Below are 111,734 nucleotides of genomic sequence, written 5' to 3'. Positions count from 1 at the left end.
TGTACAAGATCCTGATCGAGAAGGACAGCGGCAGAATTCTAGGAGCTCACCTCTTGGGCCCGGAGGCTGACGAATTCGCGAACGTCTTCGCTCTTGCCATCCGAGCGGACGTCCGCGCTGACGCGCTGAAGCATGCGCTGTTCGTCTACCCCACCCAGGCATCCAACATGGCATGGATGCTGTAGTGCCCGATCCTCAGAGCGGCTGGTACTACCCGCGATCACCGGCGCGTCGGCACTGGACGTGCGTACGAACTTGGCCGGATCGTGGTCATTCCATCGGCGCAGTTCGGTCGAGGGCGTCACATCCCTGCTCCCGGTGGGGAGCATCATCGCTGGGCCTCGCGACCCCGCCGCCACAGGCTGTCCACGGCGAGGGCCCCTCCCCCGCTATAGGCGATGGCGACGGTGGCAGCCGCGAGTGCCAAAACGAACTCGTAACCGCCTTGGGATACCCAGAAGCCTTTGCTTGCGTGAACAAAGAAGATCGCCAACAGCATGTCGAGCACAAGTAGCGTGCCGAACACCGGCAACAGCAACCCGAGCACAAGAGCCACGCCTCCGACCAGTTCGAGAGCCGCGGCTGCCAGGGTCGACACCCCGGGCAGGGGCACCTGGGCCGACTTGAAGAACGCGGTCGTAGCGTCAATACTCGTGAATTTCTCCCACCCGTGCACGATGAAGATGATGCCCACGATGACCCGAGTGATCAGCAGCGCGACCGGCTGAACCTTCTCCATAACAAACGTATCCCTCTCGTTGAACGCTCGTAGCGGTCCAGTGGCAAGGGCCCACATGACTACTTCGCACGCGGAGGGCCATCAACGACAACACAACTTCACGTTATGCCCGGCTCCAACAGCCGCACAACCCAGCCCGGTTTATGATCCATCCAAGATCACAAGCCTGCCTGCGCATGCCGTCGAGCAACCAAGTGGCAATTTTTTGAGTTCGCAAGGAAAGGTTTGGCTCGGTGCAGTTTCATGGGGGCAACTCGGTACGATTTTATGGGTGGCAGTAGCAAGCGGCACTGTACGATGCCGTCGCGAGATGGGTGTGATGGTGCGTTGCTCCGGTGCCTGATCAGATGAGTGGCGGTGCCCCTGCAGGCGGGGCGCCCGGCGAGCATGGGCAAGATCCTCGGAGCCCCGCCGATGGAAAGCCCTGGCCATCTGCCTGATCGCCGGTTTCATCACATGGTTGGACATCAGCATCGTTAACGTGGCCCTACCCTCTATCCGCATCGCGTTACACGCCTCGCCGAGTGACCTCCAGTGGGTCGTTTCTGGATACGCGTTCGCCTTCGGGCTGCTGCTGATACCCGCCGGGCGGTTCGGCGACGCACATGGCCGGCACAACGTATTTGTCTTCGGCATGGTCCTTTTCGCATTGGCCAGCGCCGCGGCGGGAGCAGCCTCCGGACCGGCTTGGCTGATCGTTGCACGGGTCGCACAGGGGGCTGCTGCAGGTGTGACTGCTCCGCAGATCACCGGGCTGATCGGGCAGCTTTTCTGGGGCGCGGAACGAGGGCGGTCAGTTACCGCAGGTCAGGCTTCGCCGGCGGTCAGGCCGACGGGGCAGCTCACGCCGGTACCGCCGATGCCGCAGTAGCCGTTTGGCGCCTAAAAAGGTATTGCTGATGGTAGCACTTCACTTGACGCAATAGGTCTCGGCTAAAGCGGGTTGGACCGAAAGTTAGCCCAAAGGTCGACCGCCTGCCGCAAGTCGAGAGCGGCGACATCCTCGCGCGACATACCGACTGTGTAGAACTGGCCAGCGCCTGCAGGAACTTCGAGCATCGGAATGTGAAGGCCCCTCCGGGCGTCGCTGGATCGCCACCACATTGCGCCGCCGGTGATGATCACCTTGACGAAACCGCTGATCTGCTCGGCGGGGATCCACTGCCGCGAGCCGATCAGCGCAGCTTGTAACCGGGCCCGACCCTGACGAAGTCCGACGCCAGTGCGCTCATCAGTTCCTCGAGGTCCCGCTGCACCCACGCCGCCTCGACGATGAGGGCAGTAGCCGCTCCCAATCTTGTAATCTTCACACACATGATCATGAGTGGCTACTCTCGTTGTACCGCATTCCTGTCACAAGATCGATCAAAGTGGGGCACATTGTCCCAGCTCACCCTGCAAATGGCGGCTGCCGTATTAGCCGTGCACTCCCCCACGAGGACAACGGTCGCCAGATCTTTGTGACCAACTGGCAATACCGCGCTGTATCGATCCGGGCTAAATCAATATTTATCGATCACCTGCCCGTCCCACATGAGGAGAAGCATGCAAAAAGTCACTTGGCCCCGCCGGCTCGGCCTCGTCTCAGCGGTGGTGGCGGTCGGCCTGACCACCGCGCTCGTGGCCGCGCACGCCGACGGCTATGACACTCCCCGCAGCGCCACCGCCGACGGAGCAGGCAACACCCAAGCAGCCGGGATCGCATCCGCCGAACAGCGGGCCCGGCAGGCCGTCCTCGCGGTCGGCCACGACTGCGACGCTGGGAGGTATCACACGTATTCGATTTATATCTCCCCGGGTGGCGGCACGTGGGCCTACCGGTCCACCCATGAGGCGATGTGCGTCGACTGATCAAGGTTCAGCAGATCGGCCCCCGCCGGGGTTGCCCACCATCGGGGAGCCCACGGCCAGCAGGCCCAAAACGTTAAATCCACCCAGATTGAGCCCCAGGCTCAGCGCCATATTCATTTGCACCCTGCGAGTCATCCCGCCCATGTCACCTCCTCTCGCTGAGGGCTGGCGTACAAGACCCGACGTTCCCCATCAGGGCGGAAGGGCCCGGAACCGATCACGATGCCGGGCCCTTCTGTTACGGTTCTGTTCCGGTTGACGTTGCTCAGCAACTACAAACAACGACAAACAACATTCCCATGGGAATATCGGCCCGCCCACCGAGGGCTGGGAGGCCGAACGCGTCGAATGGGCGCCGCTGAGGGGCATCCCCCGACTGGTCGGCAAGGGTGAACTCGTGAGCGGCACCAGCATGGCCGCGCTGCTCTACGCCCTCACCGAGATATAGAGGCCGGCCGAAGTCCGAACAGAGCCGACACGACAGGCGACCAACGGATCAGGGCCAGGCAGCAGGACGGCGCACGCCCAGGAGTCGAGCGCAGCTGATCGCCCAGCAGGTCGAGAAGGTGACGATCGAATCGACCTCCGACTACTGGCGCATCTGGTTCTACCTGATGGAGGGGCATTGCCTGGACGTGCAGCTGGTCAACGCGCGGGAGGCCAAGCACACGCCCGGCCGCCCGAAGGCCGACAAGCTGGACAGCGTCTGGCTGGCCAAGCTGACGGAGAAGGGGCTGTTGCGGCCCTCGTTCGTGCCGCCGCATGAGATCCGGGTCCTGCGGGACTACACCCGCATGCGCACGGACCTGACCCGGGAGCGGACCCGATACCGGGTCACGGCTGGAGAAACTACCGGAGGACTCGCTGATCAAAGTGTCGGCGGTGGCCAGCTCCCTGGACACGGCCTCGGCCCAGGACATGGTCGAGGCGTTGATCGCCGGGCAGCGCGATCCCGCGCTCTGGCCGAACTGGCACGCGGCCGGATGAAACACAAGCACAGCGCTGGTGGAGACGCTGACGGGACGGTTCGAAGAGCACCACGCCGAACTGGCCCGCTTACTGCAGATCGACCGGCTCACCATGCGGGTGGAACAACTCCCCACGCAGATCACCTCCACCCCCACCGGCAGGTCGCCCCGATCGTGCGCCCCATTGCAGAACGCCTCGATGAGATCCCCGGCATCGGTGCTCTGGCCGCCCAGGTCATAATCGCGGAGGTGGGGCTGGATATGACCCGGTTCCCCACCGCCGATCACCTGGTGTCGTGGGCCAAGCTGTCCCCGCGGACCATCCAGTCCGGAGACAAGAACACCTCCGGCAAGATCGGCAAGGGCAACCCCCACCTGAAAGGCGTCCTGGGCCAAGCCGCCGCGGTGGCCGCCCGCACCGACACCTTCCTCGGGGAGCGCTTCCGCCGGATCGTCAAGCGACGGGGCAAGCTACGCGCTCTGGTCGCCGTGGCCCGCTCCCTTCTGGTCGTCATCTGGCACCTGCTCGCCGACCCCACCGCGACTTCCACGACCTGGGACCGGACTACTACCTCAGCCGACTGGACACCGGCAGAAAGGTACGCACCCACATCCGGCAATTGGAAGCCCTCGGGTTCAACGTCACCTTGAGCCAGGCCGCCTGACCCATACCGCTCGCCGCCACCCCAACACCATGCCGCGTGCCGGGGTCCGCTGCCGCGCTCTGGTACAGGCGCTTATTTCCGGTCAGGGATAGAACCTGGCAATGCCTGCTCCTGCCCTCGGCGCCGGGACTGGCTGTGTCAGAGATCTCGGCGAATCAGCCGGCCTCAGGCATCGGTGTCCTTCGGATGACGGGGCGAGGCATAGACGACCCATACCGTACGAGCGGTGTCATCGATCACGTAGCGCACGCGTCCACCGCTGGTGACCTCGAACTCCCATTGCTCGAGGTCCTGTCCGTTGTGACGATGAGTCCCAAGGTCGCCACGCAGGCGATGCTGACGCTCGTGGTCGGTGCGTGAGCGTGGATCTGCGCGCAGCGTCTCCAAACATCGGCGTGTGTTTGCCAAGGCGTGACGGCATAGCTCCTCCCAGCCCTTCACCGCATCGCTCGTACCGAACCGTACGTCCCATTCATCGTCGGGAGGCGGAACCGTGACCCGGTCTCCACGCTTCGGGCTCATATCGAAACCTCAACCGGTCCGAAGTCTCCGCTCGTCGCCTCACGCGCCTGGGCATAGTGCGCGGGGTCGGCCTTGATCCGGGCGGTGGCCCGCCAGCCTGCGATGACTTCCTGAGTAGTGAGGTCGACATCCAGCTCGGCCGCGTCTGAGAGCGCCTCGACCAGTTCCAGGGTGAAGGATCTCACCTCATCGGAGGTGAGGTGACGGACCCAAGGAAAGACCTCGGGCATGGCGATGACCAGCGCGCGGGCGGTCGGATCATGCCTTAGGAGAGCGAGGAACAGACGGGAAGCAGTGGTCAGCGTCTGTTCGCGGCGTTCCTCACGGTCAGCCGCAGTCAGGTAGAAGTCCTGGGCATCCCGGTGAGTCACACGTACGCGGCCGAGCCGCGCGGCGCGTTCGGCGACGGCCCGGGGGTTCCTCGACAGGTCTGAGAAGGTGACGGCGTCGGCGTTGCTGATGCTCACGCCGCCAGTCTAATTCAGAACACATTCTGATAGCGGTTGAACGTCGCCCGCCTGGCGTGCCGTACCGCGAGACGGCTGCGCCCACCTCGGCCCGCGCCTCGAGACCACCGAACGCATCGAGTCTGACGCCGGCCGACACCGGAAAGCCCGGGCGGCCAAGGGCCAGGATCAGTCAGCTACCGCAGGTCATGCTTCGCCGGCGGTCAGGCCGACGGGGCAGCTCACACCGGTGCCGCCGATGCCGCAGTAGCCGTTTGGTACCTTAAAAAGGTATTGCTGGTGGTAGCGATTCACCTCAGGCAATAAGTTCTCCCTCACCGCGCTCTGTGACTTCTCACTGGCTGCGGGCAGGTCGGCGCCTACACTTGGCAGCATGGACTTGGACAACGAAGGCTGGGCCGACATCGAGGAGCCCCTCGACGCGCCCGCGCTTCCACGGCATCTCGCCGCGCTCGTCGGCGCGCTACAAGGGCCGGCGGACCTCGGCGTCCACCATGACCGGTACCTCACCTATCCTCACCACGAGGAGTCCGACGGAGCGATCACCGCGTGATCCTCTGCGACACGGGACCCCTCGTCGCGGCATTCAACAGGGCCGACAAGGACCACGCTCGCTGCGTCCGGTTTCTCGCACAGAACTGGACCAAACTCGTCGTACCGTCGCTCGCGGTGACAGAGATCTGCCACCCGCTCTCCGATCCGGTGCGTCGCGGCAGCCCCACTCTTGCAGCCGAGTTCTGCGCCGCCATCGCGGACGACGAGGTTCGCGTGATCGAGGTGACGCCTCACGACTACCGGCGGATGTCCGAACTGCTCTCGGCCTACGCCTCGCTCCGCCTCCAGGCCGTCGACGCCTGCGTTATAGCTCTGGCCGAACGCTTCGACCTTCGCGAAGTCGCCACGCTGGATCAGCGGGACTATCTCGTCGTTGCCCCTCGTCACCTCCCAAAGGGGCAACGACTCACGATCCTCCCAGAGAACTAGCCAACTAGGGCTGCGGATCGGGCCGGCGAGACCTACACGGAGACTGCCTCATGGGCAGGAGCAGGGGACAGGGCGGAGCCCGCCCTTCATCCAAGCGCAGGCCACCAGTGGGATCGAAGACCCTTCCCGTGCGATAGGAATCTGACTGTGAAGGCCTGACGGGAAGGCATAGGACCCCGGAGCGATAGAGGTCCTGTAAGCACCCTCCTGACGGAGGCAACCATCGCTAGCCGGTCCCACCGACCTAGTGCTGCTACAAGGGTTATCAGCCATCCATGCCGATATGCATGCTCTGAGCTGCCGAAACAGGTTTCTCTGCTAGTTGCACCAGAACATTATCAGTGAGTACCCTGGAGTACGCGTTTGCTGCAAGCCTTGGGCCCACCTATGGTGTCTGATAATCACCAGGGCATTAGAAACGGGGTAACGCGGTGCGGCGCCAGCAACGACCACCAGATCGCTTCGTTTCGCGTGCCGAGCTCGCCACGCTGGCTGGCGTGCGGCGTCCAACCATCACGACCTGGGCAAAGCGCCACCGGGACTTCCCTCAGCCAATCAGCTTTGACAAGCAGGAGTACTTCAGCCTCGCCGAGGCCCTTAAGTGGCTGAACGGGCGCATGATCGCCGAGAAGGATCGGCGAGCTGGCGAGCCGCCCGGATTCACCTACGGCGCACGTGTTCAACATGCGATCTCAATCGCTCATCAGGTCACGTCAGACGAAGACGGCCCTGTCCACAGCGACGCCGCCCCTGCCTCGACCAGCTTGGACCCTAGCGACTCCAATACTGAGCCAGCTCTCCAGCGCCTTCTCGGAGCGCTAGCGACGAGCTTTCGTGATGGCGTCAACAGCCAAGCTGACTACTTGACCCTGGTGCTATGCCTGACCTTCCTGATTCGCTGCGCACCGGACTTGCGGTCGGAGATCCTCAAAGTGACTACTCGGCCTCCGGCGGAGCTTCGTCCTGCCGCGATCATGCGCCGAATCGGCGAGCTTACGGACCAGGCGCTACGCGCGTATGGAATACCACCAGGCGCACGTAGCACGCTGGAACGAATGCGTACACCTTCAGGGGTCGTTCTCGCTGAAGTGATCCGCCTGTGCGATCACCTCGGCCCAGCAGCTTTCCGCACGCTACTCGATCACCTCGCCACCGCGATGAGATTCGAAAGCGGCGACTACTTCACTCCACGCGGAGTGGCGAACCTCATGGCGCGCTTGGCGACAGGCGATGGCGACCGTGATGAGAATCTGCCCGTATACGACCCATGGCTGCGCGGCGGGGAGATGCTACACGCTGCGGGTGCCCTACAGCCCGGCTCGGGAAAGTCGCTACATGGCGCAAGCCCGAACCCTGAAACGCTGCGGCTCGCTGGCATGAACCTCGCCATGCATGGCCAAACTGTTCAACTCCACCTGGGCAGCACGACGCCTTGGCGTGAAGCGAGTGAGCCACGGGCCCGGGCGAGTGCCGTACTAATGAACCCGCCGTTTAATATGCGCTCCGCACGGCCGACCGGCGGCCACGACGACTGGTTGTTCGGCCCGCCGCCCCTACACAATGACAACTATGCGTGGCTGCAGTTTGCAGTGGACTCCCTCGCGACCGGAGGCAAAGCAGCCGTACTGATGCCCCATCAAGCAGGCGTCAGCTCCGACGAGTGCGAGCACGCGATCCGCCGGAAGATGGTGGAGCAAGGGACGGTGGAGGCGATCATCGCCCTCCCCGCTCGACTTTTTCCAGTGACGACCACAGCGGTGAGCATATGGGTCCTCAGCCCTCCCTCCGTCGAACCGAAACGGATCCTCTTCGTGGATGCTGCGGACGCAGCCGTCGTGACGCGACAGGATTCTGTCCTTCTGCCTCCAAACGCGATCGACATCCTCTTCGACATCTACCGACGCCGGCATCTGCTCCCGCAAGGGAAAGTAGAACGGCTTGCAAATCTTGGGTATGCCGTCTCGGCTGATATAGACACGCTTCGGCAGGCTGACTATTCCCTGGACCCGGCTGACTACATCGCAGACATGTCTGAGCTCGCACGTGCTCCATGGGCTGACGCTCATAGCATGTTAGATGAGCTGATGCGACTGAAAGCAAAAGTAGACGAACTAGATATCCAGGCCGCCCAGCTTCGGCCTGTTCCACGTGCTGGGTTGTCCCGGAGCCTACCCAGTGGATGGAACCGCATTACCCTGAGCGATCTTTGCACTATCCAGGCCGGGCCGTCTTTTTCCCGACTCGGCGTAGCCGAGCGTGTGGCACACGGTTCAGTGCCCATCGTCATGCCAAGGCACCTACAACAGGGATTGATCGTCGCCAATGACGCAGATCGGACGACCGTGGAGACGGCGGAGCGCTTGACCAGGTTCCGCCTACGGGTAGACGACATCCTCTGCGTGCGATCAGGCGCCATGGGGCAGTCGGCGATAGTTCGGGAGCAGCAGGAAGGATGGCTCTTCGGGGGAAACCTGCATCGATTGCGTCTTCTCACGGCCGACATCGTGGATCCGCACTACCTGTTGACCTTCCTGAACCTGCCATCGACCATGAACTGGATTCGTCGCCGGTCCAGAGCGACCGTCATCCCTTTCATCAATGCTCGCGACCTCGGTCAACTCATCGTCACCGTTCCTCCCCTCGATGAACAGCGGCAGATCAGATCGGCGCTCAACACGCTCGACGAACAGGCCGCGATCCACGAGCAGTTCACGCGCGCAGTCATGCGGGCGCGTACGGCACTAGCCGAGCAATTGCTGGAAGGCGTAGTGATCTCTCGATGACAGCGTCACCTGCCAAGACTGCAAAAGAGGCTGCCTTCGGACGTACGCTCGCGGGGATGGCAGGAGTTGGCGGGCCTCTCGGCCTCGGTATCGCCGGCGCGCCCTGGGGAGTAATGGTGGTCCTGATCGCGCTGACGTTAGTGATTACTCTTGTTCAGAGCGTCTTCCCGCAGGAGTCCGCCCATCGCCTGGCATGGTGGCGCTCCCTCTGGCAATCCCAAGAGCGCAGGTTTGAGTCGGGATCATCCTCGAAAGAAGTCCGAGCGAAGCGAAGCCCCGCAACGAGGACTCAGCGCTGAGCAGATAGTGCCCAGCGCTGGACCTGGGCGACCCAGTGCACGCCCCGCACACGATCGATCAGGCTTCGCCGGCGGTCAGGCCGACGGGGTAGCTCACACCGGTGCCGCCGATGCCGCAGTAGCCGTTTGGCACCTTAAAAAGGTATTGCTGGTGGTAGTCGTATCGCTGGGGCAATAATTCGGCACCTACACCCGCACGAGGCGGACTGCCTTTCCGCAGAGCTTGCTCATGTCGTCCTCGTCCGAGGTGAGGACGATAACGGGCCGGGTGGAGCGAAGAGCCGTGGCGGCCACGACGGCATCGATCGCGTACTTGTGGCCGTGAAGACCGCTCTCACGGAGCAGATCCAGCGCGTGGACGGAGACCTCCTCGGTCACCGGCTCGACACGCAGCCGGGACAGATGCCAGCGCAACCGGTCGTTTGTCACCCGGCCGTCGAAGGCCTCGATAGGCGTCAAGGCACTGATAACAACGCGGAAGTCGTTGTTCTGTGCCTCTCGGACGATCGCCGTAACTCGCTGGTCGGCCGCGCACCACTTCGAGAGTCCCTCGGAGTCAAGGATGACCGTCCCCGCACTCAGCTTGCTTCGTGCGCGTGCCATCCACGCCCCTCCTGTAGCTCCGGAGCGGACTTCACGCTACGGAACAGCTGCTCAGCCTCGTCCCGCAGATGCTGCGGGATGGGACCGCACTCGTTCTCGTTCGCCTGCAGGGCCTCCTCCAGTAGGTCCCGCTCGATCTGCCGCTCCACAGCGGCGTCGACGTACGCGGAGAACCCACGCGCGCCGACACGCTCCTTGATGGCGCGGATGTTGCCGGCTCGCAAGGAAACGCTCACCTTGGCCGCGGGCCCGTCCCCGGGCGGGAAGGCCTGTTCAGGTGTACTCATAGCGGTAGTTTACTACTTCAAGTAGCAAACGACCGGCATCGGACGCAGGAAACCTCCGAGTACCACCAGGCCGCTCGGAGGTGTCACGATCCCGCCCGGCGACTGATCAGCTCTCGCCGGTCGTCAGGCCGACGGGGCAGGAGACTCCGGTGCCGCCGAGGCCGCAGTAGCCGTTCGGCACCTTAAAAAGGTATTGCTGGTGGTAGACCTTCGACTTAGGCAATAAGTCACCCAAGCCCTCTCGCGCCCTAGGTTCGCTCCGCTCCCGTTGGTCGATTCCTACGAGCTCGACTGCATCCGGGCTGGCGTTGGGGTTTAGCTACTCCGCCGACGTCTCGCCGCGAGCGGACACTGAGTCAAGGAGGCGCCATCCGCCACGCAAGGAGCGACGTCCCCCTTGATGCTGGGGCAGGCAGCCAAATCACGACCGTTCCCCCCCTCCCCCGAGAGCGTGACATGGCAGTTGAACTGCGGCACTGCTCACAGTCTCAATCCACGACAGATAGGAAATCTGTCAGTGGTACTGCCTACTGTCATGTCATGAGAATCCGATCCGACTGGTCTCTCGAACGTCTCCTGGAGCAGGCCCGCGACGTCTCCCCTACAGAGAGCGTGCGTCATGCCATCTCCGTCACCTTGGACTTCGTCGCTAGCGCACCCAAGACCAGATTCCGAGGGGGACGACAGCTGGTCGAACTACTCCAAACGGCCCATAAGGAGGCTAATCGGAATGGCGATGACCCAGCTATCGAACGACTTCATGACGCGATTGCCTATGCGGAAGGACGAATGATCCGCATAGACATCGAAGAAAAGTACGCCTTATTCAGCGGCAGCAGGCGGGACGAAAGCCTCATAAGGCTCGCCTCCCAAACAGCCCTAATCGCGGCCGAGTATTGGACTAGAGTCGCAGAAGAGTACCTCGAGGAACATCCAGACGCTGATGCCGGGCAGCTTTTACAGCGCGTACGCCAGATTGGCGCCGAGGCCGCCTTTATGGATGCGCGACGAGACCGTCCAGGCCGCTATCGCATAGCTAGCGGCCGATCAGACATGGCCACATGGCTAGAACGCCTATTCTCCGAGAGAATCGATATCGAGGACGCTCGGACAGCGGCACGGCGCATAGTCACTTCACCGGACGCCTTGGAGATACTCGCAAACGATGCCGATGGACGGATCCTACTTCAAGCTGCCGATCTCCAACGACGCAGAACAGGATTGATGCATTTACGCAAGGTCGTGGAAGATCCAGCTAGCGCCGAACGTCATATCCACAACGCCATCAGTGGTCAATCGTGGATCTTCGGAGGGCGCTTCATCGGCGAAGCTCACCGACGCCGTCTCGTGGCGGGGGACGAAGTAGATATTCCTCTTCTGCGAGCAGACGGCTCCTTGCACATAGTTGAGCTCAAGAAGGCGATGATACCTGTCGTGAGGCGCCATCGCAGCGCGTGGGTTCCTACGGCGGATGTTCACCATGCCATCGGTCAAGCAATCAACTATCTGCGGAACCTGGATGAGCAGAGAGACCGAGTTCGCCAAGACTACTGGATCGAAGTCAGGCGCGCGAGCGCCATAGTACTGATTGGCCATCCACAAGCACAGCCCAAGGTGCCAGAACTAGAGATATCAGAAACGCTCCGAACTCATAATGCTCACCTGAGTCGCGTAGAGGTGCTTACCTATAAGGAGCTTCTAGACGCGGCCGAGCGCTCCCTTGGCGAGCCCGACGAGAGCTGAGTACCGGCGATCATTTCGGGTGTTTCAAGGTTCACCGGGAACAGCCGGGTCACGGTCGAGCCGGAATTGACACAAAAGGACGTTAACCGCGCTCACGCACGCATCCGAGCCCTCGGCGAACGCGCCATTGCGACCATGAAAGCGTGGAAGCTGCTGTCAAAGCTCCGCTGCTTCCCTCACCACGCCACCCCGATCGTGCAGGCCGTCCTCGTCCTGCAAGCCTTCGAAGACGACCGCTACTCAGGATGAGAAAGGCTCAACGACGGGCCCGCTAGGACCACACCGCGGCTCCGACACGAGTGGTCTTCCCTTCACTACTAGTTCATCGATTAGCTCGCGAGCATATCGAGTATGCAGCAATCGATCAACATAGGACTTTTGCCAGCGCGCGCCCCCTCCTGGTGTCCGAATACCTTCCTGGTTGAGGACATTGCTGATCGCTGAGAGGCTAAGCCCTTGGCTTCGCAATTCAATGATTCGTTTCACAACATCGGGTGGACAGGCCGGCGGACGTCCTCGCCGCCGCGGATTTCGAAAATCTGTCTCGCTCATTTACGGCCTCTGGCGAACAAGCGGAGAAGCTCGCGGAAGACTTGGAGGCAGATCTTAGCCTTACCCTGGTCGCGCGTCAGCAACGTGGCAAACATCGCGATTCCCAGGTACAGAACAAATATGGCGACCACAGCCGCCACAAAAACAGCGATCCATCCGACTGCTGGTGCCGCCTCCACAAGGAGACGAAAAAGAATGTCCATTCGAACTTGCTCCGACTTCCCGAAGGAGAAGGGAGCCAGTTAGTCAGAGAACCGACACCCCCCTCGCCGACTTTAAGTAGTGGCGAAGTAGCGGTGAGCAAAGATCGTCATCAGCGTCATGGCGGTGCCCGTACCGAAGACGTGCGGCTATCACCATGAGTCTGAAGGTCAGGGCTTCGATGACGCGGCGCAGGTATGCAAGCAGAACCCGAATGATGCGATGCAGCATTCTGATAATACTGCGCAAGAATCGAAGCATCGCTTCCTGAGCATCAGAGGGCCGGATCTCCAAGAAATACGGCCACAACACTTCACATGCATGTTCGCCCGAGCGAGGAAGCTCGGGAAGCTTCTCAATAGGAAGGCGGTAGTCCGCCGCCTTCTTATCTAGGAAGAGTATTTGTTTACGCTGTCGAGGAAGATCTTTCCGCGTGACGACGCAAGCAGGCTGCGTGCCTCCATGGGCCGACATGCGCTTTTCATAAACGACGAGAGCATTCTCGAGACTACCGCCTCGGCGACAACTGTCGCACGACTCGATCTCCGGGATAGGAATGTATCTCTCGATAACATGCAGGTGGTAGACGAGCATCGAGACAGAACTCATGCCCATGCCGAAAGACCCAAGCGGGCCCTTGGGGCGTTCGAGCATGCGGCGGATTAAGGCCAAACCGCCTTCAGCATGCACGTATTCGTGCATCCACGACTGGCTGAAGAGCGAACGCATCCGCATACTTCCTCCAGCCCTTGAGATGTTCTTGGCCCATACCTTAGTAGAACCGTCGGGCCGTACTGGTTATTCTCTACGACCCGCCTACGCCTCACCGGACGTCAGGCCGATGGGACACGCGACGCCCGTGCCGCCGAGGCCGCAGTAGCCGTTCGGCACCTTAAAAAGGTATTGCTGGTGGTAGACCTTCACTTGAAGCAATAATTCTTGCGGAGGTCGCCTTGCCTGAGCCATCCCCCATCCCCGTCGTCTCCTACGCTCGCATCTCGGCCGACGTCAGGCGGGACGAACACGGAGTCCAGGACCAGCACAAGCTCAACCGGGAGTCCGCTGCCCGGTACGGCTGGACCGTCGTCCATGAGTTCACGGACAACGACAAGTCGGCTGCGAAGGCCGATGTCGTCCGAGACGAGTTCGAGGCCATGCTGAAGGTGCTCCGCGCGGGCGAGCTTCCAGACGGCGCGGAGGTGCGAGGCGTCGTCATCGTGGCTGAGGATCGCCTCGCCCGACGTCCGGGTGACTACGAACGCTTCGTTGAAGCGATCACCTACCAGGACGGCCGCGTCTTCGCGGACGCGCGGGGTCAGAAGGATCTCTACAGCGAAGACACCGAGAGCATGGGCCTGTTCGGCGCGGTCATCTCCAAGATGGAGGTGCGGAAGATGCAGCGCCGCATGCGACGCTCCCACCGGGCACGGGCCGAGCAGGGGCTACCCGTTGGCGGCACGCGCCCCTTCGGCTGGTTGCCCGATCGTTTGACCGTCGATCCGAAAGAGGCGCCTCTCGTACGTCAGGCGATCCTCGACCTTGTTGCCGGCCGATCGCTCAACTCCATCGTGAACCAGTGGCAGCGGGATGACGTGAAGACCTCCCTGGGCAACCTCTGGACTCCCCGCTCCCTGAAGATCACGGTCACCAACCCTCGGGTCTGCGGCTGGCGCGAGATGAACGGCGAGTTGATCCGGGACTCCGAGGGCAACCCGGTGGTCGGGCAGTGGCAGCCGATCGTGACGCCGGAACAGTGGATGGCGGTCAAGTCCATCTTCGACGCGCGCAAGGGTCACTTCGTCTACCGGGACGGCCGACTCGGCCCGATCCTTCCGCGAGACTTCAAGGAGCCCCGCCACCTGCTCACCGGGTTCCTCCGGTGTGGCCGGACCCAACCGGACGGCGCTCTGTGCAACGCGTCCCTCCGGGTCACGCACCAGAAGCACTGCGTGCAGCACATCTACATCTGTCCCGCCAAGACGGTGGGCGGCTGTGGCGGTCTCGGCAGACGTGGGGACATGGTTGACCTCTATGTCTCGGAAGCGGTCCTCGCGAAACTCGAAGAGGTGCAGTTGGCCTCTTCCACAGGTCCTACCGAATGGCCTGGCCAACAGGATTACGAAGACGCCAAGGCTCGGCTCGAAGAGCTACGCGCCCAGTGGACGGCAGGGAATATCAGCAACGAGCTGTTCTTCTCGGCGGCTCCCGATCTGGAGAAGCGCATATCCCGCCTTCGCACGGACGCGCAGAGCTTCGCGGCGACGGCTCAACGACGACAGGCCCGCTCCGCTACGGACGTGGCCGAGATACGGCGGCGGTGGTTCCTGTCGGAGAGTGAGGGCGGTCTACCGCTCTCGTTGAAGCGGTCCTACATCCGGGAGGCGCTGCACGCCGTGATCATCTACCCGAGCGGTAAGGGGCGCAGGCGCTTCGACCCCGACCTTCTTGAACTGGTCTGGCGTGAGGACTGAGGACACGAGAACGCCCAAGACGTCCAGGACGTCTTGCGGTCGGCGGTAGCTCCTCCAGCCTTACCATCAGGCGACAACTCGCTCACCTCCCTCCCACAGCAGCCGGACGTCTACGGACGCCGCTGGACGCCAGCGGACGTCTTGGGACGCCGTCAAAGACGTCATGCCAATTCCGGCTTCGGAACTGTCCGGTACGCATACGCGTTCTACTGGGGTAGAACAGAACTGTAAGAAGTCACCGTCTCCCTGACGGAATGACACAGGCGAGAAGCTACGCGACCCATTTTCCGGCGTGCATGAGATCCGGGCGGCAAACAAAATAACTAACGCCGTACCGCTGGAGGGACCCGGCCCAGCGGCAGGCGTCACGCCCTTTCATTTTCTGGTCGCACACTCCCAGGTTCTCTCGCTGACGTGCCCGTGTTCGGCCGTTCGGCTGCTGGCTCACGGTGCTCGGCGTCTGTTCCGCACGCGCGGCGGTGGCTCCACCCGCGAGGAAAGGAGCCCACCTGACCACACAGACCCCCATGTCTGCCCAGGAGTGGGGCAGACGCAAAGCCGCCGAGTCTCCTCGTTGGTCTGCCGACAAGTGGCACCGGGTGGCCACCGTTCTCGGTGCCGTGCTGGCCGACGAACCTGGCCGTACCGAGCCCGCCGACGAGGAGAGCGGGAGGGATGCCGCGTGAGCGAGCTTCCTCCCCTCTCCCCCGATGTCCTCGCCGCTGCCCAGCGCGCCGCCATGCCGGACTTCGCCCGGTGGCAGGAGATGGTGCGCGCGACGGGCGGTTGTGCCCAACCGATCCGGCTGCAAGGTCACCGGATCACCTTCGATGCCGGGTTGGAAGTGCTGGACGTCTACCGAACAGCCGACGAGCCGACCGGGTACCTGCTGACCGCGTGCGGCAACCGTCGTGCGTCCCGGTGCCCGGCCTGCTCGGAGGTCTATCGGGACGACACCTACCACCTGATCTTGTCCGGTCTGCGCGGCGGCAAGGGCGTGCCCGAGGACGTGAGCGCCCATCCCCGCGTGTTCGCCACCTTCACGGCCCCCTCGTTCGGCGCGGTCCACGCTCGTCGGCAGAAGGGTGACAAGGTGCTGCCGTGCCGTCCTCGGAGGGACAACCCGGTGTGCGAGCACGGCAGGCCGGAAGGCTGCGGGGTCCGTCATGCCGACGATGACCCCCAGGTCGGGCAGCCGATCTGCGTGGACTGCTACGACTACCGGGGCGCGGTCCTGTGGAACGCGCACGCCGGTGAGCTGTGGCGGCGCTTCACTCAAGCTCTGCCCGCGACGTTCGCCCGGCACCTCGGCGTCTCGCGGGCCGAGCTTCGTCGGCGGCTGCGGCTGTCGTACGCCAAGGTGGCCGAGTATCAGGCGCGGGGCCTGGTCCACTTCCACGCGGTGATCCGTCTCGACGGACCGGAGGGGCCGTCTGACCGTCCGCCGGACTGGGCAACCGTGCCTGTGCTCCGGGAGGCGATTCAGGAAACCGCGGCTGCGGTCTCGGTTCCCGTGCCGGACGATGACCCGTCGTTCGTCGGCCGGTGGGGGACGCAGCTCGACGTGGACCCCATCTACGTCGCGACGGGGTTGGAGGGCATCGCGGATCAGCGTGTGGCGGCCTACATCGCGAAGTACGCGACGAAGGGGGCCGAGTCAGCCGGGACCGTGGACCGGCCGATCCGGGAGGTCGCCGACGTTGCGCGGCTCGATGTTACCGAGCATGCCCGGCGCATGATCTACACCTGCTTCGCCCTGGCGAACGATCCGGCCTACCGGCTGATCCCGTTGCGGCGGTGGGCGCACATGCTCGGGTACCGGGGCCATTTCTCGACCAAGAGCCGCCACTACTCGACCACGCTCGGCGCGCTGCGCCAGGTCCGGGCCGATCATCAGGCCGAGCGGGCGCGGGAACGGCGCGGCCTGCCTGATCCTGCCGAGCGGGAGACGGTGACGGTCGGTGAGTGGCGTTTCGCCGGGAGCGGCTACCGGCACGGCGAACATCTGTGGGCCGAGATGATCCGGCAACGCGTCGCCACGGCGCGCCGGATCGCTCGTGAGCGGGGAGAGTCGGCCTGACCGTGCCGGTTGTGAGGCGGGAGTGGTGCGGCCGGCGCAATGCCGTAGGCACCCGAAGGGCCGCGAAGCGGTTGGGCCGGCGGCGCCACGGCCGGAGGCTACTGCCTCTGGCTTGTCGGCTCTACGCTTGGTGCGCCTTCCATCGTCTCGCTGACAACCGATAGAAGGCTGAAGGCCCCTGGATTCGTTCGGGGGCCTTCACTCGTCTTCGGTGTCTCTCCTGGGCGAGCCGCCGGTCTCGGGGTCGGCAACGAAGGTGCCTTTGCCGAGCACGGTGTAGACGTCTCCTGCTTTGAGCAGTTCGTTGATGACGCGGCGTGCGGTGCCCTTGGCGATGCCGAACTCTTCGGCCATGCGGGGTTCGCCAGGGATGGGGTGGCCCACCTGGTATTCGCCCGTCCGGATACGGCGTCGTATCTCTTCGAGGACGGCTTCCCATTTGAGCTGGTCAGGCCGGAACTCGATCACGGGCTTAAGAGTAGGAACGAAAGCGTTCCATGTCGTTACCAGAGGTACCTAGAGGTACCTAGGAGAAGGACTAGGTAGGACTAGGAAGGTTGGCGTACGCTCAACCCGTCAGCGAGACAGATGGGAGAGCCATGCGTCAGAACACGATCAGCAACCGAACCGCCGACCAGCAGGCGGGCATCCTGGCCGCCCTCAGCGACCTGCTCCGGTCCCAAGAGGTCCGTACCCGGCTCATCAGCCACATCACCGTGCGGATGACCGGGTTCCCGATCTGGGACCCGGCAGTCTCGGAGCTGGACATCTACGGCCTCGGCGGACAGGTCGCGACGGTCACCATCGACCAGGAGAACAAGCCGCGCCGCTTCCTGATCAAACTACCGAAGTCCGGGACCGTCGTTCGGCTGTCCACGGTCGACCAACCACAGTCCGCCGTCCGGTGGATCGCCAACTGGGCCAACGGCGGGCCACGGTAAGGTGGCGGTACTGGTGGCCGCCTCCATCCCGCACCTGGACGAGTGCCTGAGTCCGCACTGGGAGATGCGCCAACAAGATCACGTGAAACTCGTCTGGCATGAGCCGTTCGAAGGGGTCCGGCGGGTGCGGGCGCTTGCGTGGACGTGCGACTGCCGAGCCGTGGTCTACGAACTACTCCAGTCCGGCGGACAGGCGTTCATCCGCAAGACCACCCAGACCGAACCCACATCAAAGGTTGAAGAAACACACCGCTGGTCCATAGAGGAGGCCCGCAGGGCGTGGCATGCCCTGCTCCTCGGCGAGATGCGATAGACGGCCCAGCCCTCACGCGGCCCCGCTCACCTCGGGCGGGGCCGCACTCGCGTCTACGACCCGCGCCACTCCTCCCCCGCCCCCGATAGCTGCCGACATCAGTGGCCCGACCGAGGTGTCAATGCCGTCTTCATGTGTCCGTTCACCAGCGACGTACACCGCAACCCGACACCCAACCCGCACAGACGGCGTTGACACCGACCAAGGGCCACGAACAATCGAGCAGCGGGGGCGGGGAGCGGCCTTCGGCTGACTGTCTAATCTGAGTGCCTGCAGTCTGCTTCCATACCTACACCAGCCACACTCTCCTGACGATTCGGAGTAGGTAGAGATTATCTTCTAGATACTATGTATCTATGAAAGAAGCAGAGAAAGAGGTGCCGCGGAGACCGGATACAGAGGCGGTTTACTGGACACTCACCGATATTGCAGGTTTCCTCAATGTCCAAGTCAACACGGCGCGAGTCTACAACGCCCGGGCCAGTCTCAACCGCAGGAAGGGGACGCCGAAGCCAGGCGACCTGCCGAAACCCGACGCGATATTTGGCCGGTCCCCCGTGTGGAAACCCGCCACGATCATTGCTTGGAGTGAAGAACGCCCTGGGATGGGCGTTGGGGGGGGACGCCCTCCTAAAGACCATTCGGAATGATCAACTCCCTGCGGGCCACTGTGGATTAAGCGCGGGCGGCGCGGGCCGGGACCGGCCCCCAGGCCGCATGCCCGGCCCGCTGGCCGCCCGGCGCGCTGCGAGCCGCCGCAGGCGGCTCGCCTTGACCTTGTAGTGAAGGTTCTCGCCGAAAACGGCTCTGGCCCCTGATCGGCACCGGGCTTGCCGGGCGACCAAGGGCCAGGATCAGTCAGTTACCGCAGGTCAGGCCTCACCAGTGGTCAGGCCAATGGGACACGCGACGCCCGTGCCTCCGATCCCGCAGTAGCCGTTAATGTTGCGGAAAAGGTATTGCTGGTGATAATCCTCCGCGAAGTAGAACTCGCCGGCGGGGGATATCTCGGTGGTGATCTCGCCGTACCCGGCGTTGGTCAGCACCTTCTGGTACGCCTCCTGGGACGCCAGGGCGGCCTCCAGTTGCTCGGGGCCGTGGGTGTAGACAGCCGACCGGTACTGCGTGCCGACGTCGTTGCCCTGGCGCATGCCCTGGGTGGGGTCGTGCGCCTCCCAGAAGACCTTGAGAAGCTCCTCGTACGACACCTGGGCCGGGTCGAAGACCACCCGGACGACCTCGGTGTGCCCGGTGAGGCCCGAGCAGACCTCCTCGTACGTAGGGTTGGGCGTGTACCCGCCCGCGTAGCCCACCGCGGTCGAGACGACGCCCGGGGTCTGCCAGAATTTCCGCTCGGCGCCCCAGAAGCAGCCCAGCCCGAACTCGGCGATCTCCGTTCCCTCAGGGTACGGCGGAGCCAGCGGCGCGCCGAGGACCTGGTGGCGGGTGGCCACCGGCATGATCTCGGCCCGGCCCGGCAGCGCGTCCGTGGGCTCCACCATCGTCGTCTTGTCCCTGCCGAACAGCCAGCCCATCACGGACCCTCCCCTTCTGTCTGCCATCACCAACCACCCACCCGGCCGCGTTGTTCCTCACGTAAGGAGTCCTAAACTCCGGGCATAGAGGTCCTTATTTGTCCTGAATCTAGGTAAGCAGCGAAGATAGGCGACATGCCTGATACCCGCCGTGGCCTCCTGTTCGGCGTCGCCGCGTACACGATGTGGGGTCTCTTCCCTCTCTACTGGCCCCTGCTCAAGCCGTCCGGAGCGGTGGAGATCCTCGCGCACCGGATGGTCTGGTCGCTCGTCGTGGTGGTCGCGGTCCTCGCCGTACGGCGCCACTGGTCGTGGATCCGCACCATCACCCGCCGCCAGCTGATCCTCCTCACTGTCGCGGCCGTCACGGTCTCGGTGAACTGGGGCACCTACATCTACGCCGTCAACACCGGCCACGTGGTCGAAAGCGCCCTCGGCTACTTCATCAACCCCCTGGTCAGCGTGCTCTTCGGAGTTCTGGTCTTCCGCGAGCGGCTGCGTGTGTGGCAGTGGGCCGCGGTCGGGCTGGGCGCGCTCGCGGTTCTCATCCTCACGCTCGACTACGGGCGCCTGCCCTGGATCGCCCTCGTGCTCGCCTTCAGCTTCGGCTCGTACGGCCTGATCAAGAAGAAGGCGGGGGTGGGCAGCGCCGAGAGCCTGACCATCGAGACCCTCGTGCTGCTGGTGCCGGCCCTCGCCTACCTGCTCGTCCTGGAGGCGAACGGCACGGGCACCTTCGCCCACCACGGCGCCGGCCACGCCCTGCTGCTGGTGGCCGCCGGCCTGATCACCGCGGTGCCGTTGCTGTTCTTCACCGCCTCGGCGCTGCTGGTCCCCCTCACGGTCATCGGCCTCCTGCAGTACATCGCGCCGGTGCTGCAGTTCCTGTGCGGCGTGCTGATCGTCCACGAGACCATGCCCGCCAGCCGGTGGGCCGGCTTCGTCGTCGTCTGGCTCGCGCTGAGCCTCTTCACCTGGGACAGCATCCGCGCCGCCCGCACGTCGCGCCGCGAGCGCGCCGCCGAGCTCCAGACCGTGTAGTACGCCCCGGGGAGTACGGCTCCCGCCACCGACGGGGGGACGACCTCGGCCGTCCGCGACGGCGAGGATCAGCCCATGAGCAAGGACTTCCGCTTCGGGATCGTCGCCGGCTTCGCCCCCGACGCCGCCGCGTGGACGGCCACGGCCCGCCGCGCCGAGAATCTCGGCTACTCGACCCTTCTCGTCCCCGACACGCTGGGGACGCTCCCGCCGCTGCTCGCCATGACGGCGGCGGCCACCGCCACGACGACGCTGCGTGTGGGCACGTTCGTGCTGGCCGCGCCGTACCGCAATCCCCGGTTGCTGGCGTACGAGCTGGCCGGGCTCGACTTCCTGTCCGGCGGACGGCTGGAGGTCGGCGTGGGGGCCGGACGCCCCGCCGCCGAGCAGGACGCCCGCGCGCTCGGCATGCCGTACGGCACGGCGGGCGAGCGGATCGCCCAGGTCAGGTCGGTGATCGGCGAGGTGCGGACGGCGTTCGCCGAGGGCGGCCTCAGCGTGCGGCGCCAGGGGCCGCCCATCCTGGTCGCGGGCTCCGGCCCCCGCATGCTGGCGCTCGCTGCGGAGGAGGCCGACATCGTCGCGCTCGCCGTGCCCGCCGTCGCGTCCGAGGAGGGCCTGCGCGGGCCAGTCGGCACGCTGCGGGACCTGGCCGGAGCGAGGTTCGACGACATCGAGCTGAGCCTGAACCTCTTCCAGGTCGGCGACGTGCCTGCCCCGTGGCTGCCCGAGGGCTCCCCCACCATCCCCGACGACGCGGCCGCCGTGCTGCGCGGCTCGCCCCGGGAAATGGCCGGCACGCTGCTGCGCCGCCGCGACGAGCTGGGCATCTCCTACGTCACCGTCAACGGCTTCTACGCCGACACGTTCGCTCCCGTCGTCGAGCTTCTCACCGGCCGCTGACGCGCTGCGCCGGCAGTCTTCGGGAGGCGGCGCCCCGTCCCCTCCGACGAAGATCGCCTGTTCAGCCGGCGATAGCATCCGTGGCATCGAGCGAAGGAGAAGACGATGCGAATCGCAGTCGCCGGCGCCACCGGGAACATCGGATCGCTCACCGTCGCCGCCCTCGAACGGGACGGGCACGACGTCGTACGCGTCAGCCGCTCCCTCGGCGTGGACCTGATGACAGGCGAGGGGCTCGACAAGGCTCTGGACGGCGTGGAGGCGGTCGTTGACGCGATCAGCTCGGAGGCGACCGACCGGGACGAGGCGGTGGCGTACTTCGGCACGACCACCCGCAACCTGCTCGCCGCCGAGGAGCGGGCGGGCGTCCGCCACCACGTGCTGTTGTCGATCATCGGCATTCACCGGGTGGAGGGCAACGCCCACTACGCCGGCAAGCGGGAGCAGGAACGCCTCGTGTCCGCCGGGCCGGTGCCCTGGACGATCGTCCCGGTCGCGCAGTTCCACGACTTCGCCGAGACGGTGGTGAGCTGGACCGAACAGGACGGCGTCGCGACGATCGCACCACTGCTCGTGCAGCCGATCGCGCCCGCGGACGTGGCCGACGTCCTCGCCGAGATCGCGGCGGGCGAGCCGCGGGGACGCCATGCCGACGTTGCCGGCCCCGAGCCACAGGACCTCGTCGACATGGCCCGGCGCACCCTCGCGGCGCGCGGCCGTACGGTCAGGCTCGTGCCGACCTGGTCGGGGCTCTTCGGCACGTCGATGGCCGGAGACGTGCTCCTTCCCGGCGAGGGCGCCCGCATCGCGCCGACCACCTTCGACGAGTGGCTGGCCGCCCAACGCTAGGTCCGTGCTACCCCAGAGCCGCCTCGGCCCTGGCGTACCCGGCCTCGGCGATCTTCGGCAGCAGTACGGCGGGGTCGACGCGCGGTTCGGGCCACTGGGTGGAGATCCGGATCTCCAGGACGTATCGCGGTGTCCGCACCACCTCGGCCCACTGCCGCACCGACTTCCCCTCCAGGACGCGGAAGGCCCACGACCGGAGGCCGAGACGCGGCACGGAGAACGGTTCGACGTGCATCCAGTAGCCCTGCTCGCTGGGGAACGTCCGGCAGGAGCCCATCTCGGCGGGGTCGCCGAGGCCGCTCAGCATCGAGGCGGGCCCGGTGAGGATGGTCTCGGAGAACTCCGCCGACCGTTTCCACGCTCCTTCCCTGGTCGCACTCAGCAGCGTCGCGGCGATCCGCACGCCGGGCCGGTTGAAGTCGCGCAGCGCAACACGCCATGATCCGGAGGCCCACCTCTCACAGGTGGAGGTCTCCGGAGACGCCCCGGCCGCCTGACGAAGCGAGATGAACTCCGAGGCGCTGTCAACGGCGGCGGGCAGGGCGACGACCGCGCCAGGCGTCACGACCGATTCGGCGAACCCCTTGTAGCCGACGAGCAGCGCGTGCCCCAAGCGGGGGTCACCGGGGCCGCTGCCGGGGTTGGGAACCGAGATCGATTGGCCCTTCGGAAGCACCCGTCCCTCGAAGTAGTGCTCCACGGAGGGTGCCGGGGGCGGGCCGACCGGCACAGGCGAGGCGGGCACAGGCGAGATCGGCACAGGCGAGACCACCGCGGACGTGGCCGCACGGGCGAGGGCGTCGAAGAGCGACTGCGTCGAGTCCTCGGCCGGGTCGGCCGTGACGGCCTGGTCCTTGTCCACGACGACGGCGTTGCCGGGCGGCGAGTCCGGCGGCGCCGGGGCGGCGGGGGTGCCCGCTCGTTGCGTCCCGCAGCCTGTCACTGCCAGGGAAAGACACAGGGCGACCGCGGACCGGGTGAGTCTCATCCGGTCAATGATCTACGGAAAGGCGTCAGCCCGTACGCTCGACGACGTAGTCGCACAGGGCGACCAGGGCCGTACGGGCGGGGATGTCGGGCAGGCCGGCGAGGGCGGTCTTGGCCCGGTCGGTCCAGCGGATGAGCTCCGCGCGGGCCTGCGCCATCGCGTGGTTGGCCCGCAGCAGCGTCAGCGCCTCCTCGACGTCCTCCTCCGCCACCGGCCCGGACAGCAGCGTACGCAGCCGCGCGTCGGCGGGGTCGCCGGAGGCCAGGGCGTACAGCACGGGGAGCGTGCGGATGCCCTCGCGCAGGTCGGTGCCGGGCGTCTTGCCGGAGTCGGACGTGGGGGCGGCCACGTCGATGAGGTCGTCGCCGAGCTGCCAGGCCACACCGATCGCCTCGCAGGCGTCGGTGAGGCGATCCACGACGTCGGCCGGAGCGCCGGCCAGCATGGCGCCGAAGCGGCCCGAGGTGGCGATGAGCGAGCCGGTCTTGTCGGCGAGCACGCCGATGTAGTGGGCGATCGCGTCGCGGCCCTCGGCCGGGCCGATCGTCTCGCGGATCTGGCCGCGCACCAGCCGGGAGAACGTGCGCGCCTGGATCCGGATCAGCTCGCTGCCGAGGTCGGCCAGGATCTCCGACGCCTGGGCGAAGAGGTAGTCGCCGGTGAGGATGGCCACGGTGTTGTCCCACCGGGCGTTGGCGGACGGGGAGCCCCGGCGCACCGGGGCCTCGTCCATCACGTCGTCGTGGTAGAGCGTCGCCAGGTGGGTCAGCTCGATGACGACGGCCCCGGGCACGACGCCCGGAGCGTCGGGGGTGCCGAACTGGGCGGCGAGCAGCACGAGCATGGCCCGGAACCGCTTGCCGCCCGCCTCGATGAGATGCCGGGACGCCTCCGTGACGAAGGCGTCCTCGCTCTCCACCGACGAGCGCAGCAGCTTCTCCACCGCCGCGAGCCCGTTTCCGAGATCCTCGGCCAGCCGCTCGTCGACGAGAGGAATGTCCACTACGGGCGGCGCGGCCATACGGAGATCTCCTATCGGACGAACAGGGACTGCGCAGCCGAGTGCGCGAGGTCAAGCAAGGGCTGAGGGAACACCCCGAGAACTACCGTAGCCAATGCCGCGATACCTACCACAGCCGCGGTCCCCCGCGAGGGCAGGACGACGGACGGGCCGTCGGCGGCCGGGTCGCTGAAGAACATCAGCACGATGACCCGCACGTAGAAGAACGCGGCGACGGCCGAGGCCACCACGCCGACGATGACCAGCGGCAGCGCGCCCCCGCTGACGGCCGCCTGGAAGACGGCGTACTTGCCGAAGAACCCGCTGGTCAGCGGGATACCGGCGAAAGCCAGCAGGAAGAAGGCGAACGTGCCGGCCAGCAGCGGCGAGCGCTTGCCGAGCCCGGCCCAGCGGGACAGGTGCCACGCCTCGCCGCCCGCGTCGCGCACCATCGTGACCACCGCGAACGCGCCGACCGTGGTGAAGCCGTACGCCACCAGGTAGAACAGCAGGCCCGAGAGGGCCGCGGTGTTCTGTGCGGCGCTGCCGGTGGCGATCACGCCGACGAGCAGGAAGCCGCCGTGGGCGATCGAGGAGTAGGCGAGCATCCGCTTGATGTCGGTCTGGGTGATCGCGAGGATCGCGCCGACCACCATCGTGAGAATCGCCACACCGTAGAACACCGGGCGCCAGTCCCAGTCGAGGCCGCCGAGGCCGACCCAGAACACGCGCAGCAGCGCGCCGAAGGCGGCCACCAGGGTGCCGGAGGCCATCAGCGCCGTGATCGGCGTGGGCGAGCCCTGGTAGACGTCGGGCTTCCACGCCTGGAACGGCGCCGCGCCGATCTTGAACAGCAGGCCGACGCCGAGCATGGCCGCGCCGATGTAGAGCAGGGTGTCCTGGCCGCCGACCGAGCCGAGCGCGAGGTTGATCTTCGCGAGGTCGACCGACCCGGCGTAGCCGTACAGCAGCGCGGTGCCGTACAGGAAGAACGCCGAGGAGAAGGCGCCGAGCAGGAAGTACTTGACCGCGGCCTCCTGCGACAGCAGGCGGCGGCGGCGCGCGAGGCCGCACAGCAGGTACAGCGGCAGCGACATGACCTCCAGGGCGACGAACGCCACCAGCAGGTCGTTGGCCGCCGGGAAGAGCAGCATGCCGCCCACCGCGAACAGCAGCAGCGGGTAGACCTCGGTGTGCGCGGCGCGCTCCACCAGCGACTGCTCCTCCTCGGCCGAGCCCGGCAGGGCCGCCGCGGAGCCGACGAAGTGCTCCTCGTCCTTGATGAGCAGCACGCTCACGAAGGCGAGCACGAGGATCGTGCCCCAGATGAACAGCGCCGGGCCGTCGACCGCCACCGCGCCCATGGCCGCGGGCTTGGTCGGCACGCCCTTCAGCGCCTGCCACACGGCCAGCGCGAACGCGCCGGCCAGCGAGAGGAGCGTGAGCGGCAGGTGGATCGCCGAGCGCAGGTAACGCGGCGCGAACGCCTCCACCAGCACGCCGACGATCGCCGCGCCGAAGACGACGAGCATCGGCGCCAGCAGGGCGTACTCGATGGTGGGCGCCTCAATGGTGCCGTTCACTTGCCCTCCTGAGCAACGGGTACGGCCGGCTTCGGGTCCGTGACCGAGACGCTGGACAGCGTGTCCTTCACGGCGGGGTTGATCACGTCGAGGAGCGGCTTGGGATAGAAGCCGAACACCAGCAGCAGCGCGATCAGCGGCGCCACCACGAACTTCTCCCGCGCGTTGAGGTCCGGCAGCGTCTTCACCGACTCGGCGGTCGGGCCGTTCATCGTCCGCTGGTACATCCACAGGATGTAGATCGCGGCGAGGATGACGCCGGTCGTCGCGATGACGGCGGGCACGAGGTAGCGCTCGTAGGTGCCGATGAGGACCATGAACTCGCTGACGAACGTGCTCAGGCCGGGCAGCGAGAGGCTGGACAGACCCGCCACCAGGAACGTCCCGGCGAGGATCGGCGCCACCTTCTGCACGCCGCCGTAGTCGGAGATGAACTGCGAGCCCCTGCGGTAGATGAGGAAGCCCGCGACGAGGAACAGCGCGCCGGTCGAGAAGCCGTGGTTGACCATGTAGAGCGTCGCGCCCGAGGCCGCGTTGGTCGTCATGGCGAACACGCCCATGGCGATGAAGCCGAAGTGCGACACCGAGGTGTAGGCGATGAGCCGCTTCATGTCGGTCTGCCCGATGGCCACGATCGCGCCGTACACGATGCCGATCACCGACAGCGTGATGACCAGCGGCGTGAAGAACTTCGCGGCGTCGGGGAACAGTTCCAGGCAGAAGCGCAGCATGCCGTACGTGCCGACCTTGTCGAGCACGCCCACGAGCAGGACGGCCGCGCCGGCCGGGGCCTGGGCGGCGGCGTCCGGCAGCCAGGTGTGGAACGGCCACAGCGGCGCCTTGATCGCGAAGGCGACGAAGAAGCCGAGGAACAGCCACTTCTGCGTCGTCGCGTCCTGGATGGTCCCGACCAGGTCGGTGAACATGAACGTGCCCTTGCCGGCGATGGAGTAGAGCGCGATCACCGCCACCAGCATCAGCAGCCCGCCGAACAGCGAGTACAGCAGGAACTTCACCGCCGCGTACGACCGCTGCGCCCCGCCGTACGACCCGATCATGAAGTACATCGGGATCAGCATGGCTTCGAAGAAGACGTAGAAGAGGAAGACGTCGGTCGCCGCGAAGACGCCGATCATCATGGCCTCGAGCACCAGCAGCAGCGAGAAGTACGTGCGGACCGAGCGCTTGCCGGCCTCAGCGTCGTGCCACGAGGCGAGCACCACGATCGGCACGAGGATCACCGACAGCAGGATCAGCACCAGGGCGATGCCGTCCACCGCGACGCCGTAGTGGACGCCGAACGCGGGAATCCAGTCGTACGTCTCCGCGAACTGGAACTTGTCGCCGTTCGGGCTGAACTGGACCGCCATGGCGACGGTCAGCGCCAGCACGATCAGCGACACCACGAGGGTGAACTGCTTGGCGAGCTTGTCGTTGCGGACAAGGGTCACGCCCAGCGCGCCGAGCACGGACACGCCCATCAGGGTTGAAAGCCAGGGCATCACAGGTTCCCTACGACGAGCCAGGCACCGGCCAGGATGGCCGCGCCCAGGAAGATCGACAGCGCGTACGAGCGGACGAACCCGGTCTGGATCCTGCGCAGCCGCCCGGAGGTCCCCCCGATGCCGGCGGCCAGGCCGTTCACCAGGCCGTCGACGCCGCGGTTGTCGAAGAACACGGCCAGGCGGGTCAGCCACTGGCCGGGGCGCATGAACAGCGCCTCGTTCAGGGCGTCGCCGTACAGGTCACGACGGGCGAAGGTGGTGAGGAACGAGCCGCGCGGGGCGACCGCCGGCACCTCGGCCGCGCCGTACCGGAACCAGGCGAACACCGCGCCCACCGCGACGAGCGCGAGCGTGGCCAGCCCGGTGAGGCTGAACGGGTGGAAGGACGGCATCTCCTCCGGCGCGCCGACGGCCGGCGCGAGGAAGGTCATGAACCGGTTGCCGAGGACCAGGAACGCGCCCAGGCCGATCGCGCCGACCGACAGGATGACCAGCGGCCAGGTCATGACGGCGGGCGACTCGTGCGGGTGGGCCGTCGGCTCCCAGCGCTTGGCGCCGAAGAACGTCATGAACACCAGGCGCGACATGTAGAAGCCGGTGATGCCCGCGCCGAGCACGGCCAGCCAGCCGAGGACGGCGTTGTGCTCCATCACGGTCTCGATGATGCCGTCCTTGGTGAAGTAACCGGACAGCAGCGGGAACCCGATGATCGCGAGGTAGCCGATGGCGAACGTCGCGAACGTGACCGGCATGACCTTCCGCAGCGCGCCGTACTTCCTCATGTCGACCTCGTCGTTCATGGCGTGCATGACCGAGCCCGCGCCGAGGAACATGTCGGCCTTGAAGAAGCCGTGCGTGATCAGGTGCGCGATCGCGAAGGCGTATCCGGCCGGGCCGATGCCCGCGGCGAGCACCATGTAGCCGATCTGCGACATCGTCGAACCGGCCAGCGCCTTCTTGATGTCGTCCTTGGCGGTACCGATGATCGCACCGGCGAGCAGGGTCGCCACGCCGACGATCGTCACCACGAGCTGCGCCGTCTCGGCGCCCTGGTAGATCGGACCGGACCGGACGATGAGGTAGACGCCGGCGGTGACCATGGTCGCGGCGTGGATGAGGGCCGAGACCGGGGTCGGGCCCTCCATCGCGTCGAGAAGCCAGGACTGCAGCGGCAGCTGGGCCGACTTGCCGCAGGCGCCGACCAGCAGCAGCAGGCCGATGGCGGTGAGCGTGCCCGAGGACGCCTTGGACGCGTTCGCGAAGACGTCGTTGAAGGCCAGCGTGTGGAACGTCGCGAAGATCGTGAAGAGGCCGATCAGCAGGCCGAAGTCGCCGACGCGGTTGACGATGAACGCCTTCTTGGCCGCGGTCGCCGCCGAGGGCTTGTGCTGCCAGAACCCGATCAACAGGTACGACGCGAGGCCGACGCCCTCCCAGCCGACGAACAGCGCGACGTAGTTGTCGGCCAGCACCAGCAGGAGCATCGCCGCGACGAACAGGTTCAGGTAGGCGAAGAACCGCCGCCTGTTCGGGTCGTGCGCCATGTAGCCGATCGAGTAGATGTGGATCAGCGAGCCCACACCGGTGATCAGCAGGCAGAACGAGATCGACAGCGGGTCGACCAGCAGGCCCACCTTCGCCAGGCCCGGGACGAAGTCGTACAGCTCGATGCCCCGGCGGCGCTCGCCCGGGGCGAGGCCGAGGAGCTGGACGAACGACAGCGCGGCCACCGCGAACGACGCCACGGCCATGAGCACCCCGAGCAGGTGGCCGAACCTGTCGGTCCTCCGGCCGCCCAGCAGGAGGATCGCCGCTCCCACCAGGGGCAGAGCGATCATCAGCCAGGCGGCCCCGATCGCTCCACCGGAGTGCTGGATGATCTCAGCGGGTTCCACGGCCACCTCTTAGTACTTCAGCAGGCTGGCGTCGTCGACCGACGCGGACCTGCGGGTTCGGAAGATCGTCACGATGATGGCCAGGCCGATGACCACCTCGGCGGCGGCCACGATCATCACGAAGAACGCGATGAGCTGGCCGTCGAGGTTGCCGTTCTGCCGGGCGAAGGTGACGAACGCCAGGTTGCAGGCGTTGAGCATGAGCTCGACGCACATGAACACCACGATGGCGTTGCGCCGTACGAGCACGCCGACGCCGCCGATGGCGAACAGCAGCGCGGAGAGCACCAGATAGTGGGTGGTCACTTGCCGTCCTCCTCGGTCGCCGCGGACTCACCGCGGGGACGGACCACGCGACCGGCCACGACGGTGTCCTGACCGGTGCCGTCCTCGGGCATCGGCTCGGTGTCGGGACCGGCGTCCCGGGCCTCGTCCGCCACCGTCGGCGTGCCGTGCTCACCGCCGTGCCCGTTGGCCTGAGCGGCGCGCCGCGCGGCCTCCTCCTGCTCCAGCACCTCGGCGACCTCCGGGGGCAGGATGCCCTTGGACTCCTCGTACCGGGCGATGTAGCGGTTGACTGACAGCGGCGCGATGGTCCCGTCGGGCAGCAGCGCCGGCATGTCGATGGCGTTGTGCCGGGCGTAGGTGCCGGGGCCGGGCAGCGGCGCCGGGTTCTTGCCGGTACGGCCGAAGGCGGCGAAGCGCTGCCGGGACAGGTCCCGCTGGGTCGGCTTGGCCTCGGCGCGCTCCCGGTGCGCCAGCACCATCGCGCCCAGGGCGGCGGTGATCAGCAGCGCCGAGGTCACCTCGAAGGCGAACACGTGACGCGTGAAGATCAGCTGGGCCAGGGAGGACACGTTGCCGCCCCCCTCGGTGGCCGCGGCCAGGCCCTTCGGCGACCCGGCCACCGCGTTGCCGATGCCGAGCGCGAGCAGGGCGGCGAAGCCCAGCCCGCCCACGACGGCCCAGAACCGCTGCCCCTTGATCGTCTCCACGAGGGAGTCGGAGGAGTCCACGCCCACGAGCATGAGCACGAACAGGAACAGCATCATGACCGCGCCGGTGTAGACGATGATCTGCACGGCCGCCAGGAACGGAGCGTCCTGGACGGCGTACAGCACCGCCAGCGAGAGCATGACGACGCCGAGCATCAGGGCCGAGTAGACGGCCCTTCGGCTGAAGACGAGTCCGAGTGCGGCGATCACCGAGACGACCGCGAGCACCCAGAACGTGATGGACTCACCCATTGCTTCGACCCAACCGGTAGTAGTCCTCCTCGGTTTCGCCGAGGCGCATCGGGTGGGGCGGCTGCTCCATGCCCGGTCCGAGCGGCGCGAGGAGCATCTCCTTGGTGTAGATCAGCGACTCGCGGCTGGAGTCGGCGAGCTCGTACTCGTTCGTCATCGTGAGCGCCCGGGTGGGGCACGCCTCGATGCAGAGCCCGCAGAGGATGCAGCGCAGGTAGTTGATCTGGTAGACGCGGCCGTACCGCTCACCCGGCGAGAACCGCTCCTCGTCGGTGTTGTCACCGCCCTCGACGTAGATGGCGTCCGCCGGGCAGGCCCAGGCGCACAGCTCGCAGCCGACGCACTTCTCCAGGCCGTCGGGCCACCGGTTCAGCTGGTGCCGCCCGTGGAAACGCGGCGCGGTGGGCCGCTTCTCCTCGGGATAGTTGACCGTCACCGGCTTCTTGAACATGTGGTGGAAGGTGACGCCGAATCCCTTGATCGGATTCAACCAATCAGTTGCTCCCACTGGTCACCTCCTTGGCGTCGGTAGGGACACGCGCGGCGGGCACGGCTCCGTGGTAGTGCGGGAGGTCGAGCGCCGGCACCGGGAACCCGCCCGCGGCAGGCTCCTCGCGCAGTTGCTCGAACTCCTCCTCGACCTGGGCGGCCCTGGCCTCCCTGCGGCGCTGGTTGACCGTGTCGAACCGCAGCCAGACCACGAACGCGACGATGATCACCACCGCGCCGAAGGCCATGATGCCCATCCGGTCGGTCTCCGGCAGGCGCAGCGCCTTGAACGTCGCGGCCAGCAGGATCCAGACCAGGTTGAGCGGGATCAGCACCTTCCACCCGAAGGCCATGAGCTGGTCATAGCGGACGCGCGGCAGCGAGGCGCGGACCCAGACGAAGAACCCGAACGCGATGACCAGCTTGGCGAAGAACCAGAGCAGGGGCCACCAGCCGGTGTTCGCGCCGTCCCACAGGGAGATCGGCCACGGGGCCCGCCAGCCGCCGAAGAACAGCGTGATCGCCATGGCCGAGACCGTGAACACGTTCACGTACTCGGCGAGCATGAACATCGCGAACTTCAGCGACGAGGAGTATTCGGTGTGGAAACCGCCGACCAGTTCGCCCTCGCCCTCGGGGAGGTCGAACGGCACGCGGTTGGTCTCGCCGAGCATGCAGACCGCGTAGATCAGGAACGACGGGATCAGCGAGAACACGTACCACGACGGCGTCGGGATGTGCAGCCCGAGGATGTCCCAGGTTCCGCCGCCCGCCTGCTTGGCCACGATCTCCGACGTGGACAGCGTGCCCGCGTTCAGGAACACCGCGACGAACGACAGGCCCATCGCGATCTCGTACGACACGACCTGGGCGGCCGAGCGCAGGCCGCCCAGCACGGCGTACGGCGAGCGGGAGCCCCACCCGGCGAGCACGATGCCGTACACGCCGATCGAGGCGGTGGCCAGCACCAGCAGGACCGCGACCGGCAGGTCGGTGAGCTGCAGCGGCGTCCGGTGGCCGAACATCCAGACCATCGGCCCGAACGGCACCACCGAGAACGCCAGGAAGGCCGGGACGGCGATGATGACCGGGGCCAGAAGGTAGATCACCTTGTCCACGGTCCGCGGCATGATGTCTTCCTTGAGGCCCATCTTCAGGCCGTCGGCCACCGACTGCAGCAGGCCGAACTTGCCCGCCCGGTTGGGGCCGTAGCGGTGCTGCATGCGCGAGATGAGCTTGCGCTCGGTCCACACGCCGAACAGCACGCCCAGCATCAGGAACACGAAGATCGCGACGGCCTTGATGATCGTGATCCACAGGGGATCATGGCCGAAGTCGCTCAGCGTGGGTCCGGGGTTGTTCACGAGACGCTCCCGATCTTGACGACGTCTCCGGCGACCGCGCGCAGGTCGCGCGTGACCGACAGGCCGGCGGAGTTGGACGGCACCCACACGACACGGTCGGGCAGGTCCGCGACGCGCACCGGCACGACGACGTCGTCACCGATGGTGATCTTCCCGCCGTCCACGGCGCCGATCTCGGCGGCGGTGGCCTCCGACAGCAGGGCCGCCGTCGAGCGGGCGGTCCCCGCGAGGTACGGCTCGCCGTCCTGCATCCGGCCGTCGTCGAGCAGCAGGTGCCAGGTGGCCAGCACCGCCTCGCCCGCCCGCGGCTCGGCGACCACGAGGCCGCTGACCGCGGGAGCGGCCGGGCGCGGGCCCTTCCAGGAGCCGAGCGTGGCCATCTCGCGCCGCGCGGCGGCGTCGTCGGGCAGGCCGAGGTGCACGTCCATCAGGTCGGCGATCGAGCCGATCGCCCGCAGGTCGCTCATCAGGCCCGGTACGGCGGTCGCCACGCCGAAGGAGCGGCCCCTGCCCTCCCAGTCGACGAACGTGCCGGACTTCTCGGCCACCGCGGCGACCGGCAGGACCACGTCGGCCCGGTCGGTGACCGCGCTGGCGCGGATCTCCAGGCTGACGATGAACGGGGTGTTCTCCAGCGCGGCCAGGGCCCTCGCGGGGTCGGGCAGGTCGTAGGGGTCCACGCCCGCCACGACCAGCGCGTCGACCTCGTCGTTCAGCGCGGCCTCGATGATGCCCGAGGTGTCGCGGCCGGGCGCCGTGGGCAGCGCGGCGACGCCCCACACCCTGGCGACCTCCGCGCGGGCGGTCTCGTCGGCGGCCGGGCGGCCGATCGGCAGCAGGCCGGGCAGGGCGCCCGCCTCCAGCGCGCCGCGCTCCCCCGCCCGCCGCGGCACCCAGGCGAGCCGGGCGCCGGTGGCGAGCGTGAGCCGTACGAGCGCCGACAGGGCGCCCGGGGCGGCGGCGAGCCGCTCACCGGCGAGGATGATCGTGCCGGGCGGCAGCAGGTCGCTGGAGACGAGGTCGCCGAGCGCCTCGGCCTCGGCGCCGGGCAGCGTCCGGATCAGCGAGCCGTTCATCTTGGCCAGGCCCGGCGTGGCGAACGGCGCGATCGCGTGGACCTTCAGGCCCCGCTTGCGCGCCGCCTTGCGCAGGCGCAGGAAGACGATCGGCGACTCCTCCTCGGGCTCGAAGCCGGCGAGGAGCACGGCCGGGGCCGTCTCCAGGTCGGCGTAGGAGACCTCGATGCCCTTGCCGGCGACGGCGTGGGCGAGGAAGCGCGCCTCCTCCTCGGAGTGCGGCCGGGCCCGGAAGTCGATGTCGTTGGTGCCGAGCGCGATCCGGGCGAACTTGCTGTAGGCGTAGGCGTCCTCGACCGTGAGCCGCCCGCCGACCAGCACCCCGGCCCTGCCCCGGGCCCGCGCGAGGCCCTCGGCGGCCGTGGCCAGCGCGTCCGGCCAGGAGGTCGGGACGAGCTTGCCGCTCTCGTCGCGCACCAGCGGCGAGCGCAGCCGGTCGGGCGCGGTGGCGTAGGTGAACGCCCAGCGGCCCTTGTCGCAGTTCCACTCCTCGTTGACCTGCGGGTCGTCCCCGGCGAGGCGGCGGGTGACCTTGCCCCGGCGGTGGTCGGTGCGCAGCGAGCAGCCCGACGCGCAGTGCTCGCACGCGCTCGGCGTGGAGACCAGGTCGAACGGGCGGGAGCGGAACCGGTAGGCCGCGCCGGTCAGCGCGCCGACCGGGCAGATCTGGATCGTGTTGCCCGAGAAGTAGGACTCGAACGGCTCGCCGTCGGCGACGCCCACCTGCTCCTTGGCCCCGCGGTCGAAGAAGTCGATGAGCGGGTCGCCCGCGATCTGGTCGGAGAAGCGGATGCAGCGCGCGCACTGGACGCAGCGCTCGCGGTCGAGCAGCACCTCGGTCGACAGCGCGACCGGCTTGTCGAACGTGCGCTTCTGCTCGACGAACCGGCTCTCGCCCTGGCCGTTCGACATGGCCTGGTTCTGCAGGGGGCACTCGCCGCCCTTGTCGCAGACGGGACAGTCGAGCGGGTGGTTCAGCAGCAGCATCTCCATCACGCCGCGCTGTGCCTTCTCCGCCACCGGCGAGGTGAGCTGCGTCTTGACCACCATCCCCTCGGCGACCTCGATCGCGCAGGACGGCTGCGGCTTCGGGAAGCCGCGGCCGTTGCCCGCGTCGGGGATGTCGACGAGGCACTGGCGGCAGTTGGCCGCGGGTGAGAGCAGCGGGTGGTCGCAGAACCGGGGGATCTGGATCCCCAGCAGCTCCGCGGCCCGGATGATCAGCGTGCCCTTGGGGACGCTGACCTGGAAGCCGTCGATGGTCAGGCTGACCATGTCCACGACCGGCTGTTCCGGCTGCGTCGTCTGAACTGTCACTTGGACCCCCACACCGTGGAAGCGGCGGGATCGAACGGGCAGCCGCCGATCTCGAAGTGCTTGAGATATTCGTCGCGGAAGTGCTTCACCGACGAGTGGATCGGGCTCGTCGCGCCGTCGCCGAGCGCGCAGAAGGACCGCCCGAGGATGTTGTCGGCGATGTCGGTGATGGCCGCCAGATCCTCCTCCGAGCCCTGGCCCTTCTCCAGCCGCTTGAGCACCTGCTTGAGCCAGTAGGTGCCCTCGCGGCACGGGGTGCACTTGCCGCAGGACTCGTGCGCGTAGAACTCCGTCCAGCGCAGGACCGCCCGGACCACGCAGGTGGTCTCGTCGAAGATCTGCAGGGCGCGGGTGCCCAGCATCGAGCCCTTGGCGCCGACCGACTCGAAGTCGAGCGGCACGTCGAGGTGCTCGGCCGTGAAGATCGGCGTCGAGGAGCCCCCCGGCGTCCAGAACTTCAGCTCGTGGCCCTCGCGGATGCCGCCCGCCATGTCGAGCAGTTCGCGCAGCGTGATGCCCAGCGGGGCCTCGTACTGGCCCGGCCGGGTCACGTGGCCCGACAGGGAGAAGATGCCGAAGCCCTTGGACTTCTCGGTGCCCATCCCGGCGAACCAGTCGGCGCCGTTGGCGATGATGCTCGGCACGCTCGCGATCGACTCGACGTTGTTGACCACCGTCGGGGAGGCGTACAGACCGGCGACCGCCGGGAACGGCGGCTTGAGCCGGGGCTGGCCGCGGTAGCCCTCCAGCGAGTCGAGCAGCGCCGTCTCCTCGCCGCAGATGTACGCCCCGGCGCCGCTGTGCACGACGAGGTCCAGGTCGTAACCCGAGCCGAAGATGTCCGCCCCGAGATAACCCTTCTCGTACGCCTCGCGGACCGCGGCCTGCACCCGGCGGATGACGTGGAGCACCTCGCCGCGGATGTAGATGAACGCGTGGTTCGCCCGGATCGCGTACGACGAGATGATGACGCCCTCGACCAGCGAGTGCGGGTTGGCCATCATGAGCGGGATGTCCTTGCAGGTCCCCGGCTCCGACTCGTCGGCGTTGACGACGAGGTAGTGGGCCTTGCCGTCACCCTGCGGGATGAAGCCCCACTTCATACCGGTGGGGAAGCCCGCGCCGCCACGGCCGCGCAGGCCGGAGTCCTTCACCGCCTGGATGACCGCGTCGGGCTCCATGCCCAGGGCCTTCTTCGCGGCCTCGTACTCGCCGTACCCGTCGAGGGTGAACGAGCCGGCCACGTCCCAGTTGTCGGTAAGGACGGGCGTAAGCGTTGTCATTGGTCGCTCACCGCTCCTCGTTCGCTGCGCGGGCCACTCGTACCTCGCGGACCGCTCCGCTCACTGCGTCGGGTTCGCTCCGCGTCACTTCTCGCTCCCCTCGGCCTTGGGGGCCTCCCAGCCGTTGGCCCTGGCGATCTTCAGACCCTCGAGGGAGGGACCGGCGGCCGACGGACCGTCGGCGGCCAGGCCGTCCGGGAACCCGGCGAGGACCCGGGAGGCCTCCCGGAACGTGCACAGCCGGCCCGGGCCGCGCGTGGGCGCGACCTCCTTGCCGGCGCGCAGGTCGTCGGCGAGCTGCTTGGCCGACTCCGGGGTCTGGTTGTCGAAGAACTCCCAGTTGACCATCATGACCGGCGCGAAGTCGCAGGCGGCGTTGCACTCCAGCCGCTCCAGCGTGATCTTGCCGTCCGGGGTGGTCTCGTCGTGGCCGACGCCCACGTGCTCGCTGAGCTCGGCCCAGATCTGGTCGCCGCCCATCACCGCGCACAGCGTGTTGATGCAGACGCCGACGTTGTAGTCGCCGGCCGGCCTGCGCTTGTACATGGTGTAGAAGGTCGCCACGCCGACGACCTCGGCCTTGGACAGGCCCAGCATCTCGGCGCAGAACTCCTGCCCGTCGTCGGAGACGTAGCCGTCCACCGACTGCACCAGGTGCAGCAGCGGCAGCAGCGCCGAACGCGGCCGGGGGTAGCGGCCGATGATCTCCTTGGCGTCCGTCTCCAGACGCTCGCGGACCTCAGGCGCGTAAGTCATCGGTCCACACCTCCCATGACCGGGTCGATCGAGGCGACCGCGGAGATGACGTCGGCGACCATGCCGCCCTCACACGTCGCGGGCACCGCCTGCAGGTTCGTGAACGACGGGTCGCGGAAGTGCACCCGGTAGGGCCGGGTGCCGCCGTCGCTGACCACGTGCGCGCCGAGTTCGCCGCGCGGCGACTCGACCGAGGCGTACGCCTGCCCGGCGGGCACCCGGAAGCCCTCGGTCACCAGCTTGAAGTGGTGGATAAGGGCCTCCATGGAGCCGCCCATGATGTGCGCGATGTGGTCGGGCGAGTTGCCGAGGCCGTCGGGGCCGAGCGCGAGCTGCGCCGGCCAGCCGATCTTCTTGTCCTCGATCATCACCGGGCCGCCCTTGAGCGGGCCGGACAGGCGGTCGAGCGCCTGCTCGATGATCTTCAGCGACTCCTCCATCTCGTCCATGCGGACGAGATAGCGGCCGTACACGTCGCAGGTGGTCTGCGTCGGGACCGCGAAGTCGTACGTCTCGTAGCCGCAGTAGGGCTGCGACTTGCGCAGGTCCCACGGGAGGCCGGCGGCGCGCAGCATGGGCCCGGTGATGCCCAGCGCCATGCAGCCGGTCAGGTCGAGGTAGGCCACGTCCTTGGTGCGCCGGGTGTAGACCGGGTTCGCGTCGAGGAGCTTGCGCATCTCCTTGAGCCGCCCCGGCATGACCTTGAGGAACTCACCGATCTTGTCCATCGCGCCGGCCGGCAGGTCGACGCTGACGCCGCCCGGGCGGACGTACGCCATGTTCATCCGCAGGCCGGTGATGTACTCCATCAGGTCGAGCACCATCTCGCGCTCGCGGAAGCCGAACAGCATCGGCGTCGTCGCGCCCAGCTCCAGGCCGAACGTCGCGATCGCGACGAGGTGCGAGGAGATCCGGGTGAGCTCCATCGTCAGGACCCGGATGGCCTGCGCCCGGTCCGGGATCCGGTCGGTGATGCCGAGGAGCTTCTCGACCCCAAGGCAGTACGCCGTCTCGTTGAAGATCGGCGCGAGATAGTCCATGCGGGTGACGAACGTGACCCCCTGGGTCCACGTCCGGAACTCCATGTTCTTCTCGATGCCGGTGTGCAGGTAGCCGATCACCGTGCGGGCCTCGGTCACGGTCTCGCCGTCGAGGGTCAGCACGAGCCGGAGCACGCCGTGGGTCGACGGGTGCTGCGGGCCCATGTTGACGACGAGGCGCTCGTCGGACGACTCGCTGACGGTCTTGACCAGCTCGTCCCAGTCCTGGCCGGCGACGTCGTAGATCCGGCCCTCGGTCTCCGTAGTGCTCACGACGCTCTCCTCGCTGCCCTCGTTGCCTGGTGCGGGTCGACGCTCACGAGTACGACCTCCTCCGGTCCGGCGCGGGGACCTCGGCGCCGCGGTACTCGACCGGGATGCCGCCGAGCGGGTAGTCCTTGCGCTGCGGGTGCCCCTCCCAGTCGTCCGGCATCTCGATGCGGGTCAGCGCCGGGTGGCCGTCGAAGACGATTCCGAAGAAGTCGTACGTCTCACGCTCATGCCAGTCGTGCGTGGGGTAGACCTGAACCGTGGAGGGGATGTGCGGGTCGGCGTCGGGGCAGGAGACCTCCACCCGGACGCGCCGGTTGTGCGTGATGGAGCACAGGTGATAGACGGCGCGCAGCTCGGCGCCGGTCTCCTCCGGGTAGTGGACCCCCGAGACGCCGAGCGACAGCTCGAACCGCAGCGCGGGGTCGTCGCGCAGGTGCTTCATCACCTCGGCCAGCCGCTCGCGCCGCACGTGGAAGGTGACCTCGCCGCGGTCGACGACCACGCGCTCGATCGCGTCGGCGAACGCCGGCTCCAGCGCGTCGGCCACCTCGTCGAAGTACGACCCGTAGGGCCGGCTGCTGACGAGCTTGGGCGGGCGGCGGACGACCAGGCGGTTGTAGCCGGAGGTGTCGCCGCTGTCCCTGGCGCCGAACATGCCCGTGCGGGCGACCGGCTCCTCGGGCAGGCCGGGCAGGTTCTCGGTCGTCACTTCCCGGCCCCCTGGTCGATGAGCGGCAGCGTCCGCAGCGCCTGGAGCTCCAGCTCCTCGACCTGCTTCTCGCGATGCGCGCCGAACTTCATGTTCTGGATCTTGTCGTGCAGCTTCACGATGGCGTCGATCAGCATCTCCGGCCGCGGCGGGCAGCCGGGCAGGTAGATGTCGACGGGCACCACATGGTCCACGCCCTGCACGATGGCGTAGTTGTTGAACATGCCGCCGCTCGACGCGCAGACGCCCATGGCGATGACCCACTTGGGCTCGGCCATCTGGTCGTAGATCTGGCGGAGGACGGGCGCCATCTTCTGCGACAGCCGGCCGGCCACGATCATGAGGTCGGCCTGCCGCGGGGAGGCGGAGGCGCGCTCCATGCCGAAGCGGGCCAGGTCGTGCTTCGGGCCGCCGGTGGCCATCAGTTCGATGGCGCAGCACGCGAGACCGAAGGTCGCCGGCCACACGGAGTTCTTCCGGGCCCAGCCGGCCACCTGCTCGACGGTGGTGAGGACGAATCCGCTCGGGAGTTTCTCTTCAAGACCCATGGCTAATCCCAATCGAGGCCGCGGCGGCGCCACACGTACGCGTACGCCACGAGGACGGTGACGATGAACAGCACCATCTCGACCAGCCCGAACACGCCGAGTCTGTCGAAGGCCACCGCCCACGGATAGAGGAAGATGATCTCGATGTCGAAGACGATGAACAGCATCGCCGTGATCATGTACTTCAGCGGGAAGCGGCCACCGCCGACCGGCTGCGGTGTCGGCTCGATGCCGCACTCGTAGGCGTCCAGCTTCGCGCGGTTCCAGCGCTTCGGCCCGGTGAAGGGGGCGATGCCCACGGAGAACACGGCGAACCCCGCCGCGAGGACCGCGAGCACCAGAATCGGCACATACAGCTCCATGGCTACATGTCCTCGCTTACTCGGTGAAATTGCGTGATCACAATGCGACTCTTGGTCATACGGGCCTCGGTCATGCGGGCGGAGCCACCTTCGACAGGGCGTTGATTATGCGGTCGGAGACGTCGCCCCGCCGGTCTGTGAGATTAGCGAGAAGCTTGAACGCGAATCTCATCAGGGTGGGATGGGGCATCCCGTGCCGGGTGGCGAAGCTCATCACCCCCGGCCTCCCGATCGCCTCGACGAACAGGCGGCCGAGAGTGAAGTATCCGCCATAGGCGTCTTTGAGGATACGCGGGTACGCGAGTAATACGCGCTCACGCTGGGCGGGCGTCGGCCGGGCCAGTGCCTGCGCGATCACTTCGGCGGCGGTCCGGCCGGTCTCCATGGCGTACGCGATGCCCTCGCCGTTGAAGGGGTTGATCGAGCCGCCGGCGTCCCCGACGAGGACCAGGCCGCGGGTGTAGTGCGGCTGCCGGTTGAATCCCATCGGCAGCGCGGCGCCCCTGATCGGGCCCGTCATGTTCTCGTCGGTGAAGCCCCACTCCGGCGGCGTGTTCTTCATCCAGCGCCGCAGCAGGTCGCGGTAGTCGATGCTCTTGAACGCGTCGCTGGTGTTCAGCAGGCCGAGGCCGACGTTGGCGGTGCCGTCGCCCATGGGGAAGATCCAGCCGTAGCCGGGGAGCAGCCGGTCGTCGTCCCACAGTTCGAGCCACGTCTCCAGGTAGTCGTCGTCGTGGCGGGGGCTCGTGTAGTAGGTGCGCACGGCCACGCCCATCGGGCGGTCCTCGCGCTTGTGCAGGCCCATCGCGATCGACAGCCGGGTCGAGTTGCCGTCGGCCGCGACCACCAGGCGCGAGCGGTAGACGATCTCCTCGCCGTCCGCCTTGGCCGTGACGCCGATCACGTGACCGCTGCGCTCGTCGAGCAGCGGGCCTGTAACGTTCACGCCCTCGCGCAGCCGGACGCCCGCGCCCTCGGCGTGCCGGGCGAGGATCTGGTCGAAGTCGGCACGGGTGCGCACCAGCCCGAAGTCGGGATAGCTCGACAGCTCCGGCCAGTCGAGTTCGAGCCGCACGCCGCCGCCGTAGACGCGCAGCCCCTTGTTCCTGACCCAGCCGGGGGCGTCGACGTCGACGCCCATCGCGACGAGTTCCTTCACCGCCCGCGGCGTCAGCCCGTCGCCGCAGACCTTCTCCCGGGGGAAGCGCGTCTTCTCCAGCAGCAGCACCTGGAGGCCGGCGCGGGCGAGGTGGAAGGCCGCCGTCGAGCCCGCCGGACCCGCACCGACGACGATGACGTCGGCGTCGACCTCTCTCCGCGTCACGCGGGTTTGCTCGCTCACGGAGTCCTGTCCGTTCCAGGGAAGGAAGGCCTCGAAACTGGTTTAGACCTTCGTGCCTTTGTGAACAACTTCACAAACTGTCGCGCCGCAGTCTAACCCCTACGCGCGGCGGGATGTCAGAGGGGTGTGGACAACCATTCCTCACCGGCCCTTCACGGCGCGGTGGAGGGCGACGATGCCGAGGCTCAGGTTGCGCCAGCCCACCTTCTCCCAGCCCGCTTTCTGGACGATCCCCGCCAGCGCCCGCTGGTCGGGCCAGGCCCGGATCGACTCGGCGAGGTACTCGTAGGAGTCGGGGTTGGAGCTGACCATCCGGGCGACCGGCGGCAGCAGCCTCATCAGATACTGCGAGTAGACGAGGTCGAACGACTTCGGCGTCGGCCGGGAGAACTCGCAGATCACCAGGCGCCCGCCCGGCCGGGTCACCCGCAGCAGCTCGCGCAGCGCCTGCCCGGTGTCGGCGACGTTGCGCAGGCCGAAGGAGATCGTGACGGCGTCGAAGGTCTCGTCGCGGAACGGCAGGCGCAGCGCGTCGCCCGCGACGAACGTCACGCCGCGAACGCCCCCGCCGTACAGGCCGGACCCGCCGCGGCGCGCCACGCCGGTGCTGAGCATGCCGAACGAGAAGTCGCACGCGATCGCCCGCGCGCCGAGCGCGGTGAACGAGTCGGTCGAGGTGCCGGTGCCCGCGGCGAGGTCGAGGACCAGCTCACCGGGGCCCGCGTCCACCGCCGCCGCCGTGGCCCTGCGCCACAGGCGGTCCTGGCCCAGGGAGAGGACGTCGTTGACCAGGTCGTAGCGCCGGGCCGTGCGATCGAACATCGCGGCGACCTCGTGCGGCTGCTTGTCCAGCGATGCGCGCGTCATGCACGCAAGCCTAGGCCGCGGCACGCACGGCCCCTCACCACCCGGACAGGATGAGCGGAACGTAGTTCATCGATTACGCTCAGTCTGCTAGAACTTGGGGAATGCGTCTCACCACCGCACTGATCGCAGTGACCTCGCTCGCCGTCCTGCCGGCCGCGCCGGCCTCCGCCGGGCTCCGGCAGTCCCACGTGGTCTCGGAGAACCCCGTGGACACCACTCCGCACGTGCTCGACGGCATCGTCACCGCGTTCGCGCTGGTCGGCCGCACCGTCGTGGTGGGCGGCGAGTTCAGCGCGGTACGGGAGGCGCGCGGTGGGGCCGACCTGCAGCGCGCCAACGTCTTCGCCTTCGACCTGCCCACCGGCCGCGTCCTGCCCGGCTTCGCGCCGGACCTCGACGGGCCGGTGTCCGCCCTGGCCCCGGGCCCCGGCGGCACCGTCTACGTGGGCGGCGCCTTCACCTGGCCGTCCCGGGGGCTGACCCGGCTGCGCGTCTCCGACGGCGCTCCCGTCTCCTCCTTCTCCGCGCCCGTCTACGCGGGAGAGGTGACCAGCCTGGTGCGTCTCGGCAGGGCGCTCTACGTCGGCGGCGACTTCGGCAGGATCGGCCGCAGCGCGCGGACCGCCCTCGCCCGGGTCGACGCCGAGACCGGCGCGGTGGACCCCCGCTTCACCGTCACCCCCGGCGACGGGCGCGGCGGCGGGGTCGGGATCTACGCGATGGCCGCCACGTCCGACCGCTTAGTCGTCGACGGCTCGTTCACCACGCTCGACGGCCTGCGCCGCCCGCAGCTCGGAGTGATCGACCTCACGACGGGCCGGGTGGCCGGCTGGCACACGGAGGCGTACGCCCCCGGCTGCAAGCCCGACTTCCCGTCGTACGTCCGCGGGCTGGACGTGTCACCCGACGGGAGCTACTTCGTGGTCGTCACGACGGGCGGGCCGGCGCCGCGCACCACCAAGCTGTGCGACTCCGCCGCGAGGTTCGAGACGTACGCGAAGGGCGACGCGGTCCGTCCGACCTGGGTCAACCTGACCGGGGGCGACTCGCTCTACGCGGTCGCGGTGACCGGTTCGGCCGTCTACGTGGGCGGGCACCAGCGCTGGCTGAACAACCCGCGGGGGGCCGACACGGCCGGCCCGGGAGCGGTCCACCGGCCCGGTATCGGGGCGATACACCCTGTAACGGGCCGTGCGCTGAGATGGAACCCGACGCGGGAAAGGGGAATCGGGGTAAAGGCCTTCCTGACCGTAAAGGCCGGTCTTTTGGTGGGAAGCGACACGACGGAGCTCGGGCATGAGTACCATGCCCGGGTCGGCATGTTCCCGGCGGCCTAGGAGTTCCCGGGTCCCCGACGTTTCGTGGCGATGCGCTCGCTCACCGCGTCGCGCTGTTTCGACAGCAGCACGTAGCTGGCCAGACCGCTGACCAGCACGGCGACCAGCAGCAGCGGGAACGACCGCAGGCCGACGAGATACAGGACGCCGACCGCGACCGCGAACAGGGCGAGGCGCGAAAGGGTGTAAACGACAACCGGATGCACAGCGTCGAGGTTACGTCACTCTCCCGGTGCGCTGGTCGCTCTTCGCATCTGCTGCGAGCACTGCTAGTGTTCACAACAAGGCGCTTTTGTAAAGAAACACCCATGAGCGCCCCAAAGAGGCTCTATCATATAACAATCGGGCACTGAGCCGGTAACAACCCGTGATCTTCTCCGAAAACCACGGATAAATCAGGCTTCGCTCGGCACACTGGTTACCTGTCCGCCCGCTGCAGGACGCGGGACGCGAGGGGGAGAGATTGTGGAGAGTAGCAGCGAGCGACTGCTGACTCCTGGAGAGGTTGCGGCTCTCTTCAGGGTCGACCCGAAGACCGTGACCCGTTGGGCCGCGGCCGGGCGTATCAGCAGCATCCGTACCCCCGGGGGGCATCGGCGGTTCCGTGAATCGGAAGTACACGCCCTCCTTCGCGGAGAGGACGTCCTCACGGCCGATCGGCCGAACGGCGACTCCCCGCGAGTCTGACGCAGTACCAGCACCGGGTGATCCTGCGCGCTACCCGCACGCCGCAGGGTCACCGGAGTCAGTCCCACCTCTATTTCAGGCTGCCGTAACAGGCCCTCCCGGCTCGTCCTGCTCCCTTGCCGGGGTTCATCGGTCCTGCTCTGCCTTGAAGGCCAGGAACGCCTGCTCCAGCGCGTCGTCGCCCTCCCGCCAGCGACGGCGTCGCTCGGCGTCCTCCTGCTCGGTGATCGACTCGGCCAGCCAGCCCTCGTAACCGGGTTCCCCCGGCGTGACCTCCACGTACGCGTTGCCGATGAGGCGCCCGTCATCGGTGGTCAGGGACCGGGGCACGCGCAGCGTCCCGTCGCCGAGCCGGATAACGTACATCCGAATCACCTAGATTCCGTAACGCCGGTTGAAGAAGAGCATGACGTTGAGGGCCGTCCTCGTGTCACCGCCCAGCATGTCCACCAGGGCCGGGCGCTGCCGGGACGCGATCGCCGCGAACGCGTCGGCGAAGAACTCCTTGCGCCCCAGGCCGGCGGGCTGCCGGTGGAACGACGACGCGAGCAGCGGCAGGCACTCCTCGTAGAGCGCCGCGAACTCCGGGGAGTCCGAAACCCACTCTCCCGGACCCGCGTCGACGTCGTCCAGCGCGTGCCCGACTTCGTGCATCATCACGTCCGGCGTGGGCGACGGCCGATCCCCCACCACGATCTTGCGGTCTCCGTACGCGCCGGCGCAGATGTCCCAGGTGGCCCGGCCCGACGGCAGCGGGGCGCCGCGCAGGTAACCCATGTCGTCCAGGTCGGGCACCCCGCCCCGGCCCACGTAGATGCCGTCGAGCCCGATGGCGAGCTTGGTCTTCAGCTGCTCGGGCAGCCGCGCGAGGCTGTCCACGGCCCGTACGGCGTCGGCGGAAGGAGGGCCCTCCTCGGCGTCCCATTCGCGGAACAGGACGCGTTCCAGCGGCCCGCAGTTTCTCCTGCCGTCCCGCAGGTCGGGGGCGTCGGGCGGATGGGGCGCGACCCGGGTCGGCAGGTCGTCGAGCTCGAAGTCCTGCCAGGTGTACTGGGGGCGGTCGTCGACCACCGGCGCGGTCACGGCGTAAACCCGCTCCGGGTGCCGCTCAGGCGACCACTCGGCGCCCCACTCCATGCCCCACTCGGCGCCCCACTCGGAGCCCCACTCCGGGGGCCGGTTCTGCGCCCGCTCCCACGGCCGTCCGGAGGCCCGCTCGGGGCCGCCGTCGGAAGCACGGTCGGACGCACGGTCGGAGGCACGGTCGGAGGCGCGTCCGCGAGCGCGGTCGGCGGAACGGTCGGCGCCGCGGTCGAAGGGGCGGCCGGAGGCCCAGTCGGAGGCGCGATCGGCGGAACGGTCGGAAGCGCGCTCGGAGCCACGGTCGGGGCCACGGTCGGGGCCACGGTCGGAGGCGCGGTCCTCCGCGCGTCCGGGGACGTCGGTGCGGCGGTGGGAGGACACGTAGGGCCCTCGCTGCCACCATCGCGCTCCGCGCCGGTGGCGGCCCCTGTCGCCCGGCTCCGCCATCGCACCCCTCTGTTCAGGCCGAATCCGTCAGGCTGCTGGTTCCTGTCAGGTTGCTTCCGTCACATGGGTCCACGGGCGTCTCCGGCAGGCTCCACGCTCCGTGGGGCGCGGTATCCGGACGCCGTGTACCGGTCCACCGTACGATGCCCGGCTGTCCACGTCACCCCGAAGCCGGACACGATCAGTCGCCGGCATGGCTTACCGTGTGGGCATGCCTAGCGTGATTATCGGCCTGGCGCTGCTTGCCTTCTGGCTCTACTGCCTGTTCGACGTGATCACGACCCCCGAGGAGGACATGCGCAACCTCCCCAAGTTCATGTGGGTCCTCATCGTGATCTTCCTGGCCGACCTCGGCGCCCTGACCTGGCTCCTCGTGGGCCGTCCCCGAGCGGTGCACTCCGTGTACGGCCACGGCGCCGTGGGCGGGCCGGGGGCCGGGCAGGCGGAGGCGGAGGCGGGCGGCCGGGCCGGGGCGTGGTCCAGGCGCGCCGACGCGCCGCGCGGGCCCGACGACGACCCGGACTTCCTGAGCAGCCTGGAGCGCCGTCTGCGCGGCGACGACTGACCGGCGACCGGGCGGCCACTGACCGAGTGCCGACCGGGCACCGACCGACGACCGACTCACCACAGCCGGACGACCCGCACCGGGCGGCCCCTCACGCCCGGCCCGGCACCCCCGCCGGCAGGAGCGGTCCCCCGGCGGTGACGCGCCGGGCGGGCGCCGGGGTCACTTGGGGACGTCGGCGTAGGAGTGCAGTCCCGAGAAGAAGATGTTGACGCCGACCAGGTTGAACAGCAGGCAGCCGAAGGCGACCAACGAAATGATCATCGCGGCCTTGCCGCGCCATCCGGCCGTCGCCCGCGCGTGGAGATAGGCGGCGTAGACGACCCACGTGACGAACGCCCACACCTCCTTCGGGTCCCAGCCCCAGTAGCGGCCCCACGCCCGGTCGGCCCACAGCGCGCCGGCGATGACGGCGAAGGTCCAGATCGGGAAGGAGATGACGATCGCGCGGTGCGCGACCCGCTCCAGGGTCTCCCTGGCGGGCAGCACCGACGGCCGTCCGTCCTGGCGGATCAGGTAGAGGATCGCGCAGACGCCCGCCACGATGAACAGCCCGCTGGCCACGATCGCCGCGGTGACGTGGATCGCGATCCAGTAGGAGTGCAGCGCGGGCATCACCGGGCCCGCCTGGACGTGCAGGAACAGCACGGCGAAGCCCAGCCCGAGCGCCGCGGTCACGGTGACGAACGCGCCGAGGTAGCGGATCGGCTGGCGGATCAGCAGCGCGAGGAACGCGGTGACGGCCGCGAAGCAGATGGCCACCACAAACTCGTACATGTTGGCCCACGGCCACCGGTCCACCGCGATGCCCCGGGTGAGGATGCCGGCGAGGTTGCCGGCCCACGCGATCCAGGCGATGACCACGCCGGCGATCCCGGCCCGGACCGCCCACCCCGCCGGTTGTGACGTGCGGGTGGTCTCGGCCGTGCCCTCCCCGGCGCCCTCCCCCGGGTCCTCCGCGGGGAGCGCCGGGCCGCCCGCGCCGACGAGCTCACGCGTACGCGCGGGCGCCGCCGTACGGACCCGGCCGAAGGCGAGCTCCAGCGCGAAGCAGATCATCGCGGCGAGATACAGCAGCACGGTGACCAGGATGAGCTGGTCGCTCATCATGGCGAGAGTCTCGTTGACGGCTTGGCTGACCGGGGCGGGCATGACTTCACTCCTCGTCCGGGCGGACGCCCGGTGCGGCGTTTCCGGTGGGCGGCTCGTCCGGCTGGTCCGGCTCGGCCTGCCCGGCGACGATCGCGGAGCCGCCCGGCGCGGCCGCTCCTGGCTGTTCGGTGGCCCGGGGCTCGTCCGGTGTGACGTGACCGGTGGGCGGGTCGCCGCGCAGGGCGGTGACGATCTGCGCGAACTCCTCGGCGAAGGCCGCGCCGCCGCCTTCGGTGCGGGTCAATCCTCCCACCGTGGCCCTGCCGTCCTTCACCCGCACCCAGACGCGGCGGCGGCGGATCGTGAGAGACAGCACGAGCCCGATCACCGCGGCCGCCGCCGCGAGCAACGCGGGCTCCCGGCCCGGGTCGTAGGTGATCTGGAGGCTGATCCACTCCTTGACGCCGGTGAACTGGATCTTTCCCGCGCCGTCGGCGAGTTCCTTGGTGTCCCCCACGTTCAGCGGCGCCGGCTGGGCGGACATCTTGCCGAGCGGCTTCAGGCGCGTGGTGTCGAGCTGATACACCGACTGCGGCAGTCCCGACTTCAGGCCGAGGTCGCCCGCGAACGGGAAGACCTGCACGGTCGGGTTGGCCGCGCCGGGGAAGACCGACACCCAGGCGTCGCCGTTCGGCACGGTCGTGGGCAGGAAGCGGGCCAGGAAGCCGAGCTGGGACGGCTGGGCGTCCGGCACCTTGATGACGCACTCGGACGTGTACGTCGCCTGGTCGCCGGCCAGACAGGGCACCGGGCCGTCGTAGGCCACCTGGCCCTCGCCGTCCGTCACCCGGAACGTGGGGGCGTACCCGTGCCCGATGAGGTAGGTCAGCGTGCCGTCGACGTCGAGCGGTTCGTTGACCTTGAGGTCCACCTGGCGCGGGGCGGACTCCGGGGAGTCCCGCACCTCCAGCCGCGCGAGGTAGTCGAGCGGCTGGCCCTGCTTGGCCCCGGCGGCGACGTAGCTGGCCTGGAAGTCCCGCAGCGTGAAGGAGAACGGCTCCAGCGACTCGGCGGTGACCCGGCTGCCCGGCATGAAACGGTCGTAGGCCGCGACGGCGTTGGAGAAGCCGTCGCCCTCCACCACCAGCACGTTGCCGCGGTAGCCGTACAGGCCTCCGGCGCCGACGGCGAAGAGCAGCACGAGCAGCGAGAGGTGGAAGAGCAGGTTTCCGGTCTCGCGGAGATAGCCCTTCTCCGCCGCCACCCAGCCGTCGCCGGTGACCACCCGGAACCGCCTGCGCCGGAGCACGGCGGCGGCCCTCTCCAGGGTGAGATCGCCCTGGAACTCCTCGGCGTGCGGCAGGCGGAGGAGGTTGCGCGGCGCGGCGGGCGGCCTGCGCCGGATCTCCCTGAGATGCGCCAGCGCGCGCGGGAACACGCATCCGGCCAGCGAGACGAACAGCAGCAGGTAGATCGCGGCGAACCAGGGCGAGGTGAAGACGTCGAAGAGCCAGAAGCGGTCGAGCCACTTCGCCTGGGTGGGGTTGTCCTTGAAGTACTGCGCGACCCTGCCCGGGTCCACGCCGCGCTGGGGGTAGACGGAGCCCGGCACCGAGCCCAGCGCGAACAGGAACAGCAGGATGAGCGCGGTGCGCATCGAGGTGAGCGTGCGCCAGGCCCAGCGCAGCCATCCGACCGGCCCGAGGCCGACCGGCCTGGCCGGCTCCCGCGCCGCGCCCCCGGCCTCCGCTCCCCCACCCGCCGTCTTGTCGCGCGGCGCCGTCTCGTCGACAGGCGCGGGCTCGTCGAGGAGCGCGGGGTCGTCGAGGAGCGCGGGGTCGTCCCGTACGGCGCGGGCGAGGTCGTCGGGCGCGCTCATCAGATCACCGGCCGGAATCCGCCGACCCACACCTGCAGGTGGACGATGATCTCGGCCCACTGCCCGGTCACGAGCAGCACGCCGACGGCCACGAGCATGCCGCCGCCGACCCTGGTGATCAGCGGGGTGTGCCGGCGGACAGCCCGGAACGCGTGGAGGGCCCTGCGGTAGGCCAGCCCGGCCAGCACGAACGGCAGGCCGAGGCCCAGCGCGTACGCGAAGGCGAGGGCCGCGCCGCGCAGCGCGCTGCCCTGGTTGACCGACAGCGTCATGACCACCGCCAGCGTCGGGCCGATGCACGGCGTCCAGCCGAGGCCGAAGACGACGCCGAGCAGCGGGGCCCCCGCGAGCCCGGCGGCGGGCAGCCGGTGGAAGCGCACGTCCCGCTGGAGTCCGGGCAGGACGCCCACGAAGGCCAGCCCGAGGATGATCGTCACCACCCCGAGGACCCTGCTGATCACGTCGGCGTTGCCCTGCAGCGCCGCGCCGAGACCGCCGAACAGCGCCCCGCCGAGCACGAACACCAGCGCGAACCCGAGCACGAACAACGCGCTGCCCAGCACCATCCGGCTCCGCTTGGGGTCACCGCTCATGCCCGTGACGTACGACAGGTAGCCCGGGACCAGCGGCAGCACGCACGGGGAGACGAACGACACGAGCCCGGCGGCCGCCGCGATCGGCGCGGCGAGCAGCAGCGAGCCCGTCGCGACGGTGCTGCCGAGGTCACTCATCGGTCACCTTGGTGACGGCCGCGAGGAGGTCGTCGTACTTCACGGCGCCGAGCGCGCGGGCGGCGATGCGGCCCTGCGCGTCGATGATCAGCGTGGAGGGGATGGCGGCGGGCGGCACCGTGCCCTGGAACTTCAGCAGCGTCCTGCCGCTCTGGTCGTAGATGCTCGGATAGCCCGGCTTCACCGCGCGGTCGTACGCCTGCGCCGACGCCTGGAGGTCCTTGAAGTTGACGCCGAGGAACTCCACGCCCTTCGGCTTGGTGGTCGCCGCGATGTCCTTGAGCACAGGCGCCTCGGCCCGGCAGGGCGCGCACCAGGAGGCCCAGAAGTTGAGCACGTGGACCTTGCCCGCGGCGAGCGTCGCGGTGCCGCCGTCCAGGGTCTGTCCCTCGATCGCGGGCGCCTTCTGGCGCTGCGCCGCGGTGAAGAACTCGACCCGGCCGTCGCCCGGGACGAAACGGGTGTCGCCGGAGCGGGGCTGGGCCTCCTGGCCGCCCGCGCAACCGGCGAGGGCCGTGACGGCCGCGGCCGCGGCGGCGAGCGCGGTCAGGCGCGTTGCGGTCAGGCGCTTGGCGGACACGGGAGATGGATCTCCTTGTACTACAACCGGTAGAGCTGTAAGCCTACCGACCGGTGCGGGTGCCCGGTTCTCTGGGGCACGGGTCTCCGGGGCACAGCCGCGTGTGCGGCATCGCCCAGGAGACGATCAAGCCCCGGGCATCGCTCGCGGGCCCGGCGTCTCCTCGTCCTCCGGGCCGGCCGCCGTCTCGGGATGGGCGCGCATAGCCTCGGGATCGATACGCAACCTCTCGGGATCGAGGTGCAACGCATCAGGAGGAACGTCGGCCTGCCCGGGATGGGTGCGCAACGCCTCCGGGAGGGCCGCGTCGGCCTGCTCGAACAGCGCGGCCTCGCCCTGCGGCTGCGCGACCTCCCGCAGCAGCGCCCCGGCGGGCTCGCTGTAGCCGACGCTGATCAGCCGGTTTCCCTCGAAGGTCAGGCTGGTGAGGCTGGCCAGCGCGCACTGGCGCCGGCGCGGGTCGTGCCACAGCCGCCTGCCCTCGGCGGCGAGCCGGATGACCCAGATCGGCAGCTGATGACTGACCAGCAGCGCCTCGTGGCCGCGCGCCGCCGCCCGCGCGTCGTCCACCACCGACTTCATGCGGGCCACGACCTCGCGGTACGGCTCGCCCCAGGACGGCCGGAACGGGTTCCTGAAGTGGCGGTAGGAGCGGGGATCGCGGAAGACGGTGTCGCCGCCGGTCATCCGCAGGCCCTCGAAGACGTTGCCCGCCTCGATGAGCCGCTCGTCGGTGGTGATCTCCAGGCCCAGGGCCTGCGCGGCCGGCTCCGCGGTCTCCTGGGCGCGCTCCATCGGCGAGCTCCAGACCGCGACGATGTCCCTGCCCGCGACGGCCTTGGCGACGACATCGGCCATCCGGCGGCCGGTCTCGGACAGGTGGTAGCCGGGCAGCCTGCCGTACAGGACGCCGCGGGGATTGTGGACTTCTCCGTGCCGGAGCAGGTGAACGATGGTCATCTCTGTCATGACCTGCACAGCCTACCCACCGGACGGCTCCGGGCACGCGGAGCGCAGCGCCTCGACGGCGGCGCGGATCGCCGGACGCCTCGCGGCGTCGGTCCGCCACACCGCGTAGATCCGCCGGACCGGCGGCGGCTGGACGGCCAGGACGGCGACGCCGTCCGGCAGCGGTCCCCGGCCGAGCCGCGGGATGAGCGCGCATCCGTGGCCCTCGGCGACCAGCGCGAGCTGGGTGGGGTACTCGTCGGCCATGCAGACGATGTGCGGCTCCCGTTCCTCGGAGCGCAGCAGGAACACCAGGAAGTCGTGGCAGACCGTGCCGGGGGTCGAGCTGATCCAGCTCTCGCCGTCGAGGTCGCTCAGCCGCACCCGGTCGGCGCCCACCAGCGGATGATCGGCCGGCACGACGACGTCGGCCACGTCGTCGAGCAGCGCCGTACGCGACAGCCCCTCCGGCAGGGCCATCGGCCGGTTGAGCCAGTCCTGGAGAACGGAGAGATCGAGGTCGCCGCGCGACAGCTCGCGGATCTGCCGCTCGGGCTCCCGCTCGTACACGAGCAGGTCGAGGTCGGGGTGCTGTCTCTTCAGCGTGGTGAGGGCGCGCGGCACGATGCCCCGCGCGGCGGTGGGGAAGGCGGCCATGCTCAGCCTGCCGACCACCTCCCCGCGCAGCGCCTCGAAGTCGGCCTCCGCCGTCTCCACGAGCGCGAGGATGCGTTCGGCGTGGTCGGCGAGCAGCCCGGCCGCGTCGGTGAGCTTCACGCCGCGGCCGTTGCGCTCGATCAGGACCGCGCCGGTCTCCCGTTCGAGCTTCGCGAGCTGCTGAGAGATCGCCGACGGGGTCACCATCAGCGCCTCGGCGGCGGCGCCCACGGACCCGTAGACGGCGACCGCGTGCAGTGCCTTCAGCCGGTTCAGATCCAACATGTAGCCAGTCTAAACCGTCCGGGTAAGAAAAACTCGGTTGTGCTCAACTGTTTAGCGATGCGATGATTTGGTTATGCGAATCTTCAACAAGTTCTTCACGAAGCCGTCCCGTTCCGAGCAGACCTCCTACCTGGAGACCCTGGCGAAGCAGGCCAGGCAGAGCCGGGACCGGCGCCCCTCCCGCTGACCCTTCCGGGCGACCGGTTCATGCGTCCCCGCCACCTGGCCCTGGCCGTCGCACTCGCCGCCGTCTGGGGTTGCAACTTCGTCGTCATGCAGACGGGCCTCAAGCATTACCCGCCTCTCACGTACGCCGCCCTCCGGTTCCTGCTGGCCGCCTTCCCCGCCGTGCTGGTCACCGGAGGACCGCGCGTGCCCTGGCGGTGGGTGCTGGCCACCGGCGCGTCGCTCGGCGTCGCGCAGTACGGCCTGTTGCTTCTCGGCATGCGCGCCGGCATGCCGGCCGGGCTGACCTCCCTGGTCATCCAGGTGCAGGCGGTCTTCACCGCGCTGTTCGCGACCGCGCTGCTCGGCGAACGGCTCGGGCGCCGCCGGATCGCCGGCACGGCCGTGGCCTTCGCCGGCTTGGGACTGATCGCGGCGGGCGTCGTCGCGAGATCGGGCGCGATCCCGTTCGGGGCGTTCCTGCTGTGCGTGGCCTCGGCGGCCGGGTGGGGCCTCGGCAACGTCGCCACCCGCAGGGCCGCGCCGCCCGACTCCCTGCGCTTCATGGTGTGGGTGAGCGCGGTCTCGGCACCGCCCCTCCTGGCGCTGGCCCTGGCGACCGAGGGCGCGTCCTCGCTCGGATCGTTCACCGTGGAGGGCGTGTGCGCCGTGCTCTACACCGCGTTCCTGTCGACCCTCGGCGGGTTCGCCGTCTGGGGATGGCTCCTGACCCGGTACGACGCCTCGCTCGTCGCGCCGTACGGCCTGCTGGTGCCGGTCTTCGGGCTCGCCTCCGCCGCCATCTTCACCGGGGAGCCCGTCTCCCCGCTCACGATCGCCGCCGGCGCCCTCATCCTCGCCGGCCTCCTCTACGCCAACGCCCGCCCCCGCACCGCCGCCACCCCCACTCCCGCTGACCGCGCGACAACCGGTCACTCTCGGTCATCATCCGAACGCTAAAGTTCGTGGCATGAGGAGCACATCCGCGCACCGACCCCCAGGCGGATGGACCGCGGACGACCTCGATCACCTGCCGTCCGAGGGCCTGGACGGAGAGCCTGACCTTTTCACCCACGTCGAGCTGATCGATGGAGCGCTCGTTCTCGCGGCACCTCAGAGACGGCTCCACCAGCGCCTGGTGCAGGGGCTGACCGCGCGTCTGGACATGCAGGCTCCCGCGGCCCTGACCGCTGTCCACCGGATGGACGTCAAGCTGGGGGACCGTACGCGGCCGTGCCCGGATGTGATGATCATCGATGCCGAGGCCGGGGCGGACATGGCCCGCACGTTCTACGCCGCGCGGGAGGTCCATCTCGTGGTCGAGATCGTCTCGCCGGAGTCCGTCGAACGCGACCGCAAGCTCAAGCCCGAGCGTTTACGCCGAAGCGGGCATCCCGCACTTCTGGCGGGTGGAGGAGCATGACGGCAGGCCGGTCGTCTACGTGTACGAGCGCGACCCGGCCACGGGCGGTTACACGCCGACCGGGATCCACCATGGGCACCTGGCGGTGCAGGTGCCCTTCCCAATCGAGGTGGACCTCGATCAGTTGGTGAAGTAAGAGGCCTAGGCGTGCAGGTGGGTGCGGGCTGACGTGTGGAACGCGGCCACCAGCCGGCCGCGGTCCTCGGCCCGGCTCGCCACGACGACGTGACCCGGTTCGACGCCGTGCAGCGGGACCGTGGTGAGGTCGGGCCGGATGCCGGCCGCGTACAGGGCGGCCGGGACGATGGCCACGGCCTGTCCCGCGGCGATGTGTTCGAGCTTGTCCTCGATGGTCTCGACGGGGGGTCCGCCGGGCGCGGGGCGCCCTCCGGGTCGCGGGTCGATGCGCCAGTACGCGTCGAACTCGGGATCCGGGAAGCGGGGGATCGGCTCGCCCTCGATGTCGTCGAGGGTGACCGACTCCTTGCCGGCCAGCCGGTGCCCGATCGGCACGAGCAGCGTTTTCGGCTCGTCGTAGAGGATCGTCACGCGCAGCCCGCCGGTTCGCAGCGGCAGCCGGGTGACCACCGCGTCGACCCGCCGGTCGAGCAGCGCCGCACGCGGCTCGCTCCATTCGAGGTGCAGCGTGCGTACGTCGGCGTCGGGATGCTTATGCCGCAGGTCCCGCACCGCCGGCGTGACGATCAGACCGGCGGTGTAGCCGATGGTGATCCGGGTGGGCTGGGCGGCGGCCCGGGCGACGGCCACGGCCTGCTCGGACGCGCGGAGCAACGCCTGTGCGTGTGGGAGGAAGGCCTCTCCCGCCTCGGTGAGCCGCGTGCCCTGCCGCGTACGGTCGAGAAGCCGCGCGCCCACCTCGGCCTCCAGCCGGCTGATCTGCCGGCTCAGCGACGGCTGCGCGACGCGCAACTCGGCCGCGGCGCGGCCGAAGTGCAGGTGCGACGCGACGACGGTGAAGTAGCGCACCAGCCGTAGGTCGAGATCCGTCATGCCCGAAGCGTATTACGTGGTGCGGAACAGGTCTTTGATCAGCCATGACGCGCGTCCCTACCGTGGACGCATGGCTACCGAGAAGGAAATGGCGGTCCGGCGCTTCTACGAGGCCCTGGCCACCGGTGACATGGCGCTGGTCGACCAGGCCCTCGCCCCTGACTGGGAGGCCGTCCCGGCTCTGCGAAGCGGAGGAGGCCCCGACGGATGGAAGAAGAGCATCGATCACCTTCGCAGCGTGTTCTCCGGCCTGACCGTCGTGATCGAGCACATCGTCGAGTCCGGTGACCTGGTGGCCGTGCGTTCGCGCCGGGGATGCGCGCCGCCGGGTGGGGGCGGATCGTCAACACCGGCTCGGGCATCACCACGACGCAGAACCGCGACCTTGCGTACATGACCAGCAAGGGCACCGTGCACGCGCTGACCCGGGCGCTCGCCAACGAGCTCGGCGAGAGCGGCGTCACCGTCAACGCGATCGCGCCCGGACTGGTGGCGACCGAGGGTTTCCTCGGCCGCGCCCGGGCGAACGGCCCGACCGCCGAGGAGGTGTTCGCCCGGGTGACGGCCATGCAGACCATCAAGCATCAGTCGGTCCCGGAGGACCTCGCCGGCGCCCTCGCCTTCCTGGTCTCGGACGACGCCGGCTTCGTCACGGGCCAGATCCCGCACGTCAACGGCGGCGTGACCCGTACGGGAGCCTGAGCCGTCTCAGGCCCCGGCGGCCTGGGCGGCGGCCTTGGCGGCCAGGGGCAGCGCCTCGGCGACCTGGGTGAGCGCCTCGTCGTCGTGGGCGGCCGACAGGAACCACGCCTCGTACGCCGACGGCGGCAGGTAGACGCCCTGGTCCAGCATGCTGTGGAAGAACGCCCGGTAGGCGTCGGTGTTCTGGGTGCGGGCCGATTCGAAGTCGGTGACCGGGGTGTCGGTGAAGAAGATCGAGAAGAGGTTGCCCGCCCGCTGGAGGCGGTGCGGCACTCCGGCGGCGGCCAGCGCGTCGGAGGCCGCCCGGCCGATGACCAGGGCGGAGGCGTCGATGCGGTCGTAGGCGTCATCGTCGCAGGCGCGCAGCGTGGCCAGCCCGGCCGCGCAGGCGAGCGGGTTGCCCGACAGCGTCCCGGCCTGGTAGACGGGCCCCTCGGGGGCGAGCGCGGCCATGACCTCCGCCCGTCCGCCGAAGGCCGCGGCGGGCAGCCCACCGCCCATCACCTTGCCGAACGTCATGAGGTCGGCCTCGACGGGGTCGACGCCGTACCAACCGGAGGCGGAGACGCGGAAGCCGGTGAGCACCTCGTCGACGATCAGCAGCGCGCCGTGCTCGGTGCACAGCTCGCGCAGGCGCGCGTTGAAGCCGTCGGCGGGCGGCACGACGCCCATGTTCGCCGGGCACGCCTCGGTGATCACGCAGGCGATCTCGAACGTGCGGAACGCCTCCTCGACCGCCTCGGCCGAGTTGTACGGCAGGACGATCGTGTCGGCGGCCGAGGCGCCGGTGACGCCCGGGGTGTCCGGCAGGCCGAAGGTGACGACGCCCGACCCGGCGGAGGCCAGCAGCGCGTCGACGTGACCGTGGTAGCAGCCGGCGAACTTCACGACCTTCGCCCGGCCGGTGAAGCCGCGGGCGAGCCGTACGGCGGACATGGTGGCCTCGGTGCCCGAGCTGACCAGGCGGACCTTCTCGACCGGCGCCACGCGGGCGACGATCTCCTCGGCGAGCAGGACCTCCCCCTCGGTCGCGGTGCCGAAGGAGAAGCCGCGTGCGACGGCCTCCTCCAGCGCCTCCACGACCGCCGGATGCCGGTGACCCAGGATCATCGGGCCCCAGGAGCACACCAGGTCGACGTAGCGGTTGCCGTCCACGTCGGTGATGTACGGCCCCTCGCCGGAGGCCATGAAGCGGGGCGTGCCGCCCACGGCGCCGAAGGCGCGCACCGGCGAGTTCACCCCGCCCGGGACGATCCGGCGGGCGCGGTCGAACAGGTCCTCGGAGGTCTGCGTGCGTGTCACGCCCTCCAGGTTACGGGCCGACCGGCGCGCGGGTCGTACCGGGAACCACCCGCGGAACATCCACGGGACCAGCCGCGAGAGCTACTCGCAGTAGTCGGCGAGCAGGTCCAGGACGCGCAGCGGATCGGGCAGGGGACGCCCGTCGGGAGGCCTGATCCAGCTCACGACGCCGCCGGTCGGCGTGGTGGACGGCGGCGCGAGCACGTAGCTCTCCCGGCAGTGCCAGCGCAGCCCCGGCGTGCTGTCGATGACCTCCGGGCCCGCGTCGAGGTGGCAGGACCACCACTCGTCCTCGTCCTCGGGGGCGCCGCGCGTGGCCACGAAAAAAAGCACCCGGTCGCCGTTCTCGGCGACCGGGCCGGTGTCGAAGCCCGCGGCGTCCATGGCCGTGAGCGTGGGGCGGCCCGCCTCGGCCGCCACGTCGAACACGTCGAACACCCTGCCGGTGGGCAGGATCACGTTCGCGTCCGGTTCCTGCTTCCACCACCGCGTCAGCAGCGCGGTGTCCGTCGTGGCCTGCATCTGCCAGGCGGGCGACAGCGGGTGCATCCCCGGGTCGGGACAGCCCACCCGGTCACAGGAGCACGCCCTGCCTCCCTCGGCCAGCGGATGGGCCCCCATACAGCTCGCCCAGCCCAGCTGGGCGTACTCGAGCACCGACGTCATCTTCGGTGGCGCGTGATGCGCGCGCCGTTTCGCACGGCGGGTCAGCGGTACTCCGACCATGGCGCTCCTCCCCACAAGCGACCTCAGCGGTCTCCGACGAGACACGCCCTGCCGCGCGGCCCCGGCGGCGCCTCGCCACGCTGCCCCGGCCACGCCTTAAACCGGCGGCGTGCGCCGGACATTCCGTCGCCGCCGCCGCCCTGCGATAGGCACGATGGTACGTACCTGCTGATTTCCCTCGCCTGGCAGGGCCCTGATGAGAGGTCAGGATAGTGCCCGGGCGACCTCCGTGGCCCAGTACGTGAGGATCATGTCGGCCCCGGCGCGGCGGATCGCGACCAGCGACTCCATGATCACCCGCTCGCGGTCGATCCAGCCGTTGGCCGCCGCGGCCTCGACCATCGCGTACTCACCGCTGACCTGGTAGGCCGCGACGGGCACCTCGACCAGGTCGCGCACCTGGCGCAGGATGTCGAGGTAGGCCAGGGCGGGCTTGACCATGACGGCGTCCGCGCCCTCGGCCAGGTCGAGGCGCACCTCGCGCAGCGCCTCGCCGACCGGACCGGCCGGGTCCTGCTGGTAGGCACTGCGGTCGCCGAACTGCGGCGCGCACTCGGCGGCGTCGCGGAAGGGCCCGTAGAAGCCGGAGGCGTACTTGGCCGCGTAGGCCAGGATCGGGATCTCGGCGAAGCCGTTGCCGTCGAGGGCGGCGCGGATGGCCTCCACCTGGCCGTCCATCATGCCGCTCGGCGCGATCATCTGGCTGCCGGCCGCCGCCTGGGCGACCGCCGCCGACGCGTACCGCTCCAGCGTCGCGTCGTTGTCCACCTCGCCGTCGGCGGTCAGCAGGCCGCAGTGGCCGTGGTCGGTGTACTCGTCCAGGCAGGTGTCGGTCATCAGGACCAGCGCGTCGCCCAGGTCGGCGGCGAGGTCGCGCAGGGCCACCTGGACGATCCCGTCGGGGTCGTCGGCGCCCGAGCCCCGGGCGTCCTTGTGCGCCGGGACGCCGAACAGGATGATCCCGCCGACACCGGCCTCCGCCGCCTCGTGGGCGGCCTTGCGCAGCGACTCGCGGGTGTGCTGGACGACCCCCGGCATGGAGCCCACCGGCTGCGGCTCGGCGATGCCCTCCTTGACGAACACGGGCAGGATGAACTCGGCCGGATGCAGCCGCGTCCCCGCGACCATCCGCCGCATCGCGGCGGTGCGGCGCAGCCGCCGGGGCCGCGCCACCGGGTATCGGGCGTTCACAACGATCTCCCCGCTCTGGACCGCGCCGGCCCGCGGGATCGCCCCGCGGGCCGCGCGCGAATCACATCCACTCGCGCTTCTACTTCACGCGCTTCTACTTCACCCTGCGCCGCGCGCCCCGGCGCATCTGGGAGGGGCGGCGGGGCACCTCGCCCGCCGACACCGCGGCGTGGCGCATCTTCGCACCGTAGTCCGCCAGCGCGGCGGCGAGGGCCGAGGCGGACGGCCTGTCGGCCATCACGTCGACCCGCAGGCCGAACTCCTCGGCCGTCTTGGCCGTCTGCGGCCCGATGACCGCGATCACCGTGACGTTGTGCGGCTTGCCGGCGATGCCGACGAGGTTCCGTACGGTCGAGGACGACGTGAACAGCACGGCGTCGAACCCGCCACCCTTGATCGCCTCGCGGATCGGGGCGGGCGGCGGCGCGGCCCGCACGGTGCGGTAGGCCGTGACGTCGTCGCACTCCCAGCCGAGCTCGGTCAGCCCCGCGACCAGCGTCTCGGTCGCGATGTCGGCCCTCGGCAGCAGCACCCGGTTGATCGGATCGAGCATCGAGTCGTACGGCGGCCACTCGGCCAGCAGGCCCTCGGACGACTGCTCGCCCGTCGGCATGAGGTCGGGCTTCACGCCGAACTCCACCAGCGCCCGCGACGTGGCGTCGCCGACCGCGGCGACCTTGAGCCCGGCGAACGCGCGGGCGTCCAGGCCGTACTCCTCGAACTTCTCGCGCACGGCCTTGACGGCGTTGGCGCTGGTGAAGGCGACCCACTCGTAGCGTCCGGTGACCAGGCCCTTGATGGCGCGGTCCATCTGCTGCGGGGTGCGGGGCGGCTCGACGGAGATCGTCGGCACCTCCTCGGGCACCGCGCCGTACGAGCGGAGCTGCTCCGACAGGCCCTTCGACTGCTCCTTGGTGCGCGGCACCAGGACCCGCCAGCCGAACAGCGACTTGGTCTCGAACCACGACAGGCGGTCGCGCAGGCCGACGGCGTCGCCGACGACGATCAGCGCGGGCTCGGTCATCCCGGCGTGCTTGAGGTCGGGGCCGAGCCGTCCGAGCGTGGAGACCACCGTGTACTGCTCGGTGGTGGTGCCGTCGCTGGTGACCGCCACCGGCGTCGAGTCGGGCTTGCCGCCCCCGATCAGCGCCTTGCTGATCGGGACCGCGTCCGCGACGCCGTTGTAGATCACGAGGGTGCCCGCGCAGTCGGCGTGCCTCGCCCAGTCGTCCACCTGCGCGGCGTCCACGATCCGGAACTCCGGCGCCGACGCCGCGGGCGGGATGCCGGCGTACGTCAGCACGGCCGTGGCCGGCGGCACGCCGGGCACGATCTCGAAGTCGACGTCCGCCTTGGCGCAGGCGGCCACCTCGTCGGTGACGGAGGAGAAGAAGGACGGGTCGCCCGAGCACAGCCGCACCACGGTGCGGCCCGCCTTGGCGGCCTGGATGGTCTTCAGCGACACCGAGTTCTCCGCCGCTTCGGCGGCGATGTCGACGACCTCGACGTCCTCGCGGCAGTGGCGCAGCAGCGGTCCGTACGCCCGGCGGTCGAGGACGGCGACGTCGGCCCTGCTCAGCAGGTCGGCGCCGCGTAGTGTGAGCAGGTTCTCGTCACCGGGACCGGCGCCCACGAAGGCGACGAACCCGGATCGGGCCTGGGTGCTGTGATCGGCGGGGCTCAATGGGCCTGCTCCCCCATCAACGTGTCGGCCCCTTCGGCGATCATGGCTGCCGCGAGTTCACGGCCGAGCTCCACTGCCGCCGGAGAAGGTCCGGAGGTGGACTTGCGCACCGACCGTGCGCCGCCGACGTCGACGACGGTTGCGGTCAGATTGAGAATGTGCCCGTCACCGGAGGCGAAAGCACCTACCGGGGCCGCGCAACCGGCCTCGAGGGCGGCGAGCACCGAACGTTCGGCGGCCACCGCGGCCCGCGTCAGCGGGTCGTCGACGGCGCTCAGCAGTTCGATGAGATCGTCACGGTCGGCCAGGCACTCGACGGCGAGGGCGCCCTGCCCGGGGGCGGGCAGCATCTCGCCTACTTCGAACACCTGGGCGATCTCCCCGTCCCGGCGGATCCTGGCCAGCCCGGCGGCGGCCAGCACGACGGCGTCGAGCTCGCCCGACGTCACCTTGCCGATGCGGGTGTCCGCGTTTCCCCTGATGGGGACGTATTCGAGATCCGGCCGGAGCAGGCGCAGCTGGGCCACCCGGCGCGGCGACCCGGTGCCGACGCGCGCTCCGGCGGGCAGGTCGCGCAGCCGCACCGGACCGACCAGCGCGTCGCGGGGGTCGTCCCGCTCGGGGATGGCCGCGAGCGCGATGCGCTCGTCCTGCTTGGTCGGCAGATCCTTGAGCGAGTGGACCGCGAAGTCGACCTCGCCGGCGAGCAGCCGCCCGCGCAGGTCGTTCACGAAGACGCCGGTGCCGCCGAGCTGGGTCAGGTGGGCCCGGGAGACGTCGCCGAACGTCGTGACGCCGACGAGCTCGACCTCCCGGCCGGTCAGGGCGGTCAGCCGGTCGGCGACGATCCCCGACTGGGTGGTCGCCATCAGGCTCCTGCGGGTGCCGAGACGAAGAGGCGTGCTCATCGCTCCACCTCCGGGCTGTTCGGGCTCCGCATGCCGTCGAGGCTCCTCAGGCTGTCCAGGTTCTCCAAGGTCTCCAGGCCGTCCAGGCTGTCGAGACACGACACGGCGTCGGGCGCGTTCGGGGCGAGGCCGAACAGCTCGCGCAGCGCCTCGGCGTACTGGTCGCCGCCCGGCGCCGCGGCCAGCCGCTTCACCCGTACGGTCGGCTCGTGGAGCAGCTTGTCCACGACCCGCCGCACGGTCTGGGTGACCTCGTCGCGGGTCCGCCCGTCGAGGCCGGGCAGGCGGGCCATCAGCCGGCCCATCTCGGCCTCCACCACTCCGGCGGCCTTGCTGCGCAGGGCCACGACCGTGGGGGTGACCAGCGCGGCGCGCTCCGCGTGCAGGTAGGCCGTGACCTCCTCGGTCACGATGCGCCCGACCTCCCGGATCGCCTCGGCCCGGCCGCCGTCGGCGACGTCGTCGCCCACGCCGTCCTGCTGCATCGACTCCAGGTCGACGAGCGTCACGCCGGGCAGGTCCCGTACGCCGGGGTCCACGTCGTGGGGCAGCGCGAGGTCGAGCAGGAACAGCGGCCGCTCGCGGGCGCCGATCATCTCGGGGTCGATCGTGCGGGTTCCGGCGCCGACGCAGGAGATCACGAGGTCGGCCGCGGCCAGTTCGGCGGGGATGCCGGCCAGGTCCGCGGCGCGCCCGCCGACCGTCTCGGCGAGCCGCTCGGCCCGCTCCCGGGTGCGGTTGGCGATGACGATGTCGGTCACGCCCGCGCGGGAGAGGGTCGCGGCGGACAGCGCGCTCATCGAGCCCGCGCCGACGACCAGGGCGCGCCTGCCGGCGATCGGCCCGAGGACCCGCTCGGCGAGCGTCAGGCCGACCCCGACGAGCGAGGCGCCGGCCCGGTCGATGCCGGTGTCGGCGTGCGCCCGCTTGCCGGCCCGCAGCGCGTGCTGGGCCAGTTCGTTGAGGGTCGTCCCGGCGGTGCCCTCCTCCTGCGCCAGGCGGAGGGCGGTCCTGATCTGGCCGAGGATCTGCCCCTCGCCCACGACCATGGAGTCGAGCCCGCAGGCGACCGTGAACAGGTGCTGGACCGCCCGGTCCTCGTAGTGCACGTAGAGGTGCGGCGCGAGCCGCTCGTGCGGCAGGCCGGAGTGCGCGGCGAGCAGGCCCGTCACGGCGCCGAGGCCGCCGTGGAAGCGGTCGACCGCGGCGTAGACCTCGACGCGGTTGCAGGTGGAGACGACCAGCGCCTCGGACACGTTCTCGTCGGCCTGCAGGTCGTGCAGCAGCTTGACGAGGGCGTCACCACTGACCGTCACGCGTTCGAGCAGGGCGACCGGGGTGGTCCGGTGGCTCAGGCCGACGACGAGGATACTCATGAGCTCGCTCCCACTGATGGCTCACTCACATGACCACCCCGTCCGGCCACTCCTCGGCCATGATGGGTCCTCCATTAGCCTTGCGCTGCTCGTGGAACGCAAGTATCTGCAGTTCGATAGATAAATCGACTTTACGGACATCTACGCCGTCAGGCACAGCCAGGACGACGGGGGCGAAGTTCAAAATACTGGTGACGCCGGCCGCGATGACACGGTCGCACACCTGCTGGGCCGGCGCGGCGGGGGTGGCGATCACCACGATCGACACGCCGCGCTGCCTGATCACCGTCTCCAGCTCATCGGTGTGCTCGACGACGAGACCGGCGATGCGGTCGCCGACCACGTGCGGGTCGGCGTCGAGCAGGCCCGCGATGCGGAATCCGCGGGAGGCGAACCCGCCGTAGTTGGCCAGCGCCCGGCCGAGGTTTCCGACGCCCACGATCGCCACCGCCCAGTCCTGGGTGAGACCAAGCTCACGCGAGATCTGGTAGATGAGGTACTGCACGTCGTAGCCGACGCCCCGGGTGCCGTACGACCCGAGATGGGAGAGGTCCTTGCGGAGCTTGGCCGAGTTGACGCCCGCGGCGACCGCCAGATCCTCCGAGCTCACCGTCGGCGTGCCCCGCTCGGCCATCCCGTTCAGGGCACGCAGATAGAGCGGCAGCCTCGCCACGGTGGCGTCGGGGATACCGCGATCGCGTGCCTGCGGGATACGGCGGATCACTTGCCGGAACTCCAGGGGGACGGACGGCCGGTGCGCCCCCGGCCGCAAGGGTGGATGCGACGGAATGAATCCAGGTTAGTGCCTTTGTGAAGCTATGCACAAAGTCGATCGTGCTCTCCAGCGTCCCAGGAGGGTGCGCCGGTCGCCGATCCGGGTCCACCGGGGTCGTGACGCACATGATCGCGGCACCCGGGGATCGTGGGGACGCCGGGAGCGTGACTACGCTGACGGCATGGCTCCTGCGGATCACCGGATCACCCTGCTCGGCAAGCCCGGCTGTCATCTCTGCGACGACGCCCGCGCGATCGTCGAGCGGGTGGCGGGCGAGCTCGGCGTCGCGTGGGAGGAGCGCGACATCACCGCCTCGCCGGAGGACCAGGCCGAATACTGGGAGATGATCCCGGTCGTGCTGGTCGACGGCGTCCAGCACACCTACTGGAGGGTCGACGAGACCCGCCTCCGCGCCGCCCTCGCCCGCTGACGTCGGCTCCCGATCTCAACTGGCCCCCGCGGCCGCCGAATGGTGACGGGGGCCGTGGAGACCGACCCGTCCCCGCTCACATGCGGGTGGGGAGCGGGACGACCTTGGCGGCGTTGACGGCGAGTTCGATGACGTTGGCGGCCAGCACGTACTTCACCCGCTCGGTGGTGAACCGCTCCATGTGCGGCTGCCGCTGGTGCTCGCCGTAGCCGACCTCGTCGCGGTAGAGCTCGTAGACGATGCGCTGGAGTGGGGCCGACTTCACCGCGTGGCAGACGAACAGCAGCGTGTCGGGCTCGTTGCGCTGCACGGCCTCCACCGTCTCCTCCGCCAGCTTGTCGAACGCCTCTCCCGAGCCGTCGAGCAGCGTGAACACGGTCAGCAGGCCGTAGATGCCGGGGGACGGCTTCACCGAGCCCCCCTGCCGGGCCGGGCGGCCCGCCTGCTGCGCTCCCTCGGGGCTCGCGCCCTGCCGGGACCGGCCAAAGCCCACGCCGAAGCTCGCCGCGAGGTCGGCCGGGCTGGGCAGCTCCGCCCCGCCCACCGGGGTGGCACCCATCGGCGCCCCGGGATAGACCGCTCCCGTCGCGGGCATCGCCCGGTCCGGCGCGGCCGCCGGGCCGACGGGCATGGCGGGCGTGGCGGGCATGGCGTAGTCGGGCCGGCGCGGCTGGCCGTACTGGTCGGCGGCCAGAAGCTGGCCGGTCGCGGGCCCGCCGAAGTCGTCGGCGAGCGGGCGTCCGTCCGGAGGGCGCATGCGGGCCGCGTAGTCGACCTCGCCCTGCTCGCCCGCGCGGTATTCGGCCACCAGGTCGCCCAGCCCCGAGCGGCGCGGCGCGGCGCCGGGCGGGACCGCCCCCGCCGCTCCTGCCGCACCCGCCGCCGCGCCCCGGGCACCCGGGTTTCCCATGCCACCGGGGCCTCCCATGCCACTGGGGCCTCCCGGGGCGACGTTCGGACCCGAGGGCGCGGAGGGCACGCGGCTCTCGGCGCGCAGGGCGGTGTCGGCCCGCCCGCCGCGCCGGCCCTGCCACTCCTCCTCGGGCGCCTCGTCCTCCTCGTCCTCGTCGTCGTACGGCGCGAGTGGACGGGCCACGGCGTACCAGACGCCCCCGGCGGCGGCGGCCATGAGCACGACGACGACCAGCCCAGGGAGCCCGAACTCCAGCGCGCCCGCGACGGCCATGCCCGCGGGCGCGATCACCACGGTCGCGTTCATGTTGTCGGCGTCGTAGTCGTCGCCGTCCCGCCAGCTCATCAGCGCGATGCCGAGGGCGAGGAGGAGCAGGAACACCACCAGCCCGTGGACGCCCCGCAGCAGCCATTCGGGCCACAGGTCCCAGTGGGTGGGACCGTCGGGCAGCGCCTTGGCGAACCCCGAGGCCACGATGGGGTCCAGCACCATGATGACCGTGCCCACGACCGTGAGAGCGGCGCCGAGCAGCCACCCGGCGAAGCGGGCCGCCGCCTTCTCCGCGAGAAGCTGGAGCACACCGACGGCCAGCCACAGCGGGGCCAGCAGCGACCCGGTGATCTGGTACGCCCGGAACGTCAGGGGCCCGAAGCCGGTGAGGTGGCCGACGGCGACGGCGCCGAGCGACACCGCGAGCGCGCCCGTGGCGATGCTCCACGCGATCAGCCATCCGGCCGGCTCGTCACGGAGACGCCCGACGAGGACGCCGGTGGTGATGCCGGCGAGCAGGGCGCCGGCGAACGCGAGGAGAGCGACGAGGACTTCCATGGTGGCACCCATGCTGCCTGACAACGCCTTCGCACGGGTAGCCGGTCGCCCTGTATGGGTGGGTGATCCGGCGCCGCCGGCGGGTCTCCGGCTCCGGCGGAGTTCGTTCCGTCCCGTCCCGGATCAGCGTCCTGACCAGCGCCCCGGCCAGCGCTCCGACCGGTTGCCCGGGCACCGCCGACGCCGCGTGCCAGGGCGGGCCCGTCCTCCCGCGGCGAGTTCTTCCACTTGAACGGATTGTGTTATCCCTCGTTGATTTCTAGAGTGTTGCCGCACGCCGACTCCCCTTCCCCCATGGGATAACGGATGCCGAACCTGTGGCCGTTGGCCGGGCTGTCGCCTCCGGCCGCCGCCGTATCCGCGCAGCCCTCGCGCTCCGCGGATCTCACCGAGCGCGGCCGGCGACACGGCCGCGAGCACAGCCACGAACACGACCATGAAGACGACGAGATGCGAAGCCTCGTGCTGCGCGCCAAGACCGGCGACAGCGAGGCGTTCGGCCTTCTCTACGACCATTACCTCGACCTGGTCTACCGGTACGTCTACTTCCGGGTGGGCAGCCACGCGCTGGCCGAGGACCTGACGAGCGACACGTTCCTGCGCGCGCTGCGGGGCATCGCCGACTTCACCTGGCAGGGCCGCGACTTCGGCGCCTGGCTGGTCACCATCGCCCGCAACCTCATCACCGATCACTACAAGTCGGGCCGCAACCGGCTTGAGGTCACCACCGCAGTGATTCTCGACACACCTCTGGACGGCCCGCACATCCCCGAGAACGCGGTCGTCACGAACATGGTGAACGAGCGCCTCATGCAGGCGCTCAAGCAGCTCGGCCCGGAGCAGCAGGAATGCGTGATCCTGCGGTTCGTGGAGGGCATGTCGCTCGCGGAGACGGCGAAAATCATGGGCAAGAAGTCCGGAGCGATCAAGGCCCTGCAGTTCCGGGCGATCAGGGCGCTCGCCCGGGCGCTCCCGGACGATCTCGCTGACAGCCCGTAACCATTCCCACACCCTGTCGTTGGGCATGTCGCAGGTCGGATCCTCGCGAGGGCGGTCGATCCGGCCGGGACACAGTCGCCGACGTCGAGCGGGGGATGGCGGGAACCGTGATGGGCTGGTGGCGACCCTGGCGCCGGAAGGGCGGCCGGACCGCGGCCCGCACCCGGCGGATCGCCGCGCGGATGACGGCCCTGCGGTCCCTGGTGAACGGCGGCCCGAGCCCCGACTTCCGCGAGAGCCTGCGGGCCGATCTCATGCGCGCCCACGCCGCCGAACGCGCCGCCGGGAGGCACGCGGCGCCTCCCGCCGCCCACGCCGGGAGCCGGCGTGCCCGTCCCCGCCGATCCCTTCTCGTCCGGGTGCGTCCCGTCCTGGTCTTCGGCGCCGCGCTGGCCGGGATGTTCGCCACCGGCGTGCACACGTACCACGCGGTGCCAGGCCAGGTGCTGTACCCGCTGAAGCGGGTGGCCGAGTCGACCGTGCTCGTCCTGGCGTACGACGAGAGGGACCGGGCGGAGCGGGAGATGGCCGCGGCCCGGCTGCGGGCGGCGGAGGCCGCCTCGCTGATCGGCCAGGCCGCCCCCGACCGCCGCCGGTTGATCGCCCAGACGCTCGACGACATGGAGACGAAGACCAGGGCCGCGCTGACCCGGGTGGCGCAGCGCGACCGGGCCGACGGCGAGGCGCGGCGGTTCGCGCGTCAGCAGCGCAGGGCGGTGGAGCCGCTGCTGCCGAAACTCGACGACGAGAACCGCGACAAGGCCGCGCAGTACCTGCATTACATCGACGCTTTCACGGCTTCCGGACGCTGACACGTCATGTCCCGCTCACGTTCGGGACGGTGTCCGGCGATTAAGCTGAGGAGCCATGAGGCGGCTATTGCGACGAACGGAAGCGGCGGAGATCGCCGGTGAGGTGGCCGCCGCCGCGGCGGTGTCCGCCCCCGAGGTCGTGCCGGATCTGACCGCGGCGGCGTTCTTCGACGTCGACAACACCATGATGCGCGGCGCCTCCATCTACCACTTCGCGCGCGGGCTCGCCTCGCGCGGCCTGTTCACCACCCGCGACCTGGCGAAGTTCGCCGTCGGGCAGGCGTGGTTTCGCGTCCGGGGCAACGAGAACCCCGAGCACATCGCCAGGGCCAAGGAGATGGCCCTCGCCTTCGTCGCGGGGCTCAAGGTGGACGAGGTCGTCCGGCTGGGCGAGGAGATCTACGACGACGTGATGGCCGACCGCGTGTGGGCGGGCACCCGCGCGCTGGCCCAGGCGCATCTCGACGCCGGGCAGCGGGTGTGGCTGGTCACCGCGACCCCGGTGGAGCTGGCCCGGGTCATCGCGCAGCGGCTCGGGCTCACCGGCGCGCTCGGCACGGTCGCCGAGACCGCCGACGGCGCCTACACCGGGCGGCTGGTCGGCGACCTGCTGCACGGCCCGGCCAAGGCCGAGGCCGTACGGGCGCTGGCCCGGCGTGAGGGTCTCGACCTCAGCCGGTGCTCGGCCTACAGCGACTCGTCCAACGACCTGCCGATGCTCTCGCTCGTGGGCCATCCGTACGCCATCAACCCCGACAGCGAGCTGCGCGAGCACGCCAGGGACAACGGCTGGGAGACCCGCGACTTCCGTACGGGCCGGAAGGCGACGATGATCGGGCTGCCGATCGCGGCGACGGCGGGGGCCATCGCGGGCGGCGTCGCCGCCGGCATCGCCCTGCGCCGCCACTACCGCTCCACCCTCTGAACCATTCTCTGGCTCCTGGAGCCGGGACCTCAGATCGGGGGGAACGCGGCCCCGCGGCGCAGCCGCAGGGCGTCCAGCCGCCGCTGCATGGTCTCCCGGACGTGGTCGGTGAGGTCGAAGACCACCGCGGGGTCGTCGGCCTCCTCCGGGTCGTAGGCATCGGTGCGGACCGGCTCGCCGAACTCGATCAGCCACTTCGACGGCAGCGGGACCAGGCCGAGCGGCCCGAGCCAGGGGAACAGCGGCGTGATCGGCAGGTACGGCAGGCCGAGCAGCCGCGCGAGCGACGGAAGGTCACCGATCTTGGGGTAGATCTCCTCCGCCCCCACGATGGCGCACGGGACGATCGGCACACCGGCCCTGATCGCCGAGGCGACGAACCCGCCCCGGCCGAACCTCTGCAGCCGGTAGCGCTCGGAGAACGGCTTGCCGATGCCCTTGAAGCCCTCGGGGAAGACGCCGACGACCTCGCCCTTGCGCAGCAGGCGGTCGGCGTCCTCGGGGCAGGCGAGCGTGTGCCCCGACTTGCGGGCCAGATGCCCGAGCACGGGAAGCTGGTAGACCAGGTGGGCGCCGAGGAGGCGCAGCGGCCGGCCCAGCTCGTCGTTGACCGCGACCTGGAGCATCAGCGCGTCCACCGGCAGCGTGCCGGAGTGGTTGGCCACGATCAGGGCCCCGGCGTCGGCCGGCACGTTCTCCAGGCCGAGGGTCTCGGTCCTGAACCAGTGCCGGTAGAGCGGGCGCAGCGCCTCCAGCAGCACCCGGTCGTTCAGCTCGGGGTCGAAGCCGAACTCGTCGACCTCGTAGTCACCGGTGATCCTGCGGCGCAGGAAGGCGAACAGCTCCGCGAGCCGCTCACCGGACCCGTCGCCGTCCACGAGTCCGGCCGGAGGGCCGTTCCCGGCCGCGCGCCGGTCCCGGAAGTCGTCCATCGGGGTCACCGCTTCGTCAGGAGATCGGCCAGCCAGTCGACCGCGGCGAGCGGCAGGTGGCCGGCGCCGCCCGGGACCGCCCGGGACCGCAGGAAGTCGTCGAACGCCGCCGCCGTGCCGTACTTCGGGCGCCAGCCCAGCTCGGCGGTGATCCTGGCGGTGTCCACCGCGCGGCCGTGGCTCATCAGCGTGAGCTGCTCGGGCGAGAAGTCGACCAGCCGGGCGCCTCTGGCCAGCCCGCCGGCCAGGCGGAAGGCCGGGGACGGCAGCGGGACCACCGGCCGGCCCGTGCGCCGCGCGCACTGCGAGAGCAGCAGGACGCCGTCGCCCGCCACGTTGAACACGCCGGGATGGTCCGCCCCGGCCGTACGGCACAGCACCTCGACGGCGTCGTCCTCGTGGACGAACTGCAGCCGCGGATCGAAACCGAGCACGGTGGGCAGCACGGGCTGCGAGAAGTAGCGCGTGAGCGGCGAGTCGACGCCGGGCCCCATGAGGTTGGCGAACCGCAGCGTGGTCGTCGTCACGTCGGGCCGCCGCCGGGCGAAGCCCCGGACGTACGTCTCGACCTCCGTGGCGTCCCTGGCGTACCCGTGGCGCGCGACCTCGGCGGGCTCGGTGTCCTCCGTGAACACGGCGGGAGCGTGCGGCGAGGAGCCGTACACGGCCGTGGTGGAGCGCACGACCACGCGGCGCACCGTGGCGGAGCGCTGGCAGGCCGCGAGCAACTGCATCGTGCCGATGACGTTGTGCTCTTTCATGGCCGACCGGCCACCGCCCGTCCCATCGGCCCGGCGGTCGCCGCGGCCGCTGCCGCTGACCAGGCTGAGATGGACGACCGTGTCGACGTCGGCGTCCCGGATGACCCGAGCCAGGTCCGGACCGCGCAGCGCGACGTGGACGAACTCGGTGCGGCCGGGCACCGGGCCGTCCTGCTCGCCGCCCCGCCCACGAGGGGCCGGCGGCGGCGCGGTGTCCACGCCGATGACGCGGTCGATCTCCGGATCGCCCGCGAGCGCGGCCGCCACACGGGCGCCGATGTGACCGCGGACACCCGTGACCAGCACGGTACGAGTCATCGACGCCTCGCCGGGGGTGTGCGTGTTCGACGGTCGCCCGGTCCCTCGGGACCGGTGCGCGCTCCGTCTCGGCTACTTCTTGTTACGCCGCTGGATGCGGGTCTTCTTGAGCAGCTTGCGGTGCTTCTTCTTGGCCATACGCTTGCGGCGCTTCTTGATCACAGAGCCCACGGGACCCCCAGGTGAAGGTGGTGACAGTCGAACCGGCGCGCGAGCGCACACCGGCACAACAGCCTACCGGCGATCCACGGTAGATCGCTCCCCCGGGGGACCCCGCGTCGGGCGGGGGCCGACCACGCCGCCGTCAAGCGTGGTCGTCCGAGGGCGTTCAACCCGCTTCTATGAACGCGTCCCGCAAGTAGTCGTGCACCGCCTGCTCCGGCACTCTGAAGGACCGGCCGACACGGATGGCCGGTAACTCGCCCGAGTGCACGAGCCGGTACACCGTCATCTTGGACACCCGCATGACGGTCGCCACCTCGGCCACCGTCAAGAACTTCACCTCGCTGAGAGGTCTTTCGCCTGCACCCATCGGACGCCTCTTCCGCACGTGTTTCCGGGTTATCCCCACTGGTGCCATCGCTCACGCACGTGTACTGCCGTCAGCGTAAGTCCGGACTCCGAGTAGGCAAACCCCCCATTCCATCATCAGCGGAGCCGTGTGCCGTCAAAATCGGGAAAGCCGCTGGCAGCAGCAGGGCCGTGCCCCTCGCCTCAATCTTGGAACGGACCAACTTCTCTCACATAAGAGTCGCCCAGGATCAGAAAAAAGTTGGCAACCGCCCGACACACGGGTGCAAAAGCGGGCGCGAAATGCCCGGTTTGGGAGGTCCGTAAGGGTGTCAGAGGCTACGGGCGATGCGCGCGATCAGATATGAGGTCAACGGCGCGTAGTGCCGGGGAAGCACGTTGTCGTCGAGCGGGACGCTGACGGCGATCTTGCCCTCCGCCTCCCCCACGAACAGCGCGGGGTCGTTGCTGTCGGCGAAGCCCACGGTCTCGATCCCGGCCTCGCCCGCCGCCCCCGCCCAGCCGTGATCGGCGATCACCAGGTCGGGGCGCTCCTCGGCCAGCATCGCCCGCATCGGGTGCGGGTCGTGGGTGTGCACGAACGTGCCGCGGTCCTCCAGCATCGCCACGCCGTCGAGGTAGCGGATCCGCCTGCGGCGGCCGAGCCCGCCGACGTAGCCCCACCCCTCCGCGGGGGACAGCAGGGTCGCCCCGTTTTCGGCCGCGAACCTGGCCAGGGCGAGGTGGACGGTGAGCAGGCCGGTGGGGTGGCCGGTGGCCACGACGATCCGGGCCGAGCCACGTCGCAGGACCTTGGCGACCCGGTCTCCCATCTCCTCCACCGCGTCGATGGTCCGCTCGGGGTCGATGGTGTCCTGGCCCTCGCGGTGACCGGGGTCGGCCGCCACGCCGGCCCGGTCGGCCATCAGCCGCAGCACGTCGTCGTAGGACCACTCGCCCTCGAAGGTGAGCCCGAAAAGGTAGTGCGGGTCGCGCAGCGCGAGCGACCGGTAGTGATCGAGGTTGTTCTCCCGGCTGGTCGCGACGTCGCCGGCGATGGCGGTCCGTACGAGGTGCTCGCGCAGTTCGGCCCGGGAGGGCGATGCCGGGGACGGCGGGGAGGACGGTCGGGAGGAGGGAGGGGAGGACGGTCGGGTCACGACTGGTACAGCGCTCCTCGGCTCGGCGCAATTCCGGACATGTCAGGGCATGGGATCCAGACCGTGGAAGGGGAAGACCGCCTTCCTGGTCGCGATGACGGCCCGGTCGACGGCGTCGGCTGGATCGTACCCCTCGGAGAAGTCACGCCACTGTGGATGCCGCCCGTCGGTCATCCGCAACGGCGGGATCTCGCCGGTCCGTTCCGTCACGTACGTCCGCCAGGCCGCCGGCGTGGCGGCGCCGGGGTCGACGGGATGCCCGGCGGCCTCGGCGATCAGGTGCGTCCACGCCCTCGGCACGACCTGGACGAGTTCGTAGCCCCCGCCGCCCAGCGCGATCCAGCGCCCGTCCGCGGTCTCGTGGGCCAGCCGGTGCAGCGCGGCGTACGCCGTGCGCTGCCCGTCGAGGCTGAGCATGAGGTGCGCCAGCGGATCGAGGGCGTGGCTGTCGCACCCCTGCTGGGTGACCAGGACCTCCGGCCGGAAATGCCGCAGCAGCGGCGGGACGACCGCGTGGAAGGCCCGCAGCCACCCGGTGTCGCCGCAGCCCGCCGGCAGCGCGACGTTGACCGCGGTGCCCTCGGCGCCCGTCTCGTGCGGGAACCCGGTGCCGGGGAAGAGCGTGCGCGGGCTCTCGTGCAGGCTGATCGTGAGCACCCGGGGATCGTCGTGGAACGCCGCCTGCACCCCGTCGCCGTGGTGCACGTCCACGTCCACGTACGCGACGCGGGACGCGCCGTGCGACAGCAGCCACGCGATCGCGACCGCCGGGTCGTTGTAGACGCAGAAGCCGCTGGCGGCGCCGGGCATGGCGTGGTGCAGGCCCCCCGCGACGTTGACCGCGTGCTCGGCCGCGCCGTCCCACACGGCCCTGGCGGCGGCCAGCGTGGCCCCGGTGACCAGCGCGGACGCCTCGTGCACGCCCGCGAAGGCGGGGTTGTCCTCGGTGCCGAGCCCGTACCGCAGGTCGGGCCGGCCGTCCCGGGAGACGGTCTTGACCGCCTCGATGTAGTCCCGCTTGTGGACCAGCGCGATCTCGTCGTCGGTGGCGGGGACGCAGCCGGTCGTCTCGACCGCGTCGAGCACGCCCATCTCCCGGGCGAGCGCCATGGTGAGCTCGACGCGCACGGGCGCGAGGGGGTGGCCGGGCCCGAAGTCGTACGTGACCAGAGCGTCGTCCCAGACGACCCGCACCGCCCGGCTCATACGGCCACGCAATCGCAGTGACTCATACCAGAACGGTATCGCCCGGGCTCGTGGCCGTCAGCCGGAGGCGAGGCGGCGGCTGCGCTCGCAGGCGGCCTCGATCGCGTCGAGGAACGCGGCCCTGACCTTGTGCCGTTCCAGCTCGGCGATGGCGGCGATCGTGGTGCCTCCGGGCGAGGTCACGGCCTCGCGCAGGATCACCGGGTGTTCCCCCGAGTCGCGCAGCATGATCGCGGCGCCGACGATCGACTGGGTGACCATGTCGAGGGCGGCGGCGCGCGGCATGCCGAGCAGGATCCCGGCGTCGACCATCGCCTCGACGAGGTAGAAGAAGTAGGCCGGGCCGCTGCCGGACAGCGCGGTGGCGGCGTCCTGCTGCGCCTCCGGGATCCGCAGCACCTTGCCCACCGGGCTGAGCAGGGCCTCGGTCCGCCGGAGGTGCTCCTCCGAGGCGTGCGCCCCGGCCGAGATGACGCTCATCGCCTCGTCGACCAGGACGGGCGTGTTCGACATGACGCGGACGACCGCAACGCCGTCCCCGAGCCTGGTCTCCACGAAGGCGGTCGTGATGCCGGCGGCGACGGAGATCACCAGTCGGTCGGCGGGCACGTGCGGGGCGATCTCGGCCAGCAGCGCGCCCATGTCCTGCGGCTTGACGGCGAGGATGAGTGTCTCGGCCAGCTTGGCGGCCTCGGCGTTGCCCGCCACCCGCACGCCGTACCGCTCGCGCAGCGCCTCGGCCCGCTCGGGCCTGCGGGCCGTCGCCACGATCTCGTCCGGCCGCAGACCGGCGCGCACCAGCCCGGAGAGCAGGGCCTCGCCCATCTTTCCGGTCCCGAGAATCGCGATCATCCCTGATGCCTTCCTGTACTCGCCGGATCTCCGCGCAGCTTACCGATCCCGCCGGAGGGACGTGCCGCGGCCCGGCGGCCTCCGACACGTCATGTCATTCCATGCCCATCACGAATGTTGCGGTTTTGCATCCAAGTGACGGCGAGTGTCGCTTTACTACTCTTTTGCCCGGATGATCGGCCAAGGGTGTCATAACTCGGCTTCATCGACGGGGCCGCCGGCGCCGAAGGGGTGCACGTGAAGAAGATCCTCGTTGCGCTGGCCGCCGCCGGCCTGGGTCTGAGTGGCGTGCTGGCCGCGTCGCCCGCGGCCGGTGCCCCCCAGGGCCCCGAGCACGCGCCGCCGGCGCCGGCGCCGCAGTGGACCCAGTGCGAGGGCCTGCCCACGGGTGTCGAGTGCACGAAGATCGAGGTGCCGCTGGACTACGGCCGTCCCAAGGGCGAGAAGATCAAGATCGCGGTCTCCCGGAGGAAGGCGACCGACACGGCCCACTACCAGGGCGCGATCCTGTTCAATCCCGGCGGGCCCGGCGGCAGCGGCCTCGCGTACCCGGCGGTCATGCAGACGCGCCTCGGCCCCGCGCTCGCCGCGCAGTACGACCTGATCGGCTTCGACCCGCGCGGCGTCGGCTCCAGCGAGCCCTCGCTGAGCTGCGACCCGAACTTCGCCGACCCGGTGCGGCCCGACTACGTGCCCGCGAACATCACCGAGGAGCTGGCCTGGGCCCAGCGCTCCCAGAAGTACGCGCAGGCGTGCGGCCGGATCTACGGCGACATGCTCAGGAACATGACCACGGTCGACGCGGCCAACGACATGGACCAGATCCGAAAGGCCCTCGGCCAGGAGCAGATCAGCTACGTCGGCTACTCCTACGGCACCTACCTCGGCGCGACGTACGCGACGCTGTTCCCGAACCGGGTCCGCCGGCTCGTGCTGGACAGCATCGTCAACCCCTCGCGGGTGTGGTACGAGGCCAACATCGACCAGAACCACGCGTTCGAGGGCCGCGCCAAGGACTTCTTCGCCTGGATCGCGACGTACGACTCGACCTACCACCTCGGCACCACCGGCGACGAGGTGGAGAAGGCGTTCTACGCGGCCCGCGCCAAGCTGAAGGACACCCCGGCGGAGGGCCGGGTCGGGCCGGACGAGTTCGACGACACCTATCTGGCGGGCGGCTACCTCAAGAGCCGCTGGCCGCTGCTCGCGAACGCGCTCTCCAGGTATCTGACCGCCGGTGAGGCCGCTCCGCTCCTCGCCGCCTACGGCACGTACGGCGACTCCAGCGGCGACGACAACACGTTCGCCGTCTACTCCGCCGTCGAGTGCTCCGACGCGGCCTGGCCGCGCGACTGGCCGAGGTGGCACCGCGACATGTGGCAGTCGTACCGCGCCGCGCCCTTCCTGAGCTGGGGCAACGCCTGGTTCAACGCGCAGTGCGCCTTCTGGCCGGTGCGCGCGGCGCACGAGCAGCGCGTCGACGGCCGGGCCGTGAAGAACGCGCTGTTCTTCCAGGACACCAAGGACGCCGCCACGCCGTACGAGGGCGGGGCCGAGATGCACAGGCGCTTCCCGAACTCGCGCCTCGTCGTCATGGACGGCGGCGGCAACCACGGCCTGACCGGGCGGGGCGACGCCTGTATCGACGACGCCTGGAAGGCCTACCTGACCGACGGCACGCTGCCCGCGAGCCGGCCGGGGCCGGACCTGCACTGCGCGCCGTTCGCCGACCCGGTTCCGCCGGCCCGGGCCGCCGCGCTGAACGCGGCGCCCACCCAGATCGACGACTGGGTGCCCGGCGAACGCTGACCTCCCCTTCGAGCCACCTCGATACACCCCCCACGGACAGGCCCCCGGTCTTCGACAGGCCGGGGGCCCGTCCGTCTCCGGGCGCCGCTCACGGCGTACGGCGGCGCAGCGTCGCGGCGCCGAGGAGAAGCGCGAGCACGGCCGACCCGGCGACCAGGGCCACGTCGCGCCAGAACTCGCCGCCCGGGTCCGGGTCCGCGCAGGCGCGCGCCATGGCCTCGATCGCGTACGACATGGGCAGCACGTCGGAGACCCATTCGAGCACCGGCGTCATCCGGGCGCGCGGCACGAGGATCCCCCCGAGCAGGACCTGGGGGATCATGACGACCGGCATCAGCTGCACGGCCTGGAACTCCGTACGGGCGAACGCGCTGCACAGCAGGCCGAGCGCGGTGCCGAGCAGGGCGTCGAGCAGCGCGACGAGCACCAGCGGCCACAGCGGGCCCGGGACGTCCAGGCCGAGCCAGGTGAGGGAGACCGCCAGCGCCAGCGCCACCTGCGCGCAGGCCGCGAGGCCGAAGGCGAGGCCGTACCCGAGCAGGAGATCGAGCCGCCCGAGCGGCATCGCCATGAGCCGCTCCAGCGTCCCCGACGTACGCTCGCGCAGGGTGGCGATCGAGGTGACGAGAAACATCACCAGGAACGGGAACACGCACAGCAGGACCGGGGCGAACCGGCCGAACGTCCGTTCGTCGTCGATTACGTAATAAAGCAGGATCATCACCAGCGTCGGCACGAGCACCATCAGCGCGACGGTGCGCCGGTCGTGGCGGAGCTGGGTCAGGATGCGGCGCGCGGTCGCGAGAGTGATCACGAGGCTCATGCCGCGGCCCTCTCGGCGACAAGGCGCAGGAACGCCTCCTCCAGATCGGACGTGCGGGTGGCCTCACGCAGGCCGTCGGGGGTGTCGTCGGCGAGGATCTCCCCCTGGCGCAGCACGATCAGCCGCTCGCAGCGCGCGGCCTCGTCCATGACGTGGCTGGAGACGAGGAGCGTCGCGCCGCGCCCGGCGAGGCGGTGGAACAGCGCCCACAGCTCCTGCCGGAGCACCGGGTCGAGCCCGACGGTCGGCTCGTCGAGCACGAGCAGTTCGGGCCGGCCGAGCATGGCCACCGCGAGCCCTGCCCGGTTGAGCTGACCGCCGGAGAGGGTGGCGCCGAGCTGGTGGGCGGCGTCCGCGAGCCCCACCTCGGTCAGCACCCGCTCGGGGTCGTCCTTCGGCGCCCCGAGCACGGCGGCGAAGTAGCGGAGGTTCTCCAGCACCGTCAGGTCGCGGTAGACGGCCGGGCTCTGCGTCGAGTAGCCGATCCTTCGCCGCAGGCCCGCGCTCCCGGCCGGCTCGCCAAGCACGGTCACCTCACCGCCCGAGACGACCTGGACCCCCACGAGGGCCCGCATCAGCGTCGTCTTGCCGCAGCCGCTCGGCCCGAGCAGCCCGGTGACCTGCCCTCGGGGCACCTCGAAGGTCAGCCCGTGCAGGACTTCGGCCCCGCCTCTGGAGACCCGCAGACCTCGTACGGCCACGGCGGTGTCGGCGAAATTCATCATGTGATGAAATTAAGCCCGGCAGCCCGGCGCGTCAATGAACCACCGGAGCTTGACAGCCGTGTAAAGGGCATGAGAAAGCTCTGGCTCATGGTCCTCCTGTTCCTGGCCGTCCTCCTGGCGGCCGCCTGCGGAGGGGGTTCCTCCACCTCGGCCCACCCCGAGCAGCCGGAGGGCTCCCCCGCCGGCGCCGAGACGAGCCCTCAGTCGGCTCCGCCGGGGCCGGGAATGGTCGTGCCCGCCGGCTCCCCGTCTCCCGTGACCCCGGCGGGGCCCACCCTGAACACGCGCGCGGTCCCGTGGGAGAGCGCCACGCCCGCGGACGGCGGCCGCTCCCTCGACGTCGTGTGGTGGTCGGGGGTGGAGCCCTGCCAGGTGCTCGACCACGTCGACGTGAAGGAGACCGCGCGCGAGGTCACGGTCACCGTGTACGAGGGGCAGGACCGGCGCTCCCCCGACGCCGTCTGCATCGCGATCGCCATCCAGAAGACCACGCAGGTGCGACTCGAATCCCCTCTCGGCGACCGGAAGGTGGTGGACGGCGCCAAGTAGGGCAGGGAGGGCGGGCCGTGAGCTTCGCCCTGGGCGGGGCAGGCGCGGGCCTGGTTCGGCGTCGTGGATACCGGGACTAAATTCGCGCGCCGCGGGGTTGAGCCTCGTAGACTCAAGACGTTTGACAGGAACCCGGATCGGGTCCAGTATTTGAGTCTGACCGACTCAACTTTGACTACAAGGACGTACTCATGGCACGTGCGGTAGGTATCGACCTGGGGACGACCAACTCCGTCGTCTCGATTCTCGAGGGCGGCGAGCCCACGGTCATCGCGAACGCACAGGGCTCGCGGACCACGCCGTCCGTGGTCGCGTTCGCGAAGAACGGAGAGGTCCTCGTCGGCGAGGTGGCCAAGCGGCAGGCGGTGACCAACGTCGACCGCACCATCCGCTCGGTCAAGCGTGAGATGGGCACGAACTGGACCGTCGAGATCGACGGCAAGAAGTTCACGCCCCAGCAGATCAGCGCGTTCGTCCTGCAGAAGCTCAAGCAGGACGCGGAGGCGTACCTGGGCGAGAAGATCACCGACGCGGTGATCACCGTTCCCGCCTACTTCAACGACTCGCAGCGGCAGGCCACCAAGGAGGCCGGCCAGATCGCGGGCCTCAACGTGCTGCGCATCATCAACGAGCCCACCTCCGCGGCCCTGGCCTACGGCCTGGACAAGGAGAAGGACCAGACCATCCTGGTCTTCGACCTCGGCGGCGGCACCTTCGACGTGTCCCTGCTCGACGTCGGCCAGGAGGACGGGCACGGGTTCGTCGAGGTCAAGGCCACCAGCGGCGACAACCACCTCGGCGGCGACGACTGGGACCAGCGCGTCGTCGACGAACTGGTGACCCGCTTCAAGAACGCGCACGGGGTGGACCTGGCCAAGGACAAGATGGCCCTCCAGCGCCTGCGCGAGGCGGCCGAGAAGGCCAAGATCGAGCTGTCGGCCCAGACCGAGACCACGATCAACCTGCCCTACATCACCGCCTCCTCCGAGGGCCCGCTGCACCTGGAGGAGAAGCTCACCCGGGCGGAGTTCCAGCGGATCACCGCCGACCTGCTCGAGCGCTGCAAGGGCCCCTTCCACCAGGTCATCAAGGACGCGGGCGTCAAGGTCTCCGACATCGCCCACGTCGTGCTGGTCGGCGGCTCGACCCGCATGCCGGCCGTCTCCGAGCTCGTCAAGGAGCTGACCGGCGGCAAGGAGCCCAACAAGGGCGTGAACCCGGACGAGGTCGTCGCCATTGGCGCCGCGCTCCAGGCCGGTGTCCTCAAGGGCGAGGTCAAGGACGTCCTGCTGCTCGACGTGACCCCGCTGAGCCTCGGCATCGAGACCAAGGGCGGGATCTTCACCAAGATCATCGAGCGCAACACGACGATCCCGACCAAGCGCTCGGAGGTCTTCACCACGGCCGAGGACAACCAGCCGTCGGTGCAGATCCAGGTCTACCAGGGCGAGCGCGAGATCGCGGCGTACAACAAGAAGCTGGCCACCTTCGAGCTGACCGGCATCGCCCCGGCCCCGCGCGGCATCCCGCAGATCGAGGTCACCTTCGACATCGACGCGAACGGCATCGTGAACGTGTCGGCGAAGGACCTCGGCACGGGCAAGGAGCAGTCGATGACCATCACCGGCGGCTCGGCCCTGGGCAAGGACGACATCGAGCGCATGATGCGCGAGGCGGAGTCCTATGCCGAGGACGACCGGAAGCGCCGTGAGGACGCCGAGGTCCGCAACAACGCGGACGCGCTGGCCTACCAGACGGAGAAGTTCCTCCGCGAGAACGACGACAAGGTCCCGGCCGACGTGAAGACCGAGGTCAACGACTCCCTCGCCGAGCTGAAGAAGGCGCTGGAGGGCACCGACACGGCCGTCATCCGCGACTCCGCCGAGAAGCTCGCGACCGTCAGCCAGAAGATGGGCTCGGCGATCTACGCTCAGTCCCAGGCGGCCGGAGCCGAGGGCGCCGCGCCCGGCGCGGACGCCGGCGCGGGCGCGACCGGCCAGCAGGCGAAGGCCGACGAGGACGTCGTCGAGGCCGAGATCGTCGATGACGAGCGGGAGGGCGGCAGCAAGTGAGCCCGCGTGAGAACGGTTCCCAGGAGGAGCCGGTGATCCGCGACAACCGGAAGATCGACCCGGAGACCGGCAGGGCCCGCGAGGCCACCACGGTGGACGACGGCGCGGCGCAGGCGGAGTCCGCCTCCGTCGCCCAGGAGCCGGAGGTCGCGACGGCCGAGGAGTCCGCGGCGGACCTGCTCGCGGAGCGCACCGGCGACCTCCAGCGCCTGCAGGCGGAGTTCAGCAACTACCGCAAGCGGGTCGAGCGCGACCGGATCACCGTCAAGGAGCAGGCCGTCGCGAGCGTGCTCACCGAGTTGCTGCCGGTGCTCGACGACATCGGGCGCGCCCGCGACCACGGCGAGCTCACCGGCGGATTCGCGAAGGTGAGCGAGTCGCTGGAGACGGCCGTCGGCAAGCTGGGCCTGACCGCGTACGGCACGAAGGGCGACCCCTTCGACCCGACCGTGCACGAGGCCCTGCTGCACAGCTACTCGGCGGAGGTGACCGAGCCGACGTGCGTCGAGATCCTCCAGCCGGGTTACCGGATCAACGACCGGATCCTGCGCCCGGCCCGGGTGGCCGTCGCCGAGCCGAGCGAGGAGGAGGCGCCGCGCGACGCGGCGGACGACTCCGGCGCCGCCGATGGATCCGACGAGAACTGAACAGCCGGGGGTCTCTCCCGATCGGGAAGGATCGGGAGAGACCTCAGTCACTCCCCTTTCGTGTGAAGGAAGCGATAGATGAGCACCAAGGACTACTTGGAAAAGGACTACTACGCCGTCCTTGGTGTGCCCAAGACCGCGAGCGCCGAGGAGATCAAGAAGGCGTACCGCAAGCTCGCCCGGCAGTACCACCCTGACGCGAACCCCGGCAACAAGCAGACCGAGGAGAAGTTCAAGGAGGTCTCCGCGGCCTACGACGTGCTCTCCGACGCCAAGCGGCGCAAGGAGTACGACGAGGCGCGCACGCTGTTCGGGTCCGGCGTGGGCGGGTTCACCGGCGCGGGGGGTCAGCGGCCCGGCGGCGGCAGCTTCAACTTCGACCTCGGCGACCTGTTCGGGGGCTCGGGTTCGGGCGAACGGATCGGGGACCTGTTCGGCGGCCTGTTCAACCGGGGCGGCGGCCCGCGCACGACCACCACGACCGGCCGGCCACGGCGCGGCCAGGACGTCGAGTCCGAGGTGACGCTCGCCTTCGGCGAGGCGGTCGACGGCACCACGGTGTCGCTCCGGCTCACCAGTTCGTCCGCCTGTGCGGCCTGCGGCGGCACGGGGGCGAAGGCCGGCACCACGCCGAGGGTCTGCCCGACCTGCGAGGGAACCGGGGCGGCCAGCCGCAACCTCGGCAACTTCGCCTTCTCCGAGCCGTGCCGCGACTGCCGCGGCCGGGGCCTGGTGGTCGACGACCCCTGCCCCGTCTGCGAGGGCAGCGGGCGCGGCAAGAGCACCCGCACGATCCAGGCCCGCATTCCCGCCGGGGTCGGCGACGGCCAGCGCATCAGGATCAAGGGCAAGGGCGCGCCGGGTGAGAACGGCGGCCCGGCGGGCGACCTCTACGTGCTGGTCCATGTGAAGCCACACCCGGTGTTCGGCCGCAGCGGGGAGAACCTGACCGTCTCGGTCCCCGTGACCTTCCCCGAGGCCGCGCTCGGCGCCGAGATCAAGGTGCCGACGCTGAAAGGCATGCCGGTGACCCTCCGAATCCCCGAGGGGACGCCGAACGGGCGGACCTTCCGGGTGCGCGGGCGCGGGGCCCCGCGCAAGGACGGCACCAAGGCCGATCTGCTGGTCACCGTCCAGGTGATGGTGCCGCAGAACCTGGACGACAAGGCCCGCGCGGCCCTTGAGGAGTTCAGGAACGCGACCGAGGGGCCGGACCTCCGCGAAGAGCTGATCAAGCAGGCCAGAAGCGAGTGAGCCGATGGATGCCAGGTTTTTCGACATCTCCGACGACACCCCTGTCTATGTGATCTCCGTGGCCGCCCAGCTGTCCGGGCTGCACCCGCAGACGCTCCGCCAGTACGACCGGCTCGGCCTCGTCAGCCCCGGCCGTACGGCGGGGCGGGGACGGCTGTACTCCACCCGGGACATCGTGCTGCTGCGCGAGGTCCAGCGGCTCTCCCAGGAGCACGGCATCAACCTCGCCGGCATCAAGCGGATTCTCGAACTGGAGACGGAGAACCTGCGCCTGCGCGAGGAGGTCGCGCGGCTGCGGGGTGAGCTCACCATGGTGCGGGCACTGGTCCGCTACGAACTGCCACCCGCCTGAACCTGCCACCCGCCCGTAACCTGCCACCTGCCACCTGCCTTAACGGGGAATCGAGGCATCGACATATGGACTACAAGTTCACCCAGAAGAGCCAGGAGGCCCTGTCCGCGGCCGTGCGCCGCGCCGCGGCCGACGGCAACCCCGAGGTCGCGCCCGCCCACCTCCTGACGACCCTGCTGGCGCAGAACGGCGGCATCGCCGGGTCGCTGCTGCAGGCCGTCGGGGCGGACCCGGCGAGGCTGCGCGCCCAGGCCGAGGAGCTGCTCGGCCGACTGCCCAAGGCGCAGGGCTCCACCGTGAGCGCGCCGTCCAGCTCACGCCAGCTGCTGACCGTGATCAACACGGCGGCGCAGCGGGCCAAGCAGCTCGAGGACGAGTACGTCTCGACCGAGCACCTGCTGGTCGGGCTGGCGACCGACGGAGGGCAGGTCGCCGACCTGCTCAGGGGCGTGGGCGCCACCCCCGACGCGCTGCTGGAGGCGTTCGAGAAGGTCCGCGGGCACGCGCGGGTGACCAGCGAGACGCCGGAGGACACCTACCAGGCGCTCGAGAAGTACGGCGTCGACCTCACCGAGGCGGCGCGGGCGGGCAAGCTCGACCCGGTCATCGGCCGCGACAGCGAGATCCGCCGGGTCGTCCAGGTGCTGTCGCGCCGCACCAAGAACAACCCCGTGCTGATCGGCGAGCCCGGCGTCGGCAAGACGGCCGTGGTGGAGGGCCTCGCCCAGCGGATCGTCGCGGGCGACGTGCCCGAGAGCCTGCGCAACAAGCGTCTCGTGGCGCTCGACCTCGGCGCGATGGTCGCGGGCGCGAAGTACCGCGGCGAGTTCGAGGAACGCCTCAAGGCCGTGCTCACCGAGATCAAGGAGAGCAACGGCCAGATCGTGACGTTCATCGACGAGCTGCACACGATGGTCGGCGCGGGCGCGGCCGAGGGCGCGATGGACGCGGGCAACATGCTCAAGCCCATGCTGGCCCGCGGCGAGCTGCGGATGATCGGCGCCACCACGCTCGACGAGTACCGCGAGCGCATCGAGAAGGACCCCGCGCTGGAGCGGCGCTTCCAGCAGGTCTACGTCGGCGAGCCGACCGTCGAGGACACGATCGCGATCCTGCGCGGGCTCAAGGGCCGCTACGAGGCCCACCACCAGGTGCAGATCTCCGACAGCGCGCTGGTCGCCGCCGCGACGCTCTCCGACCGCTACATCACCGCGCGCTACCTGCCCGACAAGGCCATCGACCTGGTGGACGAGTCGATGTCGCGGCTGCGCATGGAGATCGACTCGCGGCCCGTGGAGATCGACCAGCTCCAGCGGAGCGTGGACCGCCTGAAGATGGAGGAGCTCGCGCTCGCGAAGGAGACCGACGAGGCCAGCCGCCAGCGCCTGGAGAAGCTCCGCGAGGAGCTGGCCAACCGCCAGGAGGACCTCAACGCGCTGGTCAGCCGGTGGGAGCGGGAGAAGGCGGGTCTCAACAAGGTCGGCGAGCTGAAGAAGCAGCTCGACGAGGCGCGCGGCGCGGCCGAGCGGGCCCAGCGCGACGGCGACTTCGAGGCCGCGTCGCGGCTCATGTACGGCGACGTCCCGCGCCTGGAGAAGGAGCTCGCCGAGGCCACCAGGGCCGCCGAGTCGGCGGAGGCCGAGGCCGAGCCGATGGTGAAGGAGGAGGTCGGCCCCGACGACATCGCCGAGGTCATCTCCTCGTGGACCGGCATTCCCGCCGGGCGGCTGCTGGAGGGCGAGACCGCCAAGCTGCTGCGGATGGAGGACGAGCTGGGCAGGCGCCTCATCGGCCAGCGTGAGGCCGTGCAGGCCGTCTCCGACGCCGTACGGCGTGCCCGGGCCGGCATCGCCGACCCCGACCGGCCGACCGGCTCCTTCCTGTTCCTCGGCCCGACCGGCGTCGGCAAGACCGAGCTGGCCAAGGCGCTCGCCGAGTTCCTGTTCGACGACGAGCGGGCCATGACCCGCATCGACATGAGCGAGTACGGCGAGAAGCACAGCGTCGCCCGCCTGGTCGGCGCGCCGCCTGGATATGTCGGATACGAGGAGGGCGGCCAGCTCACCGAGGCCGTACGGCGCAGGCCGTACACCGTGGTGCTGCTGGACGAGATCGAGAAGGCCCACCCTGAGGTCTTCGACATCCTGCTCCAGGTGCTCGACGACGGCCGGCTCACCGACGGGCAGGGCCGCACGGTCGACTTCCGCAACACGATCCTGATCCTCACTTCGAACATCGGCTCGCAGTTCCTCGTCGATCCGACGATGGAGGGCGAGCGCAAGCGCGAGGCGGTGCTGAACGCGGTGCGGGCCTCGTTCAAGCCCGAGTTCCTCAACCGGCTCGACGACATCATCGTGTTCGACGCGCTGGGCACCGAGGAGCTGTCGCAGATCGTGGACCTGCAGGTCGCCCGGCTCGCCAGGCGGCTGTCCGACCGGCGGCTGAGGCTGACGGTCACTCCCGCCGCCCGGGACTGGCTCGCGCTGACCGGCTACGACCCGTTGTACGGCGCGCGTCCGCTGCGCCGTCTGATCCAGTCGGCGATCGGCGACCGGCTCGCCAAGGAACTGCTGTCGGGAGCCATCCGGGATGGTGACGAGGTAATCGTCGACTTCGACGAGGCGGGAGACACGCTGACGATCGGGGCTGCTCGGTAAGGTCTTCTCCACCATTGGGGCAAGCGCGCCCCGCCCTTTTCCCCCGCTGCTACGTTCGGCGTTCGTCGGACTACCGTACGCGATCAGGGGGACGTGGATGTCCAGGACATCACGAAGTATTCGAGGGCGGTGCGCGGCGCTCGCGGCGGTCACCGCCGGAGTGAGCTGGCTGACCTGGGGCACGGCGATGGCGAAGGACGGCGCGTCGTCCGACGCCTGCCGTCCCCAAAACCGCGGCGTCACGGACCGCGGCGTCACGGACGACGGCGTCGCCGGCCGCGACGTCGCGCGTCACGAGATCGCGCGGCGCGAGGCCACCGACCGGGACGTACGGGGCGTTCCGGCCACCCTGGCCCCGGCGGCGGGCGTGCTGAGCATCGCGGACGCCGCCGGATCCGCCGCCGGGCAGGGACACCGCTCGCTTCCCGGCAGGCCCGGCCCGGATCCGGCCGTTCCGGGGGCGGTGGCCAAGCCCGTCCTGCCGGCCCTGACGGCTCCTCGGGCGCTGCCCGGCACGTCGTCCGCCAGGACGCTGACGGGCCTGGTGCCGAGGGCCGGGAACGCGCCGGTCCACGCGCCCGGCGCGGTCGGTGGCGGCGTGGCCGGTGTTCCCGGCGCGGCTGGCCTTCCCGGGGCGCCCGGCGCGGTCGGCGGCGCGACCACTCCCGCGGCGGCGGGCGCGAGGTCTCTCCCCGCCGGCCTGGCCGCCGCTCCGTCATCGGCGAAGCCGATCTCCGCCGGCGCATCGGTTCTCCCGTCGCCGACGAAGCCGATATCCCTCGGCACGTCCGCGCTCCCGTCGGCCACGAAGCCGCTCTCCGCGGGCACCTCGGCCCTCTCGTCGCCCGCGAGGTCGCTCACGGCGCCGGCGGCGGCCCTGGCGGGGTCGCGGATGCCGGCCGCCGCGCCCGTCGCGAACTCCGGCGCGCTGCTCCCCGCCAGGAGCGCCGTACCGCTCCTCGCCGTCGCGCCCGCCAGGCCCAGCGCCCCGGACGCGGCCTGCCCGCGGCAGGCGCCGCGGGGGCTACGCGGCGAACCGGCCGCGCAGGAGGGAGTGCGTCCCATCACCGAGGGACGGCCGCGTGCGCACCGGCACCCGAGGCCGGAGGAAGAGGCGGGCAACGCCGCCCAAGGCGCGGAGTCGCGGGGCCACTCCCCCCAGGGCCGGGCGGAGCAGAACCGGGCCGGGCAGGACCGGGCCGGGCAGGACCGGGCCGGGCAGGACCGGGCCGGGCAGGACCGGGCCGGGCAGAAGCGGGGAGCGCACAACCCCGGCGCCCAAGGCCTCGCCGGGCAGAACGCCGGCGGACAGAACCACGCCGCTCACGACCCTGCGGGGCAGAATCCCGCTGGTCCGGGGTCCGCTGCGCGCCCCGCCGGGCAGACCGGGCTGACGCCGCGGACCAGTTCCGTCAGCACCAGTTCCCAGAGCGGCGCCTCCGGTCAGGAGCAGAGCACCGAGACCTTCCCGCGCGAGCACCGGCACCGCAAGCACCATCCGCACAAGCAGAACGGGGCCGGGACGCCGGAGCAGGCGGCGAACCAGGCGGGCCGACCCTCCATCGCGACGCAGGAGGACACCGGGACGCTGACCGAACGGAAGAACGGGGCCGGGCACCGGCGTCAGCGCGACGACGCCGCCCAGGCCCACGCCGGAAGGCCCCAGGCCGCCGGCCAGGGCAGAGCAGGACAGGGCAAGGCAGCACAAGGCAGGAACGTCGCACCGGCCGTCCAGCCTGAGACGGTGGGCGGAAGGCGCATTCCGCGCCTCCAGCCGCGCGAGTATCCCCGGGCCGCCGCGCATCAGCAGGGCGGCGACATCACCACCCCCGCCGCCCTCACCAGGGCGACGGGCACGCACGGGGTGACCGACTTCGCCGCCGCGACCGGGAACAAGATCCTGCCCTGACCCGGCACACGACAAAGGGGGCCGTGACACACGGCCCCTTTCTCATTCCCGGGATCCAAGCGCCACCGATCCCCGCGGCGACCGCTACGGGGCTGCCCACAGCGCATCGGTTCCAAGGGGACCGTGACACACGGCGCCCTTCTCCTTCTCGGGACACTGGCGCCACCTGTGTCTCCATGCGACCGTGACCGGCGGGGCCGTCCACGGCGCTCCAGCTTCGAAGTGCCCTGAGGCATCGCCGCTACCGCGAGCGTCCGTGGCGCTCTGGTGTCGGACGATCTGCGCTCAGCGGGTGATGTCGAGAAGGGCGTCGAGGTCGTCCTCGGGCAGCCCGAGATCGACCCGGATGCGGTAGCGGGTGCGCAGCAGCGAGTCGCGGATGCCCGATCCGGTGGGGCCGCAGGCGCGGATGCCTTCGGTGGCCCAGTCGTGCGCCGCCTCCGCGTCGCCGTACGCGACCAGGGTCTCGGCGATAGTGAGCGCGGTGGCCGGGTTCCAGTCACCGGTCCGGATCGCGGCGATCAGCACCCTGGCCTCGTCGGGCCGGTCCAGCTCGAACAGAGTGTCGGCGATGCCGGCGCGTGGATCCACCGGCACCTCTCCGCCGTCCTCGATGGCGCTCTGGTAGCGGTCGAGCGCGGCGGCCGGCTGGCCGGCCTGGCGCCACTCCTCCGCGGCGAGCATGAGAATCGCCGCCCTCGACATCTCGCCCGACTCGTACCCCTGGGCCAGCGCGTCGAGGCGACGGGCGAGGGCACCGTGGTCATCGAGCAGCAGGGCCTGTTCGAGCAGACGGTCCACCTGCTCATTTGTCACATGTGCCACAGTGCCGAGGCTACCGACCCGAGCCTGGTTTCGCAGGGCAACGCGAGGCATTGACGAAGCAACGATTAGTAGACCTTCCGCTACTATGCGCTTTTCTCCGCAGATAGACGGGCATATCGCACCTCGCCTGCGCATTCGAGCCCTGGCGAGGAGCGTCCAGCATGTCCAAGCGAGTGATCCTGACTCTCGCCTCCGCAACGGTGCTCGCCGCCGTGGTCCCCGGTGTCGCCGGTTACCTCACGGCGCAGTACGAGGCGCTCGGACAGGCTCGCGCCGAACTCGCCCGGCTGCAGGCGCAGTTGCGGATGATGGAGCTCACGATCGAGCCCGCCGCCCTGCGGTGCCGCACCGGCGAGTCCGGCAGGCGATCTCCGCTCCAGGCGGACGACGACGACTCGCGCCAGCTCATGATCCCCCCGCGCACCCATACCCGGTCGTGGCAGAACACGGCGTACGTGCCGGTCAACACGCCGGGGCTGTGGCCCTCCATCGAGGCGCCCGGCATCACCAGCCCCCGCGTGGGCACCCCCGGCACCCTCGACCCCCGGACGGTTTATCCCCAGGCCGTCAACCCGCGAATGGTCAACCCGCAGGCCGTCAGCCCGCACGTCGTTACGGGGCCGCAGGCCCCCTCCGAGCCCGCCCGTCCACGGGAGTGAGTCACCGCCGGCGCGACTCGGCGGCGGCAAGCTGCCGGGAGAGATATCCGCGTACGAGTTGCTTCGCCTCGGCCACTATCACGGGGTCGCCGTGCGGGTCATGGCGGAAGGCGAGCTTGAGCACCGCGTCCCCGGCCTCGACCGCGACGAGAATGGCACGGTCCAAATCCTCGCCGTCGGCGAGGCCGAATTCCGTCAGGAGCAGCGCCCGGAGGCGTCCGGCGATCACCGTGTTGTTGTCCGCGACGGAGTCGAGCAGGTCGAGGTCGAAGACGTCGCCGAAGTGCAGTGAGCGGAAACCCGGCACGGTCCGGTGCATCTCGACGTACTCGTCGATGATGGCGTCGACCGCGTCCCACCAGCTGGTGTAGTCCTCGATCATGAAGCGGCGCCCGACCCGCGCGGCGAACAACTCGACGTTGCGCCGCGCCAGCGCCCGGCTGAGCGCCCGCTTGTCGGGGAAGAACTGGTAGACCGAGCCGATGGCCACTCCGGCCCGTTCGGCGACCCGGGTGGTCGTGAGGGCGTCGTACCCGCCCTCGTCGAGCAGTTCCGCGCAGGCGTCGAGCATCCGCTCCACCCTGCGGGCGCTGCGACGCTGTGAGGGGCGCCGCCGCAGCGGCTCTCCGGCGTGCGACGAGCGCGGTGACATGCTCTCACCACCCCTGGGACCCCGGCCTTCGACAACGAGATCGCCCATCTCCGACACCACCCGGCTGGACACCCACCCATCTTGCCTGTTTCACGGTCCGCGGTCAGGGCTTAGCGGTCACTCGCCGGAAATGCGGCAAGATTCCGGTGTCGTCGCCGTCACGAGACCTGCGGCGCGGCCGACAGGCCGGTGCAGCCGCGCAGCGCGCGGTACGCGCCGACCGCCTGCTCCCTGGCGCCGCCGGTGACCGGGACGGGCACTCCGCCGTTGATCCGGGCGGGGGTCCACTGGTCCTTGAGGACCTTCCTCCCGTTGATGGTCAGGGTCAGCACGCCGGTCGTCCCGGTCTGCGGACCCCAGTTGTAGAAGGCGAAGTTGCCGAGGCCGTACTGCACGTACGCCTGGCCGGAGTAGCCGCCGCCCAGCAGGATGTGCGCGTGGCTGCCCACCACCACGTCGGCTCCCGCCTCCACGAGTTTGTCCGCCAGGCCGCGCTGCACCGGTGTCGGGCACTTCACCAGTTCGGCGCCCCAGTGGAGGAACACGATGACGGTGTCGCTGTTCTTGCGGGCCTGCCGTACGGCGCGCAGGATGCGCGGCTCGTTCTTGGCGGAGGCGAGCCCGGCCTTGTCACCGGCGGCGGTCCAGGACTGGATGAACTGCTCGTCGAGCACCTGGGTGGCGCCGATGATCGACACGCGGTTGCCGTTGACCGTCCTGCGGTAGGGCCGGTATGCCTCGGTCTCGTTCGCGCCGATGCCGATGACCGGGAACTTCGACGACTTGATGGCGGCCAGCGTGTCGCGCAGGCCGCTCTCCATGTAGTCCATGCCGTGGTTGTTGGCCATCGTCACGACGTCCACCCCGGCGGCCTTGAGAGCGGTGAACGCCGTCGCCGGGGCGCGGAAGGTGAACTGCTTGCCCGGCGCGGGCGTGCCGCCGGTGGTGATCGCGGTCTCGAGGTTGAGAGCGGAGAGGTTCGACCTGCGCAGCACGGCGGCGATCGGGCCGAGCGCGGTGCGCGGGTCGGCGTTCAGCCGGTTGCGCAGCACACCTTCGAAGTGCACGTCCCCCGCGAAGGAGATCGTGTAGGGCCGCCGCTGCGGCTTGGGGGACGACGCGGAGGAGGTCGTCGTCTCCTGCCGTTCCTGCCGCGACGCGCCGGGAACGGACTCGCTCTCCGCCGCGCTGCAGCCGGCGGCGAGGAGGGCGGACGCGAGGAGGGTGAACATGGCCGGGGCGAGGGGAAGACGTCTCACGGCACCTGAGCATGCCATCTCCCGTCGTTCCGCGGAGGACGGGTTCCCGTTCCGCCCGCGCGTCCCGCGGGTTCTCACCCGGCCCCGCCGCCCCGTGTGCGCCCTCGTACAGGCCCCGTACAAGCCCCGTGTACGGCTCGCGCCCGGCGCGGGACGCGGGCCCTACACGGGGCCGTGACCGGTCAGAGAAACCGGCCGGAGAAACCGGTCAGAGGTCGAACTCGCCGTCCTTGACGCCGCCGACGAACGCGTCCCATTCGGCGGGCGTGAAAACGAGCGCCGGACCATCCTGGTTCTTGCTGTCGCGTACGCCGACGTGGCCCCCCGGCAGGACGGCCACCTCCACGCAGGCGCAGTTGTTAGAGCTCCGGCTGCTCTTCCACCAGGCGGCGCCGGACAGGTCAATCGAGTTCATGGAAGGTGTTCTCTCCCCCCGGAGTTTCTCCGCGCGGATTTCCGGGGCGGTCTTGAGGCTCTATCGCCAATGACGGACAGTTCTTTCCAGGAGCCTGCGGGAGTCGTCCACGTCAAGAGCCTTCGTCTCCAGGTAGTCGAATGCCACCTCGTACCGGTAGACGATCGTCTCGTCCTCGACCAGGCGTCCGCCCAGGAGTGCCTCCAGGTACACGACGTCATGGAACTCGGGCAGTTTGAGGTGGCTGAACGCTCCGGTGTTGATCGGGTGGGCCGTGTCGAGCGGAAGGATCCGCAACTCGACGTTCGGCAGCTCAGACACCTCGATCAACCGCCCGAGCTGCTCCCGCATCACCTCGTCGCCGCCGAACCGGCGCAGCAGGACCGACTCCTCGACCACGGCCGAGATGGCCAGCGGATTGTCCACCCGCAGAACCGCCTGCTGGCGGGCCATCCGGACCTCGATCCGGCTGCGGACGCCGCCCGGCGCCTCAAGGGTGCTCCGCTGCCCGCTCTCCATCATGGCGCGGACGTACGCCTCGGTCTGAAACAGACCCGGCACCACCTGGGGTTCCCAGTCGCGTGCCGTCGTGGCTTCGGCCTCCAGGCCAAGGAACGTCGTGTATTCCTTGGGCAGGGAGTCGCGATAGTCCTCCCACCAGCCCTTCCGGGTCGCGTCCCGGTGCAGGGCGAGCAGCTCTTGGCGTTGGCGCGAATCTACCATGTAGATCACCAGAAGCGCCTCAACGTCGCTCTCGCGAGGTGCGGTGCGCGCCGTCTCGATTCTGCTGATCTTCGCGGCCGACCAGCCGAGCCGGGTCGCGACCTGGTCACCGGTCATGTCGGCGCGCTCGCGCAACCGGCGCAGTTCCTGCCCCAGCCGCCGCCGCCGGACGGTGGGACTGCCGTGCTCGGGCATCCCGGCCGACCTCCTTCGTCCGGTGGAGCGGGCGCGCGGATGTAGGGCGCCCTGTCCGAAGATACCTCGCCCGCCGATGCAAGTTGCAGTGAAAATTGCACTGCATCCGCAGAAGATTGTTGCGGATTTCTTTTCGCCAAGTATTGCAGCGGAATGTGAACTGGGTCACGATCGATACAGGAAAGGTCTCCCGGACGGTGGGGACGCCGGCGGTCGCCGGCGGAATGTTCCGGAGCCCGATTTCCTACCCGGGGCACGCGCCCGGCCGGTTTCCGAGGCATGGGCGCCGCCCGCCTCGGGTGCGCGTGACAACGGGAGGCATCCGGGCCAGCGGGATTCCGACACCCGGCCGGTGGGGCCGGCGCTCGCGCCGCGCGAGCAGTGACTACTACAGGGACCACTTACAGGGACCACTCCAGGGCCGTTCCGGGCGCGGAGCGGGCTCTCCGTTCGTTGAACGCAAGAAGACGCACACAGGACGAAGAACACAGCACGACGTACTCAGCACGACGAGATCTCCGCTTGGCACCCATCCGGAAGGAGACTCCCATGAATCCCCCCGGTGCCGCCTGGTTCTCATTGATAAGAAGCCGGATGACGACGGCCGACCTGGCTCTGTGCGCCGAGCAGGACAGGTGGGCCCGCGAGCTCAGGTGGACCGTCAGCCGCACCGGCTTCGGCGCCCGGCAGTATCGCGATCCCCGCTTCGACCTCGTCCAGGAACTGGAGGAGGTCGGCCGCCTCTTCCGCGCGTGACGCGGTGACGACATCGTCGCAGCGCGGCGCGATGACACCGTCACGCCGGTGGCTCCATGTCACCCGTGACATGCGGTCACCGCCGCCGCACGCTCCGGCGCGGCACACGCTCGCGGATCAGGCGGAAGACGACGACGACCGGTTAGGCTTGCGCGGGTGACGACCGCGCTCATCCACGAACGGCTGCAGTCCCAGCTCGCCTTCCACACCGAGATCGACAAGCTGAAGCGCGTCATCCGCCGGAACTCTCTCATCGACGGGTCGCGCCGGGAGAACGACGCCGAGCATTCCTGGCATCTGGGCGTGATGGCGATGACCCTGGCCGAGCACGCGCCGCCCGGCACCGACATGGCGAGGGTGGTCGCCATGCTGCTCGTCCACGACATCGTGGAGATCGACGCCGGCGACACCTTCATCTACGACTCCGTCGCGGTGGAGGGACAGGCCGCCCTCGAACGCGCGGCGGCCGACCGGATCTTCGGACTGCTGCCGGAGGACCAGGGAGCGGGCCTGCGGGGCCTGTGGGACGAGTTCGAGGAGCGGCGCACGCCGGAGGCGAGGTTCGCCCGGGCGCTCGACCGGCTCGCGCCGATCATCGCGAACCACCACAACGAGGGCGGCACCTGGTCGCTCTACAAGGTGACCGCCCGCCAGGTGATGGAGAAGGTGCGGCTCATCGAGGAGGGCTCGCCCACGCTCGGCGAGTACGCCGCCGGGCTCGTCTCCGCCTCGGTCGCCCGGGGCCACCTCGCTCCCTGACCCACTCGCCGCGGACTCGGGTGCGCGCGCCTAAAACCCGCGTATACCGTCTCATTCCTGTCCATGTTCACACCTGTGACGCGCGGGTACGTGATCCGGTGTTAGGGGGCGAGACATGGAAGAGACGACGAGGTCGCGGCGTACGGGCCGGATGGCGCGGAGAGTCCCCGCCGCCGAGGTCTTCGACGGGCTTGAGCGGGCCACCGTGCTCGACCGGCCGATCGCTGTCATCTCCAAACAGGTGCGCCGCAAGCTCGGCCCGGGCAAGACCCGGGACTTCCTGCACGGCGTGCCCATCGGACATCCGCTGCACCCGGCGCTCGCGATGGTCAGCTTCGGCTGCTGGCTGTCGGCCGGGGTGGTCGACATGACGAAGACCGGGTCGCGGGCGGCCCGCACGCTGATCCTCGCGGGGCTGGGCAGCGCCGTCCCCACGGTGGCGGCCGGCCTCACCGACTGGTCCACGCTCCACCGCGAGCAGCAGCGGGTGGGCCTGGTGCACGCGATGACCAACGCGGCCGCGGCCGTCTGCTACACCGGCTCCCTGCTGTTACGGATGCGGGGACGTGAGCGGGCCGGCCGGGCCCTGGCGTACGCCGGGCTCGCGGCGGCCTCCGCGGGCGGCTATCTCGGCGGGCACATGTCCTACCGGCAGGCGGCCGGGGCCAACCACGCGGAGTCGGTCGGCCATCTCGTGCCGCTCGGCTGGCACGACCTGTGCGCCCTGAAGGAGTTGCCCAACGGGCGGCCGGTACGCCGGCGGCTGGGCTACATCGACCTGTTCGTCATCCGTCTCGGCGACGACGTGAGCGTGCTCGCGGACAACTGCTCCCACCTCGGCGGCCCCCTTCACCAGGGGCGGGTCGCGATGGAGAACGGCGAGCCCTGCATCGTCTGCCCCTGGCACGGCAGCGCCTTCCGCATCTCCGACGGCAGGGTCACGCACGGCCCCGCGACGTCGCGCCAGCCGGCCTTCCAGACCCGGTTGCGGCAGGACGGCGTGGTGCAGGTCCGTCCCGCCGAGTGACCGCGCCCGGTCACTCGACCGCGGCGACCGGCATCACTCGGTGTCGGGGCCGCGGTCGTCGGCGGGATGCTCGACCAGCGCGAGCACCCGGTTGGACATGAACCTCGCGGTGCGGACGGGCGTGCCCGACCGCGTCACCTCGGTGACCTCCACGACTCCCCGGCCCGTGGTGACCTCGATCCGGCGTCCCGCCCTGGTCGCGATCATCTCGTACGTGCGCGGGGTGCCTCCGGCATCGATCACGATCTCCACCCGGTCGCCCTTCACGAGGGCATACATACCCTTTCAGAACACCAGCTTCACTATCGCCACGATTCCGACGACAACAATGAAGCCCCGGAGCAAGGGTGCGGGCAGTCTGCGGCCGAGGCGGGCGCCGAGGAAGCCGCCCGCGGCCGACCCCAGCGCCACCGTCAGCACGGCCGCCCAGTCCACCGGCGCGATGAACGCGAACAGCACCGCCGCCGTGGCGTTGACCAGCAGCGACAGCAGGTTCTTGGCCGCGTTGACCCGTTGCAGGTCCTCGTCGAGGAAGCTGCCGAGCAGGCCGATCAGGACGATCCCCTGGGCCGCGCCGAAGTAGCCGCCGTACATCCCGGCGCCGAGGACGCCCGCCCAGAGCCACGGCCCGCCGTGCGGGTGCGGCCGCCGCCGCGCGGCCAGCCACTCGTTGATCCTCGGCTGGAACACCACCATGAGGCAGGCCAGGCCGATGAGCACCGGGACGATGACCCGGAAGGCCTCCGCGGGCAGGCGCAGGAGCAGCAGCCCGCCGGCGAGCGAGCCGATCACCGAGGCGGCGCCCAGCCGGACCAGGCGTTCGCGCTGCCCCCTGAGCTCCGCGCGGTAGCCGAGCACCCCGGTCACCCCGCCGGGGACGAGGCCGACGTTGTTCGACACGTTGGCGACGATCGGCGGGAACCCGACGGCCAGCATCGTCGGGAACGTGATCAGCGACCCCGATCCCACGACCGCGTTGATGGCCCCGGCCCCCACACCGGCCGCGAAGACCGCGACCGCCTCCCACGGCGTCACTCGCACCTGCTCCCTCGTACGGCTGTCGCCTCAGGGTAGGCGCCACGCCCGCGCGGGCGGCCGGAGGGGGACCCGGCCGGCCGTACCCCGGAGGGTCAGAGGGGCCGGGCGTACCAGCGGCCGGTCTGCCCCCGGTCGAGGTGCAGCGGGACGCCGAAGGTGGCCGACAGGTTCTCCGCGGTCATCGCCGTCTCGATCGGCCCCTCGTCGACGACCGCGCCACCGCGCAGCAGCAGCACGTGGGTGAACCCGGCCGGGATCTCCTCGACGTGATGGGTGACCAGGACCATCGTCGGCGACGCCGGGTCCTGGGCCAGCGCGCCGAGGCGGCGTACCAGGTCCTCGCGGCCCGCCACGTCGAGCCCGGCGGCGGGCTCGTCGAGCAGGAGCAGCTCGGGGTCCGGCATGAGCGCGCGGGCGATCTGCACGCGCTTGCGCTCGCCTTCCGACAGCGTCGAGAAGCGCCGCCGGATCAGGTGCGCGCAGCCGAGCTGGTCGATCAGCTCGACGGCGCGGGTGACGTCGTTGGAGTCGTACTCCTCGTTCCAGCGGCCCAGGATGGCGTACGACGCGGTGAGCACGAGATCGATGACCTTCTCGTCCGGCGGGATGCGCTCCGACAGCGCCGCGCTGGCCAGCCCGATCCGGGGCCGCAGGTCGAACACGTCCGTCTGGCCGAGCCGCTCGCCGAGAATCTCCACCGACCCCTCGGTCGGGAACAGCAGCGAGGCGGCCACCTGGAGCAACGTCGTCTTGCCCGCGCCGTTGGGCCCGATGATCACCCAGCGCTCGTCCTCGCGCACGCTCCAGTCGATGCCGCGCAGCAGGGCGGCGCCGTCCCTGCGGACGGCCACGTCCTGAAGCTGAAGCACCTGACCGCCCATCGTGGTCCCCCTCCTGTGGTTCTCTGGGATAAAACTATGGCAGTCCGACCACATATCGTGGATCGGGTGCACACCGATTCACCGATCTCGGCCACGCTCGTCGCCTGGGGCAATGCCTGGCTCCTGGGACACGTGAGTCTGGAGACCGCCCTCGACCGCGTCGAGCGCGAGGCGGGGCCCCAGGTGGTGGCGGCGGAGGGGATCGAGACCCCCCTGCTGGCCTTCCTCCTGGACCGCAGGATCGAGGGGCTGAGCGCGTTCCGCCTCGCCCTGCCGGTCTCCGGCGACCCGCTCGGGCTCACCGGCCCGCCCTCCTTCAACGGCGTCGCCATCGACGCCGGTCAGGCCGTCGTGGCCGTGCTGTCCGGCAGGTGCCTCGGCCTCGTGCCGTCCGCCGACCGGCGCGGCTCGTCGTACCGCGGCGTCCGCTGGGCCACGGCCGAGGCGTCGGCGGCGCCCCCCGACGTGCCCTCGCTGGCGGAGGCGGAGCAGTCCCTGCGGACCGCCATGGTCGCCGCCACCGAGGCGCTGCTCGGCGTGGGCGGCCCGGCGCAGGGCTTCCCCGCGGCGGACGCGCTCGACCGGGCGGGCGAGGCCCTCGCCCCCGGCTATCCGGGCAGGGCGCACCGGGTCGGCGCGCTCGCCGCCCGGCTCGCCGTCGCGCTCCGCCTGGCCGACGAGCGCGGGCTCACCTCCGGGCAGGTCGCCGTGCGCGGCGCCGTCCTGCGCGACCTCGACCGGGCCGTACGGCGGGCCAGGGTCGCCGCGCACAACGCCATCGTGGAGTCCCAGGTCTGACCGACCTGACCCCCGGCGGCGCTCAGGCCAGGCCGTGCCGTACGGCGTAGAGCGCGGCCTGGGTGCGGTCCTGCACGCCGAGCTTCATGAGGACGTTGGAGACGTGGGTCTTCACCGTCTTCTCCGCCACCACCAGGGCACGGGCGATCTCCCGGTTCGACCGTCCCGCCGCGATGTGCCGCAGCACCTCGCGCTCCCGGTCGGTCAGCGTGGCCGCCTGCTCCGGTCGCGCACGCTCCGCCGGGCCCGACAGCATCGCCTCGGCCGCCTCCGGCGCGAGCAGGACCTGTCCGCTGTGCACGGCATGGATCGCCCGCACGAGCGCGGCCGGGTCCACGTCCTTGTAGAGGAAGCCCGCCGCGCCCGCCCGCATCGCCGGGGCGACGTCGCCGCGGTCGCTCACCGACGTGAGGACGATCACCCGCACGTCCCGCCCGCTCAGCTCCGCCAGCGCGCCGAGGCCGTCGAGCACCGGCATCCTCAGGTCGAGCAGCAGCACGTCGGGGGCGAGCGACTCGGTCAGCGCGACGGCCTCGGCGCCGTCGGCCGCCTCGCCGACGACGCCGATGTCCTCCTGGATCTCCAGGAACGTACGCAGTCCCTGCCGTACGACGGGGTGGTCGTCGGCGATGAGCACGCGGATCACGCGGGCACCTCCAGTCGTACGGTCGTGCCGCGGCCGGGCGTGGAGGAGACCGACAGCGTGCCGCCGACGGCCTGGGCCCGGTCGCCCATCGAGGGCAGCCCCAGGCCGCGCGCCGCCGTCCCGCTCATGTCGTCGCTGTCGAAGCCCGCGCCGTCGTCGGTCACCTCCAGCGCCAGGGTGGCCGCGGCGCGCGTGAGGCGCACGCCAATGTGGCCGGCCCCGGCGTGCCGTACGGCGTTGTGCAGCGCCTCCTGGGCGACCCGGAGCACGGCGACCTCGACCTCGGGCGGCAGGTCGCCGGGCGGCTCGCCCTCGGCCGTGAACGCGACGGTCGCCGGATGCAGGCGGTCGAGCAGGGCCACCTGCTCGCGCAGGCTCTCCACGAGGCCGTACCGGTCCAGCTCGGGCGGGCGCAGTTCCACGATCACGGCGCGCAACTCGGTCAGCGCCTCCCCCGCCATCCGCTCGACCCGCTCGATCGCCTCGGCCGCCCGCTCGGGCTCGGTGCGGGCCAGCGCGGCGGCGGCCCGCGCGGTCAGCCGCAGCGAGAACAGCTTCTGGCTGACGGCGTCGTGCAGCTCGCGGGCCATCCGCGTGCGTTCCTCGATCACCGTGAGCTCGCGCCCGCGCTCGTAGAGGCGGGCGTTGGTGAGCGCGATGGCGGCGTGCGCCGCGAACAGCGTCAGCAGGTCCTCGTCGGCCTCGTCGAACCCGCCGGGCGTGCGCTTGTTCGACAGGAAGATGATCCCGAGCACGGTGTCGCCGTCCGTGATCGGCACGCCGAGGAAGTCCGTGAGCACGGGATGGGCCTTCGGCCACCACCCGTACCGCGGATCCTGGCGGATGTCGGGCAGCCGGACCGGCCTTCCCTCACGCAGCAGCGCGCCGAGCATGCCGTGCTGGCGCGGGGTGGGGCCGATGGCCTTCCACTGCTCGTCGGAGATGCCCTCCGCCACGAACTCGGCGAACGCGCCGTCGTCGTCCGGCACGCCGAGCGCGGCGTAGCGGGCGTCCAGCAGCCGCCGCGCGGACCGCACGATGACCTGGAGGACCTCCCGGACCGAAAGGTGGCGGGTCACCGCGAGCACGGCCGAACTGACCGCGTGCAGCACGGCGTCCCGATCCCGAGCGTCCTGGTCGTGGGCGTCCTGGTCGTCGGCGTCCTCTGCGGCGGCATGGTCCAGGGCGGCTCGCTCGCGGGCGCACGTGTCCGGGCCCGGCCGGAGCGGCTCGGCGCACGTGTCCGGGCCCGGCCGGAGCGACTCGGCGCACGTGTCCGGGCCCGGCCGGAGCGGCTCGGGCGGGGGAACGGTGTCGGCGGGCTCGGGCACGCACCCAGCGTAGGTCGCCCGGCGCCCGGCGCGCGTCGGCCGGTGGGCCTAGGGCCAACTGCCGAACCCGTGCCGGGCCGTGGTCCGATGCCCTCCTGGCCTGCCGCTTCCTAGCGTGAAGCGCATGAGACAGGCACTCATCACCGGAGCGTCGCGAGGGCTGGGACTGGCCCTCGCCAAAGCGCTCGCCGCCGACGGCTGGTCGCTCCTCCTCACCGCGCGGGGCGAGGAGGACCTGATGTCCGCGGCCTTCGACCTCGGCGCCCGGGCCATCCCCGGAGACGTCGCCGATCCCGCGCACGTGGCCCGGCTCGCCGAGGCCGTCCCCGAACTGGACCTGCTCGTCAACAACGCGAGCGGGCTCGGCCCGGCCCCGCTGCCCCGGCTCGCCGACTATCCGCTGGACTCCCTGCGGGCCCTGTTCGAGACGAACGTGGTCGGGCCTCTGGCGCTGATCCAGGCCACGCTGCCCGCGCTGCGCAAGCGGCAGGGCGCGATCGTGAACATCTCCTCCGACGCCGCCGTGGAGGCGTACGAGGGCTGGGGCGGGTACGGCGCGACCAAGGCCGCCCTCGACCAGGTCTCGAACGTCCTCGCCGCCGAGGAGCCCGACGTCGCCGTGTGGTGGGTGGACCCGGGCGAGATGCGGACCCGCATGCTGGCGGACGCGGTCGGCGAGGAGGAGGCCGGGACGGCGCCGCCACCGGAGAGCGTGGCGCCGGCCCTGCTGCGCCTCGTCGCCAGACGCCCCACGCCGGGCCGCTTCACCCGCGGAGACCTGCGATGACCGGCCCCGGCGGGCCGGCGGAGGTGATCGGGGGGCCCGGCAGGCCGCGGGCGTCGGGTGACTCGCTGACGTTCGCGCTCGCGGCGCCGCTGGAGGCCCGTGAGCCCCCCGAGGCACGCGGGCTGCGCCGCGACGAGGTCAGGCTGCTGGTCTCCCGCCGCGACACCGGCGAGGTCACCCATCACGTCTTCGCCGACCTGCCGTCGCTGCTGGCCCCCGGCGACCTGCTCGTGGTGAACGACTCCGCCACCCTGCCCGCGGCCGTACGGCTCGACCGCCTGGCCGTGCACTTCTCGGGCCGGCTCGCGTCCGGCGACTGGCTGGTCGAGTTGCGCCGCCGTACGGCCACGGCGACCGAGCCCTATCTCGGCGCGGCGCCGGGGGAATGGCTGCCGCTGCCGGGAGGGGCCACGCTGCGCCTGGTCGGGCGGGAGACGGCGCGGCTGTGGCGGGCGCGCCTGGACCGCGACGTGCTCTCCTACCTCGCCGCGCACGGCGTGCCGATCCGGTACGGCTACGTGCGGCGCGACTGGCCGCTCGCGGACTACCAGACGGTCTTCGGGGTCGAGCCCGGCAGCGCGGAGATGCCGAGCGCGGGCCGTCCCTTCACCCCGGAACTCGTGACCGCGCTGGTCAGCCGGGGCATCGGCGTCGCTCCGATCACGCTGCACACCGGCGTCGCGTCTCCGGAGAAGGACGAACCGCCCTATCCGGAGTGGTTCTCGGTCTCCGCGCGTACGGCCCTGCTGGCGAACCTCACCCGCGCGCACGGGGGCCGGGTGATCGCCGTCGGCACGACGGTCGTACGCGCTCTGGAGACGGCGGCGCGGCCTCCGGTCGCCGGGCCACGCCATGGGGAGGCGGGGCCCGACGGCGGGGTGCGGGCGCTGTCGGGGTGGACCTCCCACGTGGTCACCCCGGCGGGAGGCGTCCGCGCGGTGGACGGGCTGATCACGGGCCTGCACGAGCCGCGTTCGAGCCACCTGATGATGCTGTCGGCGATCACCGGGACCGGGGTGCTGGCCGAGGCGTACGAGGAGGCGCTGCGGGAGGGCTACCTGTGGCACGAGTTCGGCGACAGCCATCTCATTCTCTGATATGTGACGAATCTGAGATTTTGTTGGTCAAGGCTGTCTACATGCGAACCCTCATCCGTAAGTCGACGACGTCGCTGGTCGCATCACTGGCCGCCGGAGCGCTGGTGGTCTCCGTCCCCACCGCCGCGTCGGCGTCCGCTCCGTCCATGGCGCCCACGGCGGCGCGGGCGGCCAGCACCACGAGCACCAGCGCGAGCACCAGCGCGAGCACCAGCTCGGCCACCACCGCGGCCGCCGCCGCCCCGGTCTCCATCAAGGTGAGCTATCCCTACCGGGTCAGGGCGGGCCGGGTGGTGTCCTTCAAGGTCACCCTCGTCAACAAGCTCAAGACCAGGACGGACGAGATTTTCCTGGCCGCGAAGTTTCCCAAGAATGTCACCAAGGCCCGAATTTACGTTCCGCAAGGTTCTCGCTACAACGAGCGGTGCACCCGGGAGCGAATCCGGGCGCTCTGCGTACTGCCCGGCCTGAAGAAGGGGAGGAGTTACACCTTCTGGGCCAAGGCCTGGGTGAGCGGATCCGCGCGGGGCAAGCTCTACGGCTATTTCGGCGGAGCCGTGACCGACACGCCACTCAACACCGACCCCAAGCAGCTGCTCAACGAGTTCGGCGGCAGCATCAGCTGGGTGAAGACGAAGAGCACAATCACCCGCTGACAATTGGATCCGCAATCTTCACAATAAAGATCTTTACGGATGATGTGGGGGGATGGTACAAAATTTCCCCCTTGTGGGGGAACCTCCCTTTCCCCCCATCGTCCTCAGGAGACACACGCTCATGCGTCACCCGATCGTGAAGATCGTCGGCCTCGCGACGGCCGCGCCGCTCGCGGGGGCCCTGTTCCTCGCCGCGGCCCCGGCGGCCTCGGCCGCCCCGGCGTCCACCGCCGCGGCGACCGCCAAGGCGGAGCCGTACTCGAGCTTCTACGTGGTCGCGAAGGGCCCGAAGAAGGCCAAGGCCGGCTCGCGGATCACCTACACCGTCGGCGCGGTCAACCGGGGCCCGCACCTCGCCGACACCTACCTCGTCGGCGGCCAGCTGCCCAAGGGCATCGAGAGCAAGGTGTACTACGGCGCTCCCAAGGGCACCCAGTGCGCGTTCTTCTCGGACGGGTTCTGGTGTGCGGTGCCCCGCGCGCTGGAGGTCGACGACGCTGTCTCGTTCTCGATCACCGTCAAGCTGAAGAAGGGCGCCCGCGGCACGGCCCTCGCCCGCGTCGGTGTGGACCAGTGGGACGTCCCCAACGGCGCCGAGGACCTCAACCGGCGTGCCTGGAAGGAACTGGGCGTCAAGCACTGGTACTTCCTGAAGACGGTCAAGACGAAGATCGTCCGCTGATCTCACCGTCCTGAGCCCGACGACGCCCGTCTGCCCCGGCAGGCGGGCGTCCGCCATTCCGAAGACCACCGCCGGACGGCGGTCAGCCGCGATCACTCCATCACGCGACGCCGTTGAACTGGAACGATTCGGCGATACTCCGGGTGCGGTCTGTCCGAGTCACATGAGGGCCGTCATTGCTGTGCACACGCTGCGGGAGCGACGCCGTTCCCGACTGGGTCGTCTGCCCTCTCTGCGGGGCGGAAGCAGACCGCGTACGCCACGCACAGCAGGTCATTGCTCTCCCAGCCCGGCATCCCGGCCGTACGGCCGACCGGATCGTCTCGGTGATCCTGCTCTCGGGCGCCGGGGTCTACACCGCAGGGGTCGCGACCGCGCCCGTCCTCCGGGACGACTGGTTCGCCTTCCTGCTCGCCTCCTCGCCGTCGTCCTTCCTGCTGCCCATAGCGGCCGGGCTGCTGTGGTTCGCCCGGACAGCGGCCGCGGGAGCCGGCATCGCCGTCGGCCACCTTGCCGTCGCTTTCTCCCCCCGCCCCCTGTCGGGGCTGCTGGAGCCCCCGGCAGACGTGTTGATCTTAGATAGTCCACTTCTCCAGCCGAGTGGGTGGATCCTGCTCGTGGTCCTGGCCGCCTGCCTCCTGACCGGGTTCCGGGCCGGCCGGTTCACCTGGCGAAAGGACGGCAGGGCCTGGGCCCTTCTCGGGGTGCTGCCACTGGTCCACCTGGCCGGCGATTGGCTGCCGGAGACAGCGACCCCGGTAGTCGGCTTCGGAGGCCGTGACTACGCCGCCTGCTGCTTCATGTTCGAGGACCCGAGCCTGGCCCCCATGGACTGGACGACCGTCGAAGTGGCCGTCGCTGCCGTGATCGTGACGACGCTGGCCGGACTCGTCGTGAACCCGCGCCTGGCCGGCGGCCTGATCCTCGGAGCGGTGTGGGTGCTCACGCCACCTGCGGTCCTGGTCAGGGAGGAGGGGACGATTCCGCTGCCGGGGTTCTGGATCGCGGTCGCCGCCGTCGCGACGATGGCCGCCCTCGCCTTGGTGCTCCTCACGTCGAAGGAGACCGGCCACCGTTCGTCGCGGGCTCTCTCCGGCACGCGCTGAGCGCGTGCCCGTGCTCCGGCGCACCAGATAGTCGGAGCGCGAGGCGGGATCAGGCGGCCAGGGCGGGTCTGCCGGATTCGGGCAGGAGTGCCGTTCTGACCTGGGCCTCGGCGATCCTGGCGAGCGCCGCTCGCGCCGCGCCCCGCCGGGACCATTCGCCCTGCCCCTCGGCGCGCGCGTCCGCCGGATGGAGGCCGAGCGGGGCCGTCCGCTCCAGGCGTACGCCGGGGAAGACGGTCACCTCCGCGACCAGATCGCGGGTCGCGACGATGCGCAGGAGCGAGGCGACCAAGGTGTCGTCGCCGACGAACGAGGGCCGGGTGGACGGCGTGGCGCACTCGCCCCTGCCTTCCACGAAGCGCAGCGCGACCGGCCGTACGGGCACTCCCGCGTCGAGCGCGGCCTGGAAGACGGCCGGGCGGAAACGCCCCATCTCCCGGCCGCACCAGGTGGTGCCCTCCGGGAACGCCGCGACGCTCTCGCCGCGGCCCAGCGCGGCGGCCATGTCCGCGACAACCCGCGGCAGGGTGGACAACGCGTCCCTGTCGACGAACAGCGCGCCGCCGCCGGTGGCCAGGGTGCGGACCACCGGCCACCTGGCCACCTCCGCCTTGGCCAGCGGACGGCAGGGGAGGGTCGCGGCCATCACCAGGGGATCGAGCCAGGAGACATGGTTGCCCACGAGCAGGGCCGGGCCGTCGTCGTCGGGTACGGCCCGCGCCCGGGCGGACCCTCCGAGGCAGGAGAACCCGCGGCGGGTCACCACCCTGATGCCGAGGGCCCGCAGGAACAGGCGCGACCAGCGGGCCACCGCCGTTCCCCGCCGGGCCGTACGGCCGATCACGAGCGCGACCGGCAGACCGGCGGCGAGGACGGCGAGCGCGCCCGCGAGCCGGGCAGCCCGCCGCAGCGGCCCGGCCGTACGCGTCTGCGCCCGCACACACGCGGCGGGCGCGCAGGACGACACGGGCAGCCAGACCGAGCGCTCAAGGGCCCCCGAAGGGGGCGACGAGGGGGCCGGCGGCAGGGGCGTGACCGCGCTCACCGGGTCTCTCCCAGGAAGTGCCGCAGGTAGCGCGGGTCGGTCTCGGCCAGCGAGAGCAGCACGAAGAAGTCCGCCGTGCCGAAATCCGGGTCGTACGCGGGCGCTCCGCAGATCCAGGCGCCGAGCCGCAGATATCCGCGCAGCAGCGGCGGCAGCACGAACCGGTCGGTCCGGGGCACCCCGGCGTCGCGCCAGGGCGTACGCGGGGTGACCCGATACTCCTCCGGCCCGAGTGACACCCGGTCGACCACCCCCGCGGCGACCACGCCGCCGTCGTCCAGCGGCACCGAGCAGCAGCCCGCCAGCCAGGTGTGGCCGTGGTCGGCGAGATAGCGGGCGATCCCCGCCCACATCAGCGCGACGACCGCCCCGCCGCGGTGCTCGGGATGCACGCAGGTGCGCCCCGCCTCGACCAGGCCGCCGCGCAGGCCCTTCAGCGCGCCGAGGTCGAACTCGGTCTCCGAGTAGAGCCGGTCCGAGCGGCCGGGCGGCAGCAGGCGGTAGGTGCCGACCACGGTGTCCCCCTCGCGGACGAGGAGATGGTCGCAGTACGCGTCGAACCGGTCCGCGTCGTGACCGTTCAGCGGCGAGTCGAGCCGGGCGCCCATCTCGACGGCGAAGACCTCGTGGCGCAGCCGCTGGGCGGCGCGGACGTCGGCGGCGCTCTCGGCGAGGCGCACGGTGTAGCGGCCGGTGTCGCGGCCCTTGCGGGGGCCATCGTGAGGGCCTTCGTGAGGGCCTTCGTGAGGGCCTTCGTGAGTGCTTGTGTGGGGGCCGGTCCGCAGAGAGCCGGGCTGGAGGGGCCCGGGGCCAAGGGAGATCGTCATAGGTCGTCACGTCCTTCCTCGGGGCAAGCGCCCACCACCATGACGACATGCGGAAATGACGCCGCTCCCTCAGGCCGGGGGCACGAAGGCGTCCGCATCGTGAACCTCGTGCGCGGCCACGACAAGCCGCACAGTAACCTCAAACAACGTGAACCAGCGCACGCTCCTGATCACGCTGACCGGTCCGGATCGCCCGGGCGTCACCTCCCGGCTTTTCGCCGTACTGGCCGGGTTCCCGGTCGTCGTGGCCGACGTGGAGCAGGTCGTCATCCGCGGCCGTCTGACCCTTGGCGTTCTCGTCGCCTACGCCGGAGGGCCACCCACCGGCACCGGAGGCACCATCGGCGGGCTGTGGACCGCCGTCGAGCAGGTGGCCGCCGATCTCGACATGGACCTGGAGATCGCCACCGGCACGACCTCCAAGGAGAAGAGACGGCGCGGACGCCTGCACGTCACCGTCCTGGGCGCGCCGCTGCTGCCCGCCGCGATGGCGGGGATCTCCGGGCGGATCGCCGCCAGCGGCGCCAACATCGACAGGATCGAACGGCTGTCGAGCTATCCCGTCACCTGCATCGAGCTCGCGGTCTCGGGGGCGGACCCGCAGGCGCTGCGGGCCGAGCTCGCCGCCGAGGCGGCCGCCCAGCAGGTGGACGTGGCCGTCCAGCGCACCGGGCTGCACCGCCGCGCCAAGCGGCTCATCGTGATGGACGTCGACTCGACGCTGATCCAGAACGAGGTCATCGAGCTGCTGGCCCGGCACGCCGGCTGCCTGGACGAGGTCGCCCGGGTGACCGACGAGGCGATGCGGGGCGAGCTCGACTTCGCCGAGTCGCTGGTCAGGCGGGTCGCGCTGCTCGAAGGCCTGTCCGAGGAGGTCTTCGAGAAGGTCGTCAAGGAGGTCGTCCTCACCCCCGGCGCGCGCACGCTGGTCCGCACGCTCAAGCGGCTCGACTACCGCTTCGCGATCGTCAGCGGCGGCTTCACCCAGATCACCGACTCTCTCGTGGCGGACCTCGGCATCGACTATTCGGCCGCCAACACGCTGGAGGTGGTGGACGGCCGGCTCACCGGCCGGGTCGTCGGCGAGATCGTCGACCGGCCGGGCAAGGCCCGCGCGCTGGAGCGGTTCGCCGCCGAGGCGGGCATCCCGCTGAGCCAGACCGTGGCGATCGGCGACGGCGCCAACGACCTCGACATGTTCGCCGTCGCCGGGCTCGGCATCGCGTTCAACGCCAAGCCGATCGTCCGACAGGCCGCCGACACCGCGGTCAACGTGCCGTACCTCGACTCGATCCTCTATCTCCTCGGCATCTCCCGCGAGGAGGTGGAGGCGGCCGACGCCGAGGACGGCATGCCGCCCACCACCACCTGACGCCCCTCACCGTACGGCCGCGAAGGCGCCGCCCGCCGCGGCGCAGAGCCGTACGGCGTCGGCGTCCAGCGAGCGCAGGGCCTGGTCGGCGGCGGCGGTCCGCAGGAGCGCGCGGCGCGATCCGGCGGCCTCCGGAGCCGACTCGAGCTCGGCGAGCCGGCGCTCGGCCTGCGCGCCGACCCACATCGCGTCGTCGGCCAGCCCGCGGCTCACGCCCTCGCCCGGCTCGTACGGCTCCCCCGCCTCCACGGCCTGGGAGGCGGCCTGGAGCTGCCCGGCCACGGCGTCCAGCACGTCGGCGACCGGCCCCGCCCCGATCGGCTCGTCCCGGAGCAGCGAGACCATCGTCAGCAGGTCGTCGCGGACCCGCTGGGCGGCGTCGATGGCCCCTCCGACGGCCTCAGGGGCGGTGCCGCCCGGTTCCCTCGCGATGTAGCCGAGCGCGCCGGTGACCATCTCGGCGTCCACCCCGGCCCTCCTGATCCGGTCCTCGGCCCGTTCGGCGGCCGTCCTCCCCCGCGCCAGCTGGGCCAGCGCGCGGGCGGCCGCCGCGTGGGAGCCGAGCATCCGGCCCACCCGGTCGGCGAGCCGCTGTGTCTCGCCGCGTGGCCACAGCAACCGCGTGCAGGCGATCGCGATGGCCCCGCCCGCGAGGGTGAGGACGACCCGTGACTCGGCGATCCGCGCCGTCTGCGGCACCTGGAAGTCGAGCAGCAGCAACACGCACATCGTCATGAACGTCGCCCAGTAGGCCTGGTGGGTCGGGGCCAGGCCGAACGCCAGCGCGGCCGACACCCCGATCAGCGCCACGAGCGCCCAGTGGCCGGGCGTGAGGTTGAGCACGGCGGCCGAGACGAGCCCGCCGACCGTGCTGCCGCCCACCCGCGCCCACACCCTCGCCCGCGTCTCGCCGTACGTCGGCTGGATGGTGACCAGCACCGCGATCACCAACCAGTGCGGGAACGCCGGCTTGAAGAGCACGATGACCACCGAGGCGAAAGCCGTGCCGAGGACGACGCGCAGGGCGTGCCGCACCCGGGGGTCGTCGAAGGCGAGCGGCGGGGGCGCGGCGAGCCCGCCGAAGCCGAGCGCGGCGGGGTCGAGCCCGCCGATGTCGAGCCCTGTGACGTCGAACCTGGGCGCGCAGAGGCGGCGGGCCTGCGCGGCGGACCCGTCCAGCGCCGCCTGGATCCGCCCCACGCTGTGGGCGACCTGACGCAGCAGGACGAGCACGACCTTCTCCCGCTCCCCGCCGGCTGTCCGCTCGCGCAACCGGTCGACCCGGGCGCCGAAGTCGACCACCGGTTCCCGCAGCGGAGGGCAGTCGGCCAGGTAGGCCCGCAGCGCGTCGGCGAGCGACGCGGTCAGGTCGCCGATCCCGGCCTCCTCCACCGCGCGGGGGGCCCGGCGTCGCAGCGTGTCACACAGGCCGCGTAGCGCGACGATCTCGTGGAACACCCGGCGGAGCGCGAGCGCGACGTCGTCCGCCGCCCGTGATCGTTCGCCGCGCAGCCGCCGGGCCCGGGCCGTGCCGACCTCGGCGAGCGCGTCCGCCGCCGCCCGGCGGCGCGCGTCCCACTCGTCCCGACTCTCGTCCCGGCCCTCGTTCCGGCCCTCGTTCCGGCCCTCGTCCTGGCCCTCGTTCCGTTCAGCGGCGGGGTCCGCGTCCGGGCGTGCGTCCGGGCGTGCGTCCGGGCGCCCGTCGGTCCCCGCGTCGCGGCCCGCGGCGTCGGCAGCGGCGTCGGCGGCGTCGGCGGCGGCGTTGGCGGCGGCGTTGGCGTTGGCTGCGGGGCCGACGGAGGGGCCAGTGGCGGGGCTGGTCACCGGACCTGTCCCCGGGCCGGGCACCGCCTCTGCCAGTGCGGCCAGTGCGGCGGCCACCTCGTTCAGCGCCGTGATGGCCGGTCGGGTACGCTGCCACGGCCAGGGCAGGGTGAGCAGGACGGCCGGCAGCAGCCCGCCGAGCAGTTGCAGGCCCGTGTGCGGCAGGGGATCGAGCGGCAGCGGGTTCGCGGCCGTCAGCAGCAGCGTGAGCGCCGGTGTGACGCCGATCGGCCGCACCAGCCCGCCGAGCCCGGCCAGGGCCGAGGCAGCGCCGATCATCATCCAGCTGCTGCCCGACACCAGGACCCCGAGCGACGTTCCCACGCCGACCGAGACCACCACCCCGAACAGGTACGGCGTCCGTACGCCAGCGGGGTTCACGATGGCCCGCGCCGCCACCAGCCACGCGCCGAGCCCGACCGTCGCGCCCCCGGCCGGATGGCCGGTGAGCAGGCCCACGAGCAACGGGACCACCAGGCAGCAGGCTCCGGACAGCCCGAAGCCGAGCGCGAGGCGCGGATCCTCCGGCCTCGGCGCCCTGGCGAAGGCGATGTCCCGGAGCGGCAGGAGCAGGTCCCTACCCGCGATCCGCGACCGTTATCACCTCGGGGCGGGCCGGAGCCGCTCCGCTTCAGGGCCGGGGCCGCTCCGCTTCAGGGCCGGGGCCGCTCCGCTTCAGGGCCGGGGCCGCTCCGCTTCAGGGGCGGCCGACGCGGATCAGCCGTCCCGTCTCCGGCCCGGCCTCCTCCCACGGCACGCCGAGCTCGATCACCGCGTACGCGCAGGTCGGGAAGCCGTCGAGCCGGGCGCCGGTCAGCGCCATGACCAGTTCGTGGACGCCCGGGTTGTGGCCGACGAGCACGAGAGACGCGATCTCGGCGTCCGTACGGCGCAGCACGTCGAGCAGGTCGTCGGGGAAGGCCTCGTAGATGTCCCGCTCGATCTCGGCCGGGACGCCGGGCGCGAGCAGTTCGGCCGTCCTGCGGGTGCGGACCGAGGGCGAGCACAGCACGAGGGCGGGGGCGAGCCGCCGGATCTCCTCGCCGGCCGCCCGGGCGTCCCGCTCGCCCCTGGGGGTGAGGGGACGTTCGCTGTCGGCGAGACCGGGCGCGTGGCCCGCCTGGGCGTGCCGGACCACGACCAGCGTGCGGACACTCACGGCATCACCCAGGGCATCGCTCGCGGCTTCGCTCACCGCGTCGCTCACGGCATCGCCCAGACGGCGAGGCCCACGATCAGGGCGAGCATCGCCACCATGGTCAGCAGGATCAGCGCCAGCGTCCTGCCCCCGTTCGGCTTGTCCATAACGGCCCAGTGTACGGACGAAGGTCCCCCGCTTGACCAAGCAGGGGACCTTCGGACGAGCGCGGCGTACGGGCCGTCAGTGCGCGACGGGCTCGCTCGCGCGGGCGGCCGCGTCGGCCTCGCCGGACGGGGCGATGGTCGTCGCCCGGCGCTTGGAGACGACCACGGCGCCCACGACGACCGCCACCGCGGCGACCGTCGCGACGACACGCACGGTCACGTTGTCGGCGTACGTGACGACGGCCGGGGCGATCAGCAGCGCGACCAGGTTCATCACCTTGATCAGCGGGTTGATGGCCGGGCCGGCGGTGTCCTTGAAGGGGTCGCCGACGGTGTCGCCGATGACGGTGGCGGCGTGCGCCTCGGAGCCCTTGCCGCCGTGGTGGCCGTCCTCGACCAGCTTCTTGGCGTTGTCCCAGGCGCCGCCGGAGTTGGCCAGGAACACCGCCATGAGCGTGCCGGACGCGATGGCGCCGGCGAGGTAGGCGCCGAGCGGCGCGTACCCGAGCGCGAAGCCGACCGCGATCGGGGTCAGCACGGCCAGCAGGCCGGGCGTCGCGAGCTCACGCAGCGAGTCACGGGTGCAGATGTCCACCACCCGGCCGTAGTCCGGCAGCTCGGTGCCGTCCATGATCCCCGGCTTGGTGCGGAACTGCTCGCGCACCTCGTAGACGACCCGGCCGGCGGCGCGGCCGACGGCGCTGATCGCGAGACCGGAGAACAGGAACACCACGGCCGCGCCGACGATGAGACCGACCAGCACGTTCGGGGCGTCCACCGAGAGGCTGAAGTCCGCGAACGAGCCCAGGGCGTTCTTCACCCCCGCCGACGCCTTGGCCAGTTCGCCCTCGACCGCCGTACGGAACGACCCGAACAACGCGGTCGCCGCGAGCACGGCGGTCGCGATCGCGATGCCCTTGGTGATGGCCTTGGTGGTGTTGCCGACCGCGTCCAGGGAGGTGAGCACGCGGGCGCCCTCGCCCTCGACGTCGCCCGACATCTCGGCGATGCCCTGCGCGTTGTCGGAGACCGGGCCGAAGGTGTCCATGGACACGATCACGCCGACCGTGGTCAGCAGGCCGGTGCCGGCGAGGGCCACGGCGAACAGCGCCACGGTCACGTTGCCGAAGCCGAGCAGGAAGGCGCCGTAGACCGCGCCGCCGATCAGCAGCGCCGAGTAGACCGCCGACTCCAGGCCGACCGAGATGCCGGACAGGATGACCGTGGCCGGGCCGGTGAGCGAGCTCTCGCCGATCTCCCGGACCGGGCGGCGGTTGGTCTCGGTGAAGTAGCCCGTGAGGATCTGGATGGCGCTGGCCAGGACCAGGCCGACGAGCACCGCGCCGATGGCGATCAGCCGCGGGTCGGCGGTGAGCGCGGCGACGTCCGGCGACGCGCCGGACAGGCCGGCGAAGCTCGACGGCAGGTACGCGAACGCCGCCGCGGCCACCAGCACGGCCGAGATCGCGGCCGAGATGAAGAAGCCGCGGTTGATGGCGGACATCCCGGAGCGGTCGCTGGCGCGGGGGGCGGTGGTGAAGATGCCGATGACCGCGGTGATCACACCGATCATGGGGACGATCAGCGGGAAGACCAGGCCCTCGGTGCCGAAGGCGGCCCTGCCCAGGATC

At 70.2% G+C, this 111,734-nt stretch carries 113 protein-coding genes and 8 pseudogenes (2 of these 121 cut by a window edge); 47 read left to right on the top strand and 74 right to left on the bottom strand.

All coding sequences use genetic code 11. The features are described 5' to 3' along the window. Positions 1 to 185 carry the 3' portion of a dihydrolipoyl dehydrogenase family protein gene (locus Mam01_RS14330; RefSeq protein ID WP_204285808.1) on the top strand. The gene continues 1,165 nt to the left of window position 1, outside the view, so only the last 185 of its 1,350 coding nucleotides appear in the window; its start codon lies off the left edge, out of view; it ends in the stop codon at positions 183 to 185. 143 nt (positions 186 to 328) lie between these two features. Here the strand turns inward: Mam01_RS14330 and Mam01_RS14325 are convergent, their stop codons facing one another. Continuing rightward, on the bottom strand, positions 329 to 739 hold the full coding sequence (locus tag Mam01_RS14325) for a DoxX family protein (RefSeq protein ID WP_239101299.1): 411 nt from the start codon (positions 737 to 739) through the stop codon (positions 329 to 331). 481 nt (positions 740 to 1,220) lie between these two features. On the opposite strand from Mam01_RS14325, the pseudogene Mam01_RS37650 reads away from it, so the two are divergent. Continuing rightward, a pseudogene (locus Mam01_RS37650) lies at positions 1,221 to 1,478 on the top strand (MFS transporter); the annotation flags it as partial. A 68-nt stretch (positions 1,479 to 1,546) separates the two neighbouring features. On the opposite strand, the pseudogene Mam01_RS37645 reads toward Mam01_RS37650, so the two are convergent. Further along, positions 1,547 to 1,644: pseudogene (locus tag Mam01_RS37645) on the bottom strand (peptide-methionine (S)-S-oxide reductase MsrA); the annotation flags it as partial. 640 nt (positions 1,645 to 2,284) lie between these two features. On the opposite strand from Mam01_RS37645, the gene Mam01_RS14315 reads away from it, so the two are divergent. Beyond that, entirely contained in the window at positions 2,285 to 2,590 is a 306-nt protein-coding gene (locus Mam01_RS14315; protein ID WP_204285806.1) for a hypothetical protein, read from the top strand. Between the two features lie 566 nt (positions 2,591 to 3,156). After that, positions 3,157 to 4,209: a transposase gene (locus Mam01_RS14310; RefSeq protein ID WP_204285805.1), complete on the top strand. Its 1,053-nt coding sequence runs from the start codon at positions 3,157 to 3,159 to the stop codon at positions 4,207 to 4,209. Positions 4,210 to 4,388: 179 nt separating this feature from the next. Here Mam01_RS14310 and Mam01_RS14305 read toward each other — a convergent pair whose 3' ends face one another. From Mam01_RS14305 to Mam01_RS36630, 3 genes and pseudogenes are all read right to left on the bottom strand, one after another. Then, entirely contained in the window at positions 4,389 to 4,745 is a 357-nt protein-coding gene (locus Mam01_RS14305) for a type II toxin-antitoxin system RelE family toxin (protein ID WP_204285804.1), read from the bottom strand. Then, complete coding sequence (locus tag Mam01_RS14300; RefSeq protein WP_204285803.1) at positions 4,742 to 5,212, bottom strand: hypothetical protein; 471 nt, start codon at positions 5,210 to 5,212, stop codon at positions 4,742 to 4,744. Before Mam01_RS14300 ends, Mam01_RS14305 begins: the two co-directional genes overlap by 4 nt. A 186-nt stretch (positions 5,213 to 5,398) precedes the next feature. Beyond that, positions 5,399 to 5,497: pseudogene (locus Mam01_RS36630) on the bottom strand (peptide-methionine (S)-S-oxide reductase MsrA); the annotation flags it as partial. Between the two features lie 88 nt (positions 5,498 to 5,585). On the opposite strand from Mam01_RS36630, the gene Mam01_RS14295 reads away from it, so the two are divergent. From Mam01_RS14295 to Mam01_RS14285, 3 genes are all read left to right on the top strand, one after another. Next, on the top strand, positions 5,586 to 5,765 hold the full coding sequence (locus Mam01_RS14295; protein ID WP_167538702.1) for a hypothetical protein: 180 nt from the start codon (positions 5,586 to 5,588) through the stop codon (positions 5,763 to 5,765). Continuing rightward, positions 5,762 to 6,196: a type II toxin-antitoxin system VapC family toxin gene (locus Mam01_RS14290; protein WP_204285802.1), complete on the top strand. Its 435-nt coding sequence runs from the start codon at positions 5,762 to 5,764 to the stop codon at positions 6,194 to 6,196. Before Mam01_RS14295 ends, Mam01_RS14290 begins: the two co-directional genes overlap by 4 nt. 497 nt (positions 6,197 to 6,693) lie before the next feature. Further along, positions 6,694 to 8,979 carry an N-6 DNA methylase gene (locus Mam01_RS14285; protein ID WP_204285801.1) on the top strand — a complete coding sequence of 762 codons (2,286 nt, stop codon included), beginning with the start codon at positions 6,694 to 6,696 and terminating at the stop codon, positions 8,977 to 8,979. A gap of 357 nt (positions 8,980 to 9,336) precedes the next feature. On the opposite strand, the pseudogene Mam01_RS37915 reads toward Mam01_RS14285, so the two are convergent. From Mam01_RS37915 to Mam01_RS36620, 4 genes and pseudogenes are all read right to left on the bottom strand, one after another. Then, positions 9,337 to 9,438, bottom strand: a pseudogene (locus Mam01_RS37915) (peptide-methionine (S)-S-oxide reductase MsrA); the annotation flags it as partial. Between the two features lie 26 nt (positions 9,439 to 9,464). After that, a complete protein-coding gene (locus Mam01_RS14280; protein ID WP_182884504.1) occupies positions 9,465 to 9,881 on the bottom strand; it encodes a PIN domain-containing protein in 417 nt (138 codons plus the stop codon). Further along, positions 9,857 to 10,168, bottom strand: coding sequence for a hypothetical protein (locus tag Mam01_RS14275; protein WP_182883171.1), 312 nt, complete (start codon positions 10,166 to 10,168; stop codon positions 9,857 to 9,859). The genes Mam01_RS14280 and Mam01_RS14275 overlap by 25 nt, the downstream gene beginning before the upstream one ends. 106 nt (positions 10,169 to 10,274) lie before the next feature. After that, positions 10,275 to 10,373: pseudogene (locus Mam01_RS36620) on the bottom strand (peptide-methionine (S)-S-oxide reductase MsrA); the annotation flags it as partial. Between the two features lie 335 nt (positions 10,374 to 10,708). Here Mam01_RS36620 and Mam01_RS14270 point away from each other — a divergent pair. Together Mam01_RS14270 and Mam01_RS36615 are read left to right on the top strand one after the other, a co-directional pair. Then, positions 10,709 to 11,911, top strand: a complete 1,203-nt coding sequence (locus tag Mam01_RS14270; RefSeq protein WP_204285800.1) for a Shedu anti-phage system protein SduA domain-containing protein — start codon at positions 10,709 to 10,711, stop codon at positions 11,909 to 11,911. Between the two features lie 72 nt (positions 11,912 to 11,983). Continuing rightward, a pseudogene (locus Mam01_RS36615) lies at positions 11,984 to 12,160 on the top strand (IS5/IS1182 family transposase); the annotation flags it as partial. Here the strand turns inward: Mam01_RS36615 and Mam01_RS37640 are convergent. From Mam01_RS37640 to Mam01_RS37910, 3 genes and pseudogenes are all read right to left on the bottom strand, one after another. Then, complete coding sequence (locus Mam01_RS37640) at positions 12,152 to 12,463, bottom strand: recombinase family protein (RefSeq protein WP_373868696.1); 312 nt, start codon at positions 12,461 to 12,463, stop codon at positions 12,152 to 12,154. The pseudogene Mam01_RS36615 and the gene Mam01_RS37640 sit on opposite strands and share 9 nt — an antisense overlap. Positions 12,464 to 12,709: 246 nt before the next feature. Further along, positions 12,710 to 13,393 (bottom strand): hypothetical protein, encoded by a 684-nt coding sequence (locus Mam01_RS14260; protein ID WP_204285798.1) that lies wholly within the window; start codon positions 13,391 to 13,393, stop codon positions 12,710 to 12,712. An 87-nt stretch (positions 13,394 to 13,480) separates the two neighbouring features. Further along, a pseudogene (locus tag Mam01_RS37910) lies at positions 13,481 to 13,579 on the bottom strand (peptide-methionine (S)-S-oxide reductase MsrA); the annotation flags it as partial. 38 nt (positions 13,580 to 13,617) lie between these two features. On the opposite strand from Mam01_RS37910, the gene Mam01_RS14255 reads away from it, so the two are divergent. Then, a complete protein-coding gene (locus Mam01_RS14255) occupies positions 13,618 to 15,135 on the top strand; it encodes a recombinase family protein (protein WP_204285797.1) in 1,518 nt (505 codons plus the stop codon). 682 nt (positions 15,136 to 15,817) lie between these two features. Next, positions 15,818 to 17,215: a replication initiator gene (locus tag Mam01_RS14250; RefSeq protein WP_204285796.1), complete on the top strand. Its 1,398-nt coding sequence runs from the start codon at positions 15,818 to 15,820 to the stop codon at positions 17,213 to 17,215. Positions 17,216 to 17,413: 198 nt separating this feature from the next. Here the strand turns inward: Mam01_RS14250 and Mam01_RS14245 are convergent, their stop codons facing one another. Further along, the gene (locus tag Mam01_RS14245) at positions 17,414 to 17,683 is read right to left on the bottom strand and encodes a GntR family transcriptional regulator (RefSeq protein ID WP_204285795.1); all 270 of its coding nucleotides are present in this window, start codon (positions 17,681 to 17,683) and stop codon (positions 17,414 to 17,416) included. A 131-nt stretch (positions 17,684 to 17,814) separates the two neighbouring features. On the opposite strand from Mam01_RS14245, the gene Mam01_RS14240 reads away from it, so the two are divergent. After that, positions 17,815 to 18,156: a hypothetical protein gene (locus Mam01_RS14240; RefSeq protein ID WP_204285794.1), complete on the top strand. Its 342-nt coding sequence runs from the start codon at positions 17,815 to 17,817 to the stop codon at positions 18,154 to 18,156. Positions 18,157 to 18,169: 13 nt separating this feature from the next. Beyond that, positions 18,170 to 18,469 (top strand): hypothetical protein, encoded by a 300-nt coding sequence (locus Mam01_RS14235; RefSeq protein WP_204285793.1) that lies wholly within the window; start codon positions 18,170 to 18,172, stop codon positions 18,467 to 18,469. Positions 18,470 to 19,341: 872 nt separating this feature from the next. Here Mam01_RS14235 and msrA read toward each other — a convergent pair. Next, a complete protein-coding gene (gene msrA, locus Mam01_RS14230; protein WP_239101311.1) occupies positions 19,342 to 20,004 on the bottom strand; it encodes a peptide-methionine (S)-S-oxide reductase MsrA in 663 nt (220 codons plus the stop codon). Positions 20,005 to 20,139: 135 nt separating this feature from the next. Here msrA and rarD point away from each other — a divergent pair, with 135 nt between their 5' ends. The 3 genes from rarD to Mam01_RS14215 all read left to right on the top strand — a co-directional run bounded on the left by rarD (position 20,140) and on the right by Mam01_RS14215 (position 22,797). Further along, positions 20,140 to 21,045, top strand: coding sequence for an EamA family transporter RarD (gene rarD, locus Mam01_RS14225; protein WP_150935858.1), 906 nt, complete (start codon positions 20,140 to 20,142; stop codon positions 21,043 to 21,045). Positions 21,046 to 21,120: 75 nt separating this feature from the next. After that, positions 21,121 to 21,948, top strand: coding sequence for a TIGR03621 family F420-dependent LLM class oxidoreductase (locus Mam01_RS14220; RefSeq protein WP_204285792.1), 828 nt, complete (start codon positions 21,121 to 21,123; stop codon positions 21,946 to 21,948). Positions 21,949 to 22,053: 105 nt separating this feature from the next. Continuing rightward, entirely contained in the window at positions 22,054 to 22,797 is a 744-nt protein-coding gene (locus Mam01_RS14215; RefSeq protein ID WP_204285791.1) for an SDR family oxidoreductase, read from the top strand. A gap of 7 nt (positions 22,798 to 22,804) precedes the next feature. On the opposite strand, the gene Mam01_RS14210 is transcribed toward Mam01_RS14215, so the two are convergent. From Mam01_RS14210 to Mam01_RS14125, 18 genes are all read right to left on the bottom strand, one after another. Further along, positions 22,805 to 23,785: a hypothetical protein gene (locus tag Mam01_RS14210; RefSeq protein WP_204285790.1), complete on the bottom strand. Its 981-nt coding sequence runs from the start codon at positions 23,783 to 23,785 to the stop codon at positions 22,805 to 22,807. Between the two features lie 25 nt (positions 23,786 to 23,810). Further along, entirely contained in the window at positions 23,811 to 24,806 is a 996-nt protein-coding gene (locus Mam01_RS14205; protein WP_204285789.1) for a polyprenyl synthetase family protein, read from the bottom strand. An 11-nt stretch (positions 24,807 to 24,817) separates the two neighbouring features. Then, complete coding sequence (nuoN, locus tag Mam01_RS14200; RefSeq protein ID WP_150935847.1) at positions 24,818 to 26,368, bottom strand: NADH-quinone oxidoreductase subunit NuoN; 1,551 nt, start codon at positions 26,366 to 26,368, stop codon at positions 24,818 to 24,820. Further along, positions 26,365 to 27,870: an NADH-quinone oxidoreductase subunit M gene (locus tag Mam01_RS14195; protein WP_150935845.1), complete on the bottom strand. Its 1,506-nt coding sequence runs from the start codon at positions 27,868 to 27,870 to the stop codon at positions 26,365 to 26,367. The genes nuoN and Mam01_RS14195 overlap by 4 nt, the downstream gene beginning before the upstream one ends. Further along, positions 27,870 to 29,711: an NADH-quinone oxidoreductase subunit L gene (gene nuoL / locus Mam01_RS14190; RefSeq protein WP_150936272.1), complete on the bottom strand. Its 1,842-nt coding sequence runs from the start codon at positions 29,709 to 29,711 to the stop codon at positions 27,870 to 27,872. Before nuoL ends, Mam01_RS14195 begins: the two co-directional genes overlap by 1 nt. 66 nt (positions 29,712 to 29,777) lie before the next feature. Then, on the bottom strand, positions 29,778 to 30,074 hold the full coding sequence (gene nuoK, locus Mam01_RS14185) for an NADH-quinone oxidoreductase subunit NuoK (RefSeq protein ID WP_139574092.1): 297 nt from the start codon (positions 30,072 to 30,074) through the stop codon (positions 29,778 to 29,780). Then, positions 30,071 to 31,015 (bottom strand): NADH-quinone oxidoreductase subunit J, encoded by a 945-nt coding sequence (locus Mam01_RS14180; RefSeq protein ID WP_204285788.1) that lies wholly within the window; start codon positions 31,013 to 31,015, stop codon positions 30,071 to 30,073. Before Mam01_RS14180 ends, nuoK begins: the two co-directional genes overlap by 4 nt. Then, positions 31,008 to 31,523, bottom strand: a complete 516-nt coding sequence (gene nuoI / locus Mam01_RS14175; RefSeq protein WP_139574090.1) for an NADH-quinone oxidoreductase subunit NuoI — start codon at positions 31,521 to 31,523, stop codon at positions 31,008 to 31,010. The genes Mam01_RS14180 and nuoI overlap by 8 nt, the downstream gene beginning before the upstream one ends. Then, complete coding sequence (nuoH, locus tag Mam01_RS14170) at positions 31,510 to 32,868, bottom strand: NADH-quinone oxidoreductase subunit NuoH (protein WP_204285787.1); 1,359 nt, start codon at positions 32,866 to 32,868, stop codon at positions 31,510 to 31,512. Before nuoH ends, nuoI begins: the two co-directional genes overlap by 14 nt. Then, complete coding sequence (locus Mam01_RS14165) at positions 32,865 to 35,261, bottom strand: NADH-quinone oxidoreductase subunit G (RefSeq protein ID WP_204285786.1); 2,397 nt, start codon at positions 35,259 to 35,261, stop codon at positions 32,865 to 32,867. The genes nuoH and Mam01_RS14165 overlap by 4 nt, the downstream gene beginning before the upstream one ends. Further along, positions 35,258 to 36,544: an NADH-quinone oxidoreductase subunit NuoF gene (nuoF, locus tag Mam01_RS14160; RefSeq protein WP_204285785.1), complete on the bottom strand. Its 1,287-nt coding sequence runs from the start codon at positions 36,542 to 36,544 to the stop codon at positions 35,258 to 35,260. The genes Mam01_RS14165 and nuoF overlap by 4 nt, the downstream gene beginning before the upstream one ends. Before the next feature lie 84 nt (positions 36,545 to 36,628). After that, positions 36,629 to 37,300, bottom strand: coding sequence for an NADH-quinone oxidoreductase subunit NuoE (nuoE, locus tag Mam01_RS14155; protein ID WP_111699575.1), 672 nt, complete (start codon positions 37,298 to 37,300; stop codon positions 36,629 to 36,631). After that, complete coding sequence (locus tag Mam01_RS14150; protein ID WP_204285784.1) at positions 37,297 to 38,613, bottom strand: NADH-quinone oxidoreductase subunit D; 1,317 nt, start codon at positions 38,611 to 38,613, stop codon at positions 37,297 to 37,299. The genes nuoE and Mam01_RS14150 overlap by 4 nt, the downstream gene beginning before the upstream one ends. 43 nt (positions 38,614 to 38,656) lie before the next feature. Next, positions 38,657 to 39,322 carry an NADH-quinone oxidoreductase subunit C gene (locus Mam01_RS14145; protein ID WP_204285783.1) on the bottom strand — a complete coding sequence of 222 codons (666 nt, stop codon included), beginning with the start codon at positions 39,320 to 39,322 and terminating at the stop codon, positions 38,657 to 38,659. Beyond that, a complete protein-coding gene (locus Mam01_RS14140) occupies positions 39,319 to 39,870 on the bottom strand; it encodes a NuoB/complex I 20 kDa subunit family protein (RefSeq protein WP_204285782.1) in 552 nt (183 codons plus the stop codon). Before Mam01_RS14140 ends, Mam01_RS14145 begins: the two co-directional genes overlap by 4 nt. 2 nt (positions 39,871 to 39,872) lie before the next feature. Then, positions 39,873 to 40,232, bottom strand: coding sequence for an NADH-quinone oxidoreductase subunit A (locus Mam01_RS14135; protein ID WP_111699579.1), 360 nt, complete (start codon positions 40,230 to 40,232; stop codon positions 39,873 to 39,875). A gap of 70 nt (positions 40,233 to 40,302) precedes the next feature. Then, the gene (locus tag Mam01_RS14130; protein ID WP_150935826.1) at positions 40,303 to 41,574 is read right to left on the bottom strand and encodes a geranylgeranyl reductase family protein; all 1,272 of its coding nucleotides are present in this window, start codon (positions 41,572 to 41,574) and stop codon (positions 40,303 to 40,305) included. Between the two features lie 141 nt (positions 41,575 to 41,715). After that, a complete protein-coding gene (locus tag Mam01_RS14125; protein WP_204285781.1) occupies positions 41,716 to 42,441 on the bottom strand; it encodes a demethylmenaquinone methyltransferase in 726 nt (241 codons plus the stop codon). A 101-nt stretch (positions 42,442 to 42,542) separates the two neighbouring features. On the opposite strand from Mam01_RS14125, the gene Mam01_RS14120 reads away from it, so the two are divergent. After that, a complete protein-coding gene (locus tag Mam01_RS14120) occupies positions 42,543 to 43,778 on the top strand; it encodes a hypothetical protein (RefSeq protein WP_204285780.1) in 1,236 nt (411 codons plus the stop codon). Here Mam01_RS14120 and Mam01_RS14115 read toward each other — a convergent pair. Next, positions 43,775 to 43,984, bottom strand: a complete 210-nt coding sequence (locus tag Mam01_RS14115) for a DUF4229 domain-containing protein (protein ID WP_150935820.1) — start codon at positions 43,982 to 43,984, stop codon at positions 43,775 to 43,777. The two genes, Mam01_RS14120 and Mam01_RS14115, sit on opposite strands and share 4 nt — an antisense overlap. A gap of 259 nt (positions 43,985 to 44,243) precedes the next feature. Between Mam01_RS14115 and Mam01_RS14110 the strand changes: the two genes are divergently transcribed. Continuing rightward, positions 44,244 to 44,465: a BldC family transcriptional regulator gene (locus Mam01_RS14110; RefSeq protein WP_036325312.1), complete on the top strand. Its 222-nt coding sequence runs from the start codon at positions 44,244 to 44,246 to the stop codon at positions 44,463 to 44,465. A gap of 126 nt (positions 44,466 to 44,591) precedes the next feature. Here the strand turns inward: Mam01_RS14110 and Mam01_RS14105 are convergent, their stop codons facing one another. Then, a complete protein-coding gene (locus tag Mam01_RS14105) occupies positions 44,592 to 44,831 on the bottom strand; it encodes a hypothetical protein (protein WP_150935819.1) in 240 nt (79 codons plus the stop codon). A 9-nt stretch (positions 44,832 to 44,840) separates the two neighbouring features. Continuing rightward, positions 44,841 to 45,929: a hypothetical protein gene (locus Mam01_RS14100; RefSeq protein ID WP_239101298.1), complete on the bottom strand. Its 1,089-nt coding sequence runs from the start codon at positions 45,927 to 45,929 to the stop codon at positions 44,841 to 44,843. Positions 45,930 to 46,206: 277 nt separating this feature from the next. On the opposite strand from Mam01_RS14100, the gene Mam01_RS14095 reads away from it, so the two are divergent. Continuing rightward, on the top strand, positions 46,207 to 46,560 hold the full coding sequence (locus Mam01_RS14095) for a PLD nuclease N-terminal domain-containing protein (protein WP_204285778.1): 354 nt from the start codon (positions 46,207 to 46,209) through the stop codon (positions 46,558 to 46,560). Positions 46,561 to 46,722: 162 nt separating this feature from the next. On the opposite strand, the gene ccsB is transcribed toward Mam01_RS14095, so the two are convergent. The 6 genes and pseudogenes from ccsB to Mam01_RS14065 form a co-directional block, all read right to left on the bottom strand. Further along, entirely contained in the window at positions 46,723 to 47,712 is a 990-nt protein-coding gene (ccsB, locus tag Mam01_RS14090) for a c-type cytochrome biogenesis protein CcsB (protein WP_204285777.1), read from the bottom strand. Between the two features lie 4 nt (positions 47,713 to 47,716). Continuing rightward, on the bottom strand, positions 47,717 to 49,531 hold the full coding sequence (gene resB, locus Mam01_RS14085; RefSeq protein ID WP_204285776.1) for a cytochrome c biogenesis protein ResB: 1,815 nt from the start codon (positions 49,529 to 49,531) through the stop codon (positions 47,717 to 47,719). After that, positions 49,531 to 50,262, bottom strand: coding sequence for a cytochrome c biogenesis CcdA family protein (locus Mam01_RS14080; RefSeq protein WP_150935810.1), 732 nt, complete (start codon positions 50,260 to 50,262; stop codon positions 49,531 to 49,533). The genes resB and Mam01_RS14080 overlap by 1 nt, the downstream gene beginning before the upstream one ends. Then, positions 50,255 to 50,842 carry a TlpA family protein disulfide reductase gene (locus Mam01_RS14075; protein ID WP_239101297.1) on the bottom strand — a complete coding sequence of 196 codons (588 nt, stop codon included), beginning with the start codon at positions 50,840 to 50,842 and terminating at the stop codon, positions 50,255 to 50,257. The genes Mam01_RS14080 and Mam01_RS14075 overlap by 8 nt, the downstream gene beginning before the upstream one ends. 351 nt (positions 50,843 to 51,193) lie before the next feature. Further along, a pseudogene (locus Mam01_RS14070) lies at positions 51,194 to 51,811 on the bottom strand (histidine phosphatase family protein); the annotation flags it as partial. Between the two features lie 12 nt (positions 51,812 to 51,823). Then, complete coding sequence (locus Mam01_RS14065; RefSeq protein ID WP_204285774.1) at positions 51,824 to 52,732, bottom strand: LysR family transcriptional regulator; 909 nt, start codon at positions 52,730 to 52,732, stop codon at positions 51,824 to 51,826. 207 nt (positions 52,733 to 52,939) lie between these two features. On the opposite strand from Mam01_RS14065, the gene Mam01_RS14060 reads away from it, so the two are divergent. Genes Mam01_RS14060 through Mam01_RS36605 form a run of 3 tightly spaced genes read left to right on the top strand, consistent with a single transcriptional unit; the run spans position 52,940 to position 54,456 of the window. After that, positions 52,940 to 53,857, top strand: coding sequence for an EamA family transporter (locus tag Mam01_RS14060; protein WP_204285773.1), 918 nt, complete (start codon positions 52,940 to 52,942; stop codon positions 53,855 to 53,857). Positions 53,858 to 53,867: 10 nt separating this feature from the next. Further along, a complete protein-coding gene (locus tag Mam01_RS14055; RefSeq protein WP_239101296.1) occupies positions 53,868 to 54,320 on the top strand; it encodes a Uma2 family endonuclease in 453 nt (150 codons plus the stop codon). After that, positions 54,307 to 54,456 (top strand): hypothetical protein, encoded by a 150-nt coding sequence (locus Mam01_RS36605; protein WP_239101295.1) that lies wholly within the window; start codon positions 54,307 to 54,309, stop codon positions 54,454 to 54,456. Before Mam01_RS14055 ends, Mam01_RS36605 begins: the two co-directional genes overlap by 14 nt. Before the next feature lie 5 nt (positions 54,457 to 54,461). Here Mam01_RS36605 and Mam01_RS14050 read toward each other — a convergent pair whose 3' ends face one another. Further along, a complete protein-coding gene (locus Mam01_RS14050; RefSeq protein WP_204285772.1) occupies positions 54,462 to 55,331 on the bottom strand; it encodes a LysR family transcriptional regulator in 870 nt (289 codons plus the stop codon). A gap of 70 nt (positions 55,332 to 55,401) precedes the next feature. On the opposite strand from Mam01_RS14050, the gene Mam01_RS14045 reads away from it, so the two are divergent. Together Mam01_RS14045 and Mam01_RS14040 are read left to right on the top strand one after the other, a co-directional pair. Further along, positions 55,402 to 55,728, top strand: a complete 327-nt coding sequence (locus Mam01_RS14045; RefSeq protein ID WP_204285771.1) for a nuclear transport factor 2 family protein — start codon at positions 55,402 to 55,404, stop codon at positions 55,726 to 55,728. Further along, complete coding sequence (locus Mam01_RS14040) at positions 55,647 to 56,033, top strand: SDR family NAD(P)-dependent oxidoreductase (RefSeq protein WP_204285770.1); 387 nt, start codon at positions 55,647 to 55,649, stop codon at positions 56,031 to 56,033. Before Mam01_RS14045 ends, Mam01_RS14040 begins: the two co-directional genes overlap by 82 nt. A 6-nt stretch (positions 56,034 to 56,039) precedes the next feature. Here the strand turns inward: Mam01_RS14040 and hemL are convergent, their stop codons facing one another. From hemL to Mam01_RS14005, 7 genes are all read right to left on the bottom strand, one after another. Beyond that, positions 56,040 to 57,335 carry a glutamate-1-semialdehyde 2,1-aminomutase gene (gene hemL / locus Mam01_RS14035; protein ID WP_239101294.1) on the bottom strand — a complete coding sequence of 432 codons (1,296 nt, stop codon included), beginning with the start codon at positions 57,333 to 57,335 and terminating at the stop codon, positions 56,040 to 56,042. 81 nt (positions 57,336 to 57,416) lie between these two features. Then, positions 57,417 to 58,061, bottom strand: a complete 645-nt coding sequence (locus Mam01_RS14030) for a bifunctional DNA primase/polymerase (protein WP_204285768.1) — start codon at positions 58,059 to 58,061, stop codon at positions 57,417 to 57,419. 204 nt (positions 58,062 to 58,265) lie between these two features. Beyond that, positions 58,266 to 59,252, bottom strand: a complete 987-nt coding sequence (gene hemB / locus Mam01_RS14025) for a porphobilinogen synthase (RefSeq protein WP_204285767.1) — start codon at positions 59,250 to 59,252, stop codon at positions 58,266 to 58,268. Between the two features lie 94 nt (positions 59,253 to 59,346). After that, positions 59,347 to 60,936, bottom strand: a complete 1,590-nt coding sequence (locus tag Mam01_RS14020) for a bifunctional uroporphyrinogen-III C-methyltransferase/uroporphyrinogen-III synthase (RefSeq protein ID WP_204285766.1) — start codon at positions 60,934 to 60,936, stop codon at positions 59,347 to 59,349. Continuing rightward, on the bottom strand, positions 60,933 to 61,844 hold the full coding sequence (hemC, locus tag Mam01_RS14015) for a hydroxymethylbilane synthase (RefSeq protein WP_204285765.1): 912 nt from the start codon (positions 61,842 to 61,844) through the stop codon (positions 60,933 to 60,935). Before hemC ends, Mam01_RS14020 begins: the two co-directional genes overlap by 4 nt. Continuing rightward, complete coding sequence (locus Mam01_RS14010) at positions 61,841 to 63,220, bottom strand: glutamyl-tRNA reductase (protein WP_150935788.1); 1,380 nt, start codon at positions 63,218 to 63,220, stop codon at positions 61,841 to 61,843. Before Mam01_RS14010 ends, hemC begins: the two co-directional genes overlap by 4 nt. Positions 63,221 to 63,245: 25 nt before the next feature. Then, positions 63,246 to 63,944, bottom strand: coding sequence for a redox-sensing transcriptional repressor Rex (locus Mam01_RS14005; RefSeq protein WP_204285764.1), 699 nt, complete (start codon positions 63,942 to 63,944; stop codon positions 63,246 to 63,248). Positions 63,945 to 64,176: 232 nt separating this feature from the next. Between Mam01_RS14005 and Mam01_RS14000 the strand changes: the two genes are divergently transcribed. Then, positions 64,177 to 64,425 (top strand): glutaredoxin family protein, encoded by a 249-nt coding sequence (locus tag Mam01_RS14000; protein ID WP_204285763.1) that lies wholly within the window; start codon positions 64,177 to 64,179, stop codon positions 64,423 to 64,425. Between the two features lie 76 nt (positions 64,426 to 64,501). Here the strand turns inward: Mam01_RS14000 and Mam01_RS13995 are convergent, their stop codons facing one another. Next, a complete protein-coding gene (locus tag Mam01_RS13995) occupies positions 64,502 to 66,166 on the bottom strand; it encodes a putative quinol monooxygenase (protein ID WP_204285762.1) in 1,665 nt (554 codons plus the stop codon). Between the two features lie 306 nt (positions 66,167 to 66,472). Here Mam01_RS13995 and Mam01_RS13990 point away from each other — a divergent pair, with 306 nt between their 5' ends. The 3 genes from Mam01_RS13990 to Mam01_RS13980 all read left to right on the top strand — a co-directional run bounded on the left by Mam01_RS13990 (position 66,473) and on the right by Mam01_RS13980 (position 68,902). Further along, the gene (locus Mam01_RS13990; protein WP_150935782.1) at positions 66,473 to 67,165 is read left to right on the top strand and encodes a sigma-70 family RNA polymerase sigma factor; all 693 of its coding nucleotides are present in this window, start codon (positions 66,473 to 66,475) and stop codon (positions 67,163 to 67,165) included. 95 nt (positions 67,166 to 67,260) lie between these two features. Next, on the top strand, positions 67,261 to 67,977 hold the full coding sequence (locus Mam01_RS13985) for a DUF5667 domain-containing protein (protein ID WP_204285761.1): 717 nt from the start codon (positions 67,261 to 67,263) through the stop codon (positions 67,975 to 67,977). 55 nt (positions 67,978 to 68,032) lie between these two features. After that, positions 68,033 to 68,902, top strand: coding sequence for an HAD family hydrolase (locus Mam01_RS13980; protein ID WP_204285760.1), 870 nt, complete (start codon positions 68,033 to 68,035; stop codon positions 68,900 to 68,902). Between the two features lie 29 nt (positions 68,903 to 68,931). Here Mam01_RS13980 and Mam01_RS13975 read toward each other — a convergent pair whose 3' ends face one another. From Mam01_RS13975 to proC, 7 genes are all read right to left on the bottom strand, one after another. Next, positions 68,932 to 69,834: a lysophospholipid acyltransferase family protein gene (locus Mam01_RS13975; protein ID WP_204285759.1), complete on the bottom strand. Its 903-nt coding sequence runs from the start codon at positions 69,832 to 69,834 to the stop codon at positions 68,932 to 68,934. Positions 69,835 to 69,839: 5 nt separating this feature from the next. Further along, a complete protein-coding gene (locus tag Mam01_RS13970) occupies positions 69,840 to 70,913 on the bottom strand; it encodes an NAD-dependent epimerase/dehydratase family protein (RefSeq protein WP_204285758.1) in 1,074 nt (357 codons plus the stop codon). A gap of 72 nt (positions 70,914 to 70,985) precedes the next feature. Further along, positions 70,986 to 71,084: a 30S ribosomal protein bS22 gene (locus Mam01_RS13965; RefSeq protein ID WP_018654693.1), complete on the bottom strand. Its 99-nt coding sequence runs from the start codon at positions 71,082 to 71,084 to the stop codon at positions 70,986 to 70,988. A 157-nt stretch (positions 71,085 to 71,241) separates the two neighbouring features. Beyond that, on the bottom strand, positions 71,242 to 71,445 hold the full coding sequence (locus tag Mam01_RS13960) for a helix-turn-helix domain-containing protein (protein ID WP_030456159.1): 204 nt from the start codon (positions 71,443 to 71,445) through the stop codon (positions 71,242 to 71,244). A gap of 310 nt (positions 71,446 to 71,755) precedes the next feature. Then, a complete protein-coding gene (locus tag Mam01_RS13955; protein ID WP_150935770.1) occupies positions 71,756 to 72,583 on the bottom strand; it encodes a phosphatase in 828 nt (275 codons plus the stop codon). Between the two features lie 42 nt (positions 72,584 to 72,625). Further along, a complete protein-coding gene (locus tag Mam01_RS13950) occupies positions 72,626 to 73,789 on the bottom strand; it encodes an acetoin utilization protein AcuC (protein ID WP_204285757.1) in 1,164 nt (387 codons plus the stop codon). A 57-nt stretch (positions 73,790 to 73,846) separates the two neighbouring features. Continuing rightward, positions 73,847 to 74,641 carry a pyrroline-5-carboxylate reductase gene (gene proC / locus Mam01_RS13945; protein WP_117409144.1) on the bottom strand — a complete coding sequence of 265 codons (795 nt, stop codon included), beginning with the start codon at positions 74,639 to 74,641 and terminating at the stop codon, positions 73,847 to 73,849. Positions 74,642 to 74,878: 237 nt separating this feature from the next. Here proC and Mam01_RS13940 point away from each other — a divergent pair, with 237 nt between their 5' ends. Beyond that, positions 74,879 to 76,450 (top strand): alpha/beta hydrolase, encoded by a 1,572-nt coding sequence (locus Mam01_RS13940; protein ID WP_204285756.1) that lies wholly within the window; start codon positions 74,879 to 74,881, stop codon positions 76,448 to 76,450. 88 nt (positions 76,451 to 76,538) lie between these two features. Here the strand turns inward: Mam01_RS13940 and Mam01_RS13935 are convergent, their stop codons facing one another. Together Mam01_RS13935 and Mam01_RS13930 are read right to left on the bottom strand one after the other, a co-directional pair. Further along, entirely contained in the window at positions 76,539 to 77,273 is a 735-nt protein-coding gene (locus Mam01_RS13935; protein WP_204285755.1) for an ABC transporter permease, read from the bottom strand. Beyond that, positions 77,270 to 77,998: an ABC transporter ATP-binding protein gene (locus Mam01_RS13930; protein ID WP_204285754.1), complete on the bottom strand. Its 729-nt coding sequence runs from the start codon at positions 77,996 to 77,998 to the stop codon at positions 77,270 to 77,272. The genes Mam01_RS13935 and Mam01_RS13930 overlap by 4 nt, the downstream gene beginning before the upstream one ends. 69 nt (positions 77,999 to 78,067) lie before the next feature. On the opposite strand from Mam01_RS13930, the gene Mam01_RS13925 reads away from it, so the two are divergent. The 7 genes from Mam01_RS13925 to Mam01_RS13895 all read left to right on the top strand — a co-directional run bounded on the left by Mam01_RS13925 (position 78,068) and on the right by Mam01_RS13895 (position 87,438). Beyond that, positions 78,068 to 78,547 (top strand): hypothetical protein, encoded by a 480-nt coding sequence (locus Mam01_RS13925; RefSeq protein WP_239101293.1) that lies wholly within the window; start codon positions 78,068 to 78,070, stop codon positions 78,545 to 78,547. Positions 78,548 to 78,738: 191 nt separating this feature from the next. After that, positions 78,739 to 80,619 (top strand): molecular chaperone DnaK, encoded by a 1,881-nt coding sequence (dnaK, locus tag Mam01_RS13920; RefSeq protein WP_204285753.1) that lies wholly within the window; start codon positions 78,739 to 78,741, stop codon positions 80,617 to 80,619. Further along, complete coding sequence (gene grpE, locus Mam01_RS13915; RefSeq protein WP_204285752.1) at positions 80,616 to 81,266, top strand: nucleotide exchange factor GrpE; 651 nt, start codon at positions 80,616 to 80,618, stop codon at positions 81,264 to 81,266. The genes dnaK and grpE overlap by 4 nt, the downstream gene beginning before the upstream one ends. Positions 81,267 to 81,344: 78 nt before the next feature. After that, a complete protein-coding gene (gene dnaJ / locus Mam01_RS13910; protein WP_204285751.1) occupies positions 81,345 to 82,520 on the top strand; it encodes a molecular chaperone DnaJ in 1,176 nt (391 codons plus the stop codon). 4 nt (positions 82,521 to 82,524) lie between these two features. Beyond that, complete coding sequence (locus tag Mam01_RS13905; RefSeq protein ID WP_150935757.1) at positions 82,525 to 82,872, top strand: heat shock protein transcriptional repressor HspR; 348 nt, start codon at positions 82,525 to 82,527, stop codon at positions 82,870 to 82,872. Between the two features lie 65 nt (positions 82,873 to 82,937). Beyond that, positions 82,938 to 85,529, top strand: coding sequence for an ATP-dependent chaperone ClpB (gene clpB, locus Mam01_RS13900; RefSeq protein WP_150935755.1), 2,592 nt, complete (start codon positions 82,938 to 82,940; stop codon positions 85,527 to 85,529). A 97-nt stretch (positions 85,530 to 85,626) separates the two neighbouring features. Next, the gene (locus tag Mam01_RS13895; protein WP_204285750.1) at positions 85,627 to 87,438 is read left to right on the top strand and encodes a hypothetical protein; all 1,812 of its coding nucleotides are present in this window, start codon (positions 85,627 to 85,629) and stop codon (positions 87,436 to 87,438) included. 285 nt (positions 87,439 to 87,723) lie between these two features. Here Mam01_RS13895 and Mam01_RS13890 read toward each other — a convergent pair whose 3' ends face one another. Continuing rightward, entirely contained in the window at positions 87,724 to 88,263 is a 540-nt protein-coding gene (locus Mam01_RS13890; protein ID WP_204285749.1) for a YfgM family protein, read from the bottom strand. A gap of 161 nt (positions 88,264 to 88,424) precedes the next feature. Here Mam01_RS13890 and Mam01_RS13885 point away from each other — a divergent pair, with 161 nt between their 5' ends. Further along, entirely contained in the window at positions 88,425 to 88,922 is a 498-nt protein-coding gene (locus Mam01_RS13885) for a hypothetical protein (RefSeq protein WP_204285748.1), read from the top strand. A gap of 1 nt (position 88,923) precedes the next feature. Here Mam01_RS13885 and Mam01_RS13880 read toward each other — a convergent pair whose 3' ends face one another. From Mam01_RS13880 to Mam01_RS13865, 4 genes are all read right to left on the bottom strand, one after another. Continuing rightward, a complete protein-coding gene (locus Mam01_RS13880) occupies positions 88,924 to 89,574 on the bottom strand; it encodes a TetR/AcrR family transcriptional regulator (protein ID WP_204285889.1) in 651 nt (216 codons plus the stop codon). A gap of 158 nt (positions 89,575 to 89,732) precedes the next feature. Then, positions 89,733 to 90,851 carry a CapA family protein gene (locus Mam01_RS13875; RefSeq protein WP_373868695.1) on the bottom strand — a complete coding sequence of 373 codons (1,119 nt, stop codon included), beginning with the start codon at positions 90,849 to 90,851 and terminating at the stop codon, positions 89,733 to 89,735. Between the two features lie 190 nt (positions 90,852 to 91,041). Continuing rightward, the gene (locus tag Mam01_RS13870; protein WP_117409129.1) at positions 91,042 to 91,248 is read right to left on the bottom strand and encodes a DUF397 domain-containing protein; all 207 of its coding nucleotides are present in this window, start codon (positions 91,246 to 91,248) and stop codon (positions 91,042 to 91,044) included. 60 nt (positions 91,249 to 91,308) lie between these two features. Continuing rightward, on the bottom strand, positions 91,309 to 92,166 hold the full coding sequence (locus tag Mam01_RS13865) for a helix-turn-helix domain-containing protein (protein WP_204285747.1): 858 nt from the start codon (positions 92,164 to 92,166) through the stop codon (positions 91,309 to 91,311). Between the two features lie 594 nt (positions 92,167 to 92,760). Between Mam01_RS13865 and Mam01_RS13860 the strand changes: the two genes are divergently transcribed. The 3 genes from Mam01_RS13860 (at position 92,761) to Mam01_RS13850 (ending at position 94,708) form a co-directional block, all read left to right on the top strand. Next, on the top strand, positions 92,761 to 92,922 hold the full coding sequence (locus tag Mam01_RS13860) for a hypothetical protein (RefSeq protein WP_165900842.1): 162 nt from the start codon (positions 92,761 to 92,763) through the stop codon (positions 92,920 to 92,922). Positions 92,923 to 93,078: 156 nt separating this feature from the next. Continuing rightward, entirely contained in the window at positions 93,079 to 93,681 is a 603-nt protein-coding gene (locus Mam01_RS13855; RefSeq protein ID WP_150935743.1) for an HD domain-containing protein, read from the top strand. A 115-nt stretch (positions 93,682 to 93,796) separates the two neighbouring features. Beyond that, a complete protein-coding gene (locus Mam01_RS13850; protein WP_204285746.1) occupies positions 93,797 to 94,708 on the top strand; it encodes a Rieske (2Fe-2S) protein in 912 nt (303 codons plus the stop codon). 33 nt (positions 94,709 to 94,741) lie between these two features. On the opposite strand, the gene Mam01_RS13845 is transcribed toward Mam01_RS13850, so the two are convergent. From Mam01_RS13845 to Mam01_RS13835, 3 genes are all read right to left on the bottom strand, one after another. Beyond that, positions 94,742 to 94,987 carry a DUF8836 family protein gene (locus tag Mam01_RS13845; protein WP_222867861.1) on the bottom strand — a complete coding sequence of 82 codons (246 nt, stop codon included), beginning with the start codon at positions 94,985 to 94,987 and terminating at the stop codon, positions 94,742 to 94,744. A 6-nt stretch (positions 94,988 to 94,993) separates the two neighbouring features. Continuing rightward, complete coding sequence (locus tag Mam01_RS13840; RefSeq protein ID WP_204285887.1) at positions 94,994 to 95,743, bottom strand: sulfite exporter TauE/SafE family protein; 750 nt, start codon at positions 95,741 to 95,743, stop codon at positions 94,994 to 94,996. Between the two features lie 95 nt (positions 95,744 to 95,838). Further along, positions 95,839 to 96,627: an ABC transporter ATP-binding protein gene (locus Mam01_RS13835; RefSeq protein ID WP_150935740.1), complete on the bottom strand. Its 789-nt coding sequence runs from the start codon at positions 96,625 to 96,627 to the stop codon at positions 95,839 to 95,841. Positions 96,628 to 96,693: 66 nt separating this feature from the next. Here Mam01_RS13835 and Mam01_RS13830 point away from each other — a divergent pair, with 66 nt between their 5' ends. Further along, positions 96,694 to 97,425 (top strand): Rv1486c family protein, encoded by a 732-nt coding sequence (locus Mam01_RS13830; RefSeq protein WP_225311758.1) that lies wholly within the window; start codon positions 96,694 to 96,696, stop codon positions 97,423 to 97,425. Between the two features lie 22 nt (positions 97,426 to 97,447). On the opposite strand, the gene Mam01_RS13825 is transcribed toward Mam01_RS13830, so the two are convergent. Both Mam01_RS13825 and Mam01_RS13820 read right to left on the bottom strand, forming a co-directional pair. Beyond that, complete coding sequence (locus Mam01_RS13825) at positions 97,448 to 98,071, bottom strand: response regulator (protein WP_150935735.1); 624 nt, start codon at positions 98,069 to 98,071, stop codon at positions 97,448 to 97,450. After that, on the bottom strand, positions 98,068 to 99,402 hold the full coding sequence (locus Mam01_RS13820; protein WP_239101291.1) for a GAF domain-containing sensor histidine kinase: 1,335 nt from the start codon (positions 99,400 to 99,402) through the stop codon (positions 98,068 to 98,070). The genes Mam01_RS13825 and Mam01_RS13820 overlap by 4 nt, the downstream gene beginning before the upstream one ends. Before the next feature lie 124 nt (positions 99,403 to 99,526). Here Mam01_RS13820 and Mam01_RS13815 point away from each other — a divergent pair, with 124 nt between their 5' ends. The 5 genes from Mam01_RS13815 (at position 99,527) to Mam01_RS13795 (ending at position 103,730) form a co-directional block, all read left to right on the top strand. Then, complete coding sequence (locus Mam01_RS13815) at positions 99,527 to 100,189, top strand: SDR family NAD(P)-dependent oxidoreductase (RefSeq protein WP_204285745.1); 663 nt, start codon at positions 99,527 to 99,529, stop codon at positions 100,187 to 100,189. Next, positions 100,186 to 101,286, top strand: coding sequence for an S-adenosylmethionine:tRNA ribosyltransferase-isomerase (locus tag Mam01_RS13810; RefSeq protein ID WP_204285744.1), 1,101 nt, complete (start codon positions 100,186 to 100,188; stop codon positions 101,284 to 101,286). The genes Mam01_RS13815 and Mam01_RS13810 overlap by 4 nt, the downstream gene beginning before the upstream one ends. 41 nt (positions 101,287 to 101,327) lie before the next feature. Next, on the top strand, positions 101,328 to 101,942 hold the full coding sequence (locus Mam01_RS13805; protein WP_204285743.1) for a hypothetical protein: 615 nt from the start codon (positions 101,328 to 101,330) through the stop codon (positions 101,940 to 101,942). A gap of 121 nt (positions 101,943 to 102,063) precedes the next feature. Beyond that, positions 102,064 to 102,624 carry a DUF11 domain-containing protein gene (locus tag Mam01_RS13800; RefSeq protein WP_204285742.1) on the top strand — a complete coding sequence of 187 codons (561 nt, stop codon included), beginning with the start codon at positions 102,064 to 102,066 and terminating at the stop codon, positions 102,622 to 102,624. Positions 102,625 to 102,800: 176 nt separating this feature from the next. After that, complete coding sequence (locus Mam01_RS13795; RefSeq protein WP_204285741.1) at positions 102,801 to 103,730, top strand: hypothetical protein; 930 nt, start codon at positions 102,801 to 102,803, stop codon at positions 103,728 to 103,730. A gap of 49 nt (positions 103,731 to 103,779) precedes the next feature. Here Mam01_RS13795 and Mam01_RS13790 read toward each other — a convergent pair whose 3' ends face one another. Beyond that, positions 103,780 to 104,775, bottom strand: a complete 996-nt coding sequence (locus Mam01_RS13790; RefSeq protein ID WP_204285740.1) for a lysophospholipid acyltransferase family protein — start codon at positions 104,773 to 104,775, stop codon at positions 103,780 to 103,782. Beyond that, positions 104,772 to 105,455, bottom strand: coding sequence for a GNAT family N-acetyltransferase (locus Mam01_RS13785; protein WP_239101290.1), 684 nt, complete (start codon positions 105,453 to 105,455; stop codon positions 104,772 to 104,774). Before Mam01_RS13785 ends, Mam01_RS13790 begins: the two co-directional genes overlap by 4 nt. Positions 105,456 to 105,750: 295 nt before the next feature. Between Mam01_RS13785 and serB the strand changes: the two genes are divergently transcribed. After that, complete coding sequence (gene serB, locus Mam01_RS13780; RefSeq protein ID WP_204285738.1) at positions 105,751 to 106,974, top strand: phosphoserine phosphatase SerB; 1,224 nt, start codon at positions 105,751 to 105,753, stop codon at positions 106,972 to 106,974. A 6-nt stretch (positions 106,975 to 106,980) separates the two neighbouring features. On the opposite strand, the gene Mam01_RS13775 is transcribed toward serB, so the two are convergent. From Mam01_RS13775 to Mam01_RS13765, 3 genes are all read right to left on the bottom strand, one after another. Next, the gene (locus Mam01_RS13775) at positions 106,981 to 109,272 is read right to left on the bottom strand and encodes an FUSC family protein (protein WP_204285737.1); all 2,292 of its coding nucleotides are present in this window, start codon (positions 109,270 to 109,272) and stop codon (positions 106,981 to 106,983) included. A gap of 223 nt (positions 109,273 to 109,495) precedes the next feature. Then, positions 109,496 to 109,957, bottom strand: coding sequence for a SixA phosphatase family protein (locus tag Mam01_RS13770; RefSeq protein WP_239101289.1), 462 nt, complete (start codon positions 109,955 to 109,957; stop codon positions 109,496 to 109,498). A 222-nt stretch (positions 109,958 to 110,179) separates the two neighbouring features. After that, positions 110,180 to 111,734: the 3' portion of a sodium-translocating pyrophosphatase gene (locus Mam01_RS13765; protein WP_204285736.1), read on the bottom strand. Its footprint extends 779 nt past the window's final position; 1,555 of the gene's 2,334 nt are visible here — the last part of the coding sequence; the start codon falls outside the window, past its right edge; its stop codon occupies positions 110,180 to 110,182.

Source organism: Microbispora amethystogenes (genome assembly GCF_016863015.1).
In the GTDB taxonomy this organism is placed as follows: domain Bacteria; phylum Actinomycetota; class Actinomycetes; order Streptosporangiales; family Streptosporangiaceae; genus Microbispora; species Microbispora amethystogenes.
This window is presented reverse-complemented; position numbering and strand designations above follow the sequence as displayed.

Coding starts and splice junctions, on each gene's coding strand:
- Mam01_RS14010 (WP_150935788.1), bottom strand. CDS start 63,220: ATGAGTATCCTCGTCGTCGGCCTGAGCCACCGGACCACCCCGGTCGCC.
- Mam01_RS13970 (WP_204285758.1), bottom strand. CDS start 70,913: ATGACTCGTACCGTGCTGGTCACGGGTGTCCGCGGTCACATCGGCGCC.
- ccsB (WP_204285777.1), bottom strand. CDS start 47,712: ATGCCCGCCCCGGTCAGCCAAGCCGTCAACGAGACTCTCGCCATGATG.
- resB (WP_204285776.1), bottom strand. CDS start 49,531: ATGAGCGCGCCCGACGACCTCGCCCGCGCCGTACGGGACGACCCCGCG.
- dnaK (WP_204285753.1), top strand. CDS start 78,739: ATGGCACGTGCGGTAGGTATCGACCTGGGGACGACCAACTCCGTCGTC.
- Mam01_RS14060 (WP_204285773.1), top strand. CDS start 52,940: ATGCGTCCCCGCCACCTGGCCCTGGCCGTCGCACTCGCCGCCGTCTGG.
- dnaJ (WP_204285751.1), top strand. CDS start 81,345: ATGAGCACCAAGGACTACTTGGAAAAGGACTACTACGCCGTCCTTGGT.
- Mam01_RS14080 (WP_150935810.1), bottom strand. CDS start 50,262: ATGAGTGACCTCGGCAGCACCGTCGCGACGGGCTCGCTGCTGCTCGCC.
- Mam01_RS14040 (WP_204285770.1), top strand. CDS start 55,647: ATGCGCGCCGCCGGGTGGGGGCGGATCGTCAACACCGGCTCGGGCATC.
- Mam01_RS14275 (WP_182883171.1), bottom strand. CDS start 10,168: ATGAGTACACCTGAACAGGCCTTCCCGCCCGGGGACGGGCCCGCGGCC.
- Mam01_RS13810 (WP_204285744.1), top strand. CDS start 100,186: ATGACCGGCCCCGGCGGGCCGGCGGAGGTGATCGGGGGGCCCGGCAGG.
- Mam01_RS14325 (WP_239101299.1), bottom strand. CDS start 739: ATGGAGAAGGTTCAGCCGGTCGCGCTGCTGATCACTCGGGTCATCGTG.
- Mam01_RS14305 (WP_204285804.1), bottom strand. CDS start 4,745: ATGAGCCCGAAGCGTGGAGACCGGGTCACGGTTCCGCCTCCCGACGAT.
- Mam01_RS14135 (WP_111699579.1), bottom strand. CDS start 40,232: ATGGAGCTGTATGTGCCGATTCTGGTGCTCGCGGTCCTCGCGGCGGGG.
- Mam01_RS14050 (WP_204285772.1), bottom strand. CDS start 55,331: ATGACGGATCTCGACCTACGGCTGGTGCGCTACTTCACCGTCGTCGCG.
- Mam01_RS13950 (WP_204285757.1), bottom strand. CDS start 73,789: ATGAGCCGGGCGGTGCGGGTCGTCTGGGACGACGCTCTGGTCACGTAC.
- nuoF (WP_204285785.1), bottom strand. CDS start 36,544: ATGACAACGCTTACGCCCGTCCTTACCGACAACTGGGACGTGGCCGGC.
- Mam01_RS14045 (WP_204285771.1), top strand. CDS start 55,402: ATGGCTACCGAGAAGGAAATGGCGGTCCGGCGCTTCTACGAGGCCCTG.
- Mam01_RS14180 (WP_204285788.1), bottom strand. CDS start 31,015: ATGGGTGAGTCCATCACGTTCTGGGTGCTCGCGGTCGTCTCGGTGATC.
- Mam01_RS37640 (WP_373868696.1), bottom strand. CDS start 12,463: ATGAGCGAGACAGATTTTCGAAATCCGCGGCGGCGAGGACGTCCGCCG.
- Mam01_RS13925 (WP_239101293.1), top strand. CDS start 78,068: ATGAGAAAGCTCTGGCTCATGGTCCTCCTGTTCCTGGCCGTCCTCCTG.
- Mam01_RS13995 (WP_204285762.1), bottom strand. CDS start 66,166: ATGGAAGTCCTCGTCGCTCTCCTCGCGTTCGCCGGCGCCCTGCTCGCC.
- Mam01_RS13870 (WP_117409129.1), bottom strand. CDS start 91,248: ATGAACTCGATTGACCTGTCCGGCGCCGCCTGGTGGAAGAGCAGCCGG.
- Mam01_RS14120 (WP_204285780.1), top strand. CDS start 42,543: ATGCGTCTCACCACCGCACTGATCGCAGTGACCTCGCTCGCCGTCCTG.
- Mam01_RS13990 (WP_150935782.1), top strand. CDS start 66,473: ATGCCGAACCTGTGGCCGTTGGCCGGGCTGTCGCCTCCGGCCGCCGCC.
- Mam01_RS13975 (WP_204285759.1), bottom strand. CDS start 69,834: ATGGACGACTTCCGGGACCGGCGCGCGGCCGGGAACGGCCCTCCGGCC.
- Mam01_RS14205 (WP_204285789.1), bottom strand. CDS start 24,806: ATGGCCGCGCCGCCCGTAGTGGACATTCCTCTCGTCGACGAGCGGCTG.
- Mam01_RS14215 (WP_204285791.1), top strand. CDS start 22,054: ATGCGAATCGCAGTCGCCGGCGCCACCGGGAACATCGGATCGCTCACC.
- Mam01_RS13815 (WP_204285745.1), top strand. CDS start 99,527: ATGAGACAGGCACTCATCACCGGAGCGTCGCGAGGGCTGGGACTGGCC.
- Mam01_RS13835 (WP_150935740.1), bottom strand. CDS start 96,627: ATGGGCGGTCAGGTGCTTCAGCTTCAGGACGTGGCCGTCCGCAGGGAC.
- Mam01_RS14030 (WP_204285768.1), bottom strand. CDS start 58,061: ATGGTCGGAGTACCGCTGACCCGCCGTGCGAAACGGCGCGCGCATCAC.
- Mam01_RS14240 (WP_204285794.1), top strand. CDS start 17,815: ATGCGTCAGAACACGATCAGCAACCGAACCGCCGACCAGCAGGCGGGC.
- Mam01_RS13865 (WP_204285747.1), bottom strand. CDS start 92,166: ATGCCCGAGCACGGCAGTCCCACCGTCCGGCGGCGGCGGCTGGGGCAG.
- Mam01_RS13885 (WP_204285748.1), top strand. CDS start 88,425: ATGTCCAAGCGAGTGATCCTGACTCTCGCCTCCGCAACGGTGCTCGCC.
- Mam01_RS13875 (WP_373868695.1), bottom strand. CDS start 90,851: ATGGCATGCTCAGGTGCCGTGAGACGTCTTCCCCTCGCCCCGGCCATG.
- Mam01_RS14280 (WP_182884504.1), bottom strand. CDS start 9,881: ATGGCACGCGCACGAAGCAAGCTGAGTGCGGGGACGGTCATCCTTGAC.
- Mam01_RS13980 (WP_204285760.1), top strand. CDS start 68,033: ATGAGGCGGCTATTGCGACGAACGGAAGCGGCGGAGATCGCCGGTGAG.
- Mam01_RS14125 (WP_204285781.1), bottom strand. CDS start 42,441: ATGACGCGCGCATCGCTGGACAAGCAGCCGCACGAGGTCGCCGCGATG.
- Mam01_RS13845 (WP_222867861.1), bottom strand. CDS start 94,987: ATGTATGCCCTCGTGAAGGGCGACCGGGTGGAGATCGTGATCGATGCC.
- Mam01_RS14055 (WP_239101296.1), top strand. CDS start 53,868: ATGAGGAGCACATCCGCGCACCGACCCCCAGGCGGATGGACCGCGGAC.
- Mam01_RS13905 (WP_150935757.1), top strand. CDS start 82,525: ATGGATGCCAGGTTTTTCGACATCTCCGACGACACCCCTGTCTATGTG.
- Mam01_RS14195 (WP_150935845.1), bottom strand. CDS start 27,870: ATGCCCTGGCTTTCAACCCTGATGGGCGTGTCCGTGCTCGGCGCGCTG.
- Mam01_RS13960 (WP_030456159.1), bottom strand. CDS start 71,445: ATGGGTGCAGGCGAAAGACCTCTCAGCGAGGTGAAGTTCTTGACGGTG.
- proC (WP_117409144.1), bottom strand. CDS start 74,641: ATGATCGCGATTCTCGGGACCGGAAAGATGGGCGAGGCCCTGCTCTCC.
- Mam01_RS14095 (WP_204285778.1), top strand. CDS start 46,207: ATGCCTAGCGTGATTATCGGCCTGGCGCTGCTTGCCTTCTGGCTCTAC.
- nuoE (WP_111699575.1), bottom strand. CDS start 37,300: ATGACTTACGCGCCTGAGGTCCGCGAGCGTCTGGAGACGGACGCCAAG.
- Mam01_RS14220 (WP_204285792.1), top strand. CDS start 21,121: ATGAGCAAGGACTTCCGCTTCGGGATCGTCGCCGGCTTCGCCCCCGAC.
- Mam01_RS14210 (WP_204285790.1), bottom strand. CDS start 23,785: ATGAGACTCACCCGGTCCGCGGTCGCCCTGTGTCTTTCCCTGGCAGTG.
- msrA (WP_239101311.1), bottom strand. CDS start 20,004: ATGGGCTGGCTGTTCGGCAGGGACAAGACGACGATGGTGGAGCCCACG.
- Mam01_RS13805 (WP_204285743.1), top strand. CDS start 101,328: ATGCGAACCCTCATCCGTAAGTCGACGACGTCGCTGGTCGCATCACTG.
- clpB (WP_150935755.1), top strand. CDS start 82,938: ATGGACTACAAGTTCACCCAGAAGAGCCAGGAGGCCCTGTCCGCGGCC.
- nuoL (WP_150936272.1), bottom strand. CDS start 29,711: ATGATCGCTCTGCCCCTGGTGGGAGCGGCGATCCTCCTGCTGGGCGGC.
- rarD (WP_150935858.1), top strand. CDS start 20,140: ATGCCTGATACCCGCCGTGGCCTCCTGTTCGGCGTCGCCGCGTACACG.
- Mam01_RS13850 (WP_204285746.1), top strand. CDS start 93,797: ATGGAAGAGACGACGAGGTCGCGGCGTACGGGCCGGATGGCGCGGAGA.
- Mam01_RS14260 (WP_204285798.1), bottom strand. CDS start 13,393: ATGCGTTCGCTCTTCAGCCAGTCGTGGATGCACGAATACGTGCATGCT.
- Mam01_RS14295 (WP_167538702.1), top strand. CDS start 5,586: ATGGACTTGGACAACGAAGGCTGGGCCGACATCGAGGAGCCCCTCGAC.
- Mam01_RS13860 (WP_165900842.1), top strand. CDS start 92,761: ATGACGACGGCCGACCTGGCTCTGTGCGCCGAGCAGGACAGGTGGGCC.
- Mam01_RS14270 (WP_204285800.1), top strand. CDS start 10,709: ATGAGAATCCGATCCGACTGGTCTCTCGAACGTCTCCTGGAGCAGGCC.
- Mam01_RS14140 (WP_204285782.1), bottom strand. CDS start 39,870: ATGGGTCTTGAAGAGAAACTCCCGAGCGGATTCGTCCTCACCACCGTC.
- Mam01_RS13935 (WP_204285755.1), bottom strand. CDS start 77,273: ATGAGCCTCGTGATCACTCTCGCGACCGCGCGCCGCATCCTGACCCAG.
- Mam01_RS14105 (WP_150935819.1), bottom strand. CDS start 44,831: ATGTACGTTATCCGGCTCGGCGACGGGACGCTGCGCGTGCCCCGGTCC.
- Mam01_RS13985 (WP_204285761.1), top strand. CDS start 67,261: ATGGCGGGAACCGTGATGGGCTGGTGGCGACCCTGGCGCCGGAAGGGC.
- Mam01_RS14000 (WP_204285763.1), top strand. CDS start 64,177: ATGGCTCCTGCGGATCACCGGATCACCCTGCTCGGCAAGCCCGGCTGT.
- Mam01_RS14315 (WP_204285806.1), top strand. CDS start 2,285: ATGCAAAAAGTCACTTGGCCCCGCCGGCTCGGCCTCGTCTCAGCGGTG.
- Mam01_RS14065 (WP_204285774.1), bottom strand. CDS start 52,732: ATGTTGGATCTGAACCGGCTGAAGGCACTGCACGCGGTCGCCGTCTAC.
- Mam01_RS13895 (WP_204285750.1), top strand. CDS start 85,627: ATGTCCAGGACATCACGAAGTATTCGAGGGCGGTGCGCGGCGCTCGCG.
- hemC (WP_204285765.1), bottom strand. CDS start 61,844: ATGAGCACGCCTCTTCGTCTCGGCACCCGCAGGAGCCTGATGGCGACC.
- Mam01_RS13880 (WP_204285889.1), bottom strand. CDS start 89,574: ATGTCACCGCGCTCGTCGCACGCCGGAGAGCCGCTGCGGCGGCGCCCC.
- Mam01_RS13800 (WP_204285742.1), top strand. CDS start 102,064: ATGCGTCACCCGATCGTGAAGATCGTCGGCCTCGCGACGGCCGCGCCG.
- Mam01_RS13930 (WP_204285754.1), bottom strand. CDS start 77,998: ATGATGAATTTCGCCGACACCGCCGTGGCCGTACGAGGTCTGCGGGTC.